Genomic DNA, 111,532 nt, shown 5'->3' on the forward strand with positions numbered 1-111,532 from the left:
GGTCGGTGAACTCGGCGCGGGCGCCGGGGACCTGGTCGAACACCTCCGCGACGAGGTTCTCGAGGTAGAGGACCTCCACGCCCTGGTCCCTCAGGATCTGGGCGAAGGTGTCGTGCTCCTGCTGCGCGACCTCCAGGAACGGGACGTCGTCGAACAGGAGTCGCTCGAGCTCGTCGGGCGGCAGGTTGAGGAGCTCGTCGCCGGGACGGTGCAGGCAGACCTTCCTGAGCTTGCCGATCTCGGAAGGCACGTGCAGACCTTTCGTCATGGCCTCCTACCTTTCTTTCGGGCCTCTCGGCCGAATCTATCAGCGCCCTTCCGTAACGGGCGCTGCTTGCTGACAGCTCTAGTTATATCCAAATTCCACCCGCAATTCCACCTCACCCCCGAACGGTCAACAAAGTGCGATGAACGGTATATCGCATGTGATTCCCCCATGATGCACTTCGGCGCTCTAAAGTACCTTTTCAAAGGTAAACGCTCTTTTTCCTATAAATTATCCCCATCGCATCTATAAATCCATGATTCAGAATTGCATAGGTAAAACGGTTTTATGTATATAAATGAAGCTAGCCCACGTTTTGGACCGAATTCAATGATATTCAGCTTGCCATCATTCTTATTCACGCATCCTTATCAGTTGAGTGAGAATATAGACCGTTTTTCACAACGCGAAGGGCGTCAGCTCTATGGCTTGTCAGCGTAAGAAGTAGGTAAAGATACCGTTCACGCGATACGTCCGTGCCATAGGTCGACTAAATTGAGACAATAGTGAATAGTGTTAGGCAACCGTCCCCCACGGGGACTGAACGGACAGATGCATATGCCGAGCAAAATCGAAAAAAAGCAAGCCGCTGCAAAGCTGCGTAAGCCGCCGCGCGACTTCTCGTACACGCAGAACCGAGAGCTCAGCTGGCTGCGCTTTGACAACCGTGTGCTTGACGAAGCCTTCGACGAGACCGTTCCGCTGTTCGAGCGGCTAAAGTTCGTGTCGATTTTCGAGTCTAACCTCGATGAGTTTCTCATGGTGCGCGTGGGCGGCCTGTCCGATCTGGCAGAGCTCAAAAAACAGCCTGTCGACAACAAGAGCAATATGACCGCCTCCGAACAGGTCGATGCTGTCATGGCCGAAATGCCCGGGCTCCTTACCCGATGGGAGTCCATCTTTAAGAGCATCGAGGGCAAGCTCGACGCCCTGGGCGTTCACCGCGCTCGCATCGACTCGCTTACGCCCGAGGAACGCACCTTTGTCACCCGCTACTTCCAGGCCTACGTGTCGCCGGTCATCTCGCCGTTGGTCATTGACCCGCGCCACCCCTTCCCCAACCTGCGCAACGGCGCACTCTATCTAGCTTGCGGACTGGACGGTGTCACGGACGAGGAGAGCCTGCTGGGCCTTATCGAGATTCCCGCCTCGATGAACCGCGTGGTCGAGATCCCCTCGCCCGCCGGCACCTACTCCTACATCTTGCTCGAGGACGTCATTCTCGCCTGCCTGGACAGCTGCTTTGGCTCCTATAAGCCGCTCGACCGCGCTCTGATCCGCGTCACCCGCAATGCCGATATCGACCCGGACGGCGAGGGCGTCGAGGAGGAAGAGGATTACCGCCAGCACATGAAGCGCATCCTCAAGAAGCGTCTGCGCCTGCAACCGGTGGTGCTTGCCGTCTCCGGTTCGCTCGAGAAGGCGACGCTCAAGACCATCCGCAAAGCGCTCGAGCTTTCGCGCCGCTCGGTTTTTACCTGCGATATCCCGCTCGACCTGGGCTACGTCTTTGGCATCGAGGGCAAAATTCCCGAGCACCTGCGCAATGAGCTCCTCTTTACGCCGTTTAAGCCGCAGCCCAACCCCACCATCGACATGTCCCGCTCCATTCGCGAGCAGGTGCTGCAGGGCGACAAGTTGCTCTTTTACCCCTACGAGGCCATGAATCCGTTCCTGGACTTGGTACACGAGGCCGCATACGACCCCGAGTGCATCTCGCTGCGCATCACGCTCTACCGCGTGGCCAAGCAGAGTCGTCTGTGCGAGTCGTTGATTGACGCCGCCGAGAACGGCAAAGAGGTCACGGTGCTCATGGAGCTCCGCGCGCGCTTTGACGAGCAAAATAACATCGAGTGGGCAGAGCGTCTGGAAGAAGCGGGCTGCACCGTCATCTATGGCTCCGAGGGCTTTAAATGCCACTCAAAGATCTGCCAGCTCACCTATCGCGAGGGCATGGCGCTCACTCGACTCACGCTTTTGGGCACCGGTAACTTTAACGAGAAGACGGCCAAGCTCTACAGCGACTTTATGCTCATGACCGCCCATCCCGGCATCGGCGAAGACGCCAACCTGTTCTTCCGCAACCTGTCGCTGGGCAACCTGCGCGGCGACTACCGCTTTTTGGGCGTGGCGCCCGTCGGTCTCAAGCCGCTCATCATGCGCGGTCTGGACCGCGAGATACAACGCGCTCTCGCCGGCGAACCCGCCCGCGTGTTCTTTAAACTCAACTCGCTCACCGACCGCGAGGTCATCGACAAGATCTCCGAGGCATCGTGTGCCGGCGTGCGCGTGGACATGATCATCCGCGGCATCTCGTGCCTGAAGCCCAACATTGCGGGCAAGACCGAAAACGTGCACGTACGTTCTATCGTCGGACGTTTCTTGGAGCACGCGCGCGTCTATGCCTTCGGCGTGGACTCGGACATGATCTACCTGAGTTCTGCCGACATGATGACGCGCAACACCGAGCATCGCGTAGAAATCGCCTTCCCCGTGCTCGACCCCACCTGCCGCGCGCTGGTGCACGAGTACATGGGCGTGCAGCTGCGCGACAACGTGAAGGCACGTAGCCTGACGAGCGACGGCACCTGGGTTCCCGTAGAGCGAAAAGAGGGTGAGAAGCCCTTTAACTCGCAGGAGTTCCTGTTGGAGCGCGCTTATCGCAACGCCGAGTCCGCAGCCGTGGCTTCGGAGCCCGTCGCCAAAGCAAAACCGGAATCCGCACCTGTTCTGGGCCCCAAGCCCAAGCCCCAGGCGGACGTTCCCAAGGTCCAGAAGGTCCAGGCAACCGTCATTGAACCCGACCTGGAATCCGAACCCGAGCCTGCGCCCCAGCCCCAGCCCCAGCCTCAGCCGCAGACCGTCAAGTCCGCGCCCCATGCAAGCGCCCGCCGCGAGAAACCCGCCGGCAAGACCAAGGCCATCGAGCGCCATCGCCCCGGCCGCGTGCGTATGGGTCTGGGCCTGATCGGCTTAGGCCTTAAGACGCTCATTACCGGCAAGACGAAATAGACGTTTGTAGAAGCGCCCCGCATTTGAGGAAAGCCTCGGATGCGGGGCGCTTTTCCCTGCTACCATGGTGCGAATAACAACGCGAATGACGGGCAGGAATATGAAGCTCACCATAGAATCGATGACGTATGGCGCCGATAGTCTGGCGCACGCCGACAACGGCAAGGCCGTATTTGTGCAGGGCGCCGTGGCGGGCGATACCGTCGAGGCCGAAATCGTGCAGGACGGCAAGTCGTTCATGCGCGCCCGCACCACCGAGATTCTGGAGCCAAGCCCCGATCGAATTCAGCCTCCCTGCCCCTTCGTGGGCGTCTGCGGTGGCTGCTCGTGGGGCAATCTCTCGCGCACCGCTCAGCTTGCCGCCAAGGAGCAAAACCTGCGCTCCACGCTCGAGCGCATCGGCAAGTTCACCCCTGAGCAAGTCGACGAGCTGGTGCAGCCCATCCGCCACACCAAGGACGACTGGGGCTACCGCAATAAAATCGAGCTCGAACCGACCGTCGTCAACGGCCGCGTTCGTCTTGGCATGCACGGCGTCGATCCCAGCAAGATCGTGACCGTCGATTCGTGTCCGCTGTTCGATAAACGTTTTCCCAAGGCGCTCAAGTCGGTCGTCGGCGCGCTCAACTATCTGAGCGGCAGCCACGACCTAGGCCTGGAGCGCGTGGGCATTCGCGCCTCGCGTCGCACCAAGGCGCTCGAAATCGCGCTCTGGACGCCCACGGGCTCGTTTCCGCGCTCGCAGGTCTCGCGCGTGCTGGCAGACGCCGCACACCCCACGAGCATAGTGCGCGTTATGAGCAAGGGTGAGAAGAAGGCCCGCCGCGTCTCCAAGGTTGAGATGCTCGCCGGCGAGGGCTCCTGGACCGAGAACATCGCCGACGGCCAGATGCGCCTTTCGGCCCCGTCGTTTTTCCAGGTCAACACCAAGGGTGCCGAGATTTTGATCGAGCTTGTCATGGAGGCGCTCGACCCGCAGGAAGACGAACTTGCCGTAGACCTGTATTGCGGCGCCGGAACCTTCACCCTGCCGCTCGCCCGCCGCTGCGACTTTGTTGCCGCTGTCGAGGCCTACGGACCGGCCGTACGCGACCTGCGCCGTAACCTAGAGATCAACAAACTCGATAACGTCGACGTCATCGGCGGCGACGCGGTGCGCGAGTTCCCCGATCAGGACGCCGATGTCCTGGTAGTCGATCCGCCGCGCGCAGGCTTGGCGCCCGAGGCCATCGACCTCATCGCGAGCACGAGTGCCCGCGATGTCGCCTACGTGAGCTGCGACCCTGCCACCCTGGCGCGCGACCTTAAGCGCTTTGTCGAGGAAGGCACCTTCTCCCCCGTCAAGATCACACCGGTCGACCTGTTCCCGCAAACCTTCCACTGCGAAACCGTCGTCCACCTCAAGCGTAACTAGACCGTTTGCCCAAGACCACGCCCGATGATTTTTCTGGGACGGGGATAAAAAATTGTTCTGAATGATTATTTAATCCCCGTCCCGAAATTGAACCGCCCCCTCATTTCTTGGACATTAGAAATGGGGGGCTTCTTTATGGACGGGAAAGTCGGACACGACGCCACGCTGAGGACTCTTGCAGCAGAGTTTTGCGACAGGGGATACGGGCGCACCGAAGGCCGAAGGGCGCCCGGACCCGGCCGGGGCCGGCGGCGCGCGAGGGCGAGCTCTTGCGACGGAGCTGCTGCCCGGGCGCCTGAAGGACGAGTTCTACAGGAACCGGACGTGGCGGAGCTTCGAGGAGTTCAAGCGGGACCTCCACGCCTACACCGTTCACTTGAACAAGAGGAGGCAGGTTAAGCAAAAGGGACTGACCCCGGAGGAGTTCCGGAATCAGTCCCCATGTGCGGCATAGGCCGCTAATTGACCCGTCTAAGTTTCGGGGCGCAGTTCATTTCAGCGCCGCCCGAGAAAGCTAAACGCCTTCTGGCAGGTTGTCCCGGGCCGAGGGCGGCCACCTTGATCGCCCTCGGCCCTCACCCACCTCAACTGCTCCTCAATTACATAGAGCTGATTGAGGAGGGCGCAAGCTAGTGGGCGCCTTCCTCCTCGTCGTTGGGTCGGTAGGTGATGAACTCGATAACAAAGGCCAGGACGGCGGAAATGAGCGAGGCGATGATCGCGAAGATCATGTGGGAGATCCCGGCGCCACCAGGGGTCCCGTCGATGAAGTTGAGCAGGTTGAAGACGCCGAGGCCGCCCGAGATGTACATGAGAGCGCCAGTCATTCCCACGATAGCGCCGCCCACGGCGGAGCTCAGGCATGCCACGACGAACGCGCGCTTGTTGGGGAGGGCGATGCCGTAGATGCCCGGCTCGGTGACGCCGAAGAAGAAGGCGGAGATCATCGCGGGAAGGGCGATGCCGCGGAAGCGCTCGTCCTTGTTTCTGAGGTACATGGCAAAGATGACCGCTCCGAGTGCGAACCCGTGGCCGATGGTGGCGGCGAGCACGCTATCGTGGCCGAGGGTGTTCAGGTTCATGATGGAGATGGGGATGAGGCTCCAGTGGAAGCCGAAGATGACGAGGCACATCCACAGTCCGCCGACTAGGGCGCTGCCCAGGACGGAACCAACCACGGGGAGCTGGAAGATGAACGAGAACGCCGCGCTCAGCAGGTTGGTGATGAGGGTGGCCACCGGGCCGATGATGAGGTAGCCCAAGACGATGGAGACCGTCATCGTGGCGAGCGGGACAAGGAACATCTTGAGCGCAGCCGGCATCCAGCTCTTGAGCCAGCGCTCAAGGATAGAGCCGAACCACACCATGAGAAGGACGGGGATCACCGAGCTCACGTAGCCGGACACGGGCATGATGATGGGGAGCCCGAGGGCGGTGGCGTACCACGAGAACGTGCCGGCCACGCCGAGGTCGATGCTGCCGAGCGCCTCGCCCGAGGTCAGGGCGACCATCGTCGGGTAGAGGAGCGCCACGCCGATTGCCACGCCGGTGAACTCGTTCATGCGGAACTTGCGCGCGGCACTGAACGCCAGGGCGACGGGAAGGAAGTAGAAGAAGCCGTCAGCCACGGTGTAGAGCAGCGTGTAGAGGCCGTCGTTTGCAAAGGCCGGGACGAAGTAGGTGATGAGGGCAAGCAGTCCCTTCATGATGCCTGCGGCGGCAAGCGGTCCCAGGATGGGCTGGAAGATGCCAGAGATGAGGTCGATGATGACGGAGGCAACGGTCTTATCGCCCTGGGGCTCGTCGTCGGCGCTTGCGCCGCCCGAGAAGTTGCCGGCCTCCAGGACCGCGTCGTAGACGTCCTCGACGATGTTGCCCACGACCACCTGGCACTGGCCGTTGGCCTGGATGACCTGGATGACGCCCTTGAGGGCCTCGATCTTGGCCGTGTTGGCGCGGGACTCGTCCTTGAGTTTGAAGCGCACGCGCGTGATGCAGTGCGCGACGCTGGCGACGTTCTCGGCGCCGCCTACGTTCTCGAGTATGGATCTGGCCAGGTCGTCGTATTTTTCTGCCATTATTTTCTCCTTAGTGATATTGCCCGGGTGGTTAGCCCAGGTCGCCTCCGTTGGTGGCGATGGCCTGTTGATACCAGTAGAAGCTCTTCTTGCGCCTGCGCTCGAGCGTGCCGTTGCCCAGGTTGTCGCGGTCCACGTAGATGAAGCCGTAGCGCTTCTCCATCTCGCCGGAGCCCGCGCTCACGAGGTCGATCGGCCCCCAGGTGGTGTAGCCGAGCATCTCGACGCCGTCCTGCTCGATAGCGTCGCGCATGGCCTCGATGTGCTCGCGCAGGTAGGCGATGCGGTAGTCATCCTCGATCGTGCCGTCGGGAAGCACCTCGTCATAGGCGCCGAGGCCGTTCTCCACCACAAAGAGCGGCTTCTGGTAGCGGTCCCAGAGGTCGTTGATCGTGATGCGGAACCCCAGCGGGTCGATGACCCAGCCCCAGTCGCTCGTGCGCACGTAGGGGTTCTCTACGCCGGCGAAGGCGTTGCCCTCGGCGACGCCGCCCACGGAATCGGGGTCGCCCGCGGTACAGCGCGAGGAGTAGTAGCTAAACGAGATGAAGTCGACGGTGTTCTCCGCAAGGATGCGCTCGTCCTCGGCGGTCATGCCCACGTCGATGCCCTCGCGCTCGAGCATCTTGAGCGCGTAGCCGGGGTAGTGCCCGCGTGCCTGCACGTCCACGAAGAAGAGGTCCTCCTGGTTCTTGACCTGCGCTGCACGGACGTCCTCGGGACGACAGGAGTAGGGGTAGTAGCTTCCCGCGGCGAGCATGCAGCCAACCTTGTTCTCCGGGTCGACCTCGTGGGCGATCTTGGTGGCCCAGGCGCTCGCCACGAGCTCGTTGTGCGCGGCGCGGTACTCGGCCTCGCGGGCATTCTCCCCGGGCTCGAGGACGATGCCGGCACCCATGAAGGGACGGTGCAAGATCATGTTCATCTCGTTGAACGTGATCCACAAATGTACGAGGCCGCGGTAGCGGTTGAAGAGCACCTTCACGAGCCGCTTGTAGAGCTCGATGAGGGCGCGGTTTCGCCAGGCGCCGTACTTCTTGACGAGGTGGATGGGGCAGTCGAAGTGCGTGATGGTCACGAGGGGCTCGATCCTGTGCTCGCGGCAGCAGCGGAACACGTCCTCGTAGAAGGCGAGCCCGGCCTCGTTGGGCTCCTCCTCGTCGCCATTGGGGAAGATGCGGCTCCAGGCGATGGAGAGGCGAAAGACCTTAAAGCCCATCTCCGCGAAGAGGGCTATGTCCTCGCGGTAGTGGTGGTAGAAGTCGATGCCCGTCTGGGCCGGGTAGTAGTACCCGGGCTCAAAGTCGAGCATGCGCCTCAGGCCGCGACTTACGTCGTTGCGCTCCGACCCGTGTGGGATGACGTCGACATTGGCAAGGCCGCGGCCGCCCTCGTCATAACCTCCCTCGCATTGGTTAGCAGCGGTGGCTCCTCCCCAAAGGAACCCTTTTGGAAATGGCATGGTGCCTCCTTCTCTCTGGCGCCCCCACCTCTGCGGGGACGCTTTATAACGTCCTTGCGACCTCACGCGCCGGGCCCGTGGCCCTTTCCCTGATGCGCGCGGGCCGCCCGTGAAGGGGTGACTAGCTGACGGCTTGTCCTGCGGCGGCGCGACGTGCCTCCCGGCCTCCAAGCAGGGAGGGGACCTGTGCCAGGCACACGCCGGCGAGGATGATGGCGACGCCCAGCCACTCGACGACGCCGAGCGGCTCGCCGAGGACGATCATGGCGATGAGCAGGCCGGCGGGGAGTTCCGCGGCGGCCATGACAGTGGAGAGACCCGCGGGCAGGTGCGGAGAGCCCATGCCGAAGAGCAAGACCGGGCAGAGCATGCCAAAGAAGCCGGCGATGACGGCAAAGGGCAGGATGCCCTGGGCGAGGACGCCCGAGACGACGTAGTCCGGGCACACCGTGAGCGACATGACCACGGAGCCCGCGCACACGATGACGCCGCGCTGCTCGGACGAGCAGGGGGCCTCGACCTTGCCGGAGAGGGTGACAAAGAGGGAGCAGGACACGGCCGCCCCCAGCGCGCAGAGCAGGGCCACGGGGTCGTACCCGGTGATGCCGGTCTTGTAAACGCCGCTCGCGAACACCGTCCCGAAGACGATGGCCAGGGCGGAGGCCACTTGGAGGGGCCTCGGCGGCCGGCGCGTCATGACGGTCTGCCACACGAGCCCCAGCCACGTGAACTGGAAGAGGAGCGTGAGCGCCACCGGGGCGGGCAGCACGCTCATGGCGTAGCAGTAGAGGATTGAGGTGAGGCAGGTGAGGGCTCCCAGGCCCATGAGCTTAAGGGCGAGCTTCCAGCCCACGCGCTGCCAGCGGTGCCCGAGTGCGTGCCCTGCGAGCGTGGCGAGGGCGAAGAAGAGGCAGCCGAGCCACGCTTGGCTCGCCACCACCTGTGCCGAGGTGAAGCCCGCGGCGTAGGCGAGCTTGTAGGTCGTGGCCATCGCGCCGTAGCAGGCGCCGCCCGCAAAGACCTGGAGCGCCGCCTTGGCCTGTCCCGCGCCCGTGGCTCCCGCCCCGGCGGCCTGTTGCTTGATTGCGTTTGTTCCTGCCATTCGGCTCCCTTCCGTCTGCTGTCTTGCAGACGCACGTCTCGTGCGTCTGTTCCCTGCAGTCGGAAGGTGGGCTCGTGCGGTCTTCTGGCGGTGCATGTGGCACCTGCTGCCAAGACGAAAAAAGCCACGCAACCGACTGCTCGGTTGCGTGGCAAAAAGGTGGCTAGCGCCCAGAAAAGTCCACGCGTTTTTAGACTGGGACAAAGTACTACAACAGGTGAGATTCTGTCAAGAAAAACCGAGGAAAAAAGCGAGCCTCTGCCCGCCGTACCTGTGGCGGTCGTTCCCCGAACGGGGCGGTGCTGTTGGGGACTGTCTCGATCTGTAACAGTTGGGGCTAGTTTTGGTCGATGGATGTTACAGATTGAGATTGTTGAGGATGGGTGGGGGTAGCTAATTCGGACGGGGCTATTTTAAACATTGGGAAATCGAGCGTGGCAAGCGGAGGTCTTCGGGGTATAAGACGGCTAATTGTATGCCGTTTTTTGAAAGGAACCCTTATGCCCAGCGTTGCCGTTCTTGCCGCCGATGGCTTTGAAACGATTGAATGCCTGACCATGGTCGATGTCATGCGTCGCGGCGGCGTGCGCGCCACGCTCGTCTCGATCATGCCCACGCGCGAGGTCGTAAGCTCGCTGCAGATTCCCGTGACCTGCGATGCGCTCTTTGATGAGATCAATTTTGACGAGTACGACTGCGTCGTGCTGCCCGGCGGCCTGCCCGGTGCCACCAACCTGCGCGCCGACCAGCGCGTCTGCGACGTAGTCTGCGATTTCGCCGCGACCAAGCACGTTGCCGCCATCTGCGCCGCCCCGTTTATCCTGGGCGAGCTCGACCTGCTCGAGGGACGCCACGCCACGTGCTTCCCCGGCTTTGAGAAGAGCTTCCCCGAGGGCGCCTATACCGGCGACAAGGTCACGCACGACGGCAACATCATCACCGCCAGCGGCATGGCCCAGTCGCTCCCCTTTGCGCTTGAGCTGCTGCGCACGCTCGCCGGCGACAAGGCCGTCGAGAAGGTCGCCGAGGGCATTCAGCTGTGATTTTGGCTTCGCAATCACCGCGCCGCATCGAGTTGATGCGCGAGGCGGACTATGACATTCGCATCATTCCTGCCGATATCGACGAAACGCCGTTTGATGGCGAGACCCCGCTTACGCTCGTTGAACGCTTAGCACGCGCAAAAGCCGCCGCCGTTGCCGCCGAGCATGCCGAGCCCAATGAGCTGACGGTCGCGGCCGACACCATCGTCACCTTTGACGGCAAGATTCTGGGCAAGCCGGCAACCGAGGACGAGGCGCGCGCCATGCTCCGTGAGCTTTCGGGCCGCACGCACCAGGTTGCAACCGGCGTCTGCATCGTTAAGACAGGCGATACGGCCGCCCCGCATGCCGCCGAAAGCCTGTCCTTTGTCGATGTGACCGACGTGACGTTCTACGAGCTCAGCGACGAGCAGATCGAGCACTACGTCGCCTCGGGTGAGCCCATGGACAAGGCCGGCGCCTACGGCATTCAGGGCACAGGAGGACGCATGCTCGTGCACGATATTTCGGGCGACTTCTATAACGTGGTGGGCCTACCCATCGCCCGCGTCGCGCGCGCGATTCAAAAACTCTCGTAATTGCATCTGGCGCTGGGTATCCCCCGGCGCCTACAATTTTGGCGTACCGTACGGATCCCGACCGGGCACAAGGCGCGGCGGAAAACCGATAGGAGTTAAACATGGATACACTGCTCGAGGCCATTGACGTCTGCGACGTCAATGGCTTTTGCTATGGCAACTATACGGACGAGGAGGCCGGCACCGGTTGCACCGTAATCGTGGCACCCGAGGGCGCCACCGGCGGCGTTGACGTTCGCGGCGGTGCTCCAGCATCGCGCGAAACCGACCTGCTGCGCCCCGAGAACACCGTCGACAAGGTCCATGCCGTCTGCCTTTCGGGCGGATCGGCCTTTGGTCTGGAGGCAGCAAGCGGCGTGGCCCGCGAGCTCGAGAGCCGCGGCATCGGCCTACCCGTCGGCCCCACGCAGGTGCCTATCGTGTGCTCCAGCTGCATCTTCGATCTCGCCTTTGGCGACCCCACCGTACGCCCCGACATTGAGGCCGGCATCGCCGCCGTGCGCGAAGCACTCGACAACACCCCCACCAAGCTCGAACAGGGCAATGTAGGTGCCGGCACGGGTGCCACCGTCGGAAAGCTCATGGGGCCCACCACCTGCATGAAAGCTGGCCTTGGCGCTGCCGCCGTGGCGCTCGGTCCCGTTAAGGTAGGCGCCGTGGTTTCGGTCAACGCCTGCGGCAACGTGGTCGACCCCTTCACCGGCGAGTGGGTCGCCGGCATGCGCGCCGCCGCCGATAGCGACCAGATCGTCGACATGGAACTCGCAGCCTTTGCTGCCGCCGGATCCATGCAGATGCCGCTCGACCGCACCAACACCACCATCAGCTGCATCGTCACCAACGTGGAACTCACTAAGGCGCAAGCCACCAAGGTCTCCCAGATGGCCGCAGACGCCTACGCACACGCCATCCGTCCCACACACACCACCAACGACGGCGACACCATCTACACCCTCGCCAGCGGCAAACTGGGCACCCAGGCAAGCGCCGCCGTTCCCCTAGACCTGCTGGGCATGCTCGCAGTAAGGGTCCTACAGACCGCCATCGTAAACGGAGCAAAAAACGCCAAAACCTCCCACGGCATCCCCGGCGCCGCAAAGTAAACTAGCTCGTCCGGTTGCCCGGTGGGGCTTGGTTATGTTTGCTGCTCTACAGTCCTGGCTCGCACGAAGAGCACATTAAGTGCTCTTCGGCTCGTGCGGAACTCGCGACAAACATAACCAAGCCCCACCGGGCAACCTACTCAACCAGATCCCTTTCAGCCCAGGCCCCTGTGTACCGCGCGTCCAAGATCTTCAAATTCAGGCAGCCTGACAATCGATTCTTATAGCAAAGGCCCCTTGGCCTTTAGTTTGATACAAGTTCCGCACGAGCCGGAAAGCACTAAATGTGCTTTCCGTGCGAGCAGGACTGTTCGAAGTAGCAAACTAAAGGCCAAGGGGCCCAGTCAACCTATCAGCAGCGATTACTCAGCAGCTAGTTGAATTTGAAGATCTTTGAGGCAAGACGGTATAGGCCGAGTGTGGTTTTGTCTCCGGCCCGTCCGCGCAGGTTGGTGAAGAAGCCGACCACGCCGTAGCGGGCACGACGATACATGCGCTCGTCGTAGGCCTTCAAATCATTCCACAGCGTCTTTAGGCGCTCGTCGGCGCAATCTTCCTCGGAAAGCTTGGTGAGCACCGAGCAGATCGCCATCATCATGGTGAAGTAGCCCATCATGTACGAACGCAGGCGCGACGACTCGACATCGCTGTACAGGTGGTACGACTCCATCATGATACGCGTAACACGGAACTGTTGGTCCAGACGCTTGACCATCGTTGCCTCGTTGACGCTCTGGCCTTCGCGACCGATAAAGTAGCGGTAGAGGTCAATGTCGGCGTAGTACATGGTCTTGCAACGCGGCAGCGGTACGTAGGCGTAGATGTTGTCCACATAGAACGTGTGCGGCGGCATGGGAAGGTTGGACTCGCGCAGCACATCCGTGCGATAGCACAGGCTGTGCATGAGTAGGTTCTGGTCCAGGCGGAAATGACCGATCTGATCCCAGGAAAAGATCTTCTTGCGCGGCAGGGCAAATTTGTAACCGATAGCGGTATGCGTTCCCTCGTAAACTTTCTCGTACACGTAGTTCGAGATAAACAGGTCAACGCGCTGGTCGCGCTCCTCAAAGCCACGCAGAATCGACAGCATGGTCGAAAGGGCAGCGCCGTCAAGCCAGTCGTCCGAGTCGACAACCTTGTAGTAAGTGCCCTGCGCCTCGCGCAGGCCCGAAAGGACGGCAATACCGTGACCGCCATTCTCCTGGTGCACCGCGCGGATGATTCCAGGATAACGGGCCTCCCACTCGTCGGCCTTGGCGGCCGTCTCGTCCTTGGAGCCGTCGTCCACCACGATAATCTCGATATCGGTGGCGTAATTGCTCCCCTCCAAGATGGAGGTGATGCAATGGTCCATGTCCTTGGCGGCGTTATACGAGGGAATACCGAATGTTATGACTTTATGCATGGCAGGCGATAATCTCATCCGAAAGATCGAGGGCGGAATTGATCACGGCGTCCATATCGTAGTAACGATACTCGGCCAGACGACCCACCGGGTGGAAGTTCGTCAGGTTCTGGACGCGCTCAAGATAGCGCTCATAGAGCTCACGGTTCTCGGGCTCAAGAATGGCGTAGTACGGCGTCTCGCCCGAGCCGGGCGTATAGGCCTTGGAGTACTCCTTCATGATGGTGGTCTTGCCGGGCAGGACCTGACCGGTCATGTTCTTGAACTCGGTGATACGCGTGTAGTCTTCGCTCGTGGTGTAATTGACGGTGCCCACGGGCTGGAACTGATCCATATCGAGCGTCTCGAACTTCATATCGAGCGTGCGGTACGGCAGCGCGCCCAGGTCGAGGTTGAACAGCTCGTCGAGCGGACCGGTGTAGACGATCTCTCCACCATAGACCTTGCCGTCGATCTTGACGGTGGTCTCGTCGATTTCAAAGAGGTCACGGGCGTCTACGTCACAGAACACGTCGATCAGATCGTGATCGAGCATATGCTCGAACAGCGCGGTATAGCCGTCCTGCGGCATGCCCTGAAAAGGAGCCTGCGGGAAGTAGCGATCGTCATCGCCCACAAAGACGGGGACGCGGCCGGTGATCGAGGGGTCGATCTGGTCGGGCGTCTGGCCCCACTGCTTCATGGTGTAATGCAAAAAGACGTTCTCATAGACATAATCGGCGACCTCGGCAAGATCCGGGTCGTTCTTCTTGCGCAGCTCCATAATGGGCACCTTGACATCCTTGCCAAAGGTCTCCACGAGCTTCTGATACAGCTCCTCGCCGCGCTCGTCACCAAAGGCGAGCTTGAGACTCGCATGGTTGAAGGGCACAGGCATAAGAGTGCCGTTGATGTTGGCGAGCACCTTGTGCTGATAATCCGTCCACTTGGTAAAGCGCGACAGGAAATTGTGCACGCGCTCGTTAAAGGTGTGATAGATATGCGGACCGTACTCGTGGATCAGGATTCCGGCCTCGTCAGCGCAGTCATAGGCATTGCCCGCAATGTGGCTACGGCGCTCCAAAACGGCAACACGATAGCCGATGGTCTCGGCAAGACGGCGGGCGCAAACGGCACCGGCATATCCAGCACCGACGACAATCATGTCGTACGCGCCGGCGTTAAAGCCTTCAGGCAGGCCTGAGGTAATCTGCATCGATACTCCTTGTCAAAAGCCACACGCTTTTTAACTGGGCTTTTTCTCGAACATACGTCGAGACATATTTATCAGAGCGATTATAGCGCTAATGCGTCCTATAATGAGCTTGCCACACAAGGAAAGCTCAAGCACCGCGGCGTACAAATTTGAAAGGTAAACCCGCTAGCAGCGGGTTTATTCGTGAACAGCCGGGCGCCTGGAGCTTAGCGAAACGCTTGTAAGGAGTAACATGAGCGATTTCCTAAACCGTATGAAGTCTGCCGCCAAGGCCGACCTTAAGACGATCGTCCTGCCCGAGGGCGAAGATCCGCGCACTATCGTCGCGGCCACCAAAATCATCGAGGAGGGCCTGGCAAAGATCGTCATCCTGGGCAACCCCGACGAGATCAACGTTCCCGGTGCTACCGTCATCGACCCGCGCAACGCCGAGAAGCACGAGGAGTACGCGCAGAAGTTTGCCGAGCTCCGCGCCAAGAAGGGCGTCACCATCGAGCAGGCTCGTGCCCAGGTGATGGACGCCACCTACTTTGGCACCATGATGGTCAAGATGGGCGACGCCGACGGCCTGGTCTCCGGCGCCTGCCACTCCACCGCCGACACCCTGCGCCCTGCGCTTCAGATCCTCAAGACCGCCCCGGGCACCAAGCTGGTCTCGGCCTTCTTCGTGATGTGCACCGACACCCCGCAGTTCGGCACCGACGGCACGCTGATCTTCGCCGACTGCGGTCTCAACATCAACCCGTCCTCCGACGAGCTCTCCGAGATCGCCATCGCCTCCGCTCACTCCTGGTCCACCTTCATGGGCAACGTTGAGCCGCACGTGGCCATGCTCTCCTACTCCACCATGGGCTCCGCTGGCGGCGAGGTCGCCAAGAAGGTCCAGGAGGCTGTGAAGTTCTGCAAGGAGAAGGCTCCCGAGCTCGCCATCGATGGTGACCTGCAGCTTGACGCCGCTATCGTCCCCACCGTCGCCCAGCTCAAGGCTCCCGGCTCCTCTGTCGCCGGCAAGGCCAACGTGCTCGTGTTCCCCGACCTCGAGGCCGGCAACATCGGCTACAAGCTGGTTCAGCGCTTCGCTGGCGCCGACGCTTACGGCCCCATCCTGCAGGGCATCGCCAAGCCGGTCAACGACCTGTCGCGTGGCTGCTCTGCCGACGACATCGTGGGTGTCGTGGCCATCACCGCCGTCCAGGCTCAGATGGCTGAGTAGCGGACGTATCCCCTCGGGACCCTACAGGGTAAAGCTCTGAAAACGTCCTCGGACATGTCGGAAGCCCCCGCTGCGCACTACGTGCGGCGGGGGCTTCCTCCGTCCTGCGGAATGTTTTCAGAGCTTTACCCTGTAGGGTCCCCGCCGCCACGTGGCAATCAGGGAATCCGAGGTAGACGGCGGTTTGGCTACGAGCTGGGGCTGAGAATCTGAATGGATGGGTGTCGTTGCTGGAAGCGCAGGCGTTACTGGCGATGGTAACTTTGGGACTGGAATTTCCGCCTGCTAGCAAAAAGGCCTCCCGAACTGCTCAGGAGGTCTTTCGTTCAATCGCTAGCGAACGCGTTAGTTGTTCGCGGTCAGGCGCTCGACGTCGTGGGCGATCATGTATTCCTCGTCGGTGGGAATGACCATGACCGTAACGGAAGAGCCGGCGGCGCTGATGACCTGCGGGCCGTTGCCCACGGCCTCGCGGTTCTTGTTGTTGTCGATGCGCACGCCCAGCCACTCAAAGCAGTCGCAGAAGGCCTTGCGGATCGACCAGTCGTTCTCGCCGATGCCGGCGGTAAAGGTGATGGTGTCCACGCCCGCCATGGAAGCGATCATGGAGCCAGCCTGCTGCATGGCCTTGTAGGCGAACATATCGAAGGCGAGCAGGCAGCGCTCGTCGCCCTCGGAGGCGCGTGTACGGATGTCGCGGGCGTCGTTGGAGATGCCCGAGATGGCAAGCAGACCAGACTGCTTGTTCATCATGTCATCGACTTCCTGATAGCTGTAGCCGCCCTCGCGCTGGAGGTAGCACACGGTGGCAGGATCAATGGAACCACAGCGAGTGCCCATCATCAGGCCGTCGAGCGGCGTGAGGCCCATCGTGGTGTCGCGGCACACGCCGTCCTCGATAGCAGCGAGCGAAGCACCGTTACCCAAATGGCACGAAAGCAGACGGTGGCAGCGCGAACCCAGGATCTCCTTGGCCATCATCCACTCATAGCGGTGGCTCGTGCCGTGGGCGCCGTACTTGCGCACGTGGTACTTGTCGCACACGTCCTTGGGCAGCGCGTAGGTGTAGGCAACCTCGGGCATAGTCATATGGAACGAAGTGTCGAAGACAGCCACGTTGGGCAGCTCCGGATACTTCTCGCGGCAATACTCGATTGCTGCGGCCTCGCCGTAGTTGTGCAGCGGAGCAAGCGGTGCCACCTCAAGAATCTTGGCCATAACCTCGTCGTCGACAACTGCGGAATCATCGAAGTGCCAGCCGCCCTGAACGATACGATGGCCAATGCCATCAATCGTAAAGTCGGTCTTCTCGAGCTCCTCGAGCACGCGAGCGATAGCGCAGCGATGATCGGGAAAAGGAATCTCCTCGGTCTGCTTGGCACCACCGTTCTCGGAGTGGCCAAAGATGCCCATGTCCGAGCCGATACGCTCGCAGTTGCCCTTGGCGAAAACCTCGCGGGTATCGGTATCCAAAAGCTGATATTTAAGGCTCGAGCTGCCGGCGTTGACAACAAGTACGTTCATGAGACTCCTTTGCAGTGCGATACGGTCGGCGCAGACCCCTTAAGGCGGCCGCATGTTAATAAGAAGTTATCACAACTTGATAAATAGCTATCAGGCATATCGCTCAACGAGACGAAAGAGGGGCTGAACGGCGCTCGGTCGTCCAGCCCCTCCCCTCTTGCAATTACTTGCCGTTGACGATGCGCTCGACGTCGGAAGCGATCATGAACTCCTCGTCCGTGGGGATGACGAAAATCTTGACCTTGGAATCCTTGGCAGACAGGCACCAAGCGCCGTCACCACGCAGGGCGTTGCGGGCATGATCCATCTTGACGCCCATAAAGGCCAGGCGGTCGGCAACGCCGGCGCGGACGGCCGGAGCGTGCTCGCCGATGCCGGCGGTAAAGACCAGGGTGTCCATACCGCACATAGAAGTGGCCATCTCGGCAGCCTTGGCGGCAATCTTGTAGACGAACATATCGAAGGCGAGCTGAGCCTCGGGGTCGCCAGCGGCAGCGAGCTCCTCGACATTGCGGCAGTCGTTGGTCTTGCCACCGGTCACAGCCAAAAGGCCGGACTTCTTGTTCATCATCTCGTCAACCTCGTCGAAGGTGTAGCCGCCCTCGCGCTGCAGGTAGCACACGGTGGCCGGGTCGATGGAGCCGCAGCGGGTGCCCATCATGACGCCGTCGAGCGGTGTCAGGCCCATGGTGGTGTCCATGCACTTGCCGTCCTCGATGGCGCACAGGGAAGCGCCGGAGCCGATGTGGCACACGACGACCTTGCGAGCCTCGCCGTTGGTCATCTCGGCAACCTTCTTGGAGATGTAGCGGTAGCTGGTGCCGTGGGCGCCGTACTTACGGATGTGCAGCTTGTCGCAGACGTCCTTGGGCAGGGCGTAGGTCTTGGCGACCTCGGGCATGTTGAAGTGGAAAGCGGTGTCGTAGACCGTGACGTTGGGCAGGTCGGGATACTGCTCCAGGCAGTACTCGATAACGTTGGCCTCGGGGTTGTTGTGCAGCGGGGCGAGCGGAGCGACCTCGCGGATCTTGGCGAGGACGTCCTCGTCGACGAGAGAGGAATCGCCAAAGTACCAACCGCCCTGAACGATACGGTGGCCAATGCCCTCGATCTTGACGCCGTTAGCCTCGAGGTCCTTCAGGACGACCTCGATGGCGACCTTGTGGTCGGGGAACTCGATGTTCTCGGTCACCTTCTTGGAGCCGTTGGCAGCGTGGGTGAAGGTACCGCCGGTAAAGCAGACGCGCTCGCAGGAGCCCTTTGCGGACACCTTGTGGGACTTGGTATCGATGACCTGATACTTAAGGGTCGAAGATCCTGCGTTGACGACCAGAACGTTCATGTGTCTCCCTACTAACAGGCGGTGTGGCGCCGCCAGGTTACATACGCTTCAATAATAAACCCAAACGCCCTCGCGCTCGGGTTTATTGCGTTGATATATAAGTTATCGATGCCTGAGCTTCCGTTTCACTGCACGGAAGAGGCGCCCTCAGATGAGGTTCTCGCCCAGGTTCTTGCCGCCGAGGACGTGCATGTGGAAGTGCATGACGGTCTGGCCGGCATTGACGCCCTTGTTGGAGATGACGCGGAAACCGTCCTCCAGACCCTTGGCTTTGGCGACCTCCTGGATGGCGTGAGCCATGGCGCCCATGGTCTCGGCCGGCACGTTGTCGGCGATGTCGCTGTAGTGATTCTTGGGGATCACGAGCGTGTGGACCGGCGCTTGGGGGTTGAGGTCGTCGAACGCGATGACCTGATCGTCCTCATAGACAACGGTCGAGGGGATCTCGTGGTTGGCAATTTTGCAGAAGATGCAATCGCACATGGTTGGTTCCTTTCTCACAGACCAAGGTAATTATATTTGGTCGAGATGGTTAGAACGAGAGGTTGTCGTCGGTGTTGGCGGCTTCGCCGTCGGCGAGCACGTCGTTGCCGTCGACGTCCTTAAGGAGCACCGAGACCTTCTGCTCGGCATCGGACAGGCGGGTGCGCAGGCTCTTGAGGAGCTCGACGCCGCGGGTGTAGCTCTCGAGCGACTCCTCGAGCTCCATATCGCCCGACTCAAGGCTGCGGATGATGAGCTCCAGCTCTTGCGAAGCCTGCTTGTACGTAAGCTGCTCGACCGGGGTCTTCTCTGCCATATCTGTTTCCTTTCCTAAAGGTCTATCACTGTGAAACGAGGTCTACTCGACCGTATCGACGGTTGCTACCACGTTGCCGTCCGCCATGCGTACGCGGATGGCATCGCCGGGCTTAAAGGTCTTGGCACTCGTAGCCACACCATCATCGCTGTACGCGATGGAGTAGCCACGGGCAAGCACCTTGAGCGGCGACAGGGCATCGAGCGACGCGGCGGCTCGGCCCAGGTCAGACGCGGGTTTGCTGAGCATCGTGCGCCCCTGATGCTCCAGGCGAGAGCTCGCGAGCGTGAGCGCATGGCGCTTGCCATCGAGTCCTGAGGTGCTTGCGATCAAGCGCTCGGGCAGACGCTCGAAGTTGGAGCGGAAAGCCCCAACCGAACGCGTTATGGCGCCGGACAGACGATCAGCCGTCAGGGCAAGCTCAGACTCGCGACGCTCGACCATAAACGTTGGGTCGTTGAGGCACGGGCGGCACGCAGCCGCATCGAGCGCATCGCCTAAGCGAGCCGTATAGGTGTCCCAGGCACGACGACCGAGTTGGTCGAGCATTTCCAGATCGACCTGATCCGACCCGATCATCGAAGCCATCGCGGCGCCCAGACGCTGATGGCGCGTCTCGAGCACGTCGGCCAACTCCGTCATAGCCGGCGCCACCGATTCTGCCGCTGCCGTTGGCGTGGAGGCGCGACGGTCGCTCACCATATCGCAGATCGAGGTATCGGGCTCATGCCCAATACCGGTCACCACGGGCACGGGACAGGCTGCCACCGCACGGGCAAGCTCCTCGTCGTTAAAGGTCATGAGGTCCTCGAAGGAGCCACCGCCGCGCACCAGCAAGATGCAATCGGGCGCCGGCGTAATGGCGGCGGCGCGGCGCAAGCCTTCAATGAGCTCTGTCGGCGCACCCTCGCCTTGAACCTTGGCGCCCACGCAGACGAGCTCGACGAGCGGATTGCGACGACGCAATGTGCGCTTGACGTCGTCGATTACGGCACCAGAAAGCGAGGTGACGACCGCCACGCGCGAGCAAAACACCGGGATGCGACGCTTGCGCGTCTCGTCCATCAGGCCCTCGCGACGCAGCTTTTCGGCCAGCTGAGCCACCTGCTGACGCAGCAGGCCCTCCCCCGCCAGCGAGAACGAGCGGGCAACGAAGCTCATGCGACCCGTAGGCTTGTAGAGATTGAAGCTGCCCTTAAAGCTCACCTGCATGCCATCACGCAGATCGAAGGTACGCTTAAGGTAGGCGCCCTTCCAGATGATGCAGTCGACGGCCGCCGAGTCGTCCTTGATCTGAAAGTAGCAGTGGCCGCTTCGGGCATTGGGACCACGAAAACCCGTGACCTCACCCAAAACGCTCAGCTGCGGAATGGCATCGAGCGCGCCGGCGGCGATCTCCACCGCCTGGCTCACGCTGAGCTCCTTGCGCTCCTGCTCGTCCGAACCGTCGAACTCGGCGGAAACGGCATTGCCGGTTAGGTTCCAGCCTGCCACGCAGCCTCCTTTCGTCATCGTGCACATGGGCTCCGGCCCTGCGCAAATTCAAGTCCAACACATAGTACAGCGCCGCGGGGACACGAATCCCCGCGGCGCCCGGCGACCCAATTTGTTATCGGTTGGAGTTTCTGTTGTAGCGAGCCATCAGGTAGAGCAGCTGAATAATCGAGGTGAGCGCCGCCGCCACGTAGGTGAGCGCGGCTGCCGTCAGCACCTTCTTGGCACCGTTGACCTGCTTGGAACTCATACCCGACTGCTCGATATACGCCACGGCGCGGCGGCTGGCATCAATCTCGACCGGCAGCGTAACCAGCTGGAACAACACACTAAACGAGAAGAAGATCAACGCGAGGGTTGTGAGTCCCGCGATGTTCATAAACAGGCCCATGAGTAGCACGATGGTCCAGGTGTTCTGGGTAAAGTTGACGACCGGGACCAGGGCAGTGCGCACCTTCATCATGGCATAGCCACTTTGACGCTGCGCGGCATGGCCAGCCTCGTGGCAGGCCACGGCAACGCTTGCGACCGACCCGCCCGAGCGGTTGGCTTCCGAGAGGTACAGGTTGTTGTCCTGCGGGTTGTAATGATCGGTAAGCTCGCCGGCAACGCCCTTAATGCCCACGGCGCTACAACCGTTGGCATCGAGCATGCGACGAGCGACCGTGGCACCCGTATCGCCGTCCGAGCGCACCTTAGACCACGTCTTGTACGTCGAGTTGATATAGCTCTGCGCGGCAAGGCCAAGTACTGTGCAGACAAGGACAACCAGCAGGTACAGCGGGTCGATACCAAAGCCGTATCCATAGTAATAAGGCATGCGAATTCCTCCGAATCGAGTTACACGTTGGAGGCATTCTACCCACTCAAGCGGCTAGGCTTCCTTAGAGCAATTCGATTTTGCCATCTTTGACCGTCAACCCCATATTGCCCGAGAGTAGATCGTCCAGGCGCGAGCCCACAAGCTCAAAACGCCAGCCTTCGCGCAGGGGGCTTTGCTCAGGATGCTCGATGTAATCGGCCAGGTCATCGCGTGAGGCAATGACCGAGGTCGCCACGCCCGAGCGCTCGGAGACCAAGCGAATCAGCGCATACATAAGGTCGGTCACGCTCTCCAACTCCGGCGAAATCTGGCGATGCCCGCGCACCAAGAGCGGCAGGCGATCGTGCGGGCAGCTCGCACCGCGCTTGATGGCCATGAGCGCGCCGTCCACATCGCGCTCCCCCAGCTGGTCGGTGCCGCGGATGCTGCGGAACTCCTCGACGCGCACGGGATTGCGCTTGACGAGCGCCAGCAGCGTATCGTCGGACATGACCCACTTACGCGGGATGTTGCGGCGCTCGGCGCGGTCCTCGCGCCAGGCGGCGAGCTCGCGCGCAATGCCCAGCTGGTGACGGCTGCACGAATTGATACGTTTGACCTTGCGGAACGCCTCGTGACGATCGGCGCGATAATGCGACTCGTCGGCCAGCGGACGCAACTCGTCGAGCATCCAGTCCACCCGGCCCAGCTCGCGCAGGCGACTCATCATCTCGGTATAGGCAACGATCAGATACTTGACGTCATCGATTGCGTACTCAATCTGCTTATCGGTCAGCGGGCGGCGCGACCAATCGGTCAGTGACTCGGTCTTGGGCAATGAGACACCGCAAAACGTCTGCACGAGCGCGCCGTAGGAAATCTGCTGGCGCTCGCCCAAAAAGGCGGCAGCCACCTGCGTGTCAAAAATGGGACGCGGCAGCACGCCCACGGTATGGAGCATAACCTCCATATCCTGCGAGCAGGCGTGAAATACCTTGGTCACGCTCTCATCGCCCATAAGCTCGGCCAGCGGCGATAGGTCGTCGATCACCAAAGGATCGACCGCGACGCTCTCGGCAGGGGTGGCAATCTGGACCAAGCACAGGCGCGGGTGGAACGTGCGCTCTCGCAAAAACTCGGTATCGACGGCAATCGCGTCGAACTCGCGGGCGCGCTGACAAAAGTCGAGCAGAGCCTGATGTGTGGAAATGTACATATCAACCCATCGAATAAGGTTAGGCCCGAAAAACACGGGTAGGATATCGGCATTGCCCTACAACTATACTCGGTTAGTCACAGAACGGGAACGTAAGTATGCGCTGCCTTATCATCCACAACCCGGCATCGGGCCCCAGCTCAGATGAAATCTACGCGTTCACGCACGCCCTCGCGCAGGGCGGCGACGAGGTCGTGATGCGTTTTATCGGCGATGGCATGGAACCCGAGGACGCCGTGGCAGACGTGCGCGAGTTTGATCGCGTGGTGATTTCGGGCGGCGACGGCACCGTCTCCAACGTGCTCGACCAAATGCGCGGATGCGGCGTCCCCACGCTCGTCTTCCCCTCCGGCACGGCCTGCCTGTTCTTTAACAACATTGGCAATGCCCCCGAGGCCGCGGCGCTCGCCAAGGCCTGCCGCGTCGGCCGTACCGTCAAGGCGGACATGGGCGAGCTCTTTTGGCTCGACGAGAACGGCAACGAAAGGCGCCACGGCTTTATTATCATCGCCGGATCGGGCTACGATGCCGAGATCATGATGAAGGCCGCCCCCACCAAAAACGACATCGGCGAGATCGCCTATTTCCTGTCGGCGCTCGCCACACCCAACCCCACGGTGGCGCACTTTACGATTGAGCATGACGGCATTGTCGAGGAGCTCGATGGCATCTGCTGCATGGCCGGCAACACCTCGGTCATCCAAAACGACATTAACCTGTTCCCCGATTGCCGTATGAACGACGGCATGGTCGACATCGCGGTCATCGAGCCCGTAAAAACCGTCCAGCTCCTGCCCACCGTGATCACCGCCGCGCTCGACCCCGCCGGCAAGGTGCTCGGCCGTCCGCAGTTCAAGATCATCCAGACCAAAGAAGCCAAGATCACCTGCACGCCGTCGCTGGGTATGCAGTTCGATGGCGAAATCATCTCCAGCAACTCGGGCGTCTTTGGAGCCCGCGCGCTTCCGCAATGCCTCGACCTCATCGTCGACGAATTCTCCCCGCTCGGAAAATAGGAGGACCCCATGAATGACAATCCCCTGCTCGGCTTTATCGTCATTGTTCTGGCCATGCTCGTCGGCTATGCGATCAACGTGATCCACCGCAGGAAGAAATAATTCCACATTGGTATGATATTCATCCAATTCTCGTATCCCCCGTTGTTTATGCATTTGCCAAACAGCGGGGGATTTTTCTTTGCGACTCGTGCAAGGTGCTTTATCCAGCTGCAGTAATTGCAGGGTGCCTTTATTTAACTAAAGCTACAAAATGAGTATTCTTATCCGTTCATCGCATATTTTAGGACGCTCATCGAGTATTTCATCAAGATAGATGAATACTCTTTAGACTTCCGATAGGCTAATAGATGTATTTATTAGCTGAAATCCTGCACGGTTCCGCGGGGTTTCAACGGTTGGGAGGGATTATGAGGTTTACTCATCCCGTCAACACGCTCAAGAAGCTTGGCTGCGGCCTTGCATTCGGAGCTGCGGCCATTATGGCCATGCCGACTTCGGCACTCGCCTGCACCCAGATCTACATGGGCAGCAAGCTCACGGCAGACGGCAACACGTACTACGGCCGCGCAGAGGACTTTAGCACGCGCTATATCAAGCACTTTGGCATTGAGCCTGCGCACAAGGACGGTAGCAAGTACACTTCGCTCGAATCCGGCTTTGAGTACAAGTCCACGGGCCCCACGTATCGCTACACCTTCGTTCGCGACAACCCCTCTCAGTGGGAAGATCGCTATGACGCTTATTCCGAGGCTGGCATCAACGAGAAGGGCGTCTCCTGCTCTGCCACGCTGAGCACCTCCTACAACGAGAAGGCCGAGGAGGCCGACCCCGTTACCGAGGAGACCGGCATCGGTGAGTACAACTACGCCAGCGTCATCCTGGGCGAGAGCGCCACGGCCCGCGAGGGCGTCGAGCTCCTCGGAAGCCTGGTCGACGAGCAGGGCATCTGCACCAACGATCAAATCATCATCGCCGACAACAACGAGACCTGGCTGTTCGCCGGACTTTCTGGCCATCAGTGGATTGCCATGAAGCTCACCGACGACATCGCCTCGGTCAACCCCAACATCGGCAACCTTAACTACAAGGTTAACCTCGACGACACCGAGAACTGCCTCCACTCCAAGGACATTCAGACCATGCCCGAAGAAAAGGGCTTTGCCAAGTACTTCGATGACGGCCAGTTCGACGTTGCCCAGACCTACGGTGAGGAAATTAGCGAAAATGCCATGCACTCTTGGACACGTTATGTCCAGGGTCGCGCTTACTTCGATGCGCCGCTCACCGAGGGCACCGACTATAAGATCGTAAAGGACACGCGCGAAAACGCCCGCGCCACGACCGGCGCTCTGCCCTTCGAGGCACAGCCCCTGTTCTTCCAGCCTGGCAAATCCAACTGGAACACCTTTGAGATGATCCGCGCGTTTGGCAACCGCGGCGAGAAGGCCCCGGGCCTCAACGCCAACACCGACGGCGCCTACGCCATCGGTACCGAAAGCAACAGCGAGATCAACCTCTTCCAGATTCGCGATGGCCTCGATCCCGAGATCGCAACCATCCAATGGGAAATGCTCTCCCGCGCCGCGTACTCCGTCGCCATCCCCTTCTACTCCGCACTGCTCACCGAGGTTAGCCCGTATTTCAGCGACCAGACCGTCTCCTACGATCACTGCAAAGAGACGGACATCGTAAACAACGAAGAACCCGAGAACTCCATCAATTACGTCCTCATGGACATCAGCTCCCTCTGCTTCGAGCATCCCGAGCTGCTCGGCGTCAACGTCCGCACCTACCTCGACGCCCTCCAGAACGAGCTCGTCGAGCAGAACTTGGAAGTCGACGAGGTCATGCAGGCCACCGAGGGCACCGAGGCCCGTACCGCCCTGGCAAACAAGGCCGGCAATGCTGCCACCGAGAACACCTACGTCAAGTGCAAGGCCTTGCTCCAGGAGATGCGCGCCTATCTGAAGGCTGAGAACTTCGACCAGCCCTTCACCCCGAGCGACCTGAACACCGAGACCAACGGCCTCAAGGTGTCCATCACCTACGCCAAGGACGCTCTTGCCACCGACCCGGTAACCCCGGATCAGCCTGGCACTCCCGAGCAGCCTGGTACTCCTGAGCAGCCCGGTACCCCCGAGCAGCCCGCTAAGCCCGAGCAGCCCACCACCAAGCCCGAGAAGCCTGGCAAGTCGGACACCACGACCACGGTAACCACCAACAAGGCGAACACCAAGGGCGGCCTGCCCACCACCGGTGATCGTTTTGATGGCCGCGTGGTGGCTGCATTCGCCATCGCTGGCGTTGCCGTCATCTCCGCGGGCGGTTACTTCCTCTACCGTCGCAATAAGGAGTAACGTCCTAGCTGAGCGGGCAAGGCAGCAATGGCAGCCTCGCCCGCTCAGCCCGCTCTTTTGACCGGTGGGAAACCCGCCTGAAATCTTTTTAAAAAAGATTTCCCCGCACGCACTTCGCTGTGCTATAGTGCAGCGCAACAGCAACTAGGTGCGACCGTGCCACGGCATCACGAAAGGAGCCACCAACATGAAGAACACGATGAAGTCTCTCAACAACTGGTGGTGGCGTGATGCGAATACGATCGGTCGACAGTGAGTCCCTCACGCCTGTTTTTGCGCTCTAGGTGATTGGAAGGCCTCCGGTTTCGACCGGGGGCCTTTTTCTATCTCGAGCCCGATCGCATTCGCATCACGCGCCTCCGCTTTTCCCTTGCGCTTCCCTTCAGAAAGGATTTTCACCATGTCTCAGAACACCACCGCCACTCAGCCCCGCACCGTCCAGACCGCCGACCGCGGCAAACTCGACGTCCGCGCTCTCGTCCTGCTCGCCATCCTGCTCGCTGCAGGCTTCATCCTCAACTTCACCGTCGGCAAGGCCATCTCGGGCATCTCGGGCGGCATGATCAGCCCCGAGTTCATCATCTCGGCCTTCTGCCTCACCATCCTGGTCGTTCGCCCCAACATCGGCCAGGCGCTCGTCATTGGCCTCATCTCGGCTGCCGTGATCCAGATCACCACTACTTCGCCGTTCGTCGATTTTGCCGCTGAGGGCATCGCCGCCATGCTCATGGCCGTCATCGTCAACGCTGCTGCCAAGGACGGACAGGTCAAGTCTGCCGTCGCCATCGTCGCAACGTTCGTGACCACCTTTGTCTCCGGCGTCATCTTCATGGTCATCAAGATGGCCATGCTCGGCGTGGTCGGCGAGCTCGCCGCCGCCATGTTGCCCGTCGTCGCCATGACCGCCGTCTTTAACGCCATTCTGGTCGGCGCCCTCTACTTGCCCATCCAGAAGGCCCTGAAGCTCAACTAACCCACAGTGCCCCATCGGTAAAGACTGTCCCAAACAACTAGCTCTTGGGGACGTTCTTTAAGGAGCTCTTGGGGACGTTCTTAAACGACTAGTCATGTAAGAACGTCCCCAATGACTATGAAAGGTATCCATGGAAACGATCATCAACGTCGACGATGTCTCGTTCTCCTATGGCACGCAGACCGAGCAGGCGCTAAGCCACATCTCGCTCAGCGTGAACAAGGGAGATTTCATCGGCATCATCGGGCCCTCGGGCGCCGGCAAGTCCACGCTTGCCGCCTGTCTGTCGGGTGCTGTGCCCCACCACTACACCGGCACGTTCTTTGGGTCCGTCATGGTTGACGGCCGCGACACCTGCGAGGTCTCGCTGACCGACGTATCGCAAATCGTCGGCAGTGTGCTGCAGGATATCGACACGCAGATGGTCGCCTCGGTCGTCGAGGACGAGATGCTTTTTGGCCTGGAGAACTTTGGCGTTCCCCACGACCAGATCGAGCAACGTGTGAGCGAGACGCTCGAGACCGTCGGCATCAGCGACCTGCGCGACCGCGAGATCGCCACGCTTTCGGGCGGCCAAAAGCAAAAGGTTGCCATCGCCGCCATCCTCGCCATGCGTCCGCGCGTGCTCGTGCTCGACGAACCCACCGCGGCGCTCGACCCCGCCAGCTCCACGCTGGTTTTCGAGACCCTGCGTGAGGCCAACCGTGCACTCGGCATCACCATCGTCGTCGTTGAGCAAAAGGTCGCCCTGCTCTCAGAGTACTGCAACCGCGTGTTCGTGCTCAACCATGGCGAAATCGCGCTGCAGGGCGAGCCACACGAGGTCTTCGCGCATACCGACGAGCTCCGTGCCATCGGCGTCGACTGCCCTCGCGTCACGCGTATCTTCAATAGCCTCGAGGCCGATGGCCTGGTAAGCGGTACCCCTTGCTTGGATGTCGATGAGGCCGAGCGCCTGATTTCGGGCATCGTCGACCCCGCACACACGGTCATCGAAGCCCAGGCACCCGCCGGTTCCCCGCATGCACCGTCGTTGCGTCCTCATGCCAAGGACGCCGAACCCGTACTCACCTTCGACCATGTTGAGTTTGCCTATCCCAATGGCGGCGCCGCCGTACACGACCTTAGCCTGACGCTCTATCCTGGAGAGCTCGTGGGCATCGTCGGCCAGAACGGTGCCGGCAAGACCACGCTCACCAAACTGCTCACAGGCCTGCTTAAGCCCGCCTCGGGCAGCGTGCGCGTCACGGGACTGGATACCGCAGCCGTTCCCACGAGCCGCATCGCTCGCGAGGTCGCGACCCTCTTCCAAAACCCCGACCGCCAGATCTGCAAGGACACCGTGCTCGACGAGGTCGCCTTTGGCTTGGAGCTTGGCGGCATGGACCGTGCCGAGGCTCTGCGTCGTGCCCAACTCGTCATCGACCGCTTTGGCCTGCCTGCCGATGAGGCTCCTTTCTCGCTTTCGCGCGGTCAGCGCCAGATGGTGGCACTCGCCTCTGTCGTAGTCGTAGAGCCCAAGATCGTCGTGCTCGACGAGCCCACGAGCGGCCTTGATTACCGCGAGTGCATGACCGTCATGGAAACAGTGCGCACCATGGCCGAGCGTGGTTGCGCCGTTATCATGGTCTGCCACGATATGGAAGTCGTTTCGGATTTTGCCGAGCGCATTGTGGTAATGGCCGACGGTCGCATCCTCGACCGCGGCCGCACGCACGAGCTATTCTCGAACATCGATCTCATGCGGCGTGCCTACGTGGAGCCTCCCCAGGTTATTGAACTCTCGCGCCGTCTGGCATCTTCCGTCTCGCCCGCTTTTGCGCAGGTGAGCGAGGTCACCGATGTCGTTCGAATTACCAAGGAGATGGTCCACCGTGGTTAACGTCATCGACTACATGCCGGGCGATACGCTACTGCATCGCCTGAACCCCGTCGTCAAACTGGGCCTCGCCGCCGCCATCATCGTCGGCATCTTCTTGTCCGACACCTACGTGGCGCTGCTGGGCTTTTTGGCACTCACCCTTGCGCTGGGTGCCTATGCCGGCGTCGTCGACCGTCTGTTCTCGCTGCTCAAGTTGCTGATCCCGCTCGCGCTTATCATGCTGGTGCTCCAGCTGGCCTTTATGCGCGATGGCAACGTGGTGTGGGGCTTTATCACCGACACGGGCCTCATCACAGGATCGAAGGCCTGTCTGCGCCTACTGGGTGTGGCGTTACCACTCATCCTCATGCTCATGGTGACCAAGCTCAACGACCTTGCCAACGCCTGCGTCGAGGTGCTGCACGTACCGTATCGCTATGCCTTCACCTTTACCACGGCGCTGCGCTTTGTGCCGGTGTTTGGTCAGGAGATGAACGCCATCATGGAGGCGCAGACCGCACGCGGCGTCGAGTACGACACCAAGAACCCCATCAAGAAGCTTAAGCTCATGCTGCCACTGTGCGTGCCACTGCTCATCTCGAGCGTGGGCAAGACCGATGCCACAGCCTTGGCGGCAGAACAGCGCGGCTTCTATCTGCGCACGCGCGCCAGCTCGTACAAGCGCTACCCCATCAAGGGCCTGGACATCGCCGTGCTCATCGTCAGCATCGCCCTCATCGCCATCGGCTTCCTGTTCTAGTTCACCACCGACAGCAACCGCCCAACGCAAAAGGCCTCGGCTCGCACCAAACGAGCCGAGGCCTTTACTGTTTCACCAGATAAAACCTACCGAAATAAACCTGTCCCTTTTTGGCAGGTCGGAAGCTAGAGGCGGTAGGGGGCGCCGCTGCGGATGATGGATTCGCGCACCAGGACATCCATGGCGTCGAGGGTGATCTCGGGCATCTCTCGGTACTTTTGCAGCACCGAGAGCTCGGTGCAGGCCAGAATGACGCGGTCGCAGCCGCTACGGGCAAACTCCCACATCACGCGGTCGAACTTATCCATATCGGGCTCACGTCCGGCCTTCACATCATCGTAGATAAGCGACATCACATCGTTCTGACGTTTCTCGCTGGGATAGACGACCTCAACACCCGCAGCCTTACATTCGCGGCCGTAGACGCCCGCGCCCACGGTTCCGTCGGTGCCCATGATGCCAATCTTGTGCACCGGCTCGGCCGGCATACTCAGGTTGGGGTCGAACTCGCACTCCCCCATCACCGCACCGGCCAGAGCATAGCGCACCGACTCACGCGGCATATGGATAATCGGCACCTTCGTAAACGACTGGATCTGGTCGTAGAAGTAGTGCGACGTGTTGCAGGGAATGGCAATGTGCGCACAGCCCAGCGACTCGAGTGCCTGGGCACACTCTTTCATGGTCGCCAGCAGCTTGGCATGCTCGCCGGTCTTAATGGCCAACGTGCGGTCGGGCATGGTCGACTTGGAGAGCACCACCATGTCGATATGTTCCTGATCGCAGGCAGCAGCCGTATGACGCACCACCTGGTCGTAGTAATACGACGTGGCCTCGGCGCCCATGCCACCGATAACTCCCAGCTTTTCCATCGCCGCCTCCTTGGTGACGCTTGCACAATTGCGCGTATCATACCCGCGCCCGCCCGATGCAAACCGGACGGGCACCGCGCTCATCTACTTGTAATACGTCTTGAACAGCTTAAAGTGGCGCAGCTTGGTGTGCCACATGCGCAGCCAGCGGTTAAAGACAAAGTCGCCCTTCATAAACGAAGGGTCGGCGCCCTTGCCTTCCTTGTCCAGGCGATGCACCTTAGCGCGCAGCTCGGGATCCTTGACGTATTTGTCGACGACGCCCATGGGGACGACCATCCACAGCGCCTCGTCCTGCGCCGTCACAAACTCCGGCTCAAACGGGCGGTTGAACACATACTCGTCCACCACATACTTGGCAACGTTAAAGCCACTGTTAGTGACATAGTAGTTGCTGCGACCCTGACGCGTGTTGAAATCGAAGAACTTAAACGAGCCGTCGCGCTCGTCGTACTTAACGTCAAAGTTGGAATAGCCCACAAAGTGAAGGTCCTCGAGCAACTTGCGCACGCCGCCCATGAGCTCGTCGTTGGGCTCGGTAATGATACAGGCGTGATTACCGACGCCGTGAGGCTGATGCTCCTCGAGCAGCACATGGCCCAGGCACATCATGCGTACCTTGCCGTTGCGATCGGAATAACTGGTGAGCACGCGCATGTACTCGTCGTTGCCGGGCACGCGATCCTGCAAGATCAGATCGTCGGTGTAGCCGCTGGCATACGAATCGCGAATGACCTGTTCCAGCTCGGCGCGGTCGGCAATCTCATAGGCCTTCTTCTGGCCCTCGAACTCATGCTGCCACCACATGATGCCGTCAGAAGGCTTCAGAATCATCGGGTAAGGAAAATCGATCTGGTCGAGCACCTCGGCAGGTGCCTCGCCTTGGTCGTTCAGCATCGCCATGGTGAAGGTAAAGGTATGCGGATAAGGCACGCCATGCTTCTCGCACAGCTCGTAGAAGATCTCCTTCTTCTGGCACTGCTCGAGCATGCTGTAGGGCGCGTAGGGAGCGACGATGTTATCCGCCAGCTCATGAGCATCCTTGGCCTGAGCCACGAGGGCAACATAGTTGTCGCCACAGCCCACAAGGACAATCGTCTTATCGGCATGCGCTTGGGCAATGCCGTTGACGGTTTTGAGCATCACGGGCATGGTGTCGATATCCACGTTGGGCGTGTAGTCGATAATCTGGCTGCGGTACGCGGGACCCGTCTGGTACTTGCCAAAGACCAGACTCTTGACCTGGTACTCCTCGTAGAAGGCGCGCGCCACCGAGTAGGCGTTGATGTCGCCACCGAGCAGCACGGGAATGAACTCGCGCTCTGTAAATTGCAATGCCATGGAAACTTCCTATCATGAACTGCCCACACAACGGGCGGTCTTTGCGCAACTGATTTATTCTAGCGTGCCAAGCCGCCGGCGCCCAAAGCTCCACCGTATCTATGGCAATCGACGTAATCGTCCAGCATAAAGGCCGCACTCACCGCGATGGGGCCTTGTAGCTGCAAACCCCCTGTTGAGATAGCTTTCACGACCGAAAGCCCGTCCGCAAACAGGCCCCCGTAACGTTAAAGTTGAACTCTATGGTTTCTCAACAATTCATCATAACTGCAGGTCAAAGCCAAAGTCTCAAGTTCAACTTGACCCTTTGGAACCTTTAAGGTTCAAGTTGAGGTCGAAAGCAGTAGTAGAATACCGTTCGAACCATAACCTACGATTGATTGCAGAGGGACTGGATGCAGCATTCGAATCATCGCACCGCAGCGCTCATCGCGTCGAAGCCGGCTCGTATCATCACGAGCGCCGCGCTCGCCGTTGCGCTGACGGCCACACCGATGCTCTCCCCCGTTGCGGCGTGTGCCGCCTCGCAGGCAACGCAGGACCAGCTCTCCGCAGCCCAGCAGAAGATCGAAGCCGCCACGAGCGCCTACAACGACGCCCGCACCAAACTCGATGACCTGCAAAAGCAGATTGACTCCAATGAGGCGAGCATCGAGGAAATCGAGGCTAAGCTTCCCGAGCAGCAGGCCAAGGCAAGCTCTGCCATGCGCGATCTGTACAAGTATCAGAAGGGCACCAATCCCATCGTGAGCTTCCTGGTCAACGCGCAGAGCCTGGGCGAGTTCATCACGACCTGCAAATACACCAACCAGATCACGAGCTCGAGCGTCGACGAGATCGAAGAGCTCAATAACATGCAAACCGAACTCGAGCAGAACAAGGCCGAGCTCCAGCAGGCCAAGTCTCAGCTTGAGGCGGAGCAGAAAAACGCCGAGGATGCGCTGGCGCAGGCCCAGCAGCTCCGCAGCGAGGCACAGGCAAAAGCCGAGCAGGAAAATGCCGCCGAGCTTGCCAAGCTTGAGGCCGATAAGGCCGCTGCCGCCGAGAAGCTCTCGGGCGAAGGCGTAAGCGGCAGCAATTCCAGCAGCCAGGCCACCAACACCAACACCACCATCGACACCACGGTGAACAACGCCAATACCGGTAGCTCCGATTACGATTCGTTCATTAATGAGTGGACGGGCCGCATCGACAATTATCTCGCCGGCTCCCCCATGGCAGGCCAGGGCTACAACTTTGCCGTCGCCGCTTGGAATACCGGTGTCGACCCCCGTTGGTCCCCCGCCATCGCCTGCATCGAGAGCACCAAGGGTGCTTATTGCGCCAATTCTTACAACGCCTGGGGCTGGAGTGCCCGTGGCGGCGGTTGGCGCAGCTTTGGCAGCTGGAGCGAGGGCATCTCCGCTCACGTCGCCTATCTGGGCGCCAACTACGGCTCCACCCTTACCCCGGCAGCGGCCAAAAAGTACTGCCCGCCCACGTGGCAGGACTGGTATAACAAAGTCGCCGCTCAGATGAACCGCATCTAAGTGCAACTGCAGAGGGCCCCAATGGGGCCCTTTTCTTTTAGGTAGCGGAGGTATCGACGACGCCGGTCGCATTGGCAACCGCGACTATGACGATCATGCATAGGAGCAGCACACCCAATGCCTTGAGCCAGAGTTTCGCGAGCTTCTTGCCGCGATAGCTGTCGAGCAGTGCGAATCGTCGACGAAGACGGCGCTTATCGAGCAGCGCAAAATGCATAAGCACCATAAGGCCATCGACAAAGAAAAAATACTCGATTATGAGAAGCCACGTCGGGTAGCTTTGGTTTGCTCCCGTGGGGTGAAAGACGGCAAAGTGACTTCCGGCAAAGAACACAAGCAGTGAGAAGCAGACGAGCGTATTCCAAATGCGCCCCAGAGACTCCGGAACGCGAGAGAGCAGACCGCATGCAACAGAGGCGGCAGGCCTAGGAAGCCCTGCGGGGTTCTGGAGCCCTTGGGGCGTCAACACCGTCTCCGAGGCCGGAGTACGGACAAGCACAGGCGCAGGAGGCCGCACAGGGCGACTTAGATCGTATGCCGCGCGCGTCGCCCGTCCCAACGCTTCCGCGCTCGCAAAACGCTTGGCCGGGTCGAGCGCCATCGACATGCAGACGGCATCGGCAAGTGGAGTGGGAATGCCGCGCGCCTCGCATTGCTCGCGCATGTCGAGCCCTGGTTTAGGGTCGACTCCCGTCAAGCAGAAGAACAACAGGGCGCCAAGTGCGTAGACGTCGCTTCGCACGCTCGTCTGCCCAAACCCATACTGCTCGGGCGGCGCATAGGGCCGTGTCCCAAACTTGACGGTATCGGCATCGGCGCCATCGCGCCATACGCGCGCGATCCCCAAGTCGATAATCACCAGCGATGAAAACGTCAGGCCGTCATCAGGCGTATAGTTGGCACCTGTCACGATGATATTCGACGGCTTGAGGTCGCGATGGATCACCGGCGCCGACGTCTCCCCCGCCATTGCAAAACCGGCATGGAGCTCGCCCACGGCGTCGCATAGGGCAGGATACAATTCACGCGCATAATCGGGGGTGGCTCCCAGACGGTACACCAGCGCCCCGAGCGTCTCCCCTTCGATGTATTCCATAACCACGTTGAGCTCGTCGCCCACACGACGACAATCGACGATTCTGGGCAGGTGCTCAAAACGCCTGCCTGCCCGCTGAGCGGCAAACAGACACTCGTATGCCCCGCCGATTTGAGCCGAAGCATCGATGCGTTTACGGACAAAGGGGCCGAGCGAACCACCGCCGGTTCCTTCAAAGTACACGAGCTCGGTTGTTTCAACGGACGAGCGCTTAAGTACACGCTCCACGCGATAGCTGTCGTCGCGATCGAGCGACGCCAGGTGCTCGGCAAGCGCTGCGGTCAGTTCGTCATTGGAATATGTTGGGGTCTGAGTATCCATAGCCTCCATCATAGCGCAGGGCGCAGACACCCCATGGCATCCGCGCCCCGTTCGTTTGCATCGCTGTTCGACAGCTCCGCCGGCTCAGATATCAGCCGCTAACTCACCGTCTCCTCGCCAAAGCGATACAGCTCCTCGTTGACCTTTTGGAGGCTGCACCCGCGATCGATACAGAAGATGATGATCGCATCGCGACGGTCCTTGCAGTTAAGGACGCTTACCCCGGCAGCCGTCAGCGCACGGTTAGTCTCTTTGAGCGTCAGCGCCATCGCAAAGGCAATCTGCAGCACCTTATTGCGGCTCGGATGACGCGCACCGGTAAAGATCTGATAGCCAAAGGTCTCATTGAGATCGGCCATACGAACCACGCGCGAGCGCTCCAAGCCCTTTTCCTGCAGCAGTTGCTTCAGGTAGTCCGAAAGCGACGGGGTGGCAAAGTCGTGCTCCTTGATATAGCCATCGATGTTTGGCGCGTCGAGAAGCTCATTGAGTAACTCGTCAGTCAGCTTTTTATCGGGCATACGACCTCACCTCCCCCAGTGCATGCAACATGCTAGAAACCGCTTACGTCCGAACGCTCCCAGCTAGCAACCTGGTCGGGAGACACCGTACCCAGCGCCTCGAACTTCCAGGAGCCGCCCGCCTTCAGATGATTGGTGTTTGCAAGAGCCGTTCCAACCTGGTTGCCATCGGCATCATACAGAACATATTCAATCTGAATGTAGCTCTTTTCCTTGTCCGTGTTATTGGTCAGCGTGCCCGTGATCTTATAGGTAAACTGATTGGAAGTGTCTTCAGCCTCGTCAGCAATGGTATACGGTTCTTGCGGTTCTTTTTGCTCCTCAGCCTGCTGTGCCGTCTCGGCAGGTTTTGCCGAATCGCTCGCAGACGAATCGGTTGAGTTGCCGCCCATAGAGCCCACGGCACCGACAATAACCAGCACCACGATGATGCCTAGGACAATCTTGCCGATCGGCTTCTTTCCCTCTTTTGCCATTATTCATCCTTCCTACGATCCGGCTACCGTGCCGGCACACAGCACATCGTAGGAAGGATTGAACTTGAATTCATTAGCTGAGAGCTAAGGTTGCGGTAAACGGCCAATGCAGTTATCCAAACGCCGAGCAAACGCACTTTGCGCGACCGTCTGCCAGCAGTGATCAACCCACCGTGACGGATTCCCCGGTAAAAGCACTGATCATCAACAGGACAAAGAAAACAAGGTAGCTGACACTCAGCAGGTACGCAATGATCAGAAAGACGACCCAGCCGACATTGGTTTTACCGTCGGCACGGCGTTGCCCGCGATTGCGGCAGAGCCAAATCGTCACGCCGATGGCAGTGATAAACAGCACGAGCGCCGCCGCGGCAAGCCCAGCAAGCGCAAACATCACGCCAATGCTCACAGCGATGACCGGAAGCAGCAGCAAACCGCACCCGCATCCACCCGGACTATATACGGCAGACTGTCGGCGTCGCTTCATCGCCGCGCCACCCCCATCATCTCTGAGCACTACAGTGCGATGGCCTGCTGAACAGGAACGATCTTATCGAGTTCCGGTTCGATCCGCCTTTTCTCGGCCTCAAGGTCAAACGCCATCTGAGCGCGCAGCCAATAACCATCCGTCAGGCCAAAATAACGGCAAAGACGGAGGTCGGTGTCGGCCGTCACGCGACGTTTTCCCAAGACAATCTGCCCGATACGCTGAGCCGGAATCCCGGTCTCTTTCGCAAGGCGATATTGAGAAATGCTCATGGGAACAAGAAACTCTTCTTTGAGAAGCTCACCAGGAGTCACTGGCGACAGCAAATCGGCCGAGGTCTCATCACTTGTGATAATCGACGATTTCGACATTCCAAGCCATCTCCTGTCTCCACTCAAAACAGACCCGATAGCGCTCGTTAACACGGATGCTATATTGCCCGGCACGATCGCCCTTCAAAGCTTCCAGGCGGTTGCCCGGTGGAACGCGAAGATCGTCAAGCGAAGCACAAACCTGCAGTTGGCGAATCTTCCTCAACGCAACACGCTCAAAGGGCACGAACTTCCTGACCCGCACACCCATGGCAAAGCGTTCGGTATCCTCATCTTTATACGATGCAATCATAGTATCGCCTTACGTTAGTAACGTCAAACGTTTCTATAGACTTACATCTCTATTATATCGTACGTTTGTTCGTATTTTCTAGAACAAATAGTCCTTCACGCCTTAGTCAAGCAAAAGCAATCGTTTGTAGACATCGAGGCCTTTGAGAAGGATTTCCTCGTCGAAGAGCATGCTATCGGTATGCAGAGCGCTTGTGGCATAGGCGGGGCAGCCATCCGAATCACTCGGGTTGTCTTGGTCCTCTGGCATACCCGTGCCCAGCAGGAAAAACACGCCCGGCAGATGGCGTTGGTAGAACGCGAAATCCTCGGCAATCAGCAGCGGCTCGTCCACGAGCTGTAACTCGGGCAGAGCAGGCGCGATTCGAGCAAACAACTCGGGGTCGTTGTCGACCGGCGGATAGCCCTCGGCAAAATCGAGGTCATATGTGCAGCCCGTTGCGACGCAGGCATCGTCCAGCACGCGGCGCACGCCCTCGCGCGCGCGGTCGAACATGTCGTCCGTAAACACACGTAGGCTGCCGGCAACATGGGCCTCCCCCGCCACCGCATTGCAGACGGTGCCGGCCTGCAGCAGGCCGAACTTACCAATGCAGGGCTCGTCGGTGCCCAGCTCGTCCATCAGCTCACGCTCGGCAACCAAGAACTTGGCGGCCGCCAGCGCCGCATCGTGCGACTCCTCGACCGGAACGCCATAGGTCTTAGCGATATGGATGCTCGTGCCATGGATATGAATGTGTGTCTCACTCGAACGCGCCAGCAACGGACCGGAGCAGCTCGCCAACGTGCCGGCGGGCAGATCGGGCCACACGTGGAAGCCGAAGATGCGATCCACCCCGTAGCGCCCGAACACGCCGCTCTCGCACACCGTCTTGGCACCACCAGTCGTCTCCTCGGCCGGCTGAAACACAAAGAGCACATTGCGCTTAATGGCGCCCGGCTGCTCACGGATCGTACGGTCGACAAAGGTTGCCGCCGAAAGCGCCATGGCCATGTGTCCATCGTGCCCGCAAGCATGCATCTTGCCGGGATGGGTCGAAGCGAACGCTGCCCCCGTTGCCTCGGCAATGGGCAGCGCATCCATATCGGCGCGAATCGCCGTGGCATGCGCGGCGCCAACGCCAGCGTCGAAGAAAGCGCAGACGCAGCCGGGGCACGGATGGGTCACCTCGCAGGTGAGCGGTGCCAACACGCCCTCGATATAGGCGATCGTCTGCGGAAGATCGAAATCGAGCTCCGGAATGCGATGCAGGTCGCGGCGATAGCGACGGAGTTCTTGGAGCTCGGTCATAGAGGTTCCTTTCATGGGTGCGCGTCGGTTGCCATCTATTGTGCCGCAAGATTGCTACACCCTTATTTCCAGCATATCCTTGCATTTTTTAAACGTTATATACGAATACTCTTGTTTGGTAAAGTGCAACGTGGTAGGGTCTTTACCACTTGATAGAGGCGCGGGCACGAAGAACCGCGGGCGAGCCGGCAGGCTTTGACCCCGTGGGGAGGCGAAACCCGCCGAACTGGGTTTTTCGGGCACGAACAACCTGGTGGGCCTGCGGGAAACACCCGCAGGACTGTCTGCAGCAATGCGGGAGCGCTATCCGGACATTGGGTCCACGCTATGCGGATTCGATGCGCAGGTAGCGCCGTCTGGATAGCGAGGTTTACGGGACATGTCACTGACTCCCAACGAGGCATATGCGGCAAAGCAGCCGTTTGTGGACAAGGAGACGCTCGAGCATATCGTCGAGCAATTCTCCACGCCGTTTCATCTATATGACGAGGCGGGCATCCGCCGCAACATGCAAGAAGTGCGCGACGCCTTTGCCTGGAACCCGGGCTTTAAGGAATACTTTGCCGTCAAGGCCAACCCCAACCCAGCGCTCATCTCCATTCTCAACGAATACGGCTGCGGCTGCGATTGCTCGAGCTATACCGAGCTCATGATCGCCCGCTCGCTGGGCATCACGGGGCACGACATCATGTTCTCGTCCAACGACACGCCCGCGGCGGACTTTGAACTCGCCGACAAGCTGGGCGCTATCGTCAACTTCGACGACGTCAGCCACATTGAATTCTTTGAGCGCGTTGCGGGGCCCATTCCCAAGACGGTCAGTTGCCGCTTTAATCCGGGCGGCCTGTTCCAGCTCTCCAACGGCATCATGGACAACCCGGGCGACTCCAAATATGGCATGACCACCGAGCAGCTCTTCGAGGCCTTCCGCATGCTCAAGGCCAAGGGCGCTGAGGACTTTGGCATCCACGCATTCCTTGCCAGCAACACCGTCACCAACGACTACTATCCCAAACTCGCGCGCATTCTCTTTGAGCTTGCCGTGCGCCTGGAGCGCGAGACCGGTGCACACGTCGCCTTCATCAACTTATCCGGCGGCGTCGGCATCCCCTACCTGCCCGAGCAGCAGGCTAACGACATCCATGCCATCGGCGAGGGAGTGCACACGGCATACGACGAGATCCTGGTTCCCGCCGACATGGGCGATGTGGCCATCTGCACCGAGATGGGCCGCTTTATGATGGGCCCCTACGGCTGCCTGGTCACCAAGGCCATCCACGAGAAGCAAATCTACAAGGACTATATCGGTGTCGACGCAAGCGCCGTCGATCTGATCCGCCCTGCCATGTATGGCGCCTACCACCACATTACGGTGATGGGCCAGCCTGGCGGCGCCGACAAGACTGCGGCACCCGTCACGGACACCTACGACATCACGGGCAATCTGTGCGAGAACAACGATAAGTTCGCCATCGACCGCGAGCTGCCGCAGATCGACATGGGCGACCTGCTTGTGATCCACGATACCGGCGCGCATGGCTACTCCATGGGCTACAACTACAACGGACGCCTGCGCTCCGCCGAGGTGCTGCTGCGCCCCGACGGCTCGGCCGACCTCATCCGCCGCGCCGAGCGCCCGGGCGATTACTTTGCCACGCTCGACGTGCTGCCGTACGGCCGAGAGTTACTGGCCAAGTCGCGCGCCGATGCCGCCCGCCGTCGCGCCCAGGACGAGCGCCTGGCCGTCGCTGCCCAATGGAACAAACGCATCCAGATCGCGGAAGCGAAGGAGAAGAACATGGATATCCGCAACCTCGAGGGTTCGATCGTCGCCCTTGTCACGCCGTTTAAAAAGGACGGCAGCGTCGACTTTGATGCACTCGAGCGCCTTATCGATTTCCACCTGCAAAATGGCACTGACGCCATCCTCACCCTGGGCACCACCGGAGAGAGTGCCACGATGACCGACGACGAGGACAACTCCGTTGTCGCCGCAGTGGTCAAGCAGGTTGCGGGCCGCGTCCCCGTCATCGCCGGCTCGGGCTCCAACTCCACGCAGACCATGCTCACCAAGTCGCTCACCTACCAGGGCCTGGGTGCCGATGGTCTGCTGCTCATTACCCCCTACTACAACAAGTCTAACGAAGAGGGCATCTACCAGCACTTTAAGACCGTGGCCGACGCCGTGGACATCCCCTGCATTCTGTACAACATCCCCGGCCGCTGTGGCTGCGGTATCAGCGAGCACAACGTAGAGCGCTTGGCCGCGCACCCCAACATCATGGGCATCAAGGAGGCCTCGGGCAACGTCGCCTACGCGGCCAAGATCGCCCATCTGCTGTCCGATGACTTCCGCATGTACTCGGGCGAGGATGCACTCACCGTGCCGCTCATGAGCCTAGGCGCTTCGGGTACCATCAGCGTGTGGGCCGACGTACAGCCGCAGCTCGTGCACGACATGTGCCGCGCTTATCTGGACGGCGACGTAGCGCGCGCCCGCGATATCCAGATTGCCGGCCAGCCGCTCATCAACGCCCTCTTTAGCGAGGTCAACCCCATCCCCGTCAAGGAAGCACTCGCCCAGATGGGTATGATCGAAGCCAACTACCGCATGCCGCTGTGCCCCATGGCCAACGACACTCGTTCCGCACTTACCGATGCTCTGAAGGGAGCTGGTCTGCTTGATTAAGACCGTCATTATGGGAACGGGCCGCATGGGCTCGCTCATCCGCACTACCGCCGAAGGCATTGCCGACGCCTCCGGGCAGCCCGTTTTTGATATCGTGGCCCAGATCGGTTTTGACCTGTCCGAGCTCGAGAGCGCCCCGGCAGCCGACGTCATCATCGACTTCTCGAACGTCGTGACCTTCGATGCCGTCGTCGCCTATGTCGAGCGCACGGGCGCGGCGTTGGTCTCGGGCACCACAGGCTACACCCCCGAGCAGATGGATCGCTTGCGCGAGCTGGGACAGAACGCCCGTGTCATGCACTCGGGCAATTACTCCATCGGCATCGCTGCCCTGCGTCATCTAGTGGCCCAGGCCACGCGTGAGCTGCCCGGCTTTGACTGCGAGATTGTCGAGACGCACCACAACCAAAAGGTCGACGCCCCCAGCGGCACCGCCAAGCTGCTGCTCGACGCCGTAGTCGAGGCCGAGCCCGAGGCAGGATACCACCCCGTCTACGGACGCGAGGGCATGTGCGGCGCGCGCGACCCCAAGGAAATCGGTATGCACTCGCTGCGCGGCGGCACCGTCGCCGGCGTGCACGAGGTGAGCTTCTTTGGCCAGGACGAGGAGGTCACGCTTAGCCATCGCGCCACGAGCCGCCAGATCTTCGTCAACGGCGCCCTAGCCGCCGCCCAGAAGCTCGTCGTCCACGACCCTGGCTTCTACACCTTCGACCAGGTCATGTTTGCCTAACCAAATATCAACCGTATCCACGCAAAGGAGAGACAGCATATGAGCAACGCAGCCGAGATGGATGCCCAGGAGATTATCAACTACATCGCCACCGCGCCCAAAAAGACGCCTGTCAAGCTGTACGTGCGCGAGAAGCCCGGCATGAAGGTTGCCTGGGGCGACGCGCATGTCTACGGCGGTCGTCGCGGCAAGACCGTCTTTGGCGACTGGGATGAGCTCAAGGCAATCCTCGACGCCAACGCCGACTCCATCGACTACTACGACGTAGAGAACGACTGCCGCAACTCCGCCGTGCCCATGCTCGACCTTAAGGGCATCAACGCCCGCATCGAGCCGGGCGCGATCATCCGTGACCGCGTCGAGATCGGCGACCGCGCCGTCATCATGATGGGTGCCATCATCAACATCGGCTCCGTCATTGGCGAAGGCTCCATGATCGACATGGGCGCCGTGCTGGGCGGCCGCGCCACCGTGGGTAAGAACTGCCACATCGGCGCCGGTACCGTGCTGGCAGGCGTCGTGGAGCCCGCTAGCGCCACCCCTGTCATTATCGAGGACGATGTCATGATCGGTGCCAACGCCGTAGTCCTGGAGGGCGTACACGTGGGCAAGGGCGCTGTTGTCGCCGCCGGCGCTGTGTGCGTCGAGGACGTCCCTGCCGGCGCCGTCGTGGCCGGTGTCCCCGCCCGCGTCATCAAGATGCGCGACGCCCAGACCGACAGCAAGACCGGTCTCGAGGAAGGACTACGTCAACTTTAATAGTTACGCGGTTATGACGAAAAGGCCGAAGTCCCAAAGGGCTTCGGCCTTTTCGTTACGGTCAATCCGCTCGATCCCTTATCGATTCTCGATGCTGCCGATGTTCTTGAGCTCGATGGAGATGAGGCCGTTGGGTTCGTTGACGAACTCGATGTACTCGGAGTTCGAGCCCATCTCGGCCGGGAAGCTGATCTCGATGCCCGTGTCGGTACGGATCTTGTGATTACGCACGGCCGCACGCTCAACTTGCTTGCGCTCCACGGGAACGCGCTCAGGCACCTTCTCCTCGGTCAGCGCCGCACGCACGCTCTCCTTGATGACCGGCTCGTCCTCAAAGACCTCATCGACAATATCCCAAGGGGGCAGCTCCTCGTCATCCTCAACCTTCTCGGCAACGGCAGCCTTAACCTTGGCGAGCGCTACGGCCGTATTGGCACCGTGCTCCTCGGCGACCTCCTCGACCACACGCGTCACGGTGTCGATGACCTCCTTGCCCGATACGCCCGTGTCGCACTGAAGCAGGCCATCGGGGATAAGCATACGGTCCTCGCCGGCAATCTTGCGCTTCTTGTCCACATAGCCGATCTCCATGGTGCTCGCGCGCACGATGGCATAGCTCGGCACCTTTTGCGAGGGGTTCGGCAGAATGGCGTAATGGCGCGCGATATCGTTGCGCACCTCCCCCTCCTCGCGGCCCACTTCGTGCATAAAAGCCTGCTTGGAGCCCAGCAGCATCACGGCAAACCAGCGGGCATCCTCATCATCGTCAAAGTCCGCCACAAGCACGTCAGTGGACTCGGCTTTCTCGGCCTTAGTAAGTTCGGAAGAGATGAACTCCGCAATCTGCTGAGACAGGTCCACGAACTCACGCTCACCAAAGAAATAGCCCTTGAGCTCGCCGCCGAATGCGGAGTTCTCGGCAAACGTGGCACGCTTGTTATCAGCCGAGGTACGAGCGCGCCGCAGGTGCGTGGTCACGAAGTTGCGCACGGTACGGCTCTCGATATCGAGCTCGCGCTGGCTCATGACGTTGACGGCAGAGTCAAAGTCCAGGATATGCAGAATCGCGTGATTGATTTTCATATACGGCATTCCGTTCTAGATCGATTTCGGCACGAACAAGTATAGCGGTCGAGCCCTCCCCGAGCGCATCGAAGATTGGTGCATCGGGGACAGGTTGCTTTGCACCAATGGCTAGCGCAGGAGCTCGGACTGCCAAGCCTCGAGCTGTTCTGCCAGACTCTTACCGGCAGCGGACATGTCGATCTGGGGTCGTTTGGGCAGCAGTGCGCATTTAAGGATTGCCACTATGGTCTGCGAGACAAAGCGGCGTGTATCCTTGTCAAAGCCTTGCGCAGTCTGGAGCATCACGGGCAGGCACTCGCGCAGATCCCCAGCGATATCCGCAAACCGCTCAGCACCCGTAGCCTCAAACACGGAGAACAACGCATCTACAAAACGCTCGCGCTCGCTAGGCGACACTGCAAGCAGCATCTCGCGAATGGAACCATCAACGTATCGAGCACCGGCGGACAGGCGCTCACAGTACACGAAGTCGTGACCATCAACCACCCAGCTAAAGGGATTGTGCTGCAGCAGGCTGAACTCGGTGCTCTCAACGATGGCATAGTCCTCCTGTGTCTCGAACATCATGCCAAAGATCGACGACCGAGGTAGCGTCTTGTCGATTCGGCCGGAAAGACCGGCAAAGGCACTGCCGCTCAGAAACTCCTCGACGAAGCCCGGACCATCATGGGAATACGCCCGTTCGATTCGCTCACGGGCAACATCGGAGCACATCGCCGCACCGTACACCGCAAGGTTTCCACCCTTGGAATGACCTCCGCACAAAAGCGGCCCGTCAATCGCATCCGCCGCCTCGTCCACATAACATGCCGCGGATTCCTGGGCCGGCACAGGACACCGGAACGCCATGTTAAAGTCCTCTTTCCAGCCCACAATCGTACTGTCGGTCCCCCGGAAGGAAAGATAGCTAAACCCCGCCGGAAATCGGAACGTCATAGCCGCAAACTGCTCCGTCGCCACCACATCGCTCACGGCACGATAGCCGCAAACGTGCACGCCACGGTAGCGAGGGCTTGCTGTCGCGGCCTCCAACAAGGCTCTGCTCCCCTCTGGGTCCCACAAGTCGTCAATCATGTCCCGGTAGCACTCGGCACGCAGCAGCTCACGCACGTCTAGGCCCTGCCAGTTCGTCAGCTCCGCCATATCACCCGGCAAACGCAAATAGGACAACCACGCAAAGACCAAGCTATCCACCGCGCAGAACGGCCGCTCCTCAAACGGATCAAACGCCGTCTGGGCATAGGTCAAAAAATTAGGCGAATCCGACATGGCCCTCCCATCAACTATGGTGCATTGGGATGGTGCAAAGTTACCTGACCCCCTTGCACCAAAAAGGCGCCCGGGCCGTGTGGACCCGGACGCCTTCATTGTAGCTTTTCGCTCTGGCGAGCTCGATTTAGCAGGAGAAGTCGACGCTGTCGATGATGTCCTTGAGGGCCTTGGCGGAGGCGGTAAGCTCATGCTGCTCGTCATCGTTCAGCGGCACGGGAACGCGGCAGACAACGCCGTCGCGGCCAACGACGGTCGGCATGGAGATGGCAAGATCGGACAGGCCATACTCGCCCACCATGAGCGAGGAGACGGGCAGAACGGTCTGCTCATCGCGCATGACAGCGGTGCAGATGCGCTTGACGGCCATGGCGACACCGTAGTAGGTGGCGTGCTTCTTCTCAATGATGGTGTAAGCGGAGTTCTTGACGTCCTCGGCGATGCGCTTCTCGGCAGTCTCATGCTCCAGATGGCCGTGAAGCTCGCAGAAGGTGTTCAGCGGCACGCCGGCAACCTGAGCGCTGGACCAAGCGACAAACTCGGAATCGCCGTGCTCGCCCATGACGTAGGCCTGGACATCGCGCGGGTCAACCTCGACGTGGGCGCCGAGCATCTGCTGCAGACGGCCGGTGTCGAGTACAGTGCCCGAACCGATGACATGGCCCTCAGGAAGGCCGGACATCTTGATGGCGGCGTAGGTCAGAACGTCGACCGGGTTGGAGACGATGAGCAGAATGCCGTCGAAGCCAGACTTCTTAATCTCGGGAATAATGGACTTAAAGATGCTGACGTTCTTGTTGACCAGGTCCAGGCGGGTCTCACCGGGCTTCTGGGCAGCGCCAGCGGTGACGACGATCATGGCAGCGTCGGCGACATCGGAATAATCGCCGGCGTAGATCTTCATCGGCTCGGCAAACGTCATGCCGTGCGCGATATCCAGGGCCTCACCCTCGGCGCGGTTCTTGTCCACGTCGATGAGGACCATCTCGGAGAACAGACCACTCTGCATCAACGCAAACGCCGAAGACGAGCCGACGAAACCGCAGCCGACAATAGCGACCTTCTTCTCATTAACCATTAGAAACTCCCATCTCGCTCCACAAACAAACCGCCCGGGAACGACCCCGAGCGGCTTGTCGTAATCCCAATATATCCAATCGGGACTTTGATTATGCTCCTATTCGCAGCCAAATATCGACCGTTTACCGAAATTATTTGCAGGATTCGTAAAATAACTGCACGAAATCGGTTTCGAGCTATTGACGCGCCTAAATGGATTTCTAATACAGACCCGCCTCGCGAATAGCCTCGACGGCCAGAGCGATCTGATCGGGCGGCAGGACCAGCGCCATGCGCACGTGCCCCTCGCCCGAAGGACCAAAGCTCGCACCCGGCGTCACCACAACGCCGGCCTTCTCCATGAGCTCCTCGCAAAACGCCATGGAATCGGTGCGACCACCAGGAAGCTTGGCCCACACAAACATGGAGCCATGCGCGTTGGGACGCTCCCAGCCCAAGCCCTCAAGACCGTCGCACAGGGCATCGCGGCGCACCTGGTACTTCAGACGCTGCGCCTCGACCTCATCGCGCGGACCGTTGAGGCACGCGATGGCAGCCTTCTGGATCGGGAAGAACATACCGAAGTCGATCTGGCCGCGCAGCTTGGCAAAAGCCGAGACCACATCCTCGCGACCGACCAAAAAGCCGATGCGCGCGCCGGTGACGTTAAACGACTTGGAGAGCGAGAAGAACTCAACGCCCACCTCGAGCGCGCCAGGGTACTGCAAGAAGCTTCCACCCGGATCGCCGTCGAACACGATGTCGGAGTACGCGTTGTCATGGACGATGAGCAGGTTGTGCTCGCGGGCGAAAGCGATGATCTCCTCGTAGACCTCGGGCGTGCCCACCGAGCCCACCGGGTTGGCGGGCAGCGACACAATCATGTACTTGGCACGATCGGCCACCTCGGGATCGATGCCCGCCACATAGGGCAGGTAATTGTGCTCGGCAACCAGCGGATAGTACTCGAGCTTGGCATCGGCGATCTTGGCACCCGCCTCAAAGACCGGGTAGCACGGATCGGGAACCAGAATGGTGTCACCCGGATCGAGCAGGGCCAGGCCCAAATGGCCCACGCCCTCCTGCGTGCCGTTGCACGACTGCACCATGGACGGCGTAATGCCCGAAACGCCAAAGCGACGCTCATAGTAATCGCACACGGCTTGCTTGAGTTCGGGCAGGTCGCGCAGGGCATACTTCCACATCTCGGGATCTTGGGCTGCTTGCGTGAGCGCCTCGACCACGTGGTCGTACGGCTTAAAGTCGGGCGTACCCACGCTCATGTTGTAAATGGTCTTGCCCTGGGCCTTCAGCGCGAGGAGCTTGTTGTTGAGCGAGGCGAAAACCTCCACGCCAAAGCGGTCGAGACGCTGCGATGTCTGCATGGTGCCACCTTTCGATATAAAAAACGCGGCGCTCCGACAAGAGCGCCGCGCGATACGGGCCATCAGATTGCAAAAGTGTAACGCTTACAAACCCCGCATTGGTTCAATTTAGCCAACCTTAGTCAATTGCATTGAGCGCGTCGATCTGCGCAAGCCACAGACGCGAGCTGGCGTCACTCGGCATACGCCAATCGCCGCGCGGGCTGAGCGTCACCGAGCCCACCTTGGGACCATCGGGCAAGCAGCTGCGCTTAAACTGCTGGGCAAAGAAGCGACGATAGAACGTACTCAACCACGCGTGGACGGTCTTGGCGTCGTAGACGCTCTCGAAGCTCTTGAGCGCCATGCGGTAGATCTTGCCCGGCTCAAAGCCAAAACGCAGCAGGTAGTAGAGGAAGTAATCGTGCAGCTCGTACGGGCCCACCAAATCCTCGGTCTTCTGCGCAATCTCGCCATCGCCCGTGGGCGGCAAAAGCTCGGGGGACACCGGCGTATCGAGGATATCGAGCAGCACCTCGGCAATGCGCCCGCCAAAGACATCGGCCGCATAGCGCACCAGATGGCGCACGAGCGTCTTGGGGACACTCGCGTTGACGGCGTACATGCTCATATGGTCGCCGTTATAGGTGGCCCAGCCGAGCGCAAGCTCCGACAGGTCTCCGGTGCCGATGACAAAGCCGCCAGCCTGGTTGGCCAGGTCCATCAGAATCTGCGTACGCTCGCGGGCCTGGCTGTTCTCGTAGGTCACGTCCTGCACGGCCGAATCGTGCTCGATGTCCTTGAAGTGCTGCTCCACGGCCGCGTGGATCGAAACCTCGCGAAAGCTCACACCCAAGCCGCGGGCGAGCGACTCGGCATTGGACTTGGTGCGGTGCGTCGTGCCAAAGCCGGGCATGGAGACCGCCGTGATACCCGTGCGCGGCAGCCCCAGTGCATCGAAAGCACGCACAGTCACAAGCAGCGCCAGCGTGGAGTCCAAGCCACCCGAAAGACCGATAACAGCCGCCTTGGTGCCCGTGTGGGCAAGGCGTGTCTTGAGACCCGCAGTCTGCAGGTCGAGAATGGTCTCGCAGCGCTCGGCCAGGTCACCATGGTCGGCCGGCACAAAGGGCGCGCGCGGGAAAACGCGGTCGATATCGCAGGCATCGCGCAGGACAGGTTCTTCGGCCAACACGCCCTCAAACGAAAACTCAACGGTCGTGGCCTCCGGCGCATCGTCGGCGCGCGTCCACGTCGTCGAGCGGCGGCGCTCGGCAACCAGACGGTCAAGGTCAACGTCGGCGATGGCCATATCGCAGGTAAGCAGTTTGGTCGCGGCAAGCTTGGAGCCGTTTTCGTAGATAAGGTTCTCGCCCGCAAAGACCATGTCGGTCGTGGACTCGCCCTCGCTCGCGTCCGCGTAGGCATAGGCGCAGTACAGGCGCGCGCTCTGATTGGAGATGAGGCTGCGGCGGTAATCTGCCTTGCCGATAATCTCGTCCGAGGCCGACGGGTTGAGGATCACCGTGGCACCGGCAAGCGCCATCTCGGTCGAAGGGGGCGCCGGCACCCACAGGTCCTCACAGACCTCAACGCCCAGCACCATATCCTCGGCGCCCTCATCACAGCAACGGTAGACAAGCCCCGAACCCAGCGGGACCGGACCCTGACCGGCAAATTCAACCCACACGGGATCCGCAGGCGCCGGAGCAAACCAGCGGCGCTCATAGAACTCGCCATAGTTGGGCAAATACTTCTTGGCGCTAAGACCCAAAAGCTCGCCCGCGCAGCACACGGCGGCGCAGTTGTAGATGTTTTCTGTCACCGCAACGGGCAAACCAACGGTAAAGACGATCGGCAACTCACGGGTTTCATCGAGGATGTGCACAAGTGCCGCCTCGCAGGCATGCAGTAATGTGCGGTTATGGAACAGATCGGCCGCGGTATAGCCGCACAAGTTGAGCTCGGGCAGCACCAGAGCACGAACACCGTGCTCGGCAGCCTCGCGAACAGCCGCCAACGCAACCTCTGCATTGCCCTCGACATCGGCAACGCGAATCTTGGGCGAGGCCGCCGCCACACGCAAAAAGCCGTCGTTCTTAACTTGACCGTTTAGAAAATCGTTCATGCGAGCTCCAACACATCCGTTTAGCCGCAACGAGCAGCGGCAAGAAAGTCCGCCTCCATTGTACTGTCAAGTTCAATCAGCACAGATGGGACAAGCTCATGATTAAAATTGGAAAAGAGAAGCCGGGATGACGTTTAGCAGTAGAACGAGATCTCGTCCACAAGGAAAAATGCCTTCCATTTAGAGCAAATCAATTCATGCTGAGCGGCGATGATTTCACAGAGGTCATCAAGCGTGCTCCGGGGGATCTTCGCTTTGTTATTAGCGACAATGCAGCCACCTCTTCGAGTCAGCCAGATTTTGGCCGAGTTATCTGAAGGCGTCCCCTTGCAAACATGGACATGGATTGGCTCGCCCGCTTCATTGGACCAAAAGAAGACCCGATAGCCGCCAATAAGAAAAAGGCTAGGCAACTTTAGCTCCTCCGTTTGCGGCGTAGCGATACAGCAGATGGGCGTTATTGCTCAGAAAAGTCTCAAAACCTCGCTTCTCCTCGTCGGTAAAACGCCCCTCCCACATGGTCCAATTGTAAGAAGGCAGCTCGCAACGAGCGGAGTCGAAACCCTCTGCCGTCGGTCGTTCAAAATGCACGATGACCTTTTCGATATCGCCATCTGTGATCAGGTCAGAATGAATGACCTCGGTACCATCTTCGAATGTCATATACGGGTACATCACGTAAACCACCTCGCAATCATTAATTCAGTTTAGCATCAAGCTAGTGCGCCAATGATAGCAAGCCCCCTTGATGAGTTGATAGCATCTGTTGCCAGCACGATCGACGGCGGTCCGGATTGTTGGGCCCCGGCCATAATCGACCGCCACGAAGCGTTCATCCGCAGGTGCGTGGCATAGCGCCTAGAGCACTAGCTGAGACAAGGACACTATCGCTGGCATAGTGAACATAGACAGAAGGGTGGTAACACAGACTGTTCCACATGCATATCGATAGTCCTTATTATGCTGCTGGGCAAAGATAGCTACATTCGCGCCGGTGGGGGTCGCAGCCGCAATCAGCAGCGCCATCTTAATTGACCTATCACATGGAAAGAGACATAGGAACAGGAGCGAAAGAATCGGAATGACAAGCAGCCTGACCGATGAGACGGCAAACAAGCTTTTCGCCCTCAGGAGCGCCATCAAATCAGACTGAGCAAGATAGATACCGAGAGTCATCATTGCTAGCGGAGTGTTGAGCCCCGAGATATACGAAAGCACTGACTGTGCCAGAGGGACCGTTGGGACACGAAGGGTAAAAATCAAGAAACCGCCCAATAAAGCCATGACCATTGGACTTGTCAGGATCGCTTTAGGACTCATACATTTTTTAGACCCCGACAGCAGATACTGCCCGTATGTCCATTGCATGGCATTGAGAAGAGCGATCATGCACGTGATGAAAAACACGGCATCTTTTCCAAGCGCCGCTTCAACAAGGGGTATTCCCACAAATCCAGCATTCGAGAATGCCGCAGCAAAAATGTCGATGGGACGGCCCCTGAACAACAGGCGGGCAACAACGCAAGCGAGCAACAACATCGCCGCCGACAGCATTAAGGTCATTCCCAACTCATACATCCTCTGAAACGAATACTCGATCCAAAATGATTTGAGAATGATTGCGGGAATCACAAGGTTGATGAGCAACTTTCCGAATTCTATTGCAGCCTGCTCGCTCAATATGCCCAAGCGGTTTAGAGCGTAGCCCATTCCCATGAGCAAAAACATGATAAGGACTTGTTGGATGAGAGGTTCAATGATTGACACAATACATGCTCCGTATAATCCTGACCGGTTCATCTACCACGATGGTCTATAGCGCCTGCTATAGTGCGGCACCGACCGCCTGAATGATTCGCGCAACGAACGCATCGGCAACCCCGCGCGGCGTTCGCGAGTTGTAGGTTTCAAAATACTTGCCGTAGTCTTCCTGAGGCACAAGGTAGTTGCAGTACGTGTTCGCATAGCCGATAACAAAGACGTTGTATTGGCTAAACGCCCTCTTAAAATCCAAGCCTAATGTGCTACACGTATCGCATGGCATCGTGATAAAAATGCAGTTACCAATTACCGCAAACTGGCTCGGAAGCTCAAGCTCGATTTTCCCCATCGAGAGCTTAAGTTGTTGCCGCTTAAGGAGAAAGTCTCGCATCGGGCTCGCATCCATAGCCTCTACCCGATTGGTCATCTCGATCCAATCCGGATCTGTTTTTGCATCGTAGACACTCTTCATGCTGATAGAGCCCCAACGCGGAGTATCAACTCTGAGTGCCGCGCGCTCACGCTTGGATTCAATTTGAGCGCAAAGTTCGTTAGCCGTGCGCTCGAGTTCGGCAATTCCCTCCCCTTGCCGATAGAAACGCGTCGACACATCCCCGCACGTTCCGTTGACGCAAAGTACAGGACAGCCATATTTCCTCTCCAAACGCTGCCTGACATGCCCAATCAAATCAGCAGAGAGGACGGCGCTTTTCCCATTAAGGATGGTAGGATGAGCGGACATGAACAGCATTTTTCCAATTGGGCGACCGCCTTGAGCGTCCTCAAACGAGAAAATACTTACCTGTTTATCGGCCGGACCGCCCTGAACATTTCGATTCCCGTACAGTCCCTCGATGCCTAACATCTCCATCGATACGGTCGCCTTCGACCTGGACGCCCATGCAGATACCGCCGCCTCGGTAGCCAAGCCAGTCAAATCACTCGTCAATTCGGTTTCAGGTAACGTGTCCTCGTAGGCAAGCTTAAAATAGCATGGTGCAGAATGGGTATGAATGCATGCGACGACGATATTGCTCGAATCGATGCCCGTTTTTGACGATACGGCGTTCTTGACCGAAAGGGAAAATTCTTTCGACACCATTATTGAATCGAGCTCGATAAGAATAAACGGGACAAGATCAACACAGACAGCGCTAGCGTTGACCTCAATAGGATCAAGAACATCCGTCCAGGCACCTTTTCTGTTGTAGCCGCCCATGCGGCAAGGAGACTGGGGTGTTACGTCAATCTTCGAGATTCCAAACTCTATGTTCATTCCAACTCCAACTCTTCGCGGCACACGCCGCCCAAACATCGGAAATAGAAATACAACAAGAGAAGGGCGTCATGGACGCCCTTCCAATGCGTCCTGCCACACGCAGGCCGTAGAAAACTTAACGCTCGGAAACGGGGCCATTCTCGAGCTCATCCGCCGTAAAGCCCAGGAAATACGTGCCCAAGGCGCTCACAAGGAAGCCTGCACCAGCAGCGATTCCAAAGTTGATGAGATTCTGGGGCCCGCCGCCCGCAAACGCGAGGAACTCCAAGAAGTTAGATGCCGCGCCGGCAGTATAAACCGTGGCTCCGAGAGCGATTGCAAGCGCACCGGCAACAAAGGATCCGATAATCTTCCAGACAAACACGCGGCGATAGCGCAGCATCATGCCGTAGATGAAAGGCTCGCCGACGCCTCCGACAATGTTTGCAACCAAATAGCCGAATGCCATGCTCTTCTCGTCTTTATCGCGCAGCTTGAGCCAGGTCGCCACCTCGCAGCCGAAGGTCGCCCAAAGGCTAACGCCCGTCGCAACCAAAACAAAGCTGTCGGTTCCCACAGTCATATAGTTAGCGATGGCAATCATCGCAACCGCCACATGCATGCCGGTAATAATCATTGGGCACCAAAGACCCGCCAGAATACCTCCTCCGAGGATGGCGGCGATACCACCGGAAGTACCAAGGAACTCAAAACCGGCGGCGAGGGCATTACCGGCCCATGAACCAACAGGGGCGAGAGCGCAGAGAGACACAGGAACAGCGACGACCATGGTAAGGAAAGGCGCGAAAACCGTTGAAAGGGTATCTGGCACATATTTGCGGAAGAAGCGCTCGATATAACTCATCGCCCACACGGACAGAAGAATGGGAAGAACCGTCTTTGTGTAGTTTGCGGCGACGCAGGGAATGCCATAAACGGAGAACTGAGCTCCATCGGTCGCAAGCTGAATCATGGTCGGGTCGATAAGAATGCCGCCCATAAAGGCACCGAGGACAGGCGTTACGCCAATGTTCTTAGCCGCATTATAGCCAAGGTAGATGGGGATAAAATAGAACGCTGCGTCATAAACCATGTTCATCAGAACATAAAGGTCGCTTGTGTCGGACAGCACGCCCGCCATCGTAGGTCCCAGCACCACCGCTACGGTCTTGAACAGGCCAGCACACATTAGGACGGGGATCATAGGCACCATGGAGCTTGACAGGTAGTTGAGGATGTTATTGCCAATAACCTTAGGTGTGAGCTTCTGCTTAGGAGCATCAAGGTTCTCGTCGATGGCGTCCTGCTTGGCAAAGCCGCCGATCTTGCAGAGCTCGTCATAAACCTTGGGCACGTTTTGGCCCACGATTACCTGGAACTGCCCTCCGGAGATTTGAGCACCCAACACACCGCCAATCTTCTTCACTTCTTTGATATCGGGGGCATCGATATCTTTGAGGTTAAAACGCAGGCGCGTCATACAGTGCGCAACAAACGTCACGTTCTCCTTGCCACCGACGGCCTCGAGCACGTCCGCTGCGATTTTCTTATTGTCAGTCATAGCTGAACTCCCTTGCTTTTCTGTCTTCCCGTTTGCGCACACGCGAAGAACCGATTACGGCAGGCCTGACACGAGGCAAATCGAGAAAAGCAAGAAGAAGACGAAAACAGAAGAGCCCCAAAGCACAAAGCGGACAGGGAACTGTCTACGTCATGCTTCGAGGCTCTTCTCGAATAACACCTTATGTGACTATGAAACTACATCCAACAGTTGCTTTTACGAAAGTCGAAACCGGCCAACGGTCAAATTTCAGCGGCGAGCGGTCGATTAGGACCTAGATCCCGCGCAGACGCGATTGACGTGGAGCATCAGGTAGACTTTCTCTTCATCGGCGAGCCCGGCGTCAAAGCGCTCTTCGATAAGCGCGGCCATGCGGTCGACGCACACGGCCACGTCGGGATGCTGCTCGCAGAGCGGTCCGTAAAGCGCGCCGTTCTCCGTGTTGAGGGGCTCTCCTGTCTGCACGCGTTCTAACAGGTAGCGCACGTGCGTGGCATAACGGCAAAAGTCAAAGCCGTCGCGGTCCACGCAAACCCCCAGCTCGGATTCGATAATCTTGGTGAAGCTCTCGAGCATCACCTCGTCCTTACGCACCGTATTGGATTTGGCCTTTGAAGACGAGGCGACCACGCTGTTGACGATACAGAGCGCGATACCGCTCGCCTCCCCCCGCGGCATCTTGACGTTGAAGCCGCGGTTGATGCCCTCGATCGCGAACTTGGCGATCTTGTACTCAATGGGGTACATCTGCTGCACATCATAGGAGAGCGGCATCTGCACAAACATATGCTCGCGGCAGCGTTTGATGGCAAAGGCGATATGGTCAGCCATGGTAAAGGGAAGGTTTGCCGAGAGCTCGCGCGAGATGTTGGAGCGAGCGATATCGGCAATCTGGGCGGAGAACTCCATCACCTGAGGATCGATCTCGTCGAGCAGCGCTAGGTAGCGCGAGTCGACACCGTAGAAGGTTCGCTCGATCTTATCGAGTGTGGCCTCATCGGGGCCATTGGGAAACCCGATACCGCGGCCAATTGCCACGAGTTCACGGCCCTTGGCGTTTACGCAGATAACCGTATTGTTGTTGATCCGCTTAAGGATTTTCATGACGCTCCCTACCCGGCGCAAGCAACAGCGCCGCGAGCCCGATTATTCCACGGGATTTCAAATCCGGTCAACCTTCCTTTCGACATCCGAACGATTCGCCCCGTCTTCATTCGATCAGCCTGAGGAGAAGTTTCGCGCTTTGGTGAGTTGATGGTGTTGCGGGCGAATCCATCTCCGGTTCACACCGACTGGGTACCCTTAAGGCTGAACAACCTGTCGCAGCACTAAACGAACCGGGAGGACCCCGTATGACGACTGAATATACCGACGCACCGCGCACGCGAGTCATGACACCGGCATCGCTCAACAACGGCGCACACGAGAACCATTCCATCGGACAGACCATGGCCATCGCGCCCAAAAAGGGCCTGTTCGACGACATTTCTATTCCCCAGATCATCGCCGGCGCCGCAGCTGCCGCCACGAGCGTCGCGCTTGCCTCCAAGATTGGTATCGCTGGTTCAGTAATTGGTGCCGCCGTGAGCTCGGTCATCACCGTTGTGTCCTCGCAGGTCTACCGCCACTTTATCTCTGCCAGCGCCGAAGCCCTCAAAGGTACGCACGCCGCCGTTGACTACCCCGCCGGCGCCTATGAGCCCGTTGAGCTTAATGCCGAGGAGCACCTGGGCGGCGCCGCGACTACGCAGGAGATGCGCCAGGTCGCGGGACGCGCGACCACGACGCGCGTCGCCCCCAACAGCCTACGCGCCAAGGCGGCGGAAGAGCGCAGCCAGACGCAAAAGAAGGTCATCATCTTCTCGATCGCCATCGCCATCGTCGCGGTTATCGCCTGCGCCGGCGCCATCCTTATAACCACTGCCGGTGAGGGTCTGGGCGAGCGTCCCGAGCCGATCCTTTCGTCGCGCACGACCGAGAGCGATGCAGATGGCAACACCCAGTCGCAGGATCAGCAGGCAAAGACGGACGATACGCAAGAGAGTTCTACCTCTGCCAATTCGTCCTCGAACACCCAAAGCCAATCGCAGGGCACCGATTCCTCTACGGCCAACAACAGCACGCCGTCCGGCACGACCGACTCAAGCCAAACGACTGACGGTTCGCAGCCGAGCACGGGCGGCCAGACGAGCGACAGCACTTCGGGAACGGGCACAGCAGACAGCAGCAACACCAACAGCTCGAACAGCTCGAGCGGAACCGCGTCTGGCACGGCATCCGACAACTCGAGCCAAGGCACGGCATCGGGCAACTAAGCACATTTGCCTCTCATAGATAACCGACCTGTATAACGGGCGCGAATCGACAGCGGTTCGCGCCCGTTTGCCTTGGGCGCCGCCATGGCGAAAGCTCTGCGATGGTAAGATGCTTTACCTATGTAAAGAGGAGATTTGCCATGAGCAAGACAATAGTTAGACCCACGCTTGCGCTGGGCAACCACATCTATCTGTATCGCCTGCTGCGCGATGCGATTGGATGCGGCAAGCAAACATTTATGACACAGGTCGAGGAGGCGCTCGCCGCAGACGACATGACTGCTTATGACCTAGGCTTTGAGTCCACGCGCGAGCTGCTCGAGGAGCTTAACGACTGCATTAAGCTGACCGTCTTCAAAGGCGGCCGCCTGTATGCCACCGTCATCGCCAACGAGGCATGGGATGCCGCCCTTGCCAAGGGCGAGGACAAGCGCAAAGCTACCAAGGGCGCCAAGCAGTCCTACAAAAAGAAGAAGCGCGGCAAGAAGGACCTGAAGGCCGTGCGCCCCAAGCACGTTAAGCGTCCCGAGCCCGAAGCCATGGTTGGAGCCGTGCCGGAACCCGAGCCCGAGACAGAGATCGAAGTCGCTATTGGAGTAACAGCAGAGGCCGAAACCGAAATCGCCGCCACGACCGATCCCGAAGTCATATCCGAGCAGGAAGCCACTGCGGAGCTCAACAAGGCCCCCAAGTCGACAACCGAAGAGGCGGCTGGCCAGCCCGAGGCGCCCGTGTTCCAGAACCACGATGTCTTTGGCGACAACACCGAGGACAATCAGTCCGACGAGCTCGCGGATCAAGATGCTGCCGAGGCAGCACCGGAGCCCGAGGCGCCCCAGCCTGCCATCTCGCTCACGGTTGTCTACGACCCCGAGAACGCCAACGCCGGCATCACCACCATGGTATCCACGCCGGTCGAGGCCAAGCCGAACGTCGAGGCAGAGGACACTCCGCAGGCCGATGCCAAAACCGGGACCGAAGACACGTCCATCTCCGTGGAACCGACAGATTCCATAGCTAAGCCAGAAGCGGCATCTGAGTCTGCACTTGTCATTGAGTCCGCATCCGCACCCGCCTGTGACCAGGCTCCCACACCTGCACCGACTCCGGTCCCCAATTCAGCACCGGCCCCCGCTCCCGCAGCACCGACCATCCCCGGGGACTTCCCCATCGATTTCGCGACCGAGGTCTTCTGCCCTAGCCCGCTGCTGCACCAGCTGTCGACTTATCTCCCCTACGGCGCCGACACCCTCGGCATCGTCGGCGAGTACTACTGGATCGCTCGCGAGCGCGGTACCATCGAGGCCGGCCGTAACCGCGCGAGCTTCCCCCTGCGCTACACACAGGCCGGCAAACGCCACGAAGTCACCGTACGCATTCGCCGCAACACCACCGGCGGCCTCGGAGCCACCTGGGCCATCGACAAGGTCGAAGCCCCGGTCGAGTAAAAAGCGGCCTCGGATAGCCAATTGACCATCCGAGGCCGTTTGAATTCAGGCCTTTTAGTTGTCATCGGCGCATATAGACACCAGAGAAGCAAGCTCATCCTCAAGTTGCGGAGCAAAGTATCTAAAAGAAACCTGCGCTCCAGTCGGTATCGACTCAATCATATTCGCAGCATTATCTGAAACTCGGTACGATGCAGTTTCACCTGTCTTCAAATCCTCTATTGAGCAGACAGCGTCTTCAGCATCAATCGACCTAAGCACGCCTTTTCCTTGTAACATCACATCGGCATGCCCGCCAGCTATTTCTAATGAACCTGAGTCTGTCGCAGTCACTTCTCCGGAACCTCCGCGCGATATCTCTTCCTTTGTTGAACAGCCCACCAATGAAGCCATCAGCACCAAAGACAGAGCTAGACGAATCGCCCTACTTCGAAAAAGTCGTTCCATAAGTCCACGCATAATAGCTCTGATCATACTTCAGGAAGGATAAAGATGAATTCCAGCCGTCCGCTATGCCAATCATCTGCCTTGTCTCTCCAGTTTTCTTACCAGTAAGTGTGGCGTAAGCCTCCGCTGTTACAGAATGGGCTGATCCGTTGTACAAACTCGCATGTAAAACATTCGGTCTATTAGAGTTAATCTCATTTTGAATGCTCGCGATAGCCGGAGAGGAGACAGTGCGGGCGATAAGAGTACTTCCTCTGCTTGCGCAGTAATTTGTAAACCCCGTTGCACAGGTTGATATCGGCGTTCCGCCCAAAACAACGCCGGGAACAGTCTGTTCTTCATCGGAAAGAGCATGGGTATTGGTGTAATTCCATATCTGCATATATTGCGAAGGGTCGCTATATAAATTGGCAATGCCATACAGTTCCGCAACGTTCGAAAATGCTGTCACCATACAAGCATAGTGGGCAGTAAGCCTCTTAATCTCGCTTTCATCATATGACATAAACTGAGAAATGGAACGAAATCCAGATACTGTGTAATCCTGCATTTGAGTTGCGTAAATTACGACATCGTTCCAGCTTGAAGGTTTATTCGATAAAACGACAGGCCGTCCTTCTATGGAAACAGCCGGGATTGTTCGTCCGCAATTTGTTGTTATTGAACCGTCCAAAGATTGCACACCGAATTCGAATGGATTGATCATTACGACTGGGTTATTGAAAGAATAAGACTCAACACCAAGATCTCCTCCCCGATCCATAGGGCTGACTAAGCCGTCTCCAAAACGATATCCCGTAAGTATTTCATCATCTGAAGCATCTAAAACCAAATAGCCCGCGGCTCTATTGAATGTCACAACCGGAACAATGTAGCCAAGCGGGGACCCATCAACGTCTACAAAAGGAATAGGGTCAGAAGGCGTATACGAAGAGCCGAGGAGTCCCTTTATATATTTATCGGCAAGCTCTTGCGCAATTTCTGAAGTAAATTGTATCTGCTCACCATCAATATTGCCCGTCGAAGCAAAAACCTCTTTCGGACGTGCGGCCAAGGCGACAATTGAAGACGCGACAAGTTGCAGAAAACGACGACGCGAAAGCATATGTTCTTCTTTCTAGAGGATAGAGGAGCGACTTATAAGATACTCCTATTCTATAACCTTTTTTGTAACGTTACAGCACTGGTTATATTTCAATTCGATTTGCTTATGTCCTTGTAACCCAATACGTCTTTACGTTTTAAACGGAATTAGAAAATCACTCATAGCAAAAACGGGCTTTAATCCCAAAGAGATGACTTTGATTATGAATCAAACCAGCAGCCAGGGCATAGCTGCAGTGCAATTGCTACAAGAAAGGCCGCCCTTGCTGGCGGCCTTTCTACTTGCTACTAGTCACGCGTGAGCTTGCGGTGAATACGATGCGGCTGGGCTGCGTCCTCGCCCAGGCGCTCGATGCGGTTGGCCTGATAGGCCTCGAAGTTACCCTCAAACCAATACCAGTTGCCCGGGTTCTCATCGGTGCCCTCCCACGCCAGGATGTGCGTGGCAACGCGGTCCAGGAACATACGATCGTGGCTAATGACCACCGAGCAGCCCGGGAACTCGAGCAGCGCCGCTTCGAGCGAGGACAGCGTCTCGACGTCGAGGTCGTTCGTAGGCTCGTCGAGGAGCAGCAGGTTGCCGCCCTGCTTGAGCGTGAGCGCCAGGTTCAGACGGTTGCGCTCGCCACCGGAGAGTACGCCAGCGCGCTTCTGCTGGTCCTGGCCCTTAAAGCCAAAGCTCGCCACATAAGCACGGCTCGGAACCTCGGTCTCGCCGACCATCATGTGGTCCAGGCCGTCCGAGACGACCTCCCACAGGTTCTTATCGGGGTCGATGCCAGAACGGTTCTGATCGACATAGGAAATCTTGACGGTCTCGCCAATCTCGAGCTCGCCCGAAGTCAGCGGCTCCAGACCCACAATGGTCTTGAACAGCGTGGTCTTGCCCACACCGTTGGGGCCGATGACGCCCACGATGCCGTTGCGCGGCAGGGTGAACGAAAGGTCATCGATGAGCACACGACCGTCGAACTCCTTGTGCAGATGATGGGCCTCGAGCACCTTGTTGCCCAGACGCGGGCCCACAGGGATGCAGATGTCGGTCCAGTCGAGCTTCTGGCTTGCGCGGGCCTCGGCCTCCATCTCCTCGTAGCGAGCCAGACGGGCCTTGTTCTTGGCCTGACGGGCCTTGGGCGAGCTGCGTACCCACTCGAGCTCGGCCTCCATGCGCTTGGCGAGCTTGGCGTCGCGGTTGCCCTGCGCCTCGATTCGGGCGGCCTTGGTCTCCAGATACGTGGAGTAGTTGCCCTTGTAGGGGTAGAGATGGCCGCGGTCGACCTCGCAGATCCACTCGGCAACGTTATCCAGGAAGTAGCGGTCGTGCGTGACGGCAAGGACCGCACCCTGGTAGTTGTGCAGGAAGTGCTCGAGCCACAGGATCGACTCTGCGTCCAGGTGGTTGGTGGGCTCGTCGAGCAGCAGCAGGTCGGGAGCCTCGAGCAGCAGTTTGCACAGCGCCACGCGACGGCGCTCACCGCCGGAGAGCACGTTGACCGGCATGTCGGAATCAGGCAGCTGGAGGGCGTCCATGGCCTGGCCGAGCTTGGAATCGATATCCCAGCCGTCGGCGGCGTCGATCTCGTCCTGGAGCTTTCCCATCTCGGCCATGAGGGCGTCCATGTCGCAATCCGGGTCGCACATCTCCTCGCCGATCTTGTTGAAGCGATCGACCTTGGCGATCATGTCGCCAAACGCCATGCGCACGTTCTCGATGACGGTCTTGTCGTCGTCGAGCGGCGGCTCCTGCTGCAGGATACCCACGGTATAGCCGGGGGTAAGCCTGGCATCGCCGTTGGAGACCTCCTCGATACCGGCCATAATCTTGAGCAGGGTCGACTTGCCCATGCCGTTGGGGCCCACGACGCCGATCTTGGCACCGGGGTAGAAGCTCAGGGTCACGTCGTCAAGGATTACCTTGTCGCCATGGGCCTTGCGAGCCTGATACATCTGGTAGATAAACTCTGCCATTTGCCTGTTTTATCCTTTCTACCTGCCGTTTCCCTATTCTTGTTTCGCTTTAGTAGAAACGAAATGAGGAAATCAGCTCTGAAACGTAACGAAAAGGGGCATGGTTGCCCACACCCCCTAATACTACCTGGGAAAAGTCCCCCGGAACAAAATATGAACTGCGTACGCTAGTTTTCCGCAACCTTACCGAACAGCCCGCTGAGACTTGCGCCACAGCAGATACGAGTAGACGTAGGCAGCTCCGGCCGATCCAAACGCCAGCACCGCAATCACTGTGGCGACGACTTCACTCGATAGCACGCTGCCCGCCACACCCATCACAATCAGACCAACGCCCAGCACCATAAAGCAAGCACCGCCAAAGCGCTGCGTACGGCGCCAGTTCTCGGGATCGGCAAGCGCCCAGGGCGTCTTGATACCGAGCGTATAGTTCTGCTTTACGCGCGGCAAGTAGTTGCCTACGCCGATGAACAGCAAACCGACAGCACCGGAAATCAGCACGTTGACCGAACCGACCGCCGGCACAACGCCCCAGACCGTAAGCTCTCCCAGCCAGCTTATGGCGCACATGAACAAGGTGAAGGCGATTACGAAGCCCTGATAGAACTTGCCCGAGGTTCGATATGCCTCACCTTTGGGATCGATGCGCGGCACCACGTAGAACATTGCGAGAAGCGCCAGAGGCAGCACGCCGAGCGCGGAGGCCATCCAGCTAGGACCCCAACCGTCGACGGCGCCATTCGCGCCCCAGTGCGTGGGAATCTGCGCCGGCAAGCTCGGCATCACCCAGAGATGCGCAGCAACATTAATAGCGCAGACCACAACAAGCATGGCCCACGCGCGCGACGATACCCCCGTGGCGTGAATGCCCTTGTTTTCGTTATTCATCCTTATCACCTTCCGTGTTTGTAAAGCCCATAAACCAACCGATCAAGTCCTGCATGACGGTGGTGTTTAAGCTGTAAACGATGCTTTGGCCATGACGTTCGTCGGTCACCAACCCGGCGCTTTTGAGCGTCGACAAGTGATGGCTCAATGACGGCTTGCTAATGTCAAAATGCGCAGCAAGTTCCCCTGCCGTGCAGCTGCCCTCGCGCAGCAGTTCCAAAATGCGCCGCCGCGTAGGATCAGCCAGCGCTTTAAAACCCTCTCCCGGCATAGGACCTCCTCTCAGCATTTCGTTCGACGCGCACACTATACTCGGTATTTAGATGTTTGTCTAATTATCTAATCTTATACTCAAAAAAATAGCCGCCCCCGCGTAGTGCGAAGACGGCCACTTCTCACGCCATAAACGTGTTTCGGAGTTGGCTAACCCGCGGCAACGGGTGCCATCTGCTTCATCTTATGCGAATCCCGATCTCATTTCAACAAGCCCCTAGGGCTCAAATGGAATCGTGATAGTCCCTATAATGACATTAGCCAAAACTCGATCCGCTTCCCCATCGGAGGATATCTATGACCGAAACCGCAGCTGCAGCTCCCGTCGAGACACGCGACACAAAGCTCGAGATCATCATGGGCCGCGAGGCGCTTGATAAACTCGCCAACGCCACGGTGCTGGTGCTCGGCTGCGGCGGCGTGGGATCCAACTGCTGCGAAGCGCTCGCCCGCGGCGGCATCGGCCATTTTGTGATCCTGGACAAGGACATCATCGCGCCCAGCAACATCAACCGCCAGGCCATCGCCTTTCACAGCACCATCGGCAAGCGCAAGGTGGACGTAATGGAAGCCATGATCAACGATATCAACCCCGCCGCCACCGTCATCAAGCGTACCGAATACCTGTTGAGCGACAACATTGATGAGTTCTTCGCGAACGTTTTGGAGCAGACGGACGGCAAGCTCGACTACGTCGTCGACGCCATCGACACCATTTCGGCCAAGCTCACCATTGCCAAATATGCTCAGGACCACGACGTTCGTTTGGTTAGCTCCATGGGTGGGGCCAACAAGCTCCATCCCGAGTGCCTCCGCTTTGCCGACATTTTCGATACGGTACGTGACCCCATGAGCCGCATCATGCGCAAAGAGTGCAAAAAGCATGGCATCAAGAGCCTTCGCGTGTTGTTTAGCTGCGAGGAATCGGTTAAGACACAGCCTCGCGACCCTTCCAACATCCACGAGCGTACCGAGCTGGGAACCGCGAGCTTTATGCCGCCCATCATGGGCCAGATGATTGCCGGCGAGGTTATCCGACAGATCAGCGGACGCGGCACCGAGCGCGTGCGCGCCGACGGCCAGCGCCTGGACTAGCGGAGTGCGCCGAGATGGAGCCCCGGTTATTTGATGCACACTGCCATCTTGATTTGATGACTTACCCGAATGCTGTTGCCGACGAAACTGCGGCTATAGGGTTGGGGGTCTTTGATTGCGGAGTCGACCCACGCGACTTCGCGGCAACAAAAAAGCGAGCCAGCCGCTACCCAAACATTATCGCGGGCGTCGGCCTCCATCCCTGGTGGCTCGCCGACGGTCGCTGCGGTCCCGCCGAAGTCAACCTGCTTTGCGAAGTTGCTGCCCAAGAGCGCTACATCGGCGAGGTGGGACTCGACTTTTCCGCACGCTTTGCAGGAAGCGAGCCGCTACAAATACAGGCGCTTGACCGGCTCTGCGATGCGCTCGTGCAGCATCCTCTTGTCGGGCGTGTGATATCAATTCACGCCGTTCGTTCGGCAGGAACCGTACTGGACGTCCTCGAATCGTATGGACTACTCATCCCAAACCCCGACTCCCCCGCTATCATCTTCCACTGGTTTAGCGGTACTTCGGACGAACTCGTCCGCGCGCGAAACGCAGGCTGCTATTTTTCCGTGAACGAGCGTATGCTCGCCACCAAGCGCGGCCGCGAATATGCCCGACAGATTCCACTCGACCGTCTACTGCTCGAGACCGATGCGCCGGCCGAGCCAAACACAGAAACAAGCGCGCAGTCGCTCATCAAATCGCTCGCAAGGGCCTCGATGCGCATTGCCTCACTCAAAAACTGTGACGCAAAGCGCATCGAGTCGGTAGTTTTAGCAAATGCGCACTCTGTTTTTGACCTTCGCTAACCCCTGAGGGCAAAAATGCCAAGGGACATGCGAATCGCACAACGCAGTCCCTATTTTGGAAGGCAGTACAATTCGGCAGCATTACACCAATTCGTGCATGAGATCACGGTTGCGTGCATACAATTCGTCAAAGATATGGCGGCGCGACGCATATAACTCGTGGGCAGCCATATCGGGTACGATTGTTTGCGCAACGCCAAGGACTTGGGCGAGCTCATCCCATGATGCATAGGCGCCACCTGCGAGAGCTGCCATGATGGCATCGCCGAAGCATGCGCCCACCGTAACCTTGGCAACCGAGACCTCGCGCCCGCATACGTCGGCGATAGCCTGCATCCAAACTGGATTCTTGGTTCCACCTCCGACAAGCATAATGCGCCCAATTGGCAGTCCATGCTCTCGCTCGATAATGTCGACATGGGATGCAACGGTATACGCGACGCCTTCCAAGGCGGCGCGAACCATATGGGCTCGCGTATGCCTTCCGGTCAAGCCAAAGAAGACGCCACGCGCCTCGGGATCGTTGAGCGGAGTACGCTCCCCCGCAAAGTACGGCAGACACAGGATCCCATCGGCACCCGGCGCCACGTCGGCGGCATCATGCGCCATAACCGAATATGCATCGGGGCCACCGTGGCCCTCGGCCTCTACGGCGTCGCGATACAGCTCTTGGCGCAGCCACGATGTGAGCGCACCCGCCGTATTGGTCCCCGCGCAGATCCCGTAAGTTCCGGGAATGATAAACGTCCCTGGCCACAGACGGGCATCATCGATCATATGATCAGCTAGGTAGATGAAATACGCCGTACTCCCCAACTGAACCATCATATCGCCGGGACGGAATACACCCGTCGAAATGGCCTCGGCACCAGAGTCGCCCGTTCCCACTAAGACAGGTGTCCCTGCCGCGAGCCCCGTCGCCTCAGCCGCACGCTGCGTAATCACCCCGGCAATATCGGTAGCCGACATTACCTCCGCCATCTGGTCAGGCCGGCAGAAACGAGCACATTCCCGAGCATCAACCTTCCAAGTGTAGCGGTCATATAGGGGAAGAAAATCCTCCGCCAAATAACGGTCCACCGTAAAACGCCCCGTCAACTTTGCGCACAGAAACGATGACGCCGTCAGGAACTTCGCAGCACGTTCGTGCACCTCGGGCATATTCTCCTTAAACCACAAGATCTTTGGAGCAATATCTGACGAACAGGGATCGTGCCCGAAAAGCTCGCGTGCGCGATCTGACCCATATTCGGAAAGAAGCTCGTCAATCTGCGGCTTCGAACGTGCATCGACTCCGTACAAAATCGCGGGCGCCAGCGCGTTGCACTCGGTATCGACCGGCACGCAGTCGCAACCCAATGCGGAAAGGCCGACGCATCCGATCTGCACCGCGTTAACCCCCGATCGCACCACCAGCTCGCGCGACAAGCGGCAAAAATCGCCCCACCAAACTGCCTCCGCATCATGCTGGTACCATCCATCACACGGGTTGTCCGTCTCGTGTCCACAAGAGGCCTGGCAAACGATGTTGCATCGATCATCGATCAAAACGCCTTTAGAGGCGCTTGTCCCAATATCAATACCCAGATAAAACGCCATAGGTGCCTACTCCCCCCCGCGCCGTACGAGCGGCAGCCATAAAACGAACTACCCGCTCAACATCAACCGGGGCATCCAGCTTTCCGTCGCGCTTTAAGCACGTGCCGACAAACGCGCCATCGTAGTGAGCAAATACGTCAGCCACGGTATTTTCGCGACAACCGGTGCCACATACCACAGGCACTTCGCCAACACGCTCGCGAACCTCATCGGCAAGCTCGCCCGAAGCGCCACGACCGGCAGCCGAACCGCCGATGACCATCGCATCCGGTAGGCAATTAAAGAGAAGTGAATCGGCAATGTCCGCAGTCGTGCGGTCGTTGAGATAAACCTCCCCCTCGCTCGTGATGAAGTGAAAAAGCTTGAGGTCGTCCAAGCGCAGCGCCGCCTTGCGACGCATGGTGTGCGCGAAATCTCGGTTAATCAGCCCGAGATCACCGGCCCAGGCACCGCAAAAATTGCAGCGCGTGAACTGCGCATCGACGGCAGCGCACAGCTCGATTGTGGCATCACCATCGTAAATAGCCTCAGCTCCCCAAGGGGTCGACAAATCATGGGACAGAGCCCCGATTACATAGCCCATCGATGCAAGGGTTGAGGGAGAAACGTGCTGCTCATAGGGCATCGAGAGCTCATTGGTAATCAAAATGCCATCGACACCGCCCTGCTGCAACGCTTCGAGATCGCGCTTGGCGGCTTCCACGACCTGCGATACGATTCCACCCGGATAAAACAGTGGATCGCCCGGCAGAGGACGCAGGTGCAGCATTCCGATAACCGGCTTTTCGGTCTTGAACATCGAAGTTAGAAACGACATAACGTGCTCCTTCATAGGGCTATTGCAGGGGCGTTACTCCCCCAACACCTCGACGTACACTTTTCGCTTCTGCGGACCGTCAAACTCCGCAAGATAGATGTTCTGGGCACCTCCGCACACGATGTGGCCATCTTGGACGGGAAAGAAACAACTGTTTCCACAAATCATGCTCTTGATATGCCCGCAGGAGTTGTTGCCGGTAGCTCCATAGCTCGGCAGGAAGTGTGCATGCGCATAGGGGGCATCGAGCGGGGCGATGCGATCAAGCGTCTCCATAAGATCCGTCTCCACGCAGGGCAGCCCCTCGTTTACCACGATTCCACAGGTCGTATGCGACAAAATAATCGCTGCCAAGCCATTCGTCACCGAGCTGCGTTCGATGGCAGCGTGCACGTCTTCGGTAATATCGATGAACTGGTCCGGAGCAGTCGATAGATAGCTCAATGTCTCGAGCGTCACCATGTTCACTCATCCCCTTCAAGAAAACGCAGGGCATTACCCCAGTAGAGCCTTTCTCGCGCATCATCGCGCATGGACACGGTATCGAGCGCCCGCTTGAGTTTGAACGCACGGAAGCGTGGCGTATTGCTGGCGAACATCACTTGATGCGATAGCGCGCGCTCATACCACAGCGGCCCCATATCGACCGTGAAAAGACGCTGCATCATCTCCTCGGGCGAATCGATGTAAGTGATAGAGGTGTCCGCGTAGCAGTTGGGATACTTGAGCAGCATCGCCACGGTCTCGCGCACCCAGGGCCAGCCAAAGTGGGTCAAACTAAAGCGCACATTTGGATGCGTTGCGATTGTGTGCTCAAATGCAAGCGGGTTACTGCGCGAGAGCTCCGCGCCCGGCTCCCAAGACATACCGGCATGAAAAACCACTGGCTTGTTATAGCGCTCGCACAGCTCGTAAAGCGGCTCGGCCACGGCATCATCGGGGGCAAAACCCTGCTTTGCCGGATGCAGGCAAAGCCCCTTTGCCCCCAACTCGGTAAAGGCGCGCTCCAATTCGTCTGCGGCACCGCTCACCTGCGGATCTACGCTCGCAAATCCCCACAGACGATCGGGATGCGCGGCAACCAGCATGGCAATCTGGTCATTGGTGCCAAAGTGCCCTCCGCATGCCGTGGTTACATCGAGCGGCATGAGCACGCTCTTCTGCACATCGCAGACGTCCATCTCGACTTGAAGCTCATCCCAATCCATGGGGCCCATATGCCCCATACCATATTCTCGTGACCAAAAACCGAATCCATCAGGCTCATCACCCGGCGTACAGATCTCGCCGTAGAGCATGGGCTGAACCAACATGTCGATAACCATTTCGTACTCCTTTCCAGGCATTTGACCCTAGTACGGCTCAAACGAACCAATCACTCGGGACGACAGCTCAGCGCCCGCCTTCATACACGCCGGAATATCAAGGCCATCGATCACGCCCTTGGTAAACCCGGCAATATACGAGTCGCCGGCACCCACGGTGTTAACGACCTTCTCCGCCGGCACGATCCCGCACTCATAGAAGCGCTCACCGTCATAGGCAATGCTTCCCTTCTCACCAAGCGTGGCAACTGCCACCCGCGGTCCCAGCTCCTGTACGTGACGTACCCAATCACGCAGCTCCGGAGTGTCCTCTTCAAACGACATGAACGCATAGTCAACGTAGGGAAAATGGTTCTCGCAGGCATATTCGGGATCCTGGCTGAACACCGAGAAGTCCATAACCACCGTCTTGCCCGCATCATGCCATTCGGGCAGGAGGTCCAAACAATTGCCAAACAGGTCGGTGTGAATGATGTCATGTTCTAGGATAAACGCCCGGTCATCTTCATTCGGTCGATATGCCTCCATTACGCCATCGATTGCCTCGAGATGTACGCGATCGACGCCGTCTTTCAACGCCATGAGCATCACCGAGGTGTCGCCATCCTCCACCCGCAGATGTGAGATATCGAACCCCTCAGCGGCCAGCGCCTCCCTCATCTTGTCTCCGTACTCGTCCTTGCCGACAACCGACACGGCGGATACCGAAACGCCCATTCGTGCAAGATGGATACCCCAGTCAATGCCATTACCAGTCGGATAGAACACGCCGATGTTTTGATAGACGTCCGCACAGCAAAAACCAGCTGCGCACGCTTTAATACCCATGGTCTTCTCCAATGTTCAAAAGGGGACCCACCACATGGCGAGCCCCCTTTTCGCGTTTCGCTTATTGTTTTGCATCGGCTGTCCAAAGCCTCATAGCCAGACCGCCGTACGCTTTCTTAAGCTATTCGACGATTGGTGCTCCGTGGCCCCAAGAACCTTCCATGCCGCACACGGTCGAAGCAAACCCGGCAGCAAAGTCGAGCGCGCGCTCGATGGCCTCGGCGCCATCCTCACCACGCTTGACGGAATCGAGATAGCACATCAAAAACGAGGTGAGGAACGAGTCGCCCGCCCCCATGGTGTCCTTCATGTCCGTTACCGGTTTAGCCAGCTGGCGGTAATAACGCTCGCCGTCGTAAGCAATGCAGCCCTCGGCGCCCGCCGTAGCCGACACAAAACGCGGACCCAGACCCTTCACCCATGCCAGACGCTCGCGAATCTCGTCCTCGCTCGCGGCATCCGCCGCACTAAAGAAAGCGAAATCGACGTAGGGCGCAATCTGCTCGTAGTACTCGTCGGTGGAGTCGTCCGAAAAGTCAAAAGAGACCGTGACGCCCGCAGCCTTCAACTTGGGCAGCTCGCGCTCGGTAAAGCAATAGTTGCCCGAATGAACCACATCGAACTGCTTCATGTACGAAAGGTCAAAGCGATCGAGGACATAGCGCGCATCGCCACGGATACCGCCCTCGTTGGAGCCGAGGAAGACACGGTCACCGTCAACGACGGTCACGCGAGCCGCTCCGTTCTCGCCAATCATCTGCTCGCACTTGTCAAGCTCGATACCCTCATCCTCGAGGCTTGCAATGACATGCTCGGCAGCGGCGTCATTGCCAAAAATGCCCATGTATGCAGAGCGTGCGGCACCGCATTTCTTGGCATAAACGGCGAAGTTCACCGCATTGCCGCCGGGATACATGGTGTGGATATGCTCGTAGCGATCGACGACGTTGTCGCCAAATCCGAGCGCGTTAACGTTAAATGCCATGGCCTTTGCCCCTTCTAGTACTCGACAACACCCATATAGCGACGGAAATCGGGATCGTGATCAAACACCTTGCCGCGTGCAGCACGCAGCTCGCAGTTCATGGCGTAGAACAGCACCGGGTCCAGATAGGCACGGACGCTCGCCGGCACGGCTTCCATACCGTACTCCTTGGCATCGAGCACCATCAGCGTATCGGTATGCGTCTTAAGGAACGCAAGGGCGCGCTCGTCCATAGCACGGCACTCGCTGGAGCCCATCTGCAGGAAGTAAAAAACGCCATCCTGAGTAGCCTCGAAGGGGCCGTGGAAGTACTCGGCAGAGTGGATGTAGCTGCAGTGCTGCCACTGCATCTCCATAAGAGAGCAGATAGCGAAACCGTAGGTCTGGCTAAAGTTGGGACCGCTGCCCAGAATGTAGAAGAACTCGTGCTCCTGGCAAAGCTTGGCAAAACGATCACCTAGCTCGGCATTTACCTTCTCACGTGCCGGGGGAAGAATCTTATCCATCTCGGCGATACCGGCATACATATCGGCAAGATCGGCGTAGCCCTCCTGCTGATCGAGCAGCTCGGCCGCAAGCGACAGCGAAATGCCAGCGGGGACCTCGGCCTGCGGCACGCCCTCGCCCCACGGGTAGACCCACGTGGTCCACTTGCCGGAGTCAATCTTGGATCCAGCGTTGTCGGTCTGGGCGATCACCGTAGCGCCGGCAGCAAGGGCAATCTCGCAGCCCTCGACGACCTCGGGGGTGTTGCCACTGTGGCTGCAAGCAATGACCAGGGATTTCTCGCTTAAGCGGCGCGGGCGCATGATATCAAACTCGCGAGCCGTATAGATATACGAAGTGAAGGTGGTTGCCTCGCGCTGCAGAAGCTCATGAGCCGGGATCAAATCGATCATGGAGCCACCGCAAGCAATCCAGTAGACGCTGTCGAACTTGCCCTTCTCGGCAATTGCCTCTTTGATCAGATCGTGTGCGTTCATATCCAGTTCCTTTCTTGTTTGGTCCGCAATCAATGACGTTGGCTGCGTGGCCGATAGTTGTTTTAGTCAATCAGATATTTCTCGAATGCGGCCATGTTCTTGGCATCTGCCGCCGCCGGGTCATCGTAGTAACGCCCGTCCGTGATTTCCTGGCCCAGCATGCCATCGAAACCATGGGCATTAAGCGTGGCGACGAAGGCGTCCATATCGTGCTTGCCATCGCCCCACACCAGATGGCCATACGGGTCACCGTCGATAAAGTGCATCTCGTGAATTGCCCCATCACCAAAGGCGGCAAACCAGTCCTCGAGCGTCTCGCCCGCAACGCCCATCGCGGTTGTATCAACCATGGGCTGTAAGTACGGGCTCGCGACCTCGTCAATCATGCGCTTCGCATCGGAAACCGTCGTTACAAGGTTGCTCTCCTCGGGACGCAGGCTTTCCATCGTAAGCACCAGACCGTGCTCACCGGCATACTCCGCCAGAATGGACAAGTGCTCGCGGCTGCGCTTCCAGGCTTCCTCGCGGTCCTCGTCCCAGTCGCCCCAGCCCGAGTTGACGGACATACGGTCGCACCCAAGTACCTCGGCAAGCTCAATGCCGTGCTTAAAGTACGCCAGGCTGCGCTGTTCATGCAGCGGTTTGCGTGCGCAGTACTGCCAAGGATAGACAACATTCTCGGGGCACAGAGTACGATACCTAAGCCCACGGTCTGCAGCCTTTTTCGCCAGGACCTCAGCCTCAAAGTAGCCCGTGTGGTCGAGCGTCACATGCGGCTCCGCACACCACAGCTCAATGGACTCAAAGCCCAAACGCTGCTGCACATCAAGGAAGTAATCGAGCGACCACATGATGTAGTGGATATTCATGCCCGCAATCTGTTCGCGGCGCAGCGTCGGTTTGGATTCAGACATCTTATGCCTCCTTATTTCGATCGAACACGATTTGTCCGTCCGACATCGTCATATCAACCGAAAGATCGCGTGCGTCGCGATAATCGAGGTCGAACACATCCCGATCGAGCACGCAGATATCGGCAAGCTTGCCGACCTCAAGCGTACCCAGTTCGTCTTCGCGCATCAGATCGTACGCGCCCCCGGCAGTCCAAGCACGCAAGAGCTCGACAAGCGTCAGCGCGTTGGCCTCATTCACGGGCAGCCCATCGTCGAAGTATCCACCGCACGCGCTGTAGATTGACTCGCCCAGGCTCGGAATCAGCAGTGGCAAATCCGTACCACAGCACACCGTGCATCCGGAATCTTCCATGCCGCGGCGATTCCAGCTGTGCAAAAGTCGCGTCTCGCCAATTTGTCGACGCATCATCGACAGGCAATCCTCGCGCCGGTCCAGCGTCAAAATCTGCGGATAGACCTCGCAAATTCCACCTAACTTGCCAAACTCGACAAGATCGGTCGGATCAGAGTTCTCGAGATCGGTAATCGCATGGCGGCGAAGCAACCGTCCATGCTCGTCTCGAGGCAGCGAGGCATAGAGCGCCACGGTGCGACGAACGGCGCCATCGCCCTGGCAATGCAAGGAATATCGGAAGCCGTCAGCATCAATTGCGCGCAGCTCGTTCTCAATCAGATCCCACTCGGGCTCCTCGACAACCGTCTTGCCGGCAGCTCCCGCATCGGCCGTGTCCTCATAGGGGTCAATCATCTCGGCAAGCCCCGCCCATACGCCGCGATCGGTCATACGGTTGAAGCCAGAAAAACGAACGAACGGTCCCCGAAAGCGCTCTCGTGCCTCGCGAGCATACGACAGATTTGCACCGGCACCCACCGGCTGCGACATCATAGAGACGCGAACCGTCAGCTCACCAGATTCTTCACGGCGAGCCATTTCGTCGGCAAAACCGTAGTAGTCATCAAACGCCATCTCCTTGATGGCGGTAACGCCGCGCTCGTTAAGCATGCTCATGTAGTCCGAATACCCCGCACGTACCTCGGGCAGCGCGAGGAAATCGCTCATCATGCGCCAGATCTTCTCGGCATAGCACGCCTGGGGTGTGAAGCCGTATCGCGCACTGGCGGCAGCATTGAGAACGCAGGTCTCCGCACCCGGTGTAAAGCAGACGACAGGGATATCGCCAAAACAATCGTCAAACACAGCCGCCGTATTTGCGTTCTCGGCATCCGATGCCAACGTTTCGGGTAGGTTGTGGCCAAAAGCCGCCGCGCAATCCGGATGATCTTCTTTCCATGCACGCAAGAGCGACACGGCCTCTTTGGCATCAGCGATGCCGGACAGATCAGGCCCCAACGTCCGCAGCGCCCAGCCTGTATAGAAGGTATGCACATCGATCAGGCCAGGCATGACGGTGCGGTCGCCCAGGTCAACTACCTCGTCCGCCTGGGTCAAATACGAAGCTAGCTCACACTTGGTGCCAACAGCCTCAATTCGATTGCCACGGACCGCTACGAAACCTTCAAACGGCAGGTCCCCCGTACCGGTAAAGACGCTCTTAGACGTCAGGACCGTCAAACGATCAGACATCACAACCACCTACGCCGGAAGCATGCCAGAAATTGCCGTTACGATCAGGCCAAAGACGACCATGAAGATGAAGAACTTCCAAATGGTCTTCCACCATTGGCCAAACGAAATCTTAGCCACGCCAAGGCCGGCAACCGTCATGCCCGCCACGGGACTGATGGTGTTGATGGTCTGGTTGGCAAACTGGAGCGCGGTAACGGCCGCCTCGGGATTGAGGCCCATGAGCTCGGTCAGGGGGCCCATAACGGGCATGGTGAGTGCCGCCAGGCCAGAACTCGAGGGAACCAGCAAAGAGAGCAGGCCAAGGACGATATACATAAACGTGGTGTAGACGGCGGCGGGCGCACCGGCGAGCGCAGTAGCGAGCGCCTGGAGGATGGTGTCGATGATCATGCCGCCCTCGGCGATGACCAGAATACCGCGAGCGATACCGATAACGATGGCGGCGTACGCAAAGTCGGCGAGACCTTTAACGAACTCCTCAGCAATCGTCTGCTGGTCAAGACCGCCCAGGATACCGGCAAGCAAGCCCATGCCAAGGAACACGGCGGAAATCTCATTCATGTACCAACCCTGGGTAACAAGACCCCAGACGATAATGCCCATACCGCAAGCAAAATCGATAAGCACGAGCTTCTGACGGGTAGTGAACTCTTCCTCGATGGAGGCATCGGTCACGGAAAACTCGATACGCTTGAGCTTATCGTCCTCGTACGTAATGGACGACTCGGGGTTTTTCTTGACGCGCATGGCGTAGCGCATGGCCCATGCGATACCGACGGCAGTGAAGATGACCCAAGAAACGGCGCGCAGCCACAGTTGCGGATTGCCCTCGATGCCAATGATGCCCTGGGCGATCAAAACATTAAACGGATCGATGGTCGAAGCGCAATATCCCAGGTTAGGACCAAGGAAGCAGATGATGAATGCCGTCATCGAGTCATAACCGATACCCATCATGATGGGAATGAAGATGGCATAGAACGGCAGGGCTTCCTCAGACATACCAAACGTGGTGCCGCAAATGGACAGCAACGTCATCGTGATGGGAATGATGAGGATGTCCTTGTTCTTGAGCTTTTTAATCACGCGGCTCATGCCGGCATTCAAAGCGTTGGTCTTGGTGATGATTGCGAACGACCCGCCAATCAATAAGACGAACGCAACGACGTCGGCAGCCTCCTGGATGCCCTTAGTGGGCGCTTGCAGGACCGCGAAGATATCCTGCCCCAGATTGATGGTCTCGCCGGTCTCGGAATCGGTGTAGTTCTTATCGACCTGTTCATAGGTTCCAGCAACGGCGACTTCACGCTCGCCCGCCGCTGTCGAAATCGTCTTGCGCTGATACTGACCAGAGGGAACGATCCAAGTCAAGACCGCAAAGACAACGATCAGCAAGAACATGATCGTATAGACATGCGGTAATTTGAACTTAAAACGTCTGTTTGTCTTCTTCGCCTTCGTATCTGACATAGATACCTCCAAAGAACTCGAGACTGCATCGCATCTCGCTTCAACGTTTGCACAAGGCAAACGTTCTATGACGTTCTATAGGTTACCAGCAGCTTTTCTCGCCATCAAGATAATTTCAAACTGATTGCCGCAACGCGGTTGAACGGTTGCGTTTGCGCCGTGAACGGTATGGAAACGCCCGGTGAGATGATCCACCGGGCGCTTTCATACGCAATGTCCTAGATGTCAAAAACGTAGCGAGACCCAACGATCCGCTGACGACCGATGATAAACGGCCGCCGCTGCTCATCGAAAAAGAAGGCTTCCATATAAAACAAGGGTTCGCCAACGGGAACTGCCAACAACCGAGCGACCTCGGGCGACGCACACGCGATCTCAAGCGTGCATGGGTCGGTAAACGCGGGCGTGCGGCCCGTCAGGTTGCGCACGAACTCAAAAATGGATTGGTTAGATAGAGGTGCCGTTGATAGATAGGCGTTGTCCTCGTAAACATATATGTTGTTCTCGAGCATGACAGGGACGCCATCGGCAGTACGCACGCGCTCAACGCAGATCAAGTCAGTTCCAACGGGAACACCAAAGAACTGTGCTTCGGTGGAATCCGCCGGCAGCATCTTTCTCGAAATGACACGCGCCCCCGGTTCCATTCCGTTAACGCGGCATGCGTCCGAAAAACTCTGGACGTCATCCTTCTGGCGAATCTTGCGCTTGAGCTTGGGGGCATTGACAAACGTGCCTTTCCCCTGTCGCTTCGTTAGATAGCCCTGTTGGACGAGCTCCTCAATAGCGCGTCGCACGGTAACGCGGCCAACTTTATAGCTCTCAGCCAATTCGAATTCGTTGGGTATCCGCGCACCTGCCTTGTAGGCACCGGAGTTGATTTCGTTTTTGATGATATCGATAACCTGTTGGTACAGCGGTATCGCTGCTTTACCGTCAGTTAGCCCTTCAGTCGGTGGCATATACCCTCTCCAAGCACAATTAAGCCTAAAACGGACTTAGGGGCATTCAACAAGTCCTTAAGCCCGCATTAGCTTAAAGTATGCTAGGTGTCGCACCAAAATGTCGGCTATTTACTCATCAGACCCGAAAAACGCGCAACTACCGCGCTCCTAAGAAAGCTCAAGCAGTTCCGGCAGCTGGTCGATGATCTTGTCCGCAGCATCCTGGCTAAAGCCAAACCGCTCCTCGCGCTTGGCGATTACCGTCAGACCCGCTCGCTTGCCGGCAGTGATGCCAGGCACCGAATCCTCAACGCAGCAGCAACGGACCGCAGGCAGCCCCAACAGGTCCAGCGCATGCAGGTAGATGTCGGGCTCGGGCTTGCTCTCCTTAAACTGCTCGCCGCTCACCACGTACTCAAAGGCATCCGACAGACCACATGCATCGAGTACTTCCTCGATGCTGTCCATGGGAGACGAGCTCGCCAGCGCCACGCGAACGCCGCGGCGCGGCAACTCTCGAATCGTATCCACAGCGCCCGGGTTAATCAAAGCCTGGTAGTCACGCGGACGCTTATGCGCCCACTCGTCCCAACGGGCCAATGCCTCCTCGCCAGTGAAGTGCCCTTTACCGGCGCGCTCAAACCAATCGACTAGCATATGCAGGAAGAACTGATGTGAGGTACCAACCTGCCCGTTCAACTCCTCTTGGGTCAGATTCAACCCAAGCTCCTTGGCAAACGCGGCAGTCTCCCCCAGGTAGTAATACTCGGTATCGACAATGACGCCGTCCATGTCAAAGATAACGGCGTCGAACGGAAATGCGGACACGGCACCCTCCCTAACAAAAGGGCGCCCGCAAGCGGACGCCCGAACCATGCACTATCGGCGATTCTAACCCAGCAGCTGGTCAAGTGCTACCGCGATACCGTCTTCGTTGTTGTTGGCGGTCACCATCTGGGCCACGGCCTTGACTTCATCGACAGCGTTACCCATGGCGACGCCGGTACCAGCCCACTCGATCATAGACTTGTCGTTCTGGCCGTCGCCAAACGATACGACCTCGCTGGCATCGATGCCGAGCTTGGGCAGGGCACCCTCGAGCGCACGGGCCTTATCGATACCGGGCGCCGTGTACTCAAAGTACCAGTCGGCCGTAAACATGCCCGAAAGCGTCTGCTTAAAGGGCGCATACATCTCCTCGTAATGCGCCTGCAGGTAGGCCGGATCGCCCGCCGTCAGCAGCTTGTCCACGGGATAAGTGTCCACGACCTCATGCAGGCTCTCGACCTCGCGAATCTTAAGGTCGCACGCATCGCGCTCGTATTTGACGATGTTTTTCTGCGAGCCGTCAGGCAGCGTGATCATGCAATGGTACGAGTCCTCGACGTGCAAATCGCGACCGAGCGAGATGATGGGGATCACGTCAAAATTACGCAGGTGATCAATCAGGCGATGCAATTCGTCGGCAGGCATAGCCTGATCGAACAGCACCTCGTCGGTCTGAGCATCGACGACGTGCGCGCCATTAAAGGCAACTAGCAGACCATCATGGTTCTGAAGGTCGAGCTCCTGCGCCAAGGCATGCAGCCCCCATGCGGGACGACCCGAAGCCAAGATAAGCTTAATGCCCGACTCCTGCGCCGCGAGCAGTTTCTCGCGCGTACGCGGGCTGATGACCTTTTGGTCGTTGGTGAGCGTACCGTCGATATCCATTGCGATGGCTTTGATTGCCATATATGCCTCCCTGACATTGAACAACCTTGTCTGAGCCATCATACAGAACACCCACGGCGGCGTTGTTTGCAACGGGAAAAATGTCATATTGTCCCAAACATGAACGGCGCGCCTTCGACGATTGCGATGCCCGTCGAGGCGCCTCCCGATACATTCCATCCTATCCAAATAGCAAAGGGCCCGCATCCCAACGGATACGGGCCCTTGTCGGCTATGCGTTAGTTTTCGCAGCGAATCCTACTTGCGGTGAGCTCGGTAGAACTCGATGAGCGCCTGGGTCGAAGCGTCCTGTTCGGCCTTGGCGGCGTCGTCGTGGAAGGCCGGGGTGATCTGCTTGGCAAGCTGCTTGCCAAGCTCGACGCCCCACTGGTCGTAGGAGTCGATGCCCCAGACCGTGCCCTCGACAAACGTGATGTGCTCGTACAGGGCGATGAGCTCACCAAGCGCGAACGGGGTCAGCGTGTCGCCAAAAATCGAGGTCGTCGGACGGTTGCCCTCAAAGCAGCGGGCCGGGACGATCTGCTCGGGCGTGCCCTCGGCACGCACCTCATCGGCCGTCTTACCAAAGGCGAGCGCCTTGGTCTGGGCCAGGAAGTTGCCCAGGAACAGCTCGTGCACGTCCTGGCCGCTGTCGGTCGCAGGGTTGGCGGTATTGGCAAAGGCGATGAAATCGGCCGGGACCACCACGGTGCCCTGGTGCAGCAGCTGGTAGAAGGCGTGCTGACCGTTGGTGCCGGGCTCGCCCCAGAAGATCTCGCCGGTATCGGAGGTCACAGCGCTGCCGTCCCAGCGGACATGCTTGCCGTTGGACTCCATGGTGAGCTGCTGCAGGTAGGCCGGGAAACGGTGCAGATACTGGCAGTACGGAAGCACGGCGTGGCTCTTGGAACCGAAGAAGTTGACGTACCAGACGTTGAACAAACCCATCAGCGCGACGGCATTGTTCTCGAGCGGCGTGTTGCAGAAGTACTCGTCGATGGCGTGGAAGCCCTCAAGGAACTGCTGGAAACGCTCGGGGCCGAGCACGACGATCAGCGACAGGCCCACGGCGGAGTCGACGGAGTAGCGGCCGCCGACCCAGTTCCAGAAACCAAAGGCGTTAGCCGGGTCGATACCGAAAGCCTCGACCTTCTCGAGTGCGGTGGAAACGGCGACGAAGTGCTTTGCCACAGCCTCGGCGTTCTGCTCATCGGAGCCATCGATGGCGCCCTGAGCCTTGAGCTGCTCGAGCATCCAGGTCTTGACCTCGCGGGCGTTGGTGAGGGTCTCGAGCGTGGTGAAGGTCTTAGAGACGATGATCACGAGCGTGGTCTCGGGATCCAAACCCTTGAGCTTCTCGGCCTGGTCGTTGGGGTCGATGTTGGAGATATAGCGGCAGTCGATACCGGCGTCGGCATAGGGACGCAGGGCCTCGTAAGCCATGACCGGGCCCAGATCGGAGCCGCCGATGCCGATGGACACCAGGTGCTCAATCTTCTTGCCGGTAACGCCCTTCCACTCACCGGAGCGCACGCGCTCGGCGAAGGCATACATGCGATCGAGGACCTCGTGCACGTCGGCGACGACATCCTGGCCGTCGACGATAAGCTGGCCTTTCTCGCTTGCCGGACGGCGCAGCGCGGTGTGCAGGACGGCGCGGTCCTCGGTGGTGTTGATGTGCTCGCCGGAGAACATGGCGTCGCGGCGCTCCTCGAGCTTCACCTCGCGGGCAAGATCGCACAGCAGTTTGACGGTCTCATCGGTCACCAGGTTCTTCGACAGATCGAAGTGCAGGTCACCGGCGTCAAAGCTCAGCTTGTTCACGCGCTCGGCATCGGCGGCGAACCAGGCCTTGAGGTCGATACCCTCGGCCTCGAGCTTCTCCTGATGAGCCTCGAGCGCCTTCCAAGCGGCAGTCGACGTGGCGTCGATAGGTGCGGCAACAGTTGCCATAGAGTCCTCCTCAGCATACGGGCGCACACCTCCATGCACGCCCGGATATTCAGATAGCCCTATTCTAGCGCAGGTCAAGACTACAATCAGCGAGCGTTATCAATCCGCCCCTAAACGGCGACCGACCAAAAAGGGACAGGTTTATTTTGGCAGGTCAAACGCTTTACCTACCAAAATAAACCTGTCTCTTTTTGGCGGACATTAGGCCGCGGCGCACACGCTGCCGAGCAACTCGCGCAGAGGAGACCCAATGCCCTCAAGCAGTTCGGGAGCGATAATGGCAAAAACGGGAACCTCGCCGGCTCCCGCGACGGCAGGCACCTTGCCCTCCGAGACAATGCATCCATAAGGCACAAAGCCGTCTTCGCCGGCATCGAGCGCCGCCATGCGACGCGCGAGCTCGCGCGCAAAGCCGGCAGTATCGGCATCGCCAATCGCCAGGACAAAGTCCACGCCTTCGTCGGTCGCCAGGGCTACGGCCTCATCGACCAAATCGTCTCCCCCATCGCCCCCGACCAAGCCGCAGCGAAAAAGCACGCGTTCGAGCAGAGCTCGATCAAGCGAGCCGAGCGCCGCCGAGACGAGCTCATCGTGCGTATGTTTGTCACCGCCCAACACGACCAGCGCCTTGGTGCCACCATAGTGAGCGACCAATCGTCCGCACCAGCGAGCCACGTCTCCATCCGCAACAAGGCGCGTCGGCATACCAAACCCATAATTGACCATCTTTTCCACAACCCTTCCGTGCGTATAGGCGGTATCAATCGTTAGGCTCATGCTACGAAGCGAGGTTTTCCGAGCTGTTTCGCACTCTTTAGAGCTGCGTTAAAACCCGATCCAACCGCACGACCATACCTACCAAAACAAACCAGTCCCTTTTTGACAGGTTTTGACGACGTCCGGACGAGCGGGTATTATCGAACAGGTATTCGATAAGAACATGTGTTTGATGAAAGGACACGGATGGCGCACGAGCAGCACACCTATATCTGCATCGACCTCAAGACGTTTTATGCCAGCATCGAGTGCGTCGACCGTGGGCTCGATCCGCTCACCACCAACCTGGTCGTTGCCGACGAATCGCGCGGGCGCACGACCATCTGCCTCGCCATCACGCAGGCCATGAAGGACTTAGGGATTCACAATCGCTGCCGCCTATTCGAGATTCCCGATGGCATCGACTACATCACGGCCGTACCGCGCATGCAGCACTATATGGAGGTGTCGGCGCAAATCTACGGCATCTATCTGGAATACGTAAGTCCGCAAGACATTCACGTCTATTCAATCGATGAATGCTTTATCGACGTGACGCCCTATCTGGACCTCTATCACACAGATGCGAAAGGGTTCGCCTGCACGCTGCGCGACGAGGTCCTCGCGCGCACCGGCATCACGGCGACGGTCGGCATCGGCCCCAACCTATTCCAGGCCAAGGTAGCGCTCGACATTACCGCCAAGCACGTACCCAGCCGCATCGGCATACTCGACGACGAGACCTTTCGCAAGGAGATCTGGCCCCATCGTCCCATCACCGATATCTGGGGCATCGGTCCCGGCGTGGCAGCCCGCCTCGAGAAATACGGCGTCTACGATCTGATAGGCGTCGCGGCGCTCGACGAAAACCTGCTTTACGACGAGCTCGGCGTCAATGCCGAATATCTCATCGACCATGCCTTCGGGCGCGAGCCGACAACCATCGCCGATATCCAAGCCTATCGCCCGCAAGCAACTTCGACCACCACAGGACAGGTGCTCTCGAAGGGTTATGCCTACGAACAGGCCTATACCGTCTTGCGCGAGATGGTCGACAACGCCGTTTTAGACTTGGTCGATAAGCACGTGGTCTGCGACAGCATCTCGCTCTTTGTGGGCTACGCGAGCGAACGCGCCGACATACGCCGCCTCGACGCCAGCGGTACAGCGCAGTATGTGGACGGATGCGGGCACCTGCGCTCGAGCACATCGAGTATCGAACCCACCGCAACCGCCGGCCCCGAGCTCGCGCCCCGTGCGCCCAAGCCCGTCCAGCGCGATGACGAACGGCGTCGCCTGGTGCGCGAAGCGCAGGCAATCGATGGCATCTTTGTGGGAGAGCATGGCGGCAAACCGCGCGGTGGCTATGCCGCACTCTTTGCGCACTCTAACGCCTCGCGAAAGCTGCCCGAGCGTACCAATTCGTTTAAGAAGATCATGGGCTATTTCGATGAGCTCTGGGCGCAGACTGTCGATCCCAAACGACCGGTCAAGCGCATCAACCTGGGATTTGGCAACCTCATGCCCGAGGAATTTGCCACCATCGATCTATTCAGCGATATCGAGGCCGATGAGCGCGAGCGCGACCTGGCGCGCGCCGTCCTGGCCGTGAAAGGCAAGTACGGCAAGAACGCGCTCGTCAAGGGATTAAGCTTTACCGCCGGCGCCACCGCGCGCGAACGCAACGAACAAGTTGGAGGACACCGTGCCTAAACCCAAACAACAGCCCGTGCGCCCGCCGACCGCCTTCGAGCGCCTGGCGGACCCCGAGGGCAGACGCCGCGCCGCCGACCCCAACCTCACTGCCAACGGTGCCGTGCGCGCCAACCGCGCCGCACAGTTTATGCCCTTTGCCGCCCTCACAGGATACTACGAACTCGTGCGCAAGCAGGAAATCACCGTCGAGCCAAAACGTGAGCTCACGGAAGAAAAAGCCCTCGTGCTTTCTAAAAAACTCGAGGGTCTCAAACGTGGCGACTTGGTTCGTGTCACCTATTACGATACATACGGCTATCGCAGCCGCACCGGCATCCTCGACGAGGCGCTCCCCGCCTTCAAGCTCCTCAAGCTCCGAGACATCGCCATCGACTTCGACGACATCCAAGACATCGAACTGCGCGGACGAGCCTAGCCAATGAAGCGCATCCAGAGCGACGCTTACAGCGTCATGACGTAGTAGCCCGCGTCTTTCACGGCCGCCTCGAGGACATCACGATCAACCGGCTGCTTAGAGCGCACGCGTGCCGTGTGGTCCGCATACGTCACCGTTGCCCACACGCCATCCAGTGCATTGAGGGCATTGGCTACGTTCTGAGCGCAGCCGTCACAGCCCATGCCGCCGATGAGCAGCTCATCGCTATAGGGATAGTGGGACGGATCGGTATCCGCAACTACTACCTTCTTGGCCTTCTTACCGCTCGCGCCATCGCTGCAGCAGCTCTTTCCGTGTGTCGAAGCGACAATGCGACGCAGGCCAAAGAACATGCCAACGATAATCACGGCAAGCACGATGAGATTCGCAGGGTTGAGCAAGTCACTCATGCGTTCCCCTTTCAAGTAGCCTTATCTAGATACCCCCATAGGGTGTCCCCATCTTAACCCAAAATCATGTCCGTTCGGTCAATTAGTTTCCCTCTTCAAACTTTTTTGTTGACCATGGCTTACTTTCGTGTATAAGTTTTCCTAGGCTAACAGTTTAGATCCGTAAGGAGCGCCGTGACTCGAACCATAGACATTCCAACGTTTCAGGCGGCAGTCGTGCGCAACTGCTCTCCCACGCTCGCGGGAATCAAGCCGGCATCGCTCTTTACCTATCCAGGCACCTACGCCCACGGGGACGGCTCGACCACAACCGAAGCCATCGCAGAACGCCGAGCACGCCTGCTCAACGTTATCGCCCAGTGCAATCGTGAGCTTGACCCGCTCGGCATCCACCTGAGTGTTTTGGTCTGGCGGCCCTGCGGAGCGCTCGTGTACGTGTACCGAGCCAAAAGCCTCACCACCTATTTCGCAGACCCTCGCGCCCAAACGGCGCTCGCCTCGGAAGGCTACGACACGAGAGACCTTTCGACATGCCTTGTGCATTTGGCATCACGCATCACGCTCGCGAGCAATAACGTCGCGGAATGCGCCTGTAGCCAGACTCGATGCGCACTACCCCAGCAAGCTAGCTGCAGCAACGACTGCACCTGCGAGTTTCCGCACGAAATAGGCTACTTCCTTGGATATCCCTACGACGACGTGCACGAGTTTATCGTCCAGCGCGGCGAGAACTACAAGGTCTTTGGAGCTTGGAAGGTCTACACGAATGTCGAACAAGCGCTTGCGATGTTTGATACCTACCGTGCCTGCACCCAATACTTCACCTTTGTCTATCAGCAGGGCTGCAGCCTGGCGCAACTTGCCCAGGCAACCCGATAGAAAATAGAAGCCGCGGCAGCCTGCCGCACAACTGAAAGGACTCAACATGAGCAAGATCGCCGTCGTCTACTGGAGCGGCACGGGTAACACCGAGGCCATGGCAAACCTCGTCGCCGAAGGCGCCACGTCCGCGGGCGCCGAGACCGAGGTCATCCCCTGCGCCGAATTCTCTGCCGACAAGGCCGCCGAATATGATGCCTTCGCCTTCGGCTGCCCCGCCATGGGCTCCGAGGAACTCGAGTACGATGAGTTTCAGCCGATGTGGGACGAGGTCAAGGAGACTCTCGGCGACAAGAAGGTCGTCCTCTTTGGCTCCTATTCGTGGGCCGAGGGCGAGTGGATGGACAACTGGAAGGCGGACGCCGACGAGGCGGGCGTCAACGTCGTCGATTCCGTCATTTGCTACGATGCGCCCGACGATGAGGGCGAGGCGGCCTGTCGCGCGCTTGGAGCGGAGCTGGCCTAGCGGCAATGAGCTCCGCCCGTAACGCGCTCTGCGCCAAAATACATTCGCGTCCCAACAAAAACGGGAGCCGGATCACATCCAGCTCCCGTTTTCTGCTATGTCAGTCATATAAAGCGACTACGAGATGTTGCCCAAGAACGCCTTGGTGCGCTCGCTCTTGGGATGGTCGAAGACCTCACTCGGCGTGCCCTCTTCCACGATAACGCCGCCGTCCATAAAGACGACACGATCGGCAACGTCGCGGGCAAAGCCCATCTCGTGCGTCACGACGATCATGGTCATGCCGTCGCGGGCCAGATCGCGCATAACGCCAAGGACGTCGCGGACAAGCTCGGGGTCGAGTGCCGACGTCGCCTCGTCAAAGAGCATCACGTGCGGGTTCATCGACAGGGCGCGAGCGATCGCCACGCGCTGCTGCTGGCCGCCCGAAAGCTGGCTCGGCATAAAGTCGATGCGCTCGGCCAGACCGACCTTAGTGAGCTCCTCGACGGCGATCTTCTCGGCCTCTTCCTTGCTGCGCTTGAGCACCTTTTGCTGCGCAAGCATGACGTTCTTTTTGACCGACAGGTGCGGGAACAGGTTGAACTGCTGAAACACCATGCCCAGATGCGTGCGCACCTTGTTAAGGTCGACGCCCTTGGCACACACATCCACGCCCTCAACGACAATCGAGCCGCTCGTGGGATGCTCTAGGCGATTGATGCAGCGAAGCATCGTCGACTTGCCCGAGCCCGAAGGACCCAGGACTACGACAACCTCGCCCTTGTGCACATCCAGATCGATATCGCGCAGGACCACGTTATCGCCAAAGGCCTTCTGGAGGTTCTTGATACTGACGACAACCTCGTTCGAGTTATTGGTTTCGCTCATGATAGGACCTCCTTACAGACCGGCGATGTGATCGGCGGGCGTCGCGACGACCTGTCCGGCGCTCTTGGCGGGACGCTTCTTCTTGGCTTCGGTCGTGCCCGAAAGCCTCGCCTCAAGACCGCTCACTAGGCGCGCAAGCGGCAGGGTGATGACCAGATAGAACAGGGCGGCAACCACGTACGGTGTAATGGAGCCCGTCGTGGCCACGATGGTGCGGGCGTTCATGACGATCTCGACCACGCCCACGGCCGCGAGCAGCGACGTATCCTTGTAAAGCAGGATGAATTCGCTGGTCAACGTAGGCAGGACATTGCGGAACGTCTGCGGAATCATGACGTAGAGCAGCGTCTGGAAGGCGTTCATGCCCAGCGAGCGCGCGGCCTCGTTCTGGCCCTTGGGGATCGACTGAATACCGGCGCGGAAGATCTCGCACAGGTACGCAGACGAGTTCATGGCCATGACGATGACGCCCAAGACGTAGTCGTCCACCTTGACGCCGGCAAGCGGCAGGCCAAAGAATGCAATGTAAATCTGCAGGAACGCCGGCGTACCGCGGATGATATTCACATAGATGCCGGCAAGACAACGAAGGATGCGCGACTTGGAAATGCGCATGAGCGACAGCGCAAAGCCAAAGGGAATGGCCAACGGAAATGCCACGAGCACGATCGAGAGCGACATAAGGAAGCCCTTGAAGACGATCGGCAGGCTTTGGACCAAAATGACCGGGTTCAGGAACAGGCGCAGGAACATATTGGAGTTCCACGCCTCGACCCACGGCTGCTCTTTAAGGTCAGCCAGGAAGTTATCGAAGGCCGTCACGCCCTTGATCTCCACCGACGGAATCTTGGAGATCTTCTTGGTCGAACCGTCGGCGAGCGTATAGGTGCCGCTGAAGGCCTCATCGCCGCCCTCGACGGGAAACGTCACGCCGTAAACCTCGACACGGAAAAAGCCGCCGGCAGGCGCCGTCTCGCCAAAGTCGATCTTGAGCGTCTGGCCGTCAGCCTTGCACGTGGGCTTCATGGGCGTACGATCCATGAGGTCCTCGCCCGAGAGCATCGTCAATCGCGTGTCATCGGTGTCAAACGTCGTGCCGTCGACAAACGTCAGCGAAAGACCGCTCAGCTCCTCGTCGGCATCGGCCTGAACCTCCCAGGTAATGCGCGTCTCGGTGCCGCCGACCACAGTGCTGCCCGAACCGGTGTTGGGTCGGGCGGTAATCTTTGCGGTCTCAAGCGCCTGGGCGGTCGTGGGCGCATATGCCCCCGCGCACACCAGCGCGAGCGCCACGACCATGACGCAGGCTAGCTTTTGGAGCAAGGCGGGCAGTGGAAAACGCTGCTCCGCGGCCCCTTTGTTCAGTCGAGACAAGGTGGCTCCTATCGTAGAAGTTGCCGGCAAAACGAGACGGAAACGCTCTCCGTCAAGAGAAGCGCAAAGGCCCTTCCCGCCAAAACGGAAAGGGCCCGCGCGCAATCAAGTAGTTATTTTACTTGATATTGTACTTAGCCATGAGGGCGTCGACGGTACCGTCGTCGGTCAGGTCCTTGATGGCCTGGTTGATGTCGTCCTTGAGCTTGGTGTTGCCCTGGTTGATAGCGATGGCGTACTCCTCGCCGGTGCTGATCTGCTTGATGGTCTGGCAGGTGTTGAACTGCTCGGCGGTCAGCTGGCTGGCAACGGAGCGGTTGGTGACTACGGCGTCGCCCTTATCGGACTGCAGGGCGCTGAAGCACTCGGTGGCGTCCTTGTAGGGGACGATCTTGGCCTTCGGGAAGTTCTCCTGGGCAAAGGCCTCGGCGGTCGAGCCAGACTGGACGATGATGGTAGCGTCGGCGTTGTTGAGCTTCTCGCTGAAGTTATCGGCCGTGATGTCGGTGTTATCGACCTTGGTCACGATAGCCTGATCGTCCATGTAGTAGGAATCAGAGAAAGTGACCTCCTTCTCACGCTCGGGCGTGTCGGTGATAGCCGCGATGGAAACGTCATACTTGGCGCCCGAGGCGACGCCCGGAACCAGCGTGTCAAAGTCATTGTTGACATAGTCGACATCCAGGCCCAGCTTGTCGCCGATAGCCTTGATGAGCTCAAGGTCAAAGCCCTGATAATCGCCGTTGTCATCCTTGTACTCAAACGGAGCGTACTCGGCAGAGGTGCCGACGGTCAGCGTACCGTCCTTGACGAGCGCGTACTCCTTGGAGCCGTCGACCTTCTCGACCTTAGCGTCGTCAGAGCTGCTGGAACCGGCATCAGAACCAGAGGTGGCGTTGGACGAGCCGCAGCCCGTCAGAGCAAGGGCGAGCGCCATAGCGCCCGTGGCGGCAAATGCGCCAAGCTTCTTCAGCTTCATAATCAGTCTCCTTCCGGTGACCTCGTTTGATTCAGAGGTCTGCAAAAACTGTTGGCTATTATGCACCCGCTTGGAAGAATCTGCAATTAGAAAACTGATTGAAACAAACCCATAACGTGAATGGAGCACTCCACTTTATGGCAGCCTTTACTGCTGCAACGACCTTAACAGTTTGATTTCAGCCGCATAACCTGCAAGTTCGTTCGGTGTCTCCAAGATGAATGGCAATGCGCGCAAGCGGACATTCGATACAATATTCTGCATAACCTGCATACCGCCACCAAATTCCTCGCTGCCAAGGTATCCCTTGCCGATGCACTCGTGACGATCTTTATGGGCGCCACAAGGGTTCTTCGAATCGTTGATGTGTACGGCACGCAAGCGATCGATACCCACCACGCGGTCGAACTCGTCGAGTACGCCGTCCAGATCATGGATGATGTCATAACCGGCATCGCTCACATGGCAGGTATCCAAACAAACGCCCAGCTTATCGGACAGCTCTGGGCACTTGGCGGCAACGCCCTCGATAATGCACGCCAGTTCCTCAAAGCTGCGGCCCACCTCGGTACCCTTGCCGGCCATGGTCTCGAGCAGTACCGTTGTCTGCTGGCCCTCAAACATCACCTGGCACAGCGTGTCGACAATCATCTGAATGCCGGCGTCGGAGCCCTGTCCCACATGCGCACCGGGGTGGAAGTTGTAGTAGTTGCCGGGCAGTGCTTCCAGACGCTGCAAGTCCTCGGCCATTGCCTCCAAGGCAAACTCGCGCGCCCGCTCTTTGGCAGAGCAGGGGTTGTAGGTATACGGGGCATGCGCCACCAGCGGTCCAAAGTCGTTTTGCGCCATAAGCTCGCGCAGAGCCGCCACGTCATCCATGTCAAGTTCTTTTGCCTTGCCACCGCGCGGGTTGCGCGTAAAGAACGCAAAGGTATTGGCGCCAATGGACAGCGCCGTCTCCCCCATTGCCCGATAGCCCTTCGTCGTCGAAAGATGACACCCGATCGTCAGCATCTCCAACTCCCTCTTCATCAGTTGCGGTGAAATACGGTCTATTGGTGCCTTATTTTGGCGCAAACAGACCGTATTCCACCGCAAGTTATAAAAGGGGCATCAGGGGCACGGTCCGCCGAGCCCCACGCGCTAAAGTTTCAAGCGAATCGCATCGATGATGTGCGCACAGCGCTGTGTAGCGGCTAGGGACATGATGGGGCTTTCGAGTTTCCCCGCCTGAATGAGCTGTGTCGCATGCGATGCCTCACCGTAAAAATCATCGACCTCAAATGGTGCATCGATTTCGAGTACTCGACCGTCGGAGTACTTCACATGGGCGAGCTCGGGGCGATGGAGACGCTCGATTTCCAACGAGCCCCGCTCACAGGCAATCGTTAAGCGGCTTTCATATGCTGCTTTGCCGTCGCACACCATATGAATGGGTATACCGCCGACGCTCATATGGATCTCGTCGGCCCAATCGACACGGCCGCCTGATACGTCACGCCAGCGAACTTCACGGGACGAAACCTCGCACGCGCCCGCGAGCAAATCCTCAAACCAACCGACCGCATAACAGCCCATGTCATATAGACAGCCGCCCTGCAGCGGATCAAGCAGATAGCCCGAAGGAGACTCGCCGTAATCGAACTTTTGCACGCTTTCAATCGAGACAATACGGCCAAGCTCACCCGACGCAAGCAAGTCTTTCACGCGAGTGCGCATCGGGCAAAACCGATTCTTCATCGCCTCCATAAACAGCACGCCGCGCTCGCGAGAGGTGGAGGCGATCGAGAGAGCCTCTTCCTCACTCAAAACGGCCGGCTTTTCGCACAGCACGGCCTTTCCGGCGCACAGCGCGCGACAGGCCCAACGCGTATGCATGCCATGCGGAAGAGCCAAGTAGATTGCGTCGACATCGGGGTCGGCAATCAGCGCGTCATAAGCCGCATCGCCGCTATCGTCGGCCGAGGCATGGCCATGCGCAGCATCGATCGAAAACGCTCGGCAAAATTCCTCGACATGTGCAGGAGTGCGACCGGCCGCAGCCACCAGCCGTGCCCCGTCGACCTTCTTGAGCGACGATGCAAATCGATGAGAAATGTACCCAGCGCCCAAAATGCCCCAACGAACCTCACGCGAATCATCACGTAAACCTCGGTCACCCACGATAGCCTCCCATCAGTTGCGGCGAAATAGTTCCTGTTATCGCCCCATTCTGCCGCAAACAGGAACTATTCCATCACAAGATATAAAAGGGTCATGAGGAGCGAGTTTTGCTGAAGACTTTAAGCATGGCCGTTACGGGGCCCGGCTGGAAGCGTCGGCGCACGTCATCGAGACGCGCGGGGATATCGATATGCTGTGGGCAGTGGCGCGCGCATTTGCCGCACTTGACGCAATTGCTCACCAGCTTGGCCTCGCTTGTACGCACCGCGCTCGCCGTAAAGTACTGCGATAGACCCGTAAACCAGCTGTGCGCATAACTCGCGTTGTAGGCGCCAAAACACCCAGAGATGTTGATGCCTTTAGGGCACGGCATGCAATAGCCGCATCCCGTGCAGGGCACGCGATTCGATTTTTCAAACTCCGTCAGCACGTGCGCGATGGCATCGAGCTGAGTAGCTGTCATCGAATCCGGCAGGGCCCGATCGGCCAACACCGCGTTCTCATCCACCTGCGCGGTATCGGTCATACCCGAAAGCAGCATCGTCACCTGAGGATGATTCCACACCCACGAAAGACCCCAGGCGGCAGGAGTGCGCAAATGCGGGTCACGGGCACTATCGAGCACGGCGCGGGCCCGCGGCGGCAGTTTACCCGCTAGACGACCGCCCAGCAGCGGCTCCATCACAAACACCGCGAGCCCGCGCTCCGCAGCCGCCATGAGTCCCGCCGTTCCCGCTTGGTAATGCTCGCCGGCATAGTTGTACTGGATCTGGCAAAAATCCCAGTCATATGCGTCAAGCATCGTAAGGAAGTCCGCCGCGCTGCCGTGGTACGAAAAACCAATCTGGCGAATGCGCCCCGCCGCCTTTTGACGCGCAATCCAGTCCTCGATGCCCAACGCCACCACACGTTCCCACTGGGCGGGCGAGGTAATGTTGTGCATGAGGTAATAGTCGATATGTTCGGTCCGCAGGCGGCGCAGTTGCTCGTCGAAGAACCGGTCGAAATCCTCCGCGCATTTGCACGAAGCATGCGGCAGCTTGGTCGCGAGCAAAACCTGGTCGCGTAGGCCTAGGCGCTCAAGCGAAGCGCCCACACAAGCCTCGTTGCCGGGATAGAGATAGGCCGTGTCCAGGTAGTTAATCCCCTGCTCCACCGCACGGGAGATGATGGCGTCGGCGGTCTTCGCATCCGGGCGTCCCGGCGCACCGGGAAACCTCATGCAGCCCAGCCCCAACGCCGAGATACGGTTGCCGCTTTTGGGGTCAACGCGATATTGCACGGCCCCTCCCCTCCCATCGAAACCCTGACAAGGCGAAACAAACCCGTCACGTCATCGAAACACATCGGAATCGCAATTGAGAACGTATCGTAACGCAGCAGAAATCAGGCCGTCACGGCACCGCTTTAACATCAGCAAAAAGCCCGATGAAAGGAGTCGCCCATGCCCGCGCTCGACCTTTGGAACCTCGCATCCCAGCTCAAAAGCACCGATTATCGCTGGGTCGACCTCACCCACACGCTCTCGTGCGACACCCCGCACTGGTTTGGCTTTAAGCCATTTGAGTCCACCAAGCTCTTCGACTACCTGCCCGACACGCCCGAAGATATGCTCGCGCCCATGCGTTGCTTCCAGTATTCGGTCGCTTCGCAGTACGGCACGCATGTCGACGCACCGCGGCATTTCCATGTTGAGGGTCGTTCCCTTGGAGAGATTGAACCCATCGAGTTTATGCATCCGCTCTGCGTGATCGACAAGCACGAGGAGTGCGCCGCAAACCCCGATTTCGTCCTGACCGTCGAGGACCTCAAAGCATGGGAGGATGAGCACGGTCGCATTCCCAAAGACGCTTTTGTCGCCTTCCGCTCCGACTGGTCCAAGCTCGCCGATCTGGAAAACAAGGACGAGGACGGCCAGCCCCACTACCCCGGCTGGGACCTCGATGCTATCAAGTGGCTTGTAGAGGAACGCAATATCGGCGCCATCGGCCACGAGCCCGCAGATACCGATCCGGCGACCATCACCACGCGCGAGGACGCCTACCCCTACCCCGGCGAGCAATACATCCTCTCGGTCGACCGCTATCAGATCGAAGTCATGGACCATCTGGACGAGCTCCCTGCCACGGGTGCCGTCATCTTCTGCACCTTCCCCAAGGTCCGCGATGGCGTCGGATACCCCGCCCGCGTCTTTGCGGTCTGCCCCGCGGCATAAGCGCACAGCGCAATAGTTTCTTTTTCATAACAGCCGCCCCGCGCACCCGCCAATCACCCTGGCAGCATACAATCCATCAGGCGCCCCTTACGCGGGCGCCTTTTATATGGGGAGATGATTCATATGCAGATCAACAAGGTCGCCTTTATCGGCAAGGGCGGCGTCGGCCTGCTCTACGGCAGCATGATTGCCAAGGCCCTCGGCAATGACGCCGTCGAATACGTTATGGATGACGCCCGTTTTGAGCGTCACGCGGGCGATGCGCTCACCGTCAACGGAAAGCCTTGCGATCTCACGTCCGTCCGCGCCAGCGAGGCAGCGCCCGCCGATCTGGTCATCCTGACGGTCAAGACCACCGGTCTCGACCAAGCACTCAAGACTATGGAGCGTGTCGTGGGACCCAACACGCTCATCGCCTCGCTGTGCAACGGCATTACGAGCGAGCAAAAGATTGCCGAACGTTTTGGCTGGGAGCATACCGTTCTTGGTATCTGCCAGGGCATGGACGCCGTATTCCTCAACGGCGCGCTCACCTTTACCAATGCGGGCGAGATCCGCTTTGGTGCAGCCGCCGGCACCGACCCCGCGACCGTCGCCGCTATCGACGGGCTCTATACGCGCTGCGGCATCGCCCATACCGTCGAACGCGACATTGCGCACCGCATGTGGGCCAAACTCATGCTCAACGACGGCATCAACCAGACCTGCATGGCCTACGGCGGGACCTACGGAAGCGCCACGGAGCCGGGCTCCGAGCAGCGCCGCTGCTTTGTTTCTGCCATGCGCGAAACGCTTGCGGTCGCCAACGCCGAGGGCATTGAGCTGACCGAGGCAGACCTGACGCAAATGGTGCACCTCATCGAGGGAATCGACCCCGCCGGTATGCCCTCGATGGCGCAGGACCGCATCGCACAACGAAAAACCGAAGTCGAGGAGTTCGCGGGCACCATTTGCCGCCTGGCCGCCAAACACGATATCCAAGTGCCGCAAAACGATTGGCTCTACCAGAGGATTCGCGAAATAGAAAGCAGCTGGTAGTGCTCGGCATACTGCAGCCAACAGATCCAATGGCAAAGCCGCCGCAAGGGGCACTCCCCTCGCGGCGGCTTCCTTTTTCATCTTTGGCCAAAAATCACCTTCACAACGGTTAGAGCTGCGACTCCGACGCCTGGTCCTCATCGTCGCGACAAAGGACAACACCGGCGCTTCCCAGCAGCGTGGCCGCGATCAGCGCGCCGACCACAATAGGAGCAGCCCCGCATGTCCCCTGCATACCCGCGACGAGCGCGGCCGTAGGACCAAGGCAGCCAAGCGTCAATGCAACGGCGGCAACGGCGATATCTCGAGCGTTCACAAGACCACTTCCTCCACGAGAACGACTTTGTTTCTCGTGACTTAGTGTGCCCCGCGCCCATATGCGCGGCGTACGGCCACGGTAAGCGCTCTGTTAACTCAAGCACGCACAAAAAACGGACGCCCTTACGTTGCCCAAAGGCTCGGTAAAGACGCCCGCCCGTCATGTCCTATTGGCTTATGGCAGATTACCAACCGGTATAGTAGTCGGTGGTTCCGGCAGCACAGCCGGAGTCATAGACCTTGCACTCGCCCTTAGAGCCCGTAAAAGTCGAGCCCTGGGCCTTATCGCCCGCGGCAACGACGTAGTAGCCATCGGAATCGCGCCAAAAGCCCTCGGAATCCTGCGTCCATTCGCCCGTGCGGTGGTGATACAACACGTTGCTGCTGTAATAAGTCTCGCGGCGGCCGTTATAGTTATTGACGCCGCTCGAGCGCGTCAGACCCGAGCCGTTCGCGCAATACGCAGCAGACGTGTAAGACGAGCCGGAGCCGGCGTTGTAATACGAAGCCTGAACGGCCTCAGCGGCCTCGGCTTCGGCTGCGGCAGCCTCGAGCGCCTCGCGCTTGGCATCCTCAAGCGTGGAGCGAAGCTCGTCGAGCTCGGTCGACTTGGCGTCGACCTCATCCATCGTCAAAAGACTGCCCGCACCGTCGATGCAACCCTGTAGTACAGCGCGCTCGTCATCGGTGGCATAGTCACCGTACATGTTCATAATGATCTGAGCGCGCATCTCCAGGGAATCGCGCTTTGCCCCCATCGAGGCGTTCCACTCCTGCATAGAGCCATAACCGTCGCCGCGGTAGTCGACGGGCTGCACCAGCGTCGCCTCGGACGACGTAGATCCGACCGTATCGGATAGTGTCGTCGCGTGGGCATCAGTTGCGCCGGCGCCCGCCAAAAGTGCCACGGTCAGAGCGGCGGAAAGGGCGGCGGCTTTCGGTTTTCGTGAATCGATCCTCATGTAGCTGGAAACCTCCGTAGTACGTTTTTGCTGCGTTTAAGCTGCGTGTGATTCGATCGCGCTGCATAGTACCCCGAGCAAATCGCGACCTGCGGTTTTTCTCAAAAGGTGCACGTCAATTGCGTAAAACTCACATCCTCTCAACAGGAGTTTTCCATAACTCGAATGCATAAAGCGTGTCAAAAACCCTGTTTTTGCACCCTCTCTATGCAAAAAAGGCGTCTGTGCAACCATTGCTTGCGCAGACGCCTTGAGCAGGCATTTTATGCAGTTATACCTATCGAGTCGAAAGAGGTCCTTGCACAAGTCGCCCTACTCGTCCAGTGCGGCAAAGGCCTGCTTCAGGTCCCAAATGATGTCCTCGGCGTTCTCGGTACCGATAGAAAGACGGATCGTGGAGGGTGTGATGTTCTGCTCGGCGAGCTCCTCAGCAGAGAGCTGGGAGTGCGTGGTGGTAGCCGGGTGTACGACGAGTGACTTGACGTCGGCCACGTTGGCGAGCAGCGAGAACACCTGCAGATGATCGATGAACTTCCAAGCTGCTTCCTGGCCACCCTTAATCTCAAAGGTAAAGATCGAGGCACCGCCACGGGGGAAGTACTTCTGATAGAGCTCATGATCGGGGTGCTCAGGCAGGCTCGGGTGGTTCACCTTGGCGACGTGGCTGTCACCAGCCAAGAACTCAACGACCTTCTTGGTGTTCTCAACATGACGGTCAACGCGCAGCGACAGAGTCTCGGTGCCCTGGAGCAGGACCCAGGCGTTGAACGGGCTGATGCAGGCACCCTCGTCACGCAGCAGGATAGCGCGGACATAGGTTGCGAAGGCGGCGGGACCGGCAGCCTCGGCAAACGAAACGCCGTGGTAGGAGGGGTTGGGCTCAGCGATCTGGGCGTACTTTCTGCTCGCCTTCCAATCGAAGTTGCCGCCGTCGACGATCACGCCGCCCAGCGAGGTGCCGTGGCCGCCGATGAACTTGGTTGCGGAGTGGATGACGATGTTGGCACCATGCTCCAGCGGACGGAACAGATACGGGGTGCCGAAGGTGTTGTCGACGACAACCGGCAGACCGTGCTTCTTGGCGATCTCGGAGATGGCGTCGATGTTGGGGATGTCAGAGTTGGGGTTGCCGAGCGTCTCGAGATAGATGACCGTGGTGTTGTCCCTGATGGCACCCTCGACCTCTTCCAGGTTATGGGCATCGACGAAGGTGGTCTCGACGCCAAACTGGGAGAGCGTATGCTCCAGCAGGTTGTAGGAGCCACCGTAGATGGTCTTCTGAGCCACCACGTGGTCACCGGCCTGGGCAAGAGCCTGCAGGGTATAGGTGATGGCAGCAGCACCGGAGGCGACGGCAAGACCCGCCACGCCACCCTCGAGTGCGGCGATACGGTCCTCGAAGACGCCCTGGGTGGAGTTGGTCAGACGGCCGTAGATGTTACCAGCATCGGCAAGACCAAAGCGGTCGGCGGCGTGCTGGGAGTTGCGGAACACATAGCTCGTGGTCTGGTAGATAGGCACGGCGCGGGAGTCGGATGCGGGATCGGCGCTCTCCTGGCCAACGTGAAGCTGCAGGGTATCGAAACCAAAGGTGTGCTCGGGGTTGTTGATGAACTGGCTCATGATGATCTCCTTGATCGAACAAAAGTTAATAAATTAGAGAGAAGTAAGTCGCTGTCTCCTGATCACGCCGACGGGCGCAAACAGGAGCCCGGCATTCGTCTTGGTAAGCAATTCATATGCGGGCCTCCTTTCGCATCCCGGTTCCGTGGTTGGCTTAATTACCTACCGCCTTTGTGTGTTTTGAATAGTACGAGCATTGTTTCCCTCGGTCAATCACTTAAAAGCGCTAACCTGTTATCGGTTTTATAGATAGCAATCGAAAGGATGGCGTCGATGACCCTTCAGCAGCTTCGTTTTCTGATTGCCGTGGCAGAGTCCGGCTCAATTAACGCCGCAGCTCAGCGCCTCTATACCGCTCAGTCCAACATCTCAAACGCCGTCAAAAGCCTGGAACAGGAGCTCCACCTGGAGATCTTTACGCGCTCCAGCCGCGGCGTCACGCTCACCAACGACGGCACCGAGCTTTTGGGCTATGCGCGTCAAGTCGTAGAGCAGGCCGATATGCTCGAGGCCCGCTACGAGGACGGCGGCACGCCCCAGGCGCGCCTTGCCATCTCGGCCCAGCATTACGCCTTTTCGGTCGAGGCCTTTGTCAACGTGGTCGAGCGCTGCCGCGACAGCAAGTTCGAGTTCATCATGCGCGAGACCACCACATCGCAGATCATCGATGACGTCCGTGCGTTTCGCAGCGATATCGGCATTCTGTATCTGGATGACTTTAACGCCCGCGTTCTGCAAAAGGCCTTCGCCGATGCCCGTGCAAGCTTCCATCCCCTCTTCGACGCGACGGTCCACGTCTTCGTGAGCGAGCGCCACCCGCTCGCACGCCGCCCTCAGCTGTCCCTTGCCGACCTCACACCATATACGCGCTACAGCTTTGAGCAGGGAACCTCAAATTCCTTCTATTACGCCGAGGAACCGTTTAGCTATATCCCTTGCGACCGCAACATACGAATCTCGGACCGCGGAACACTTACTAACTTACTTATCACGTCGAACGGTTACACCCTGTCGACCGGCGTCCTCTCCAATGAAATGCAATGGGGTATGGCATCGATCCCGTTAGCAGACGCCCCAACGATGCGCGTAGGCTATATCATGCACGACGAGCGCAAGCCCTCTCCCCTCTTGCAGCAATACCTCGACGAGCTCAACCGCATCATCCATGCCAACTAACTGTCGGAAGACGGGGTAGAAATCGTAGATTGCTAGCCCCCGGCGGGCATGGCGCTACAATGGTCACTCACACGAAACGTACCCAATGAAAGGAACCATGTGAAGGTCATCATCTATACCGACGGCTCGGCCCGATCAAATCCGGGACGCGGCGGCTACGGCGCCGTGCTCAAATACACCAACCCCGCCGGCAAGACCTTCACCTCCGAGCTTTCGCGCGGTTACGCCAAGACCACCAACAACCGCATGGAGCTCATGGCCGTTATCGTGGCGCTCGAGGCACTCAACCGCCCCTGCGAGGTCGAGGTCCATTCCGATTCGCAGTACGTCGTCAACGCCTTCAACAAACACTGGATCGACGGCTGGAAAAAGCGCGCGTGGAAAACTGCCAACAAGCAGCCCGTCAAGAACCGCGACCTGTGGGAGCGCCTGCTTGCCGCAAAGAGCAAGCACAAAGTGGAGTTCATCTGGGTTAAGGGCCACGCCGGCCACGAGCTCAACGAGCGCTGCGACGAGCTCGCCACCACGGCGGCCGACGGCAGCAACCTCGATATCGATACCGGCTTTAACGAGAGCGACCTGTAACGGCGTTTTCGCACGCTATTTCCTGCCCTCTCGCGCTACACTCATCCTGTAAACCGAACGGCACGAGGGGGATACATGCTGCGTATAGCGACCATCGGCACATCTATGATTACCGACGACTTTATCCAGGTCGTCAACGCCAACGACCAAGCCGCGTTTGTGGGCACGCTCTCGCGCGATGCCGAGCGCGGCGCCGCCTTTACCGCCGAACACGGCGGCGAGCGTAACTTCACCGCACTTGACGAGCTTGCGTCCGCCGACGACGTCGACGCCGTCTACATCGGCAGCCCCAATGCGCTTCACTACGAGCAGGCCCTTGCCTGCATCGCCGGTGGCAAGCATGTCATCGTCGAGAAGCCCTTCTGCGCCACCGAAGCGCAGGCGCTGGAAGTCTTCCGCGCTGCCGAGGCAGCAGGTGTCGTGGCCCTCGAGGCCATGCGTCCCCTCCACGATCCCGCCTTCCACGCCATCGAGGACGCCCTGGGCGAGATCGCCCCCATCCGCCGCGCCTCATTGCGCTTTGGCAAATATTCCTCGCGCTACAACGAGATTCTCGCGGGACGCGCCACCAATATCTTCGACTGCAATATGGCATCGGGTTCCCTCATGGACATTGGCGTCTACACCGTCGAGCCCATGGTCGAGATTTTCGGCATGCCCTCCGGCCTTACGAGCATGGCTACTCTGCTCGACCCCACCACGCAACAGCTCACGCACGGCCCCATCGATGGCTGCGGCTCCATCCTCGCCAGCTACGGCGGTGGCCGTATCTCCGTCGAGCTCGCGCACTCCAAAATTACGAACGATCTGCTGCCCTCGCAAATCGAAGGCGAGCGTGGCACTATCCAGATCGACCATCTGTCCACGCCCCGCAACGTCCGCATCGACTATCGCGGCGACGTCGTACGCGGCTCGGCGACCGAGGCACCGCGCGAACAGGGAAACAACGGCCGCGTGCTCGACCTGCCCAAATCGAGCAACACTATGGAATACGAACTCACAGACTTTATCACCGCCATCTGCGGCATCGATAACGTTAAGGAAGAGATTTGGGAGACCCCGGCGGGACGCCACGAGCTTGGCCACTACCGCGATGTCACGCTCGTCTCGCTGCGCATCATGGATGCCGTGCGCCAGCAGGCCGGCATAACCTTCCCGGCCGACGCAGGCAAGCAGGCATAGCGATGGGCCTCTTCGATACGTTCTTCTCCAGCGTCACCGGCGGCAGTCGAGAACCTCAAAAACCATCAAACGTCGAGCTCGAGCTGCGCCGCAGGCTTACTGTGCTCGCAAGCGACGAGGCCACTCAAGACACTCCCCTGCGCTATTTCCTGCGCTGGGCGGGGCAAGTCCAGGGCGTTGGCTTTCGCTTTACCAACACCAACCTCGCGCAGGCACGCGCGCTCACCGGCTGGGTGCGTAACATGGAAGACGGCTCAGTCGAGATGGAGATACAGGGAGCTCCGGCAAATATCCTATCTCATCTCGAAGCGCTTCATGCCTCCTACGAGCGCATGGGTACGCGTTTTCGCCTCGTAGACGCCCAGGCCCGAGCCCCACTTGCCAATGAAGACGGTTTCACGCCTCGTTATTAGTATTGTGTGCTAAATACGGTATCATTTACCTACGACCGTTGATAGAAAAGAGGCGAGGCGCATGGCGGTGCAAAGAAGGAATACCAGGCAGCGAAAGTTGGTTCTTGACGCCGTGCGCCAAAGCTATAACCATCCCACCGCCGACGAAATCTACAACGTCGTGCGCGCGCAGGATGGCAAAATCAGCCGCGGTACGGTCTACCGCAACCTCAATCTCTTGGCCGACGCCGGCGAGATTCTCTCCATCAAGACGCCGGGCGGAAGTCGCTTCGATCGCACCATCGAGCCGCACGCACATATCATCTGCACCTCGTGCAGCCGCGTCATCGACGTACCGTTCCCCTTCGATGCCCAGATCGACGCCAAGGCGTCCGAGCAAATCGGCTGGCACGTCACGTCGCACTACACCATCTTCGAGGGTCTCTGCCCCGACTGCCGGTAAATGTTTGGAACATGCCTTAAATCCACCTTTTCGCACTTTGCAGCAAAAAATAGATTTCTAGGTATGTCCCGAAAACCTACTCGGCGAGCAGACGGCGCAGCTCCTCTTCGACCGTGCGCACGTAGCGGACGTGGTCGTTGATGCCACGCATAGAGGGATTGCAGCTCTCCATTAGATAAGGATGGCCCACGACGTTGAGCATGTCGCGGTCGTTTTCGTTATCGCCAAACGCCATCATCTCATCGGGCGAAATACCCAGGGCACGACCGTAATCGGCAAGCGCGGAGCCCTTGCCCGAACCGAAACCGATAAAGTCCGTCCATTCGGTTCCCGACGTCATCACGTCAACACGGTCGCTAAAGAGGCGCTCGAAATACTCCAGGGCCGCCGGCTGATCCACCTCGGGCATCTGGAAGGCAATCTTAATGACGTCCTCGTCGATGTCCTCGGGACGGCCGACCACCGCCACATCGCAGTGGACCTCATAGCGCAAATGGTCGACGAACGCATCGTTGCCGCTTATGGTGTAGAGGTGCCCCTCGCAGGAAAGGGTAACGTCGGCATGGGGGTAGGCGACCACGGCATTCGCGATATCCATCGCCAGGTCACGCTCCATAGAGCGCTTGACAACGGCACGCCCCTCGCTCATCACCAGGGCTCCGTTTTCGCATACATAGGCGAGCTCATCGGCCACCGGGGCAAACAGGTAGCGCAAGCTCGCATATTGACGGCCGCTCGCCGGCATAAACACGATACCGCGACGATGCAGTTCATCGATGAGTTCAAAGGCCTCGGAACGCGGCTCGCGCTCCCCCGGATGCAGCAACGTGCCGTCCAAATCGCATGCAATCAGCTTGATTCCCTCAAGACCCATATGCTTCCCCAAAGCCTCCTATCAACAGCAAGACGGACCTTGATTGGTCGCCCCTCAAAGCCCGCCTTGCGTATATACGCGCTTAGCCGCGCGTCTTTTTTACGATGGTAAAGTCGGGAGCCATGCTCACGACGACCTCCGCCGCACTCGACGCAAAGCGCCGGGCCGCATCGAGTTCACGGGTAACCACCGAGAGCCGAACACCCTCGACACCCCGGAGCATGCGGCCCAAAACAGGCTGCACCGGCGTATACATGCGCACGGTATGCTCGTCCGAGTCGCCTCGGAAAAGCGGCGCGTGCATATTGCCGATCTCCCAGCACGCATGCGCGAGCGCAATCGGGTCCATGCGGTCAACTTCGACTAAATAAACCTCGGCGCTGCGCAGGCGCACGACAACCGCCACGGGCGCCATGCCCGAACGGTCAATGGCGAGCACGTCGCCGTCGGCAAGACGACCGCCGTCGGCAGCATCCAGCCGAACATCGACCGTGCGCCCCAGCTCCGTCACGCCCGCAAACGCGCATACATCAGCCTGGTCCCAATCGAGCAGCAGCTCGTCAACTTCAAAGACACCACCCAGCTCCCGGCGAAGCAGGAGTTCATAGGACGGATCGTTGAGATTTCCCAAGCATGTCGTCGAAACCAAGCGTTCAGGCATACTCTAACCCTCGACCTCAACGAGCTCGATATCAAAGTTGAGGTCCTTGCCGGCCAGCTCGTGGTTGGCGTCGAGCGTCACAGCCTCGGGCGTTACGTCGATGACCACGGCGGGAACGGGCATACCGCTCGGCGTGGACAGGAAAAGCTTCATGCCCTTCTCGATCTGCTCGATGTTGGGAACCTGTTCGGCCGGGAAGGTCAGAACCATCTCGGGATTGTGCTCGCCGTAGGCATCGGCAGCAGGAATGTGCACGGTCTTCTTCTCGCCCACCTGCATGTCGACAACAGCGGCGTCGAAGCCCTTGATCATCTGACCGGCGCCGCAGGTGAACTCCAGCGGCTCGCCGCGATCGTAGGAGCTATCGAACTGCGTGCCGTCATCGAGCGTGCCGCGATAATGGGTCTTGACCTTCTTGCCCTGGTTGGACATGGTAACCTCCGTGATAAGGGCGGCGCACAACGCGGGCCGCCGTGAACATATGGCGCTAACTATACCCTAGTCATACAATTCAATGACAGTTTGCAAAGAAACGCTGCAACCGGAGGAACCATGGCATATCCCGTATTTGACCTACACTGCGACACTGCCGACCGAATCGGCTGGGCCACGCTCGATCTCGACCTGCGCTTTACCGCCGGCACCGACGGTTATTTCCCCGGCGACGAAACGCATCCGCAAGATTTCGACCTCATCGAGGGTAACGCCTGTGCCATCTCGCTCGCAAAGATCGGCAACACGCCGTGGGCACAGTGCTTCGCCACGTTTGTCCCCGACGAGATTCCCACCGCCCACGCCGCGCGCTTCCAGGCGCAGATCATGGCGCATATGAGCGGCCAGGCAATGCTCAACCACGACCGTATGGTCAACGTGCGCAGCGCCGCAGACATTCGCCCCGCGCTCAAGGACGGCAAGGTCGCTTGCATCCACACCATCGAAAACGCCACGTTCTTTGCCGAGGACCCCGCGCTGATCGAGGTGCTCAAGAGCCTGGGCGTGCTTATGTCGTCACTCAGCTGGAACGCGCAGGGACCGCTCGCGAGCGGCCACGACACCCACGCCGGCCTCACCGCCGCCGGCATCGAGGCGCTTACGCAGATGGAGCACGCCGGCATGGTGCTCGACGTCTCCCACCTCAACGATGAGTGCTTTGACGAGGTCGCCGCCCGCGCCACGCGTCCCTTCGTCGCCAGCCACTCCAACTCCCGTGCGGTTTGCGGCGCCAAACGCAACCTTACCGACGACCAGTTCCGCACCATTCGCGACATGGGTGGCATCGTCGGCCTCAACTACTGCAGCGAGTTCCTTTCCAACGACGCAACCGACAAGACCGCCGCAGACGTCACCTTCGACCAGCTGGCGGCGCATATCGAGCACTGGCTCGACCTGGGCGGCGAGGACGTCATCGCGCTCGGCGGCGACTGGGACGGCGCCACGGTGCCCGCTTTCCTCTCCGATGCCAGCAAGATGCCCGAGTTCCAGAACATGCTTTCCAAGCATTTTGGCAAGACCGTGATGCAAAAGCTCTGCAGCGACAACGCGCTTGCCTTCTTCGAGCGTTATTAATTTCACATCCCTTGAGCGGGCCGGCATGCCGAACGGTCGACATGCCGGCCCGTCCCCAATCCAAAGGACCGCTTTTGACGCAGCAGTTTACGATTTCCGCATCCCGACCGGATGGGACGACCATCCCCGTCGTCGTTACCAAAAAGCGCGTCAAGAACTTCAACCTACGCGTCACATCGAGCGGCGAGGTCCACGCCAGCGCACCGATCGGCGCCAGCCGCGAGCGTATCGAAGCGTTTGTGAAGCGCAACAGCGCCTGGATTATCAGCCGACTTGCCCAGCGCGAGCAACGTCAGGCGACGGCACGAGAGCCGCTCAGCCCCTCGTCCATCATTGCACTTTGGGGCAAGCCCATCACGGTACAGGATGCACTCGATCACAACTTTGCATCACCCGCACCGCGACCCAAACAGGCCACCTTCGCAAGTTTTATGGGTACCGATGAATCGGACGAAGGCCCACAGGCCAAGCGGCACGCAATCCTCGACGGCCTAACGTCCGATGAGCTCCAAGCCCGTATCGACCAGCTCTATGCAACCGAGGTCACCACGGCGCTGTACGATATGGTGCACGCGTACGAAATCGCAATGGGCGTCACCGTGGCCCGCGTCTCCGTGCGCAGCATGAAAACGCGCTGGGGATCATGCGCGCCCAAGACCGGCGCCATTCGCATCGCACTCGAACTTGCCGCCTATCCCATCGAATGCCTCGACATGGTTGTCGCCCACGAGCTCGTCCACTTGCTCGAGCCAAGCCACAATCAGCGATTCCACGCCCTGCTCGACACGTACTGTCCCAACAATAAAGCTCTGTCGCAGCGGCTCAAGCAGCCACCCATAGAGTCGTATTAGAACCGGTTAGCGCACGCGCTCGATCTCGACGCCGCAGCTTGCCAGGGGCAGGCCAACAGGAGCCCACGGCTTATCGAGCTTTATGCGCACACCAAGCAGCGAGGGATAACGGCGCAGCAGCATCTGGGCTGTCCCCTCGGCTGCCGCCTCGATGAGCTTAAACGTATGCTCGCGCAGATAGCCATCGACATCGTGGCACACCGAGCCGTAGTCAATCGAGGCATCCAGGTTATCGTGCTCCCCCGCCGCGCGCAGGTCGGCATAGAGCACCAGAGAAACGATGAACTTCTGACCCAGCGCGTTCTCCTCGGGATACACGCCATGGTTGGCAAAAACCTCAAGGCCGTCAATGACAATACGATCGGCATGGCGCAGATCATCATAGCTCACGTGAGGCACCGCCGTTGCGGTGGATATTTCGCCCCTTCCACGGCGGGCGAGCTCAGCACCTTCAGTCTTGGTTGCATTCTCGGGCAGTTTTTTGTTACTCAACGCGATCGTCTCCTTCGTTTAGAACCCCAACCGCGCAAACTAACTACACGCGAATCGACAGGTTCTTTTTATCATCGCTCCAGTTGCAAGCATTGCGCGCGGGGCATGCAAAGCAGGCGCGCGACGCTTTGTCGGCCGCATAGAGCAGACGCTCAAGCGGTTGGCTGTTCACGCGCAGCTTTCGATGGCCCAGAATGGCCGTCTTAATGGCTGCGGCATCGGCCGGCTCAAACGCCACATCATCGGGCATGCCGCCGAGAATCGCATCAGCGACGCGTTCGCTTGCAACATCATGGGATATACCCGATTCATACTGTTCATCTTTGCCGATATCGTGAAGAAGTGCCGTGGCGTAGATGACCTCGCGGTCAAATTCGAGCTGCTCCTCGAGATTCTTGATCCACATAATGCGAGCGACATCGAGCAGATGGTCAATACCGTGGCGGCAGAAGATGCGCCCCGATTCCAACTGTACGATGTTGCCCAGGTGCCGCCGGAACAGCCCGTTGGCACAAATGTAATCAATGCGAGGCATGGCACCAAAGGGGGCCAGGCCCGAAGCCATAAAGCCGCGACGCGACGTCCCCTCATCGGTCTTCGATGTAAAGTCGTTGACGACTCTCATGGTTAGCGGCCCAGCATCCTAAAGAAACGCTCCTCGAGCGCGGGATCGGTCTCAAAGACGCCGCGGCGAGCAAGCGTCACGGTCTTGGTGCCGGGCTTTTGCACGCCACGCATCGTCATGCACATATGCTCGGCCTCCATCAACACAATCGCTCCCTGGGGAGCGAGATAATCCATGAGGGCATCGGCAACCTGTGTGCACAGTTGCTCCTGCAGCTGAAGACGGCGGGCATAAACCTCAACCGTGCGGGCGAGCTTGGAAAGCCCAGCCACCCGACCGTTAGGGATATAACCAATGGCGGCCTTGCCATAAAACGGCAGCAGATGATGTTCGCACAGCGAGTAGAACGTAATGTCGCGCTCGATAACCAAATCGTTCGAAGCGACGGCAAAGGTTTTGGACAGGTGCTCCTCGGCACTCTGGTCCATGCCGCCGGCGATCTCACCATACATACGGGCAACGCGCGCCGGGGTCTCCAACAGGCCCTCACGAGTTGGGTCCTCGCCTATGCCCTCAAGCAATAGCTTAATGGCGGCCTCGACTTTTTCCTGATCGACCATCTGGGCCTCACTTTTCCGATTTCACGTTCGCGCTATGGTACCACGCCCTCCGGCATCGACCACAAGCTACATAGTATGGGTCGAATAGACCGGATCATCACGCCAAAGTTCAACCGCATCACAAAGCGCAACGCCCTCGCGCTCAGCACGGGCGCGCGTAGCGTTCATATCGATCACGCGCTGGTTACTCGAGCCCCTAAAACGCAATGAGATATCATACAGATCCTGAACAAACGGGCCATCCACCAACATGTCGAGGCAGGCAAGGATACGGTCCGTGACCTCGGTATGGTGGCGGCCTCCCGGCATAAGCTCCTCGAGCACATCGCCGGTGAAGCACCAAATAGTCTTCCCCGACCCCGCTGGATAGGCCGCGCGAACACGCTCGACAAAATCAACGAGTCCCGCTTGATTCTCGGGCTCCATAGGCTCGCCGCCCAGAATCGTCAGGCCGTCAATAAAGGGATGATCGAGGCTCTCGATAATCTTGTCCTCGACGGCACGATCAAACGGCTCGCCCGCGGCAAAGTCCCACGCGACGGAGTTAAAGCAATTCTTGCAGCCACGACGGCACCCGCTCACAAACAGAGAAGTGCGGACGCCTTCTCCATCAGCAATGTCGAAATACTTAATGTTCGCGTAGTTCATAGGTAACTCTCCCGGGAGGCCGGGACATATCATCCCGTCCTCAAACATTCTCGGCCTTCGGCCTGCGAAACTGCGGGCGGGACGATATGTCCCGGCCTCATGCAAAGGGTAACTCAATGAACGAAGCGAACATCGAGTATAGGGTTCGAGGTCTAATAAAAACTGGGTTGCGGCTCAACCGCCATCGCAAGCAAAGCGTTGTTGCAAGTCAACTCATTTCCGCTAAGAACTTCGAGGAGCGAGCAGGCTGCGTGCTGCATCTCAGCTACATCAACTTGGCCGCCCCGTAGCGAGGCCCCGGACCTTTGCTCGATATGAGTTCCGCACGAACAGGAGGCGCCAGTGGCGCCTCCGTCGTGAGCCAGGACTGTCCGAAATAGCGAGTAAAGGTCCGGGGCCTCGCTACGGGGCGGCCTGGGATGGTTATTAGAGATGCAGCACGCGGTCGCGGATCTCCTCGGTTCGACCCTGGTTCCAGAACTGGGTACCGATGTAGCCGCACGTACGACGAGCGACGTTCATCTTCTCCTGGTCGCGGTTGCCGCAGCTGGGGCACTCCCACACCAGCTTGCCGTCATCCTCGACAATCTTGATCTCGCCATCGTAGCCGCACACCTGGCAGTAATCGCTCTTAGTGTTGAGCTCGGCGTACATGATGTTGTCGTAGATGTACTGCATCACGCGAATGACAGCCTTGAGGTTGTCCTGCATGTTGGGAACCTCAACGTAGGAGATAGCACCGCCCGGCGAAAGCTGCTGGAACATGCCTTCAAACTTAAGTTTGTCGAAGGCATCGATCTCCTCGGACACATGGACGTGATAGCTGTTAGTAATGTAGCCCTTGTCCGTCACGCCCGGGATAATGCCAAAACGACGCTGCAGGCACTTGGCGAACTTGTAGGTCGTCGACTCCAACGGCGTACCGTACAGCGAGAAATCGATATCACTTTCGGCCTTCCACTCCGCGCACTTGTCGTTCATGCGCTGCATGACGGCCATGGCGAACGGCGTGCCCTCCTTCTCGGTGTGGCTGTGACCCGTCATGTACTTGACGCACTCATACAGGCCGGCATAGCCCAGGCTGATGGTGGAATAGCCGCCCACGAGCAGCTTGTCGATCGTCTCGCCCTTCTTCAGACGCGCCAGGGCGCCGTACTGCCAAAGAATCGGCGCGGCATCCGAAAGCGTGCCCATCAGGCGCTCATGACGGCACAGCAGGGCACGATGGCACAGCTCAAGGCGCTCGTCGAAGATCTTCCAGAACTTATCCATGTCCTGGTGCGAGCTCAGCGCGACATCGGGCAGGTTGATGGTCACAACACCCTGGTTAAAGCGACCGTAGTACTTAGGCTTGGTCGGGTCATAGTTCAGCGCGTTGGCGACATTGTTAAAGCCGTTGCCCGAACGGTCGGGCGTCAGGAAACTGCGGCAACCCATGCAGGTGTAGCAATCGCCGTTGCCGGCAGTCTCGCCCTTAGACAGCTTGAGCTCGCGCATCTTCTTCTCGGAGATGTAGTCGGGCACCATGCGCTTGGCGGTGCACTTGGCGGCGAGCTTGGTCAGATAGAAGTACGGCGAATCCTCGCGAATGTTATCGTCCTCGAGCACGTAGATGAGCTTGGGGAATGCCGGGGTGATCCACACGCCGGCTTCGTTCTTAACGCCCTCATAGCGCTGACGAAGCGTCTCCTCCACAATCATGGCAAGGTCGTGCTTCTCCTGGGGCGTACGGGCCTCATTGAGATACATAAAGACCGTCACGAACGGCGCCTGGCCATTCGTGGTCATAAGGGTCACGACCTGATACTGAATCGTCTGGACGCCGCGACGGATCTCGTCACGCAGGCGGTCCTCAACAACCTCGCGGACCTTTTCGGGAGATGCGGAAACGCCGAGCTCCTCGAGCTCGCGGGCAACCTCGCCGCGAATCTTTTGACGGCTCACCTCGACAAAGGGGGCGAGATGGGTCAGTGAAATAGACTGGCCGCCGTACTGGGAGGAAGCAACCTGGGCGATAATCTGCGTCGCGATGTTGCAGGCAGTCGAGAAGCTGTGCGGCTTCTCGATCAGCGTGCCCGAGATAACGGTGCCGTTCTGGAGCATGTCCTCCAGGTTCACCAGGTCGCAGTTATGCATGTGCTGGGCAAAGTAGTCGGAATCGTGGAAGTGGATCAGGCCCTCATTGTGGGCATCCACGATCTCCTGGGGCAGCAGCACACGCTGAGTCAGATCCTTTGAAATCTCGCCGGCCATATAGTCGCGCTGGACGGAATTGACGGTCGGGTTCTTGTTAGAGTTCTCCTGCTTGACCTCTTCGTTATTGCACTCGATCAGCGACAGAATCTTGTCGTCGGTCGTGTTCTTCTGGCGCTTCAGGCTCTGAACATAGCGATAGATGATGTAGTGGCGGGCGACCTCGTAGCAGTCGAGACGCATGATCTCGTCCTCGACCAAATCCTGGATCTCCTCGACCGAAACGGTGTGGCCCGCGTTCTCGCATGCCTCGGCGACGTTTTGCGCCGCATAAACCACCTGGCGGTCGGTAAGACGAGAGCTCTCCTCGACCTCCAAGTTTGCGGCGCGGATGGCATTGACGATCTTATCGATGTCAAAGACAACCTCGGTGCCGCTGCGCTTGATGATCTTCATCCTCTTGCCTCTTTCGCGTCGTAGCCTCATTGCGCTTCAGAGCCAAACGATGCCCGGCAGGGCCTGCCCCTGCCTTGCGGCGCCGTCGCGCAATCTGTGTTTTCGATAAACCATAAGCCTCCATGCGGACATTCCCAGGAGCCGATCAAACGGTTCAAGGACACGTTCAAAAGAGGCAGTTAAGGTCTTCGTTCTCTGTCCGCCATCTATCATACGACAAAGAGGCATCTATATCCTGTATTATTTTTTTAGGTCAAACACAACATATAGTGTTTCAGCAGGTCAAAGCAATTGGTCATTTTGCAGACGCATTAAAAATGAGGGGTATTTGACAAGTCGGTAAAACGTTACCAACACGGCTACCTGCATGGCAGTTATAAAACCCCCTTAGTCAAGCCGCTGACAAATCCTACCAAAACCAAGCCGCTCACGCCAAAAGAATCCAAAAGATTATGCTTGACCAACATGTTGCGGTCGTGCCTTGCCGAGCCTCATGCAACCGCGGCACGAATCCTTGAAAGATATGTGTATGCAAACGGAGAAGATGAGAGTTTCCTCGGATGACTGCTGAGAAGCATCCCGGAAGATCAAAAACTCGAAATTTGGTGACGTATTTGGCGACCAAAACAAAACAGCTCAGAGGCTAAGCCTCTGAGCTGCGAACATTTGGTGGGCGTTAGAAGATTTGAACTTCTGACCTCTTCCGTGTCAGGGAAGCGCTCTCCCCCTGAGCTAAACGCCCAAATGGAGCGGACAACGGGGCTCGAACCCGCGACCCCAACCTTGGCAAGGTTGTGCTCTACCAACTGAGCCATGTCCGCTTACGAGGATTAATCTTACGTGATGCCCGCATCCTATGCAAGAACTTTTTTTGAAAAGTTTCGCGACGCCCTCGCGAGCCTCATGAAGGCATCAGACACCACGGAAGGCGCAGGCAAACGCAAACTCGCCGCAAGAGGCCCCTACAACTCAGCGAGCATGATCCAGGCAGAGCTGTCCTGCACGAGCCTGCCGTCTGCGAGCGGTGATGAGGTGAGCAGGACCCTGCCCGCCGGCAGCTCCACGGGTGCTGCACCGAAGTTCGTCACACACGCCCAGCCGTTGTCGCGGCGATAGGCGATGACGCCGCCCTCAGCGCCCTCGGCGCCATCCGCAAGACCGGTGCGCCCGTCAAGATCGAGCCACGCAAGATCGTTGGCGCACCCGCGCAGCTTGCGCCGCAGCCAAAGGGCGTCACGATAGAGCACAAGCATCGATGTCGGGTCCGCTTCTTCCCTATCGGCAGCGTAATCGGAAAACCATGCAGGCTGCGGCAGATGGGGCGCCGCATCGGCGTCCGCCGGCGAAAACCCAAACGATCCGCCCCGCGCGGGATCGTCCGCCGCCACCCACGGCAGGGGCACACGGCAGCCGTCGCGCCCCTTCTCGCGCTTCGGTCCGTGCGTATTGGTCGCAGTAGGATCTTCGAGTGCAGCCCACGGAATGTCAGCCACCTCAAAAAGGCCGAGCTCCTCACCCTGATACACGTATGCCGAGCCCGGAAGCGCCAGCTCAAGCAAAAGGGCCGCCCGCGCGCGGCGCTCACCGAGTTCACGGTCCTCGTCATAAGACGACCCGTCGCGTAAGAGCCAGTCGAGCGCAATCTGGTGGTAGCGCGTCGCCTTGATTTGCGGCAGGGCATAGCGCGTCGCCACGCGCGGCACGTCGTGGTTGGAGAGTACCCAGGTCGAGGCAGAATTGGATTCGATAGCCGCCTTCAAGCCCTCCTCGATTGCAGCGTGCATGTCATCATAGGTCCAAGTGGCCTTGGCAAACTCAAAGTTGAATGTCTGGCCAAGCTCGCTGGGACGCGCGTAGAGATACTGGCGCTCGGGCAGCACCCATGCCTCGGCAACGGCGCTGCGCGGCGGATTATAGCGGTCGAACACGCGGCGCCACTCGCGATAGATCTCATGGACCTCGTTGCGGTCCCACAGCGGATGGGTGCCGTCGTCAACCATGTCATCGCCCTCGGCGAGATGCCACCGGTCGAGGTCATCGCGGTCGAGATCCTTGGCGAGACCGTGCGCCACATCAATGCGAAAGCCATCGACGCCTCGATCGCTCCAAAACGCCAGGACGTCGCAAAAGAACGCGTGAACCTCGGGGCATGACCAGTCAAAGTCCGGCTGCTCGGGCGTAAACATGTGCAGATACCACTGACCGTCCGCGGCGCGCGTCCAGGCGGGGCCACCAAAGTTGGCATTCCAATTGGTGGGAGGCAGCTCGCCGTGCTCGCCGCGACCATCGCGGAAGATATAACGGGCGCGCTCGGGCGATCCGGGGCCGGCGGCAAGAGCGGCTTTGAACCAGGGGTGCTGGTTGGACGAATGGTTGGGCACGATGTCGACGATGACCTTGATGCCGTGCGCATGAGCCGCGGCGATCATGTCATCGAAGTCGTCAAGCGAGCCGAGACGTGGGTCGACATCGCAGTAGTCCGCCACATCATAGCCGCCATCGACGAGAGGCGATGGGTAAAACGGGCTCAGCCAGATGGCCTCGATACCCAGCCGCTCAAGATAGTCCATCTGCTGGGTAATGCCCGCGATATCGCCCAGACCCGAACCAGTCGAATCCTTAAACGAGCGCGGGTAGATTTGATAAATCGCGGCATCGGACATCCATGGGCGCGAAGAGGACTTTTCTGTAGCCATGGGGTGCGACTCCCTTGCAACGAGGTTTTGCGGGATGTCCACGATGATACGCCCAAAGCGGACATTCGCGGCAAACAACGCCACAGCCACGCCCCAAAACGCTCGCTCCCCCTCGGGTTCGAGCCTCCTGGGACGAATCGATCGATTAGTGAAAAGAACGGAAGACTTACTCCCCCGGCCACGACAGACACTATGACCCAATCCAGGGGCACGGAAACGACAGGAGCCCCCGC

At 58.9% G+C, this 111,532-nt stretch carries 106 protein-coding genes, 2 tRNA genes and 1 riboswitch; of the genes, 34 read left to right on the plus strand and 74 right to left on the minus strand.

Features of this window, described 5'->3' with window-relative positions; translation table 11 throughout:
* The coding region (locus DWV32_RS04220; protein WP_233504079.1) for an arginine deiminase family protein at positions 1–268 on the minus strand (268 nt) is incomplete at its 3' end.
* Between the two features lie 555 nt (positions 269–823).
* Between DWV32_RS04220 and ppk1 the strand changes: the two genes are divergently transcribed.
* The 3 genes from ppk1 to DWV32_RS10520 all read left to right on the plus strand — a co-directional run bounded on the left by ppk1 (position 824) and on the right by DWV32_RS10520 (position 5,145).
* Positions 824–3,277 (plus strand): polyphosphate kinase 1, encoded by a 2,454-nt coding sequence (ppk1, locus tag DWV32_RS04225; protein WP_233540399.1) that lies wholly within the window; start codon positions 824–826, stop codon positions 3,275–3,277.
* 85 nt (positions 3,278–3,362) lie between these two features.
* The gene (gene rlmD, locus DWV32_RS04230) at positions 3,363–4,691 is read left to right on the plus strand and encodes a 23S rRNA (uracil(1939)-C(5))-methyltransferase RlmD (protein ID WP_117757322.1); all 1,329 of its coding nucleotides are present in this window, start codon (positions 3,363–3,365) and stop codon (positions 4,689–4,691) included.
* A gap of 175 nt (positions 4,692–4,866) precedes the next feature.
* Positions 4,867–5,145 carry an IS3 family transposase gene (locus tag DWV32_RS10520; RefSeq protein ID WP_199576987.1) on the plus strand — a complete coding sequence of 93 codons (279 nt, stop codon included), beginning with the start codon at positions 4,867–4,869 and terminating at the stop codon, positions 5,143–5,145.
* Positions 5,146–5,320: 175 nt separating this feature from the next.
* Here DWV32_RS10520 and DWV32_RS04240 read toward each other — a convergent pair whose 3' ends face one another.
* The 3 genes from DWV32_RS04240 to DWV32_RS04250 form a co-directional block, all read right to left on the minus strand.
* On the minus strand, positions 5,321–6,769 hold the full coding sequence (locus tag DWV32_RS04240; RefSeq protein WP_117757323.1) for a PTS transporter subunit EIIC: 1,449 nt from the start codon (positions 6,767–6,769) through the stop codon (positions 5,321–5,323).
* Between the two features lie 31 nt (positions 6,770–6,800).
* Positions 6,801–8,231, minus strand: a complete 1,431-nt coding sequence (locus DWV32_RS04245) for a 6-phospho-beta-glucosidase (RefSeq protein WP_117757324.1) — start codon at positions 8,229–8,231, stop codon at positions 6,801–6,803.
* Between the two features lie 121 nt (positions 8,232–8,352).
* Positions 8,353–9,333: an EamA family transporter gene (locus tag DWV32_RS04250; RefSeq protein ID WP_117757325.1), complete on the minus strand. Its 981-nt coding sequence runs from the start codon at positions 9,331–9,333 to the stop codon at positions 8,353–8,355.
* A gap of 500 nt (positions 9,334–9,833) precedes the next feature.
* On the opposite strand from DWV32_RS04250, the gene DWV32_RS04255 reads away from it, so the two are divergent.
* The 3 genes from DWV32_RS04255 (at position 9,834) to DWV32_RS04265 (ending at position 12,057) form a co-directional block, all read left to right on the plus strand.
* Entirely contained in the window at positions 9,834–10,376 is a 543-nt protein-coding gene (locus DWV32_RS04255) for a DJ-1 family glyoxalase III (protein ID WP_117583934.1), read from the plus strand.
* On the plus strand, positions 10,373–10,954 hold the full coding sequence (locus DWV32_RS04260; protein WP_117757326.1) for a nucleoside triphosphate pyrophosphatase: 582 nt from the start codon (positions 10,373–10,375) through the stop codon (positions 10,952–10,954). The genes DWV32_RS04255 and DWV32_RS04260 overlap by 4 nt, the downstream gene beginning before the upstream one ends.
* Before the next feature lie 101 nt (positions 10,955–11,055).
* Positions 11,056–12,057 carry a P1 family peptidase gene (locus tag DWV32_RS04265; protein ID WP_117757327.1) on the plus strand — a complete coding sequence of 334 codons (1,002 nt, stop codon included), beginning with the start codon at positions 11,056–11,058 and terminating at the stop codon, positions 12,055–12,057.
* A gap of 373 nt (positions 12,058–12,430) precedes the next feature.
* On the opposite strand, the gene DWV32_RS04270 is transcribed toward DWV32_RS04265, so the two are convergent.
* Both DWV32_RS04270 and glf read right to left on the minus strand, forming a co-directional pair.
* Entirely contained in the window at positions 12,431–13,462 is a 1,032-nt protein-coding gene (locus DWV32_RS04270; RefSeq protein WP_022094096.1) for a glycosyltransferase family 2 protein, read from the minus strand.
* Complete coding sequence (gene glf / locus DWV32_RS04275) at positions 13,455–14,657, minus strand: UDP-galactopyranose mutase (RefSeq protein ID WP_117757328.1); 1,203 nt, start codon at positions 14,655–14,657, stop codon at positions 13,455–13,457. The genes DWV32_RS04270 and glf overlap by 8 nt, the downstream gene beginning before the upstream one ends.
* 232 nt (positions 14,658–14,889) lie before the next feature.
* Between glf and pta the strand changes: the two genes are divergently transcribed.
* The gene (pta, locus tag DWV32_RS04280) at positions 14,890–15,870 is read left to right on the plus strand and encodes a phosphate acetyltransferase (RefSeq protein ID WP_006234296.1); all 981 of its coding nucleotides are present in this window, start codon (positions 14,890–14,892) and stop codon (positions 15,868–15,870) included.
* 345 nt (positions 15,871–16,215) lie between these two features.
* Here pta and DWV32_RS04285 read toward each other — a convergent pair whose 3' ends face one another.
* The 7 genes from DWV32_RS04285 to rnd all read right to left on the minus strand — a co-directional run bounded on the left by DWV32_RS04285 (position 16,216) and on the right by rnd (position 23,047).
* Positions 16,216–17,394: an acetate/propionate family kinase gene (locus tag DWV32_RS04285; RefSeq protein WP_117757329.1), complete on the minus strand. Its 1,179-nt coding sequence runs from the start codon at positions 17,392–17,394 to the stop codon at positions 16,216–16,218.
* A gap of 163 nt (positions 17,395–17,557) precedes the next feature.
* Positions 17,558–18,736, minus strand: coding sequence for an acetate/propionate family kinase (locus DWV32_RS04290; RefSeq protein ID WP_006234305.1), 1,179 nt, complete (start codon positions 18,734–18,736; stop codon positions 17,558–17,560).
* A 147-nt stretch (positions 18,737–18,883) separates the two neighbouring features.
* Complete coding sequence (locus tag DWV32_RS04295; protein ID WP_117757330.1) at positions 18,884–19,219, minus strand: histidine triad nucleotide-binding protein; 336 nt, start codon at positions 19,217–19,219, stop codon at positions 18,884–18,886.
* Between the two features lie 49 nt (positions 19,220–19,268).
* Positions 19,269–19,535, minus strand: coding sequence for an exodeoxyribonuclease VII small subunit (xseB, locus tag DWV32_RS04300; RefSeq protein WP_006234311.1), 267 nt, complete (start codon positions 19,533–19,535; stop codon positions 19,269–19,271).
* Positions 19,536–19,577: 42 nt separating this feature from the next.
* A complete protein-coding gene (xseA, locus tag DWV32_RS04305) occupies positions 19,578–21,029 on the minus strand; it encodes an exodeoxyribonuclease VII large subunit (protein ID WP_316242584.1) in 1,452 nt (483 codons plus the stop codon).
* Positions 21,030–21,144: 115 nt separating this feature from the next.
* The gene (locus tag DWV32_RS04310; RefSeq protein WP_117757331.1) at positions 21,145–21,849 is read right to left on the minus strand and encodes a zinc metallopeptidase; all 705 of its coding nucleotides are present in this window, start codon (positions 21,847–21,849) and stop codon (positions 21,145–21,147) included.
* Positions 21,850–21,913: 64 nt separating this feature from the next.
* Positions 21,914–23,047: a ribonuclease D gene (gene rnd / locus DWV32_RS04315; RefSeq protein ID WP_117757332.1), complete on the minus strand. Its 1,134-nt coding sequence runs from the start codon at positions 23,045–23,047 to the stop codon at positions 21,914–21,916.
* Between the two features lie 98 nt (positions 23,048–23,145).
* Here rnd and DWV32_RS04320 point away from each other — a divergent pair, with 98 nt between their 5' ends.
* The 5 genes from DWV32_RS04320 (at position 23,146) to DWV32_RS04340 (ending at position 30,017) form a co-directional block, all read left to right on the plus strand.
* Positions 23,146–24,063 (plus strand): diacylglycerol kinase family protein, encoded by a 918-nt coding sequence (locus DWV32_RS04320; RefSeq protein WP_117757333.1) that lies wholly within the window; start codon positions 23,146–23,148, stop codon positions 24,061–24,063.
* 410 nt (positions 24,064–24,473) lie between these two features.
* Positions 24,474–26,423, plus strand: coding sequence for a C69 family dipeptidase (locus DWV32_RS04325; RefSeq protein WP_158566056.1), 1,950 nt, complete (start codon positions 24,474–24,476; stop codon positions 26,421–26,423).
* A 400-nt stretch (positions 26,424–26,823) separates the two neighbouring features.
* The gene (locus DWV32_RS04330) at positions 26,824–27,396 is read left to right on the plus strand and encodes a hypothetical protein (RefSeq protein WP_117757335.1); all 573 of its coding nucleotides are present in this window, start codon (positions 26,824–26,826) and stop codon (positions 27,394–27,396) included.
* Positions 27,397–27,526: 130 nt separating this feature from the next.
* Positions 27,527–29,278, plus strand: coding sequence for an ABC transporter ATP-binding protein (locus DWV32_RS04335; RefSeq protein WP_117757336.1), 1,752 nt, complete (start codon positions 27,527–27,529; stop codon positions 29,276–29,278).
* Positions 29,271–30,017 (plus strand): energy-coupling factor transporter transmembrane protein EcfT, encoded by a 747-nt coding sequence (locus tag DWV32_RS04340; protein WP_022094111.1) that lies wholly within the window; start codon positions 29,271–29,273, stop codon positions 30,015–30,017. Before DWV32_RS04335 ends, DWV32_RS04340 begins: the two co-directional genes overlap by 8 nt.
* 125 nt (positions 30,018–30,142) lie before the next feature.
* Here DWV32_RS04340 and DWV32_RS04345 read toward each other — a convergent pair whose 3' ends face one another.
* Complete coding sequence (locus DWV32_RS04345) at positions 30,143–30,889, minus strand: aspartate/glutamate racemase family protein (RefSeq protein ID WP_040358337.1); 747 nt, start codon at positions 30,887–30,889, stop codon at positions 30,143–30,145.
* An 84-nt stretch (positions 30,890–30,973) separates the two neighbouring features.
* The gene (locus DWV32_RS04350; protein ID WP_055252363.1) at positions 30,974–32,230 is read right to left on the minus strand and encodes an ATP-grasp enzyme; all 1,257 of its coding nucleotides are present in this window, start codon (positions 32,228–32,230) and stop codon (positions 30,974–30,976) included.
* Between the two features lie 395 nt (positions 32,231–32,625).
* Between DWV32_RS04350 and DWV32_RS04355 the strand changes: the two genes are divergently transcribed.
* Complete coding sequence (locus DWV32_RS04355; protein WP_117757338.1) at positions 32,626–33,759, plus strand: glucosaminidase domain-containing protein; 1,134 nt, start codon at positions 32,626–32,628, stop codon at positions 33,757–33,759.
* A gap of 37 nt (positions 33,760–33,796) precedes the next feature.
* On the opposite strand, the gene DWV32_RS04360 is transcribed toward DWV32_RS04355, so the two are convergent.
* The 7 genes from DWV32_RS04360 to DWV32_RS04390 form a co-directional block, all read right to left on the minus strand.
* Positions 33,797–35,176 carry a protein kinase gene (locus DWV32_RS04360; protein WP_158566058.1) on the minus strand — a complete coding sequence of 460 codons (1,380 nt, stop codon included), beginning with the start codon at positions 35,174–35,176 and terminating at the stop codon, positions 33,797–33,799.
* 98 nt (positions 35,177–35,274) lie between these two features.
* Positions 35,275–35,697 carry an XRE family transcriptional regulator gene (locus tag DWV32_RS04365; RefSeq protein ID WP_117757340.1) on the minus strand — a complete coding sequence of 141 codons (423 nt, stop codon included), beginning with the start codon at positions 35,695–35,697 and terminating at the stop codon, positions 35,275–35,277.
* Between the two features lie 32 nt (positions 35,698–35,729).
* Positions 35,730–36,173 carry an FxLYD domain-containing protein gene (locus tag DWV32_RS04370; RefSeq protein ID WP_117757341.1) on the minus strand — a complete coding sequence of 148 codons (444 nt, stop codon included), beginning with the start codon at positions 36,171–36,173 and terminating at the stop codon, positions 35,730–35,732.
* 163 nt (positions 36,174–36,336) lie between these two features.
* Positions 36,337–36,606, minus strand: coding sequence for a hypothetical protein (locus DWV32_RS04375; protein ID WP_117735768.1), 270 nt, complete (start codon positions 36,604–36,606; stop codon positions 36,337–36,339).
* An 83-nt stretch (positions 36,607–36,689) separates the two neighbouring features.
* The gene (locus DWV32_RS04380; RefSeq protein ID WP_117757342.1) at positions 36,690–37,031 is read right to left on the minus strand and encodes a HigA family addiction module antitoxin; all 342 of its coding nucleotides are present in this window, start codon (positions 37,029–37,031) and stop codon (positions 36,690–36,692) included.
* Positions 37,003–37,284, minus strand: coding sequence for a type II toxin-antitoxin system RelE/ParE family toxin (locus DWV32_RS04385; RefSeq protein ID WP_117635415.1), 282 nt, complete (start codon positions 37,282–37,284; stop codon positions 37,003–37,005). The genes DWV32_RS04380 and DWV32_RS04385 overlap by 29 nt, the downstream gene beginning before the upstream one ends.
* A 102-nt stretch (positions 37,285–37,386) precedes the next feature.
* Positions 37,387–38,574, minus strand: a complete 1,188-nt coding sequence (locus DWV32_RS04390; RefSeq protein ID WP_117757343.1) for an N-acetyldiaminopimelate deacetylase — start codon at positions 38,572–38,574, stop codon at positions 37,387–37,389.
* Between the two features lie 145 nt (positions 38,575–38,719).
* A riboswitch (Lysine riboswitch) is annotated at positions 38,720–38,888 on the plus strand.
* A 65-nt stretch (positions 38,889–38,953) separates the two neighbouring features.
* On the opposite strand from DWV32_RS04390, the gene dapA reads away from it, so the two are divergent.
* Genes dapA through dapD form a run of 3 tightly spaced genes read left to right on the plus strand, consistent with a single transcriptional unit; the run spans position 38,954 to position 42,755 of the window.
* Positions 38,954–41,263: a 4-hydroxy-tetrahydrodipicolinate synthase gene (dapA, locus tag DWV32_RS10390; RefSeq protein WP_117757344.1), complete on the plus strand. Its 2,310-nt coding sequence runs from the start codon at positions 38,954–38,956 to the stop codon at positions 41,261–41,263.
* Entirely contained in the window at positions 41,256–41,996 is a 741-nt protein-coding gene (dapB, locus tag DWV32_RS04400) for a 4-hydroxy-tetrahydrodipicolinate reductase (RefSeq protein ID WP_187361816.1), read from the plus strand. The genes dapA and dapB overlap by 8 nt, the downstream gene beginning before the upstream one ends.
* 39 nt (positions 41,997–42,035) lie before the next feature.
* A complete protein-coding gene (gene dapD, locus DWV32_RS04405) occupies positions 42,036–42,755 on the plus strand; it encodes a 2,3,4,5-tetrahydropyridine-2,6-dicarboxylate N-acetyltransferase (RefSeq protein WP_117757345.1) in 720 nt (239 codons plus the stop codon).
* 78 nt (positions 42,756–42,833) lie between these two features.
* Here the strand turns inward: dapD and DWV32_RS04410 are convergent, their stop codons facing one another.
* From DWV32_RS04410 to DWV32_RS04460, 11 genes are all read right to left on the minus strand, one after another.
* Positions 42,834–43,838, minus strand: a complete 1,005-nt coding sequence (locus DWV32_RS04410; protein ID WP_022094136.1) for a nucleoid-associated protein — start codon at positions 43,836–43,838, stop codon at positions 42,834–42,836.
* A 111-nt stretch (positions 43,839–43,949) separates the two neighbouring features.
* Positions 43,950–45,110, minus strand: a complete 1,161-nt coding sequence (locus DWV32_RS04415) for an Mbeg1-like protein (protein ID WP_117757346.1) — start codon at positions 45,108–45,110, stop codon at positions 43,950–43,952.
* Positions 45,111–45,237: 127 nt separating this feature from the next.
* A complete protein-coding gene (locus DWV32_RS04420) occupies positions 45,238–46,188 on the minus strand; it encodes an L-lactate dehydrogenase (protein ID WP_117757347.1) in 951 nt (316 codons plus the stop codon).
* A gap of 202 nt (positions 46,189–46,390) precedes the next feature.
* Positions 46,391–47,554, minus strand: coding sequence for a pyridoxal phosphate-dependent aminotransferase (locus tag DWV32_RS04425; protein WP_117757348.1), 1,164 nt, complete (start codon positions 47,552–47,554; stop codon positions 46,391–46,393).
* 118 nt (positions 47,555–47,672) lie between these two features.
* The gene (locus DWV32_RS04430) at positions 47,673–49,661 is read right to left on the minus strand and encodes an NAD(+) synthase (RefSeq protein ID WP_117757349.1); all 1,989 of its coding nucleotides are present in this window, start codon (positions 49,659–49,661) and stop codon (positions 47,673–47,675) included.
* A gap of 134 nt (positions 49,662–49,795) precedes the next feature.
* Complete coding sequence (locus DWV32_RS04435) at positions 49,796–50,074, minus strand: DUF4160 domain-containing protein (protein WP_117757350.1); 279 nt, start codon at positions 50,072–50,074, stop codon at positions 49,796–49,798.
* The gene (locus tag DWV32_RS04440) at positions 50,067–50,336 is read right to left on the minus strand and encodes a hypothetical protein (RefSeq protein ID WP_117635421.1); all 270 of its coding nucleotides are present in this window, start codon (positions 50,334–50,336) and stop codon (positions 50,067–50,069) included. The genes DWV32_RS04435 and DWV32_RS04440 overlap by 8 nt, the downstream gene beginning before the upstream one ends.
* 183 nt (positions 50,337–50,519) lie before the next feature.
* Positions 50,520–51,428 carry an AEC family transporter gene (locus DWV32_RS04445; protein WP_158566060.1) on the minus strand — a complete coding sequence of 303 codons (909 nt, stop codon included), beginning with the start codon at positions 51,426–51,428 and terminating at the stop codon, positions 50,520–50,522.
* Between the two features lie 58 nt (positions 51,429–51,486).
* The gene (locus DWV32_RS04450; protein ID WP_117757352.1) at positions 51,487–52,698 is read right to left on the minus strand and encodes a hypothetical protein; all 1,212 of its coding nucleotides are present in this window, start codon (positions 52,696–52,698) and stop codon (positions 51,487–51,489) included.
* A gap of 118 nt (positions 52,699–52,816) precedes the next feature.
* Positions 52,817–54,241, minus strand: a complete 1,425-nt coding sequence (locus DWV32_RS04455; RefSeq protein ID WP_117757353.1) for a PTS transporter subunit EIIC — start codon at positions 54,239–54,241, stop codon at positions 52,817–52,819.
* 267 nt (positions 54,242–54,508) lie between these two features.
* The gene (locus DWV32_RS04460) at positions 54,509–55,345 is read right to left on the minus strand and encodes a PRD domain-containing protein (RefSeq protein ID WP_117757354.1); all 837 of its coding nucleotides are present in this window, start codon (positions 55,343–55,345) and stop codon (positions 54,509–54,511) included.
* Between the two features lie 248 nt (positions 55,346–55,593).
* Here DWV32_RS04460 and DWV32_RS04465 point away from each other — a divergent pair, with 248 nt between their 5' ends.
* Positions 55,594–56,556 (plus strand): hypothetical protein, encoded by a 963-nt coding sequence (locus tag DWV32_RS04465; protein WP_117757355.1) that lies wholly within the window; start codon positions 55,594–55,596, stop codon positions 56,554–56,556.
* Positions 56,557–56,696: 140 nt separating this feature from the next.
* Positions 56,697–58,004, plus strand: a complete 1,308-nt coding sequence (locus DWV32_RS04470; protein ID WP_117757356.1) for a hypothetical protein — start codon at positions 56,697–56,699, stop codon at positions 58,002–58,004.
* 54 nt (positions 58,005–58,058) lie between these two features.
* Here the strand turns inward: DWV32_RS04470 and DWV32_RS10115 are convergent, their stop codons facing one another.
* The 5 genes from DWV32_RS10115 to DWV32_RS04490 all read right to left on the minus strand — a co-directional run bounded on the left by DWV32_RS10115 (position 58,059) and on the right by DWV32_RS04490 (position 62,682).
* Positions 58,059–58,397 carry a hypothetical protein gene (locus DWV32_RS10115; protein WP_147346212.1) on the minus strand — a complete coding sequence of 113 codons (339 nt, stop codon included), beginning with the start codon at positions 58,395–58,397 and terminating at the stop codon, positions 58,059–58,061.
* 31 nt (positions 58,398–58,428) lie between these two features.
* Positions 58,429–59,556 (minus strand): hypothetical protein, encoded by a 1,128-nt coding sequence (locus DWV32_RS10120; protein WP_147327747.1) that lies wholly within the window; start codon positions 59,554–59,556, stop codon positions 58,429–58,431.
* A 287-nt stretch (positions 59,557–59,843) separates the two neighbouring features.
* A complete protein-coding gene (ettA, locus tag DWV32_RS04480) occupies positions 59,844–61,523 on the minus strand; it encodes an energy-dependent translational throttle protein EttA (RefSeq protein WP_117757357.1) in 1,680 nt (559 codons plus the stop codon).
* A 183-nt stretch (positions 61,524–61,706) separates the two neighbouring features.
* Entirely contained in the window at positions 61,707–62,411 is a 705-nt protein-coding gene (locus DWV32_RS04485) for an SdpI family protein (protein WP_117757358.1), read from the minus strand.
* Positions 62,404–62,682, minus strand: a complete 279-nt coding sequence (locus DWV32_RS04490) for an autorepressor SdpR family transcription factor (RefSeq protein WP_147346213.1) — start codon at positions 62,680–62,682, stop codon at positions 62,404–62,406. The genes DWV32_RS04485 and DWV32_RS04490 overlap by 8 nt, the downstream gene beginning before the upstream one ends.
* 299 nt (positions 62,683–62,981) lie before the next feature.
* Between DWV32_RS04490 and DWV32_RS04495 the strand changes: the two genes are divergently transcribed.
* Positions 62,982–63,779, plus strand: a complete 798-nt coding sequence (locus tag DWV32_RS04495; RefSeq protein ID WP_117757360.1) for a ThiF family adenylyltransferase — start codon at positions 62,982–62,984, stop codon at positions 63,777–63,779.
* A 14-nt stretch (positions 63,780–63,793) separates the two neighbouring features.
* Positions 63,794–64,576: a TatD family hydrolase gene (locus DWV32_RS04500; RefSeq protein WP_117757361.1), complete on the plus strand. Its 783-nt coding sequence runs from the start codon at positions 63,794–63,796 to the stop codon at positions 64,574–64,576.
* 81 nt (positions 64,577–64,657) lie between these two features.
* Here the strand turns inward: DWV32_RS04500 and DWV32_RS04505 are convergent, their stop codons facing one another.
* From DWV32_RS04505 to DWV32_RS04575, 15 genes are all read right to left on the minus strand, one after another.
* Positions 64,658–66,175 carry an FGGY-family carbohydrate kinase gene (locus DWV32_RS04505; RefSeq protein WP_117757362.1) on the minus strand — a complete coding sequence of 506 codons (1,518 nt, stop codon included), beginning with the start codon at positions 66,173–66,175 and terminating at the stop codon, positions 64,658–64,660.
* Positions 66,153–67,007 (minus strand): BtpA/SgcQ family protein, encoded by an 855-nt coding sequence (locus tag DWV32_RS04510; protein ID WP_117757363.1) that lies wholly within the window; start codon positions 67,005–67,007, stop codon positions 66,153–66,155. The genes DWV32_RS04505 and DWV32_RS04510 overlap by 23 nt, the downstream gene beginning before the upstream one ends.
* Positions 67,008–67,025: 18 nt before the next feature.
* Positions 67,026–67,454, minus strand: a complete 429-nt coding sequence (locus DWV32_RS04515; RefSeq protein ID WP_117735290.1) for a secondary thiamine-phosphate synthase enzyme YjbQ — start codon at positions 67,452–67,454, stop codon at positions 67,026–67,028.
* A 2-nt stretch (positions 67,455–67,456) separates the two neighbouring features.
* Positions 67,457–68,317 carry an amidohydrolase family protein gene (locus tag DWV32_RS04520; RefSeq protein WP_233540401.1) on the minus strand — a complete coding sequence of 287 codons (861 nt, stop codon included), beginning with the start codon at positions 68,315–68,317 and terminating at the stop codon, positions 67,457–67,459.
* A 27-nt stretch (positions 68,318–68,344) separates the two neighbouring features.
* The gene (gene frlD, locus DWV32_RS04525; protein ID WP_117757390.1) at positions 68,345–69,145 is read right to left on the minus strand and encodes a fructoselysine 6-kinase; all 801 of its coding nucleotides are present in this window, start codon (positions 69,143–69,145) and stop codon (positions 68,345–68,347) included.
* Positions 69,146–69,266: 121 nt separating this feature from the next.
* Positions 69,267–70,130 carry a PfkB family carbohydrate kinase gene (locus DWV32_RS04530; RefSeq protein WP_117757365.1) on the minus strand — a complete coding sequence of 288 codons (864 nt, stop codon included), beginning with the start codon at positions 70,128–70,130 and terminating at the stop codon, positions 69,267–69,269.
* 14 nt (positions 70,131–70,144) lie between these two features.
* Positions 70,145–71,113: an SIS domain-containing protein gene (locus DWV32_RS04535; protein WP_117757366.1), complete on the minus strand. Its 969-nt coding sequence runs from the start codon at positions 71,111–71,113 to the stop codon at positions 70,145–70,147.
* A gap of 62 nt (positions 71,114–71,175) precedes the next feature.
* Complete coding sequence (locus DWV32_RS04540; RefSeq protein ID WP_117629752.1) at positions 71,176–72,027, minus strand: sugar phosphate isomerase/epimerase; 852 nt, start codon at positions 72,025–72,027, stop codon at positions 71,176–71,178.
* Position 72,028: 1 nt separating this feature from the next.
* On the minus strand, positions 72,029–73,612 hold the full coding sequence (locus DWV32_RS04545; RefSeq protein ID WP_117716560.1) for an amidohydrolase: 1,584 nt from the start codon (positions 73,610–73,612) through the stop codon (positions 72,029–72,031).
* A gap of 9 nt (positions 73,613–73,621) precedes the next feature.
* Positions 73,622–75,085, minus strand: a complete 1,464-nt coding sequence (locus DWV32_RS04550; protein ID WP_117716559.1) for a YfcC family protein — start codon at positions 75,083–75,085, stop codon at positions 73,622–73,624.
* 218 nt (positions 75,086–75,303) lie between these two features.
* The gene (locus DWV32_RS04555; RefSeq protein WP_117716558.1) at positions 75,304–76,047 is read right to left on the minus strand and encodes a GntR family transcriptional regulator; all 744 of its coding nucleotides are present in this window, start codon (positions 76,045–76,047) and stop codon (positions 75,304–75,306) included.
* Between the two features lie 150 nt (positions 76,048–76,197).
* Positions 76,198–76,857, minus strand: a complete 660-nt coding sequence (locus tag DWV32_RS04560; RefSeq protein WP_316242585.1) for an HAD family phosphatase — start codon at positions 76,855–76,857, stop codon at positions 76,198–76,200.
* Between the two features lie 63 nt (positions 76,858–76,920).
* The gene (locus DWV32_RS04565; protein WP_187361818.1) at positions 76,921–77,763 is read right to left on the minus strand and encodes a Cof-type HAD-IIB family hydrolase; all 843 of its coding nucleotides are present in this window, start codon (positions 77,761–77,763) and stop codon (positions 76,921–76,923) included.
* Positions 77,764–78,000: 237 nt separating this feature from the next.
* Positions 78,001–79,695 carry a glucose-6-phosphate isomerase gene (pgi, locus tag DWV32_RS04570; protein ID WP_117757367.1) on the minus strand — a complete coding sequence of 565 codons (1,695 nt, stop codon included), beginning with the start codon at positions 79,693–79,695 and terminating at the stop codon, positions 78,001–78,003.
* Between the two features lie 201 nt (positions 79,696–79,896).
* Complete coding sequence (locus tag DWV32_RS04575) at positions 79,897–80,421, minus strand: iron-containing alcohol dehydrogenase (protein ID WP_233540407.1); 525 nt, start codon at positions 80,419–80,421, stop codon at positions 79,897–79,899.
* Positions 80,422–80,658: 237 nt separating this feature from the next.
* Here DWV32_RS04575 and DWV32_RS04580 point away from each other — a divergent pair, with 237 nt between their 5' ends.
* Positions 80,659–82,164, plus strand: a complete 1,506-nt coding sequence (locus tag DWV32_RS04580; protein ID WP_117757369.1) for a DNA repair protein — start codon at positions 80,659–80,661, stop codon at positions 82,162–82,164.
* Positions 82,157–82,582: a hypothetical protein gene (locus DWV32_RS04585; RefSeq protein ID WP_233540402.1), complete on the plus strand. Its 426-nt coding sequence runs from the start codon at positions 82,157–82,159 to the stop codon at positions 82,580–82,582. Before DWV32_RS04580 ends, DWV32_RS04585 begins: the two co-directional genes overlap by 8 nt.
* A gap of 26 nt (positions 82,583–82,608) precedes the next feature.
* On the opposite strand, the gene DWV32_RS04590 is transcribed toward DWV32_RS04585, so the two are convergent.
* The gene (locus DWV32_RS04590) at positions 82,609–82,992 is read right to left on the minus strand and encodes a heavy-metal-associated domain-containing protein (protein ID WP_117757370.1); all 384 of its coding nucleotides are present in this window, start codon (positions 82,990–82,992) and stop codon (positions 82,609–82,611) included.
* Between the two features lie 174 nt (positions 82,993–83,166).
* Between DWV32_RS04590 and DWV32_RS04595 the strand changes: the two genes are divergently transcribed.
* The gene (locus DWV32_RS04595) at positions 83,167–83,871 is read left to right on the plus strand and encodes a DUF3793 family protein (RefSeq protein ID WP_117757371.1); all 705 of its coding nucleotides are present in this window, start codon (positions 83,167–83,169) and stop codon (positions 83,869–83,871) included.
* Between the two features lie 46 nt (positions 83,872–83,917).
* The gene (locus DWV32_RS04600) at positions 83,918–84,337 is read left to right on the plus strand and encodes a flavodoxin (protein WP_117757372.1); all 420 of its coding nucleotides are present in this window, start codon (positions 83,918–83,920) and stop codon (positions 84,335–84,337) included.
* Between the two features lie 117 nt (positions 84,338–84,454).
* Here the strand turns inward: DWV32_RS04600 and DWV32_RS04605 are convergent, their stop codons facing one another.
* The 6 genes from DWV32_RS04605 to DWV32_RS04630 form a co-directional block, all read right to left on the minus strand.
* On the minus strand, positions 84,455–85,207 hold the full coding sequence (locus DWV32_RS04605; RefSeq protein ID WP_055251428.1) for an amino acid ABC transporter ATP-binding protein: 753 nt from the start codon (positions 85,205–85,207) through the stop codon (positions 84,455–84,457).
* 12 nt (positions 85,208–85,219) lie between these two features.
* Positions 85,220–86,581 carry an ABC transporter permease subunit gene (locus DWV32_RS04610; protein WP_233540403.1) on the minus strand — a complete coding sequence of 454 codons (1,362 nt, stop codon included), beginning with the start codon at positions 86,579–86,581 and terminating at the stop codon, positions 85,220–85,222.
* Positions 86,582–86,699: 118 nt separating this feature from the next.
* Positions 86,700–87,560, minus strand: coding sequence for an ABC transporter substrate-binding protein (locus DWV32_RS04615; RefSeq protein WP_117757373.1), 861 nt, complete (start codon positions 87,558–87,560; stop codon positions 86,700–86,702).
* 147 nt (positions 87,561–87,707) lie between these two features.
* The gene (locus tag DWV32_RS04620; RefSeq protein ID WP_117757374.1) at positions 87,708–88,574 is read right to left on the minus strand and encodes a deoxyribonuclease IV; all 867 of its coding nucleotides are present in this window, start codon (positions 88,572–88,574) and stop codon (positions 87,708–87,710) included.
* 129 nt (positions 88,575–88,703) lie between these two features.
* The gene (locus tag DWV32_RS04625; protein WP_117757375.1) at positions 88,704–89,723 is read right to left on the minus strand and encodes a Gfo/Idh/MocA family protein; all 1,020 of its coding nucleotides are present in this window, start codon (positions 89,721–89,723) and stop codon (positions 88,704–88,706) included.
* Positions 89,724–89,814: 91 nt separating this feature from the next.
* Entirely contained in the window at positions 89,815–91,005 is a 1,191-nt protein-coding gene (locus tag DWV32_RS04630) for an aldo/keto reductase (protein ID WP_117757376.1), read from the minus strand.
* A 162-nt stretch (positions 91,006–91,167) separates the two neighbouring features.
* Here DWV32_RS04630 and DWV32_RS04635 point away from each other — a divergent pair, with 162 nt between their 5' ends.
* Together DWV32_RS04635 and DWV32_RS04640 are read left to right on the plus strand one after the other, a co-directional pair.
* Positions 91,168–91,938: a cyclase family protein gene (locus DWV32_RS04635; RefSeq protein WP_117757377.1), complete on the plus strand. Its 771-nt coding sequence runs from the start codon at positions 91,168–91,170 to the stop codon at positions 91,936–91,938.
* Between the two features lie 123 nt (positions 91,939–92,061).
* On the plus strand, positions 92,062–92,976 hold the full coding sequence (locus DWV32_RS04640; RefSeq protein ID WP_233540404.1) for a ketopantoate reductase family protein: 915 nt from the start codon (positions 92,062–92,064) through the stop codon (positions 92,974–92,976).
* A 109-nt stretch (positions 92,977–93,085) separates the two neighbouring features.
* On the opposite strand, the gene DWV32_RS04645 is transcribed toward DWV32_RS04640, so the two are convergent.
* The 3 genes from DWV32_RS04645 to DWV32_RS04655 all read right to left on the minus strand — a co-directional run bounded on the left by DWV32_RS04645 (position 93,086) and on the right by DWV32_RS04655 (position 95,879).
* Positions 93,086–93,292 carry a hypothetical protein gene (locus DWV32_RS04645; RefSeq protein WP_117757379.1) on the minus strand — a complete coding sequence of 69 codons (207 nt, stop codon included), beginning with the start codon at positions 93,290–93,292 and terminating at the stop codon, positions 93,086–93,088.
* A gap of 187 nt (positions 93,293–93,479) precedes the next feature.
* Entirely contained in the window at positions 93,480–94,256 is a 777-nt protein-coding gene (locus DWV32_RS04650; RefSeq protein ID WP_117716544.1) for a hypothetical protein, read from the minus strand.
* Positions 94,257–94,568: 312 nt separating this feature from the next.
* Entirely contained in the window at positions 94,569–95,879 is a 1,311-nt protein-coding gene (locus tag DWV32_RS04655) for an O-acetylhomoserine aminocarboxypropyltransferase/cysteine synthase family protein (protein ID WP_117757380.1), read from the minus strand.
* Between the two features lie 273 nt (positions 95,880–96,152).
* On the opposite strand from DWV32_RS04655, the gene DWV32_RS04660 reads away from it, so the two are divergent.
* The 5 genes from DWV32_RS04660 (at position 96,153) to DWV32_RS04680 (ending at position 99,677) form a co-directional block, all read left to right on the plus strand.
* Entirely contained in the window at positions 96,153–97,055 is a 903-nt protein-coding gene (locus DWV32_RS04660) for a LysR family transcriptional regulator (RefSeq protein WP_117757381.1), read from the plus strand.
* Between the two features lie 48 nt (positions 97,056–97,103).
* A complete protein-coding gene (gene rnhA / locus DWV32_RS04665) occupies positions 97,104–97,640 on the plus strand; it encodes a ribonuclease HI (protein WP_117757382.1) in 537 nt (178 codons plus the stop codon).
* Between the two features lie 75 nt (positions 97,641–97,715).
* Positions 97,716–98,822, plus strand: coding sequence for a Gfo/Idh/MocA family protein (locus tag DWV32_RS04670; protein WP_117757383.1), 1,107 nt, complete (start codon positions 97,716–97,718; stop codon positions 98,820–98,822).
* 2 nt (positions 98,823–98,824) lie between these two features.
* Entirely contained in the window at positions 98,825–99,235 is a 411-nt protein-coding gene (locus DWV32_RS04675) for an acylphosphatase (RefSeq protein ID WP_117583885.1), read from the plus strand.
* Positions 99,236–99,296: 61 nt separating this feature from the next.
* Positions 99,297–99,677 carry a Fur family transcriptional regulator gene (locus tag DWV32_RS04680; RefSeq protein ID WP_187361820.1) on the plus strand — a complete coding sequence of 127 codons (381 nt, stop codon included), beginning with the start codon at positions 99,297–99,299 and terminating at the stop codon, positions 99,675–99,677.
* A gap of 76 nt (positions 99,678–99,753) precedes the next feature.
* On the opposite strand, the gene DWV32_RS04685 is transcribed toward DWV32_RS04680, so the two are convergent.
* From DWV32_RS04685 to DWV32_RS04695, 3 genes are all read right to left on the minus strand, one after another.
* On the minus strand, positions 99,754–100,551 hold the full coding sequence (locus DWV32_RS04685; RefSeq protein ID WP_117757384.1) for an HAD-IIB family hydrolase: 798 nt from the start codon (positions 100,549–100,551) through the stop codon (positions 99,754–99,756).
* Between the two features lie 82 nt (positions 100,552–100,633).
* The gene (locus DWV32_RS04690) at positions 100,634–101,212 is read right to left on the minus strand and encodes an urease accessory protein UreE (RefSeq protein ID WP_117757385.1); all 579 of its coding nucleotides are present in this window, start codon (positions 101,210–101,212) and stop codon (positions 100,634–100,636) included.
* A gap of 3 nt (positions 101,213–101,215) precedes the next feature.
* Positions 101,216–101,644 carry a peptidylprolyl isomerase gene (locus DWV32_RS04695; protein WP_035138874.1) on the minus strand — a complete coding sequence of 143 codons (429 nt, stop codon included), beginning with the start codon at positions 101,642–101,644 and terminating at the stop codon, positions 101,216–101,218.
* A gap of 120 nt (positions 101,645–101,764) precedes the next feature.
* Here DWV32_RS04695 and DWV32_RS04700 point away from each other — a divergent pair, with 120 nt between their 5' ends.
* Entirely contained in the window at positions 101,765–102,778 is a 1,014-nt protein-coding gene (locus DWV32_RS04700) for a dipeptidase (protein WP_089572972.1), read from the plus strand.
* A 74-nt stretch (positions 102,779–102,852) separates the two neighbouring features.
* Complete coding sequence (locus tag DWV32_RS04705) at positions 102,853–103,629, plus strand: M48 family metallopeptidase (protein ID WP_233540405.1); 777 nt, start codon at positions 102,853–102,855, stop codon at positions 103,627–103,629.
* 6 nt (positions 103,630–103,635) lie between these two features.
* Here the strand turns inward: DWV32_RS04705 and folB are convergent, their stop codons facing one another.
* The 4 genes from folB to nrdG form a co-directional block, all read right to left on the minus strand.
* Positions 103,636–104,121: a dihydroneopterin aldolase gene (gene folB, locus DWV32_RS04710; protein WP_055251396.1), complete on the minus strand. Its 486-nt coding sequence runs from the start codon at positions 104,119–104,121 to the stop codon at positions 103,636–103,638.
* 43 nt (positions 104,122–104,164) lie between these two features.
* Entirely contained in the window at positions 104,165–104,746 is a 582-nt protein-coding gene (locus tag DWV32_RS04715; protein WP_172622418.1) for an HD domain-containing protein, read from the minus strand.
* A gap of 2 nt (positions 104,747–104,748) precedes the next feature.
* Positions 104,749–105,306: a GTP cyclohydrolase I FolE gene (folE, locus tag DWV32_RS04720; protein WP_055251394.1), complete on the minus strand. Its 558-nt coding sequence runs from the start codon at positions 105,304–105,306 to the stop codon at positions 104,749–104,751.
* A gap of 66 nt (positions 105,307–105,372) precedes the next feature.
* Positions 105,373–105,954 carry an anaerobic ribonucleoside-triphosphate reductase activating protein gene (nrdG, locus tag DWV32_RS04725; RefSeq protein ID WP_117735798.1) on the minus strand — a complete coding sequence of 194 codons (582 nt, stop codon included), beginning with the start codon at positions 105,952–105,954 and terminating at the stop codon, positions 105,373–105,375.
* Between the two features lie 116 nt (positions 105,955–106,070).
* Between nrdG and DWV32_RS10220 the strand changes: the two genes are divergently transcribed.
* A complete protein-coding gene (locus tag DWV32_RS10220) occupies positions 106,071–106,244 on the plus strand; it encodes a hypothetical protein (RefSeq protein WP_158555244.1) in 174 nt (57 codons plus the stop codon).
* Positions 106,245–106,380: 136 nt separating this feature from the next.
* Here the strand turns inward: DWV32_RS10220 and nrdD are convergent, their stop codons facing one another.
* From nrdD to DWV32_RS04745, 4 genes are all read right to left on the minus strand, one after another.
* Positions 106,381–108,603: an anaerobic ribonucleoside-triphosphate reductase gene (gene nrdD, locus DWV32_RS04730; RefSeq protein ID WP_117757387.1), complete on the minus strand. Its 2,223-nt coding sequence runs from the start codon at positions 108,601–108,603 to the stop codon at positions 106,381–106,383.
* A gap of 667 nt (positions 108,604–109,270) precedes the next feature.
* Positions 109,271–109,345 (minus strand) — tRNA-Val (locus DWV32_RS04735).
* A 3-nt stretch (positions 109,346–109,348) separates the two neighbouring features.
* A tRNA-Gly gene (locus tag DWV32_RS04740) sits at positions 109,349–109,424 on the minus strand.
* Positions 109,425–109,565: 141 nt separating this feature from the next.
* Positions 109,566–111,299, minus strand: coding sequence for a glycoside hydrolase family 13 protein (locus DWV32_RS04745; protein WP_233540406.1), 1,734 nt, complete (start codon positions 111,297–111,299; stop codon positions 109,566–109,568).
* Positions 111,300–111,532: the final 233 nt, after the last annotated feature.

It is taken from the genome of Collinsella sp. AF04-24 (assembly GCF_003465685.1).
Lineage (GTDB): Bacteria > Actinomycetota > Coriobacteriia > Coriobacteriales > Coriobacteriaceae > Collinsella > Collinsella aerofaciens_AP.

Coding starts and splice junctions, on each gene's coding strand:
- DWV32_RS04635 (WP_117757377.1), top strand. CDS start 91,168: ATGCCCGCGCTCGACCTTTGGAACCTCGCATCCCAGCTCAAAAGCACC.
- DWV32_RS04535 (WP_117757366.1), bottom strand. CDS start 71,113: ATGAACGCACACGATCTGATCAAAGAGGCAATTGCCGAGAAGGGCAAG.
- dapD (WP_117757345.1), top strand. CDS start 42,036: ATGAGCAACGCAGCCGAGATGGATGCCCAGGAGATTATCAACTACATC.
- DWV32_RS04350 (WP_055252363.1), bottom strand. CDS start 32,230: ATGGCATTGCAATTTACAGAGCGCGAGTTCATTCCCGTGCTGCTCGGT.
- DWV32_RS04355 (WP_117757338.1), top strand. CDS start 32,626: ATGCAGCATTCGAATCATCGCACCGCAGCGCTCATCGCGTCGAAGCCG.
- DWV32_RS04700 (WP_089572972.1), top strand. CDS start 101,765: ATGGCATATCCCGTATTTGACCTACACTGCGACACTGCCGACCGAATC.
- DWV32_RS04255 (WP_117583934.1), top strand. CDS start 9,834: ATGCCCAGCGTTGCCGTTCTTGCCGCCGATGGCTTTGAAACGATTGAA.
- DWV32_RS04365 (WP_117757340.1), bottom strand. CDS start 35,697: ATGCCCGATAAAAAGCTGACTGACGAGTTACTCAATGAGCTTCTCGAC.
- DWV32_RS10115 (WP_147346212.1), bottom strand. CDS start 58,397: ATGGCTTCATTGGTGGGCTGTTCAACAAAGGAAGAGATATCGCGCGGA.
- nrdD (WP_117757387.1), bottom strand. CDS start 108,603: ATGAAGATCATCAAGCGCAGCGGCACCGAGGTTGTCTTTGACATCGAT.
- DWV32_RS04345 (WP_040358337.1), bottom strand. CDS start 30,889: ATGGAAAAGCTGGGAGTTATCGGTGGCATGGGCGCCGAGGCCACGTCG.
- DWV32_RS04285 (WP_117757329.1), bottom strand. CDS start 17,394: ATGAACGTACTTGTTGTCAACGCCGGCAGCTCGAGCCTTAAATATCAG.
- frlD (WP_117757390.1), bottom strand. CDS start 69,145: ATGGGTATTAAAGCGTGCGCAGCTGGTTTTTGCTGTGCGGACGTCTAT.
- DWV32_RS04360 (WP_158566058.1), bottom strand. CDS start 35,176: ATGGATACTCAGACCCCAACATATTCCAATGACGAACTGACCGCAGCG.
- DWV32_RS04575 (WP_233540407.1), bottom strand. CDS start 80,421: ATGGTCAATTATGGGTTTGGTATGCCGACGCGCCTTGTTGCGGATGGA.
- DWV32_RS04450 (WP_117757352.1), bottom strand. CDS start 52,698: ATGAACATAGAGTTTGGAATCTCGAAGATTGACGTAACACCCCAGTCT.
- DWV32_RS04390 (WP_117757343.1), bottom strand. CDS start 38,574: ATGACCGAGCTCCAAGAACTCCGTCGCTATCGCCGCGACCTGCATCGC.
- folE (WP_055251394.1), bottom strand. CDS start 105,306: ATGGTCGATCAGGAAAAAGTCGAGGCCGCCATTAAGCTATTGCTTGAG.
- DWV32_RS04675 (WP_117583885.1), top strand. CDS start 98,825: ATGGGCCTCTTCGATACGTTCTTCTCCAGCGTCACCGGCGGCAGTCGA.
- DWV32_RS04510 (WP_117757363.1), bottom strand. CDS start 67,007: ATGAAGGAGCACGTTATGTCGTTTCTAACTTCGATGTTCAAGACCGAA.
- DWV32_RS04680 (WP_187361820.1), top strand. CDS start 99,297: ATGGCGGTGCAAAGAAGGAATACCAGGCAGCGAAAGTTGGTTCTTGAC.
- DWV32_RS04605 (WP_055251428.1), bottom strand. CDS start 85,207: ATGAGCGAAACCAATAACTCGAACGAGGTTGTCGTCAGTATCAAGAAC.
- DWV32_RS04485 (WP_117757358.1), bottom strand. CDS start 62,411: ATGAATAACGAAAACAAGGGCATTCACGCCACGGGGGTATCGTCGCGC.
- DWV32_RS04650 (WP_117716544.1), bottom strand. CDS start 94,256: ATGAGGATCGATTCACGAAAACCGAAAGCCGCCGCCCTTTCCGCCGCT.
- DWV32_RS10120 (WP_147327747.1), bottom strand. CDS start 59,556: ATGCTTTCGCGTCGTCGTTTTCTGCAACTTGTCGCGTCTTCAATTGTC.
- DWV32_RS04430 (WP_117757349.1), bottom strand. CDS start 49,661: ATGAACGATTTTCTAAACGGTCAAGTTAAGAACGACGGCTTTTTGCGT.
- DWV32_RS04620 (WP_117757374.1), bottom strand. CDS start 88,574: ATGCTGACGATCGGGTGTCATCTTTCGACGACGAAGGGCTATCGGGCA.
- DWV32_RS04250 (WP_117757325.1), bottom strand. CDS start 9,333: ATGGCAGGAACAAACGCAATCAAGCAACAGGCCGCCGGGGCGGGAGCC.
- DWV32_RS04320 (WP_117757333.1), top strand. CDS start 23,146: ATGCGCTGCCTTATCATCCACAACCCGGCATCGGGCCCCAGCTCAGAT.
- DWV32_RS04335 (WP_117757336.1), top strand. CDS start 27,527: ATGGAAACGATCATCAACGTCGACGATGTCTCGTTCTCCTATGGCACG.
- DWV32_RS04490 (WP_147346213.1), bottom strand. CDS start 62,682: ATGCCGGGAGAGGGTTTTAAAGCGCTGGCTGATCCTACGCGGCGGCGC.
- DWV32_RS04325 (WP_158566056.1), top strand. CDS start 24,474: ATGAGGTTTACTCATCCCGTCAACACGCTCAAGAAGCTTGGCTGCGGC.
- DWV32_RS04745 (WP_233540406.1), bottom strand. CDS start 111,299: ATGGCTACAGAAAAGTCCTCTTCGCGCCCATGGATGTCCGATGCCGCG.
- DWV32_RS04440 (WP_117635421.1), bottom strand. CDS start 50,336: ATGTACCCGTATATGACATTCGAAGATGGTACCGAGGTCATTCATTCT.
- DWV32_RS04385 (WP_117635415.1), bottom strand. CDS start 37,284: ATGATTGCATCGTATAAAGATGAGGATACCGAACGCTTTGCCATGGGT.
- DWV32_RS04500 (WP_117757361.1), top strand. CDS start 63,794: ATGGAGCCCCGGTTATTTGATGCACACTGCCATCTTGATTTGATGACT.
- DWV32_RS04615 (WP_117757373.1), bottom strand. CDS start 87,560: ATGAAGCTGAAGAAGCTTGGCGCATTTGCCGCCACGGGCGCTATGGCG.
- DWV32_RS04670 (WP_117757383.1), top strand. CDS start 97,716: ATGCTGCGTATAGCGACCATCGGCACATCTATGATTACCGACGACTTT.
- dapA (WP_117757344.1), top strand. CDS start 38,954: ATGTCACTGACTCCCAACGAGGCATATGCGGCAAAGCAGCCGTTTGTG.
- glf (WP_117757328.1), bottom strand. CDS start 14,657: ATGCAGATTACCTCAGGCCTGCCTGAAGGCTTTAACGCCGGCGCGTAC.
- DWV32_RS04545 (WP_117716560.1), bottom strand. CDS start 73,612: ATGTCTGATCGTTTGACGGTCCTGACGTCTAAGAGCGTCTTTACCGGT.
- DWV32_RS04410 (WP_022094136.1), bottom strand. CDS start 43,838: ATGAAAATCAATCACGCGATTCTGCATATCCTGGACTTTGACTCTGCC.
- DWV32_RS04520 (WP_233540401.1), bottom strand. CDS start 68,317: ATGGTTATCGACATGTTGGTTCAGCCCATGCTCTACGGCGAGATCTGT.
- DWV32_RS04590 (WP_117757370.1), bottom strand. CDS start 82,992: ATGAGTGACTTGCTCAACCCTGCGAATCTCATCGTGCTTGCCGTGATT.
- DWV32_RS04455 (WP_117757353.1), bottom strand. CDS start 54,241: ATGACTGACAATAAGAAAATCGCAGCGGACGTGCTCGAGGCCGTCGGT.
- rlmD (WP_117757322.1), top strand. CDS start 3,363: ATGACGGGCAGGAATATGAAGCTCACCATAGAATCGATGACGTATGGC.
- DWV32_RS04460 (WP_117757354.1), bottom strand. CDS start 55,345: ATGAAAATCCTTAAGCGGATCAACAACAATACGGTTATCTGCGTAAAC.
- DWV32_RS04310 (WP_117757331.1), bottom strand. CDS start 21,849: ATGCCTTATTACTATGGATACGGCTTTGGTATCGACCCGCTGTACCTG.
- ppk1 (WP_233540399.1), top strand. CDS start 824: ATGCCGAGCAAAATCGAAAAAAAGCAAGCCGCTGCAAAGCTGCGTAAG.
- DWV32_RS04685 (WP_117757384.1), bottom strand. CDS start 100,551: ATGGGTCTTGAGGGAATCAAGCTGATTGCATGCGATTTGGACGGCACG.
- nrdG (WP_117735798.1), bottom strand. CDS start 105,954: ATGAACTACGCGAACATTAAGTATTTCGACATTGCTGATGGAGAAGGC.
- DWV32_RS04370 (WP_117757341.1), bottom strand. CDS start 36,173: ATGGCAAAAGAGGGAAAGAAGCCGATCGGCAAGATTGTCCTAGGCATC.
- DWV32_RS04715 (WP_172622418.1), bottom strand. CDS start 104,746: ATGAGAGTCGTCAACGACTTTACATCGAAGACCGATGAGGGGACGTCG.
- DWV32_RS04555 (WP_117716558.1), bottom strand. CDS start 76,047: ATGCCACCGACTGAAGGGCTAACTGACGGTAAAGCAGCGATACCGCTG.
- DWV32_RS04580 (WP_117757369.1), top strand. CDS start 80,659: ATGGCGCACGAGCAGCACACCTATATCTGCATCGACCTCAAGACGTTT.
- ettA (WP_117757357.1), bottom strand. CDS start 61,523: ATGGCAGAGTTTATCTACCAGATGTATCAGGCTCGCAAGGCCCATGGC.
- DWV32_RS04655 (WP_117757380.1), bottom strand. CDS start 95,879: ATGAGCCAGTTCATCAACAACCCCGAGCACACCTTTGGTTTCGATACC.
- DWV32_RS04290 (WP_006234305.1), bottom strand. CDS start 18,736: ATGAACGTTCTGGTCGTCAACGCAGGATCTTCGACCCTTAAGTATCAG.
- DWV32_RS04265 (WP_117757327.1), top strand. CDS start 11,056: ATGGATACACTGCTCGAGGCCATTGACGTCTGCGACGTCAATGGCTTT.
- DWV32_RS04640 (WP_233540404.1), top strand. CDS start 92,062: ATGCAGATCAACAAGGTCGCCTTTATCGGCAAGGGCGGCGTCGGCCTG.
- DWV32_RS04600 (WP_117757372.1), top strand. CDS start 83,918: ATGAGCAAGATCGCCGTCGTCTACTGGAGCGGCACGGGTAACACCGAG.
- DWV32_RS04695 (WP_035138874.1), bottom strand. CDS start 101,644: ATGTCCAACCAGGGCAAGAAGGTCAAGACCCATTATCGCGGCACGCTC.
- DWV32_RS04420 (WP_117757347.1), bottom strand. CDS start 46,188: ATGGTTAATGAGAAGAAGGTCGCTATTGTCGGCTGCGGTTTCGTCGGC.
- rnhA (WP_117757382.1), top strand. CDS start 97,104: ATGGCGCTACAATGGTCACTCACACGAAACGTACCCAATGAAAGGAAC.
- DWV32_RS10220 (WP_158555244.1), top strand. CDS start 106,071: ATGAACGAAGCGAACATCGAGTATAGGGTTCGAGGTCTAATAAAAACT.
- DWV32_RS04565 (WP_187361818.1), bottom strand. CDS start 77,763: ATGGCAATCAAAGCCATCGCAATGGATATCGACGGTACGCTCACCAAC.
- DWV32_RS04540 (WP_117629752.1), bottom strand. CDS start 72,027: ATGTCTGAATCCAAACCGACGCTGCGCCGCGAACAGATTGCGGGCATG.
- DWV32_RS04295 (WP_117757330.1), bottom strand. CDS start 19,219: ATGTGCGATTGCATCTTCTGCAAAATTGCCAACCACGAGATCCCCTCG.
- DWV32_RS04425 (WP_117757348.1), bottom strand. CDS start 47,554: ATGCAGACATCGCAGCGTCTCGACCGCTTTGGCGTGGAGGTTTTCGCC.
- rnd (WP_117757332.1), bottom strand. CDS start 23,047: ATGTACATTTCCACACATCAGGCTCTGCTCGACTTTTGTCAGCGCGCC.
- DWV32_RS04690 (WP_117757385.1), bottom strand. CDS start 101,212: ATGCCTGAACGCTTGGTTTCGACGACATGCTTGGGAAATCTCAACGAT.
- pta (WP_006234296.1), top strand. CDS start 14,890: ATGAGCGATTTCCTAAACCGTATGAAGTCTGCCGCCAAGGCCGACCTT.
- DWV32_RS04505 (WP_117757362.1), bottom strand. CDS start 66,175: ATGGCGTTTTATCTGGGTATTGATATTGGGACAAGCGCCTCTAAAGGC.
- DWV32_RS04240 (WP_117757323.1), bottom strand. CDS start 6,769: ATGGCAGAAAAATACGACGACCTGGCCAGATCCATACTCGAGAACGTA.
- DWV32_RS04270 (WP_022094096.1), bottom strand. CDS start 13,462: ATGCATAAAGTCATAACATTCGGTATTCCCTCGTATAACGCCGCCAAG.
- pgi (WP_117757367.1), bottom strand. CDS start 79,695: ATGGCAACTGTTGCCGCACCTATCGACGCCACGTCGACTGCCGCTTGG.
- DWV32_RS04415 (WP_117757346.1), bottom strand. CDS start 45,110: ATGTCGGATTCGCCTAATTTTTTGACCTATGCCCAGACGGCGTTTGAT.
- DWV32_RS04465 (WP_117757355.1), top strand. CDS start 55,594: ATGACGACTGAATATACCGACGCACCGCGCACGCGAGTCATGACACCG.
- DWV32_RS04245 (WP_117757324.1), bottom strand. CDS start 8,231: ATGCCATTTCCAAAAGGGTTCCTTTGGGGAGGAGCCACCGCTGCTAAC.
- DWV32_RS04515 (WP_117735290.1), bottom strand. CDS start 67,454: ATGGTGACGCTCGAGACATTGAGCTATCTATCGACTGCTCCGGACCAG.
- DWV32_RS04660 (WP_117757381.1), top strand. CDS start 96,153: ATGACCCTTCAGCAGCTTCGTTTTCTGATTGCCGTGGCAGAGTCCGGC.
- DWV32_RS04330 (WP_117757335.1), top strand. CDS start 26,824: ATGTCTCAGAACACCACCGCCACTCAGCCCCGCACCGTCCAGACCGCC.
- DWV32_RS04550 (WP_117716559.1), bottom strand. CDS start 75,085: ATGTCAGATACGAAGGCGAAGAAGACAAACAGACGTTTTAAGTTCAAA.
- DWV32_RS04530 (WP_117757365.1), bottom strand. CDS start 70,130: ATGGCATTTAACGTTAACGCGCTCGGATTTGGCGACAACGTCGTCGAT.
- DWV32_RS04470 (WP_117757356.1), top strand. CDS start 56,697: ATGAGCAAGACAATAGTTAGACCCACGCTTGCGCTGGGCAACCACATC.
- DWV32_RS04495 (WP_117757360.1), top strand. CDS start 62,982: ATGACCGAAACCGCAGCTGCAGCTCCCGTCGAGACACGCGACACAAAG.
- DWV32_RS04380 (WP_117757342.1), bottom strand. CDS start 37,031: ATGTCGAAATCGTCGATTATCACAAGTGATGAGACCTCGGCCGATTTG.
- xseB (WP_006234311.1), bottom strand. CDS start 19,535: ATGGCAGAGAAGACCCCGGTCGAGCAGCTTACGTACAAGCAGGCTTCG.